Below are 115,343 nucleotides of genomic sequence, written 5' to 3'. Positions count from 1 at the left end.
GAATCTGACGATCGACCTCGGCGCGGGCAAGGAGGTCGTGCAGTCCGTGGACGACCCGGCCGCCCGGCGGCATGCGCTGGCCCTCACGACCAGGCAGGACCACGGTGAGGATTACATCGGGATCAGCTACTTCTTTCCGAACGAGGAACGCCTCTTCGTGGTGCCCTCACAGGCGCCCGGCCTGTCGTTCGCGGTGCACAGCTCGCTGGTCAAGGCGGGCACGACGCCGAGCCCCTACCGGTACGACCTCTACAACTCCGCCGAAGGCGGTCTTCCCAGTGACCCTGTCTACAAGGCCAGGAAGGCCGACCTCGCCAAGGTCACGGTCAACTACCGGGGCGCGGGTGTGCCGGGGGACGGTCTGGCCCTGGTCGGCCCTTATGGCGGGGAGCTGATCGACACCCCCTTGCACGTGCCCGCGACGGTCGTCCACTACCGGTCTCCCGTCAAGGGCCTCAAGTGGCAGTCCGGAATGGTGCTGCTCGATGAGAACGGGCTGGGTCACCACAGCGCGGATTCGGGCAGGGAGATCACCGGCCGGTCGGACACCGAGGTGTGGAACACCGCCGTGTTCGGCGCGGCGCCGTCCCCCTACTCCATGCGCTACGGCGATTACCTCCAGGTCGACGGCGTCCCGTTCAGCGACTCCGGGGCCGGACGCCTGAGCAGGGACGAGAACGCCTCGGTCGCGGTCAGCCTGGCCAAGGACGGCAAGGAACTCGCCAGGAAGACGTGCGAGCCTCCGGACGGCGCGATCTGCCTCCCCGGGACCAGGGTGCCCGCCGGGGAGTCGGTCTTCACGGTGACGATGTCGGCACGGCGGCAGGTGCCGTACGCCGCGCTGTCCAGCGCCGTGGACGCCAAGTGGACCTTCCGATCCGGCACCACGACGGAGATCACGCCACTGCCCATGCTCAACGTGCGGGCGGCCCCGCAGGGCCTGGACGAGCTGAACCGGGCCAGGCGCTCCGCGCTCACCCCGATCCGGCTCCTGGTGGAGCAGGGCGCTGAACCGCCGGCGGCTTTGGACGGGGCCCGGCCGAAGGCCGAGGTCTCCTTCGACGAGGGCAAGACCTGGCGGGCCGCCCCGGTCACCCGGGTGCACGGACAATGGACGGCGCTGGTCCGCAATCCGGCGGCGGGCGACTTCGTGTCCCTGCGTTTGTCGGCGGACTCGGGTGACACCACGTTCGCCCAGACCGTCATCAGGGCCTACGGGCTGACCTCGTAAGTCTCATTCGAGAGGGTTCGCGGGCGCGCGTCACGACGAGCGGGCCCGCGAACGACTTCGTGTCCGCGGTCACCTGCGGCGGAACGGGATCACCCCGGTGACCGTCACCCCGCCGCCTGGCACGAAGTTGACGTCGAGATGGCCGCCGACGCTGGCGAAGGCGGTCCGCATCAGGTCGATCCCGGGCCCTCTCACCGGCTTGTCGGACCCCATGCCGTCATCGCTGATGGTCATCCGTAACCCGCTCTGGCCCACTGTCACGGCGACGCAGACGGTCTCGGCGCCGCTGTGCCGTTCGACGTTGGCCAGCGCCTCGCGGACGGTGGTCAGCACCGACCGGGTGATGTGCGGTTCGACGTCCGTCGTGGGCAGCGCCCATGTCTCGGCCTTGATCCCCGTGCGGTCCGACCAGCGTTCCAGATGTGCCGTGATGGTTTGGGCGAGAGTCTGTGCCGACTCGACTCCCACCTCGTCCGTTACCATAATGTGACCCCTTTGCCGAATCTCATTCCGCGTGGCGGTGCGGCCACGAAGAATCGTGGTCGCGCATGGAGCGCGCACGGTCGCTTTCGGTAGCCCGAAGAAACGCGCCCGAGAAGATACGCCCAGGTCCCCCTCACCTGCCATCGGCGTTCTCACCTATTCGTCGATTCTGCCACTATTTCCATTCAACAGCCCTTGACGTAACGGCAATCGAAAGCTCTCCAGTGGGACGGTGGGCGCGTCGCCGGAAACGGTCAGGGGATGACAATCCGGCGGCCGGTGACGCGGTCGATGGTCACGCGGATGTACAGCTCGCGGTCGCCGCCCGGCCAGGGCTCCACGCCGAGGGCGGACACCTCGGGGAGTTCGGCCTCGGTGATGTGGTGGGCGGGGCCCTGGACGAGCACGCTCCAGCCGGTGCGCTGGGCGTCGTCGATCCGGTCCACCTCAAAGGCGATCTTGAACTCGACCCCGGTGAGGCCGGTGTCCAGATCCTCGTCGAGCCTGCCGCCGTACCGGGTGCGAAAGACCACGGCCTCGCCCTGGACGCGGTAGTTGACCGGCAGGACGACGGGGCCGGTGCCGTCGTCGAAGGCGACCCGGCCCACGCCGCCGGGGGAGATCAGCCGCAGGCACTCGGCGCGGGTCAGCGTCTCAAGGCCGGGCGTGGCCGCGGGGCGTCCGCCTCCGGGCGGGCGGTCCGCCGCGCCGCCGAGCAGCCCTTCGCTGGTGGTGCCGAGCGCGCGGGCCACCCGCAGCAGCGTCTCGCCGGTGGGGCTGGCCGGGTGTTCCTCCAGATAGCACAGGTAGCCGGGGTCGATGCCGGCCAGGTCGGCCAGTTCGGCCTGGGACAGGCCGAGGGCCGCCCGCCGCTCGGCGATGCGGCGGCCCAGGTCGCCGGGCGCGTGCGCGCCCCTGGATGCGGACATCGGCGTTCCCCCCGTCCGCGTCGTGCGGGTACGGCTCTCGCCGCGTCCCGGCCGGCCGGGACGCGCGGGGGGATTGCTGCCCCGCAGGCCCCGGCCACAACCGCGCGGCGGGCGAGTTTTGCCCTCCCATGGCACACCGCCCGCCGCCCGGTGGGGTCAGGCCCCGCCTTCGGCGGTGTCGGTGATCAGGCGGACTTCCACCGCGCCGAACCTGGCGTCGGGGAACCGGCCGGCGATCTCCTCGGCGCGCTCGCGGCTCGCGCACTCCACCACGAAGTAGCCGGCCAGGTGTTCCTTGGCCTCCAGGTACGGGCCGTCCGTGACCGCGGGGACGCCGCCGGGCGCGCGGGCCGTCCTGGTCGCCGCCGGGTCGGCGAGCGCGGCCCCCGCGACCAGCTCGCCGGACTCGGTGATCTCCGCGAACAGCTCCTGCGCGCGCCGTTCGATCTCCTCCCGCTCCCGCGGCGGAAGGTCCAGATACGCCGGATGCCGGGCGAAGATCGGGTGCGCCCAGTTCACCGGATCGCTGTAGATCAGGATCAGGTACTTCACAGTGTCCCCCTCCTTCACCGTACGGTCCGGCCCGCGTCAGGCCGCACCGGCCACCCCGACCAGGTGGCCCTCAGGGTCGGTGAAGTGCCCGACCACGAGGATGCCCGGGTCGCCCGCAGGGCCCATGACCCGCTTGCCGCCCAGCCGTTCGGCCGCGCGCAGCGCCTCCTCCACGTCGGGAACCTCCACATAGAACAGCACCCGCCCGGAGAACCCCGGGCCGCCGCCGATGCCGCCGTTGATCCCGCCGGTCGAGCCGCCGTCCACGAACCCGTACCGGCCCGGGTCCGAGACCTCCCCGGTGGCCGCGTCGCCCACGTTGAACTCCCACCCGAACAACTCGGCGTAGTAGTCCCGCAGCCGCGCCGGATCGCCGCCGATGATCTCGAAGTGCACCACTGGCCGTCCCATGACAGCTCCCTTCCCGGCGCCCCCGGTGGGCGCCTCGTGAGGAGGTCGGAGCCGCCGGGGCGTTCTCTACATGCCGCTCAGACCCGGTCCAGCCGCCGGTAGGCGCGGGCCGCCAGCGGCAGGAAGACCGCCGTGATCAGCAGCGGCCAGCCGACCGCCAGCGCCAGGGCGTGCTGCGCGGCCCACGAACCGCCGCTCCAGCCGGGGTTGCCGAACAGCTCCCGGCAGGCCGCGACCGTGGCCGACAGCGGGTTCCACTCGGCGAGCGCGCCCAGCCAGCCGGGCATCTGCGCGGGCGAGGCGAACGTGTTGGCGATCATCGTGAGCGGCAGCATCAGCATCCACGACGCGCCCGCCGACTCCGGCTTGAGCTTCAGGCCCACGAAGATGCCGACCCAGGTCAGGGAGAAGCGCAGCAGCAGCAACAGCCCGACCGCGGCGAGCGCGGGCAGCGGCCCGTTGTGCCAGCCCCAGCCGACGACCAGTCCGCAGCCGATCAGCACGGCCAGCTCCAGCGCCGAACCGGCCATGTCGGCCAGGGCCCGGCCCAGTACCACCCCGGACTGCGAGACCGGCATCGACCGGAACCGATCGGTGACGCCGTACGTGGCGTGGGTGGACACCACGACCAGCGTGGTCGTGACCCCGACCGCCATGGTCTGTGCGAACATGCCGGGCATCAGGAAGGCCCGGTAGTCGCCGCCGCCCGCGACGGTCATCGCGCTGCCGAAGACGTAGCCGAACATCACCACCATGACGATCGGGAACAGCAGCATGCTCGCCATCCCCGCCGGGTTGCGCGTCAGATGGATGAGGTTGCTCCTGGCGATGACCCATGCGTCCGACAGCACCCAGCCCAGCCGCCGCGCGGCCGTGGGCGGCACGACGGGGGAGATGAGCGCGCTCACGCCGCCGCCCCCTCGCCGGTGAGGCTGAGGAAGACCTCGTCGAGGGTCGGGCGGCGCAGCGCCACGTCCTCCACCTCCACGGCGGCCTCCCGCAACCGGCGCATGGCCTCGGTCAGCGCGCCGATCCGGTCGGTGACGGGGGCGGTGACCCTGCGGGCGGTGGCGTCCACGGCAGGCGCGGCGCCGGTGACGGCGGCCAGTACCTCGGCGGCGGCCGGGAGGTCGCGCTCCTCGCGCAGCACCAGGTCGATCTGGTCGCCGCCGATCATTCTCTTGAGCGCGTCCGGCGAGTCGTCGGCGATGATCCGGCCGCGGTCCAGCACCGCGATCTGGTGGGCCAGCCGGTCGGCCTCGTCCAGGTACTGGGTGGTGAGCAGCACGGTGCTGCCCGCGGCCACCAGGGTGCGCACCGCCTGCCACACCTCGTCGCGGTTGCGCGGGTCCAGGCCGGTGGTGGGCTCGTCCAGGAAGAGCACCCGGGGCGCGAGGATGAAGCTCGCCGCGAGGTCCAGGCGGCGGCGCATGCCGCCGGAGTAGTGCTTGATCCGCTTGTCGGCGGCCTCGCCCAGGCCGAACCGGTCGAGCAGTTCGTCCGCCCTGGCCCGGGCGGTACGCCTGCCCAGGTGGTACAGCCGCCCCCACATCTCCAGGTTCTCCCTGCCGGTGAGGATCTCGTCCACCGCCGGGGCCTGGCTGGTCAGCCCGATGCGGTAGCGCACCTCGGCGGGCCGGGCGGCCACGTCGAACCCGGCCACGGTCGCCCGGCCGCCGTCCGCGCGCAGCAGCGTGCTGAGGATCCGGACCGCGGTGGTCTTTCCCGCCCCGTTGGGGCCGAGCAGCCCGCAGACGGTGCCCTCGCGGACGGCGAGGTCGAACCCGTCGAGGGCGTAGGTGTCGCCGTACCTCTTGCGGAGCCCTTCGGCGACGATCGAATGGGAGTTCATGCTCTCACTATGGGACACTGAAGTCTCAAAATCAAACGCCCTGGTACGGTTCCACGGTGAGCAGCCCCACCTCAGAGTCCGGCACCCGCAACCGCACCCGCCGGGCGATCCTTTCGGCCGCGGCCTCGGCGCTCGCCCGCGACCGCACGGCCACGCTGGCCGACATCGCCGAGCGGGCCGAGGTCGGCCGCAGCACGCTGCACCGCTACTTCGCCGACCGGGAGGAGCTGATCAGGGCTGCGGTGGTCGACTCGCTGGCGGCCATCGAGGCGTCGGTCAAGGACGCGGCGGTCGACTTCGCCGAGCCGCTGGGCAGCATCCGGCGGCTGATCGCGGGCATGGTCGAGGTGGGCGACCGCATCGCGTTCCTGTTCGGCGACCCGTCGATGAACCAGGCCATGCGGGACGCCGCCTGGGCCCCCGACCCCGAGGCGCCGAGCGTGATCGAGCTGATCGGCAGCGGGCAGCGCCAGGGCGTGTTCGACGACCAGGTCCCCGCGGCCTGGATCCAGCAGGTGATCTGGGCGCTGACCTACAGCGGCTGGGAGGCGGCCGAGCGCGGCGACCTGCCCCGCCACGGGGTCACCACCGCCGTGCTGCGCGCCTTCGAGAACGGCGTCGTCGCGCGAGGGTGACGGGGGCGGCGGCCCGGCCCTGGACGCGGTACTAGATCCGTCAGATCCCTGTCGATGGCGGTAATCGCGTGGGATCATCGGGTGAGCGCCGACTGAACCGGTCTGTGGGGGTATGCCGGATGCCCAAGGAGTCCCGTGACTACACCGATGTCGAGCGGGCGCTGCGCAGCCACCCCAGGGTGGCCGAGTGTGCGGTGACCAGGGTCGAGACCGCGGTGTGGGAGACCGAACTGGTCGCGTATGTCGTCGCGGCCGGTAAGGTCCGCCCGGCGGAGTTACGCCAGTTCCTGGCCAAACGGCTGCCCCAGCGGCGGTTGCCCGCGGTCGTCGCCCTGGTGGACGGCCTGCCGCGGATGCCCGGCGGCGAGATCGACTACGAGAGCCTGCCGCAGCCCGCCCAGGAGTACCGCACGGTGCGCGGGGGCAAGGGCGGCGCGTACCAGGTCCAGTCGACCACCTCCGTCGGGGCCATCGCGATCACCACGCCGATCGCGGCCGTCGCCGCGTTCCTGCTCACGAACGTCTTCTGGCCCTACTCCACCGACCTGACCGCGGTGCCCCAGCCGTGGGCGTCGCTGTTCTTCGGGCTCTACCTCGTCGAGTGCGTCTCCTTCGGGATCGGCGTCGGCTTCCTGCTGTTCGGCTACAACATCGTGGCCAGGGCCCGGCGCGGGCCCGTGCTGACCGTCCTCACGCACCTGGCCATCACCTGGCTGCTGGCCTCCTGGTGGCCGCAGGACAACTTCTACCGGCTCACCGCCAAGACCGACTGGCCCGCGCAGGCCGCGCTCGTGTACATCTTCAACGTCACGCTGATGCTGGCCGCGATCGTGGTCGTCGTCTACGTGGCCAATAGACCGGCCCCCCTGCGGGACCGACTTCGGTGAACATCGCGCCGAGCGCGCGGTTCGCCCAGCGCACCGCCTGTTCGGCCGCGTCGAGCGCCGCGTGGTCGCGCGCCGCCAGCGCCATCCCCAGGTACGGCAGCCGCTCGAACGCCGCCGTCGGGCAGGTGACCAGCGGCTCCGCCCCAAGCTCCCGGCACACCTCGGTGAGCCTTTCGACGTGCGCGCGCAGCGCCGCCGGGGGCAGCCGCGCCCCCAGCGGGAGCCGGTCCAGCGTCCGCACCAGGTGCCGCCCGCCGTGCAGCCGGTCCAGGCGGGCCGCGATGGTGAACGCCACGGCCGGGCCGGTGAGCCGCATGTTGATCTCGGTGGGGGCGAGCAGGCCGGTCTCGCCGGTCACGAAGTCCACGTCGTACCAGCCGCGGTAGCCCGCCGCGGCGAGCTCCCGGCCGACCGCGACACCGAACCGCTCGGCGGTCGCGGCGAGCGGGCCGGGCAGCGCCCCCGGGCCGACGGTGACGCCCTGGTAGGCCGTGCCATCGACGGCCATCGCGCCCGTGCCGACCGGATGGACCTCGCCCTCGGCGTCGATGACCGCGTCGAACGTCGGGTCGCGGTACGGGCCCTCGCCCGGCACGTACTCCTCCAGCAGCAGGCCCTCGCCGCGCGCCGGTATGGTCCGCCTGGCGCCGGGCCTGACGATCGTCGTGCCCGAACCGCCCACGCCGTACTCGGTCTTCACCACCAGCGGCGGGCCCGCCCGCCGCGCGCGTCGTAACGCCCGTCGTAACTCCCGGCGTGAGCCGACCGGCCGCTGCGCGGGCACCACGACGCCCGGATGATCGCCGGCCAGGTCGCTGAACAGCGCGTGCGCGCACAGCTTGGACTCGAACGCGGTGATGGCCTCGCGCACCCCGGGCGGCGACGGCACGACCCGCTCGAAGGCGGCCGTGCGGCCCCACGGAAGTACCGGGGCCTCATCCGAGCGCAGCGCGGCCAGCAGGTCCGGCCGCGCCGTGATCGCCGCCGACAGCCGCCCGTCACTCGCCAGCCCGTCGTGTACCGCCACCTCGCCCCAGCCGAGCGCCGCCGACAGCCCGGCGATCCAGGCCGCGTCCACCGGCCGGGGCAGCACCACGGCCGACGGGCACGGCCCGGCGAAGACCGCGAGGCAGGAGTAGTGGTCGGGCCCGGCGGCGACACCGCCGTACTCGGCGTTGAACTCCGCGACGTTGCCGACGTGCACGGCGGGTCGCCCGCCCGTCCACGCCGCCACCCACGACGGCTCCCTCATGCCGGGGAGCCTAGCGGTCAGGCGTTCACAGGCAAGACCGTGCCGGTGTGGACGTTGTAGATGGCCCCGCAGACGGGCAGATCATCGGGCAGGAACGGGCTGGCCTTGAGCCGGGTGAGGTCGCGGCGCAGGGCGGCGATCTGGTCGGGCACGGTGTGGAACTCCAGGCTGCGGGTGTCCACCCCGTGCTCGGCGGTCAGGTCGTGGACGTCGCCGTCGGTGACCTTGGTCATCCCGCAGTCGGTGTGCGGCATCAGCAGCACCCGCTCGACGCCGAGCACGTAGACCGCCAGCACCAGCGTGCGCTGCACGTCGTCGGTCACCCGCGCGCCCGCGTTGCGCAGGATCTTCGCGTCGCCCGGCTTGAGCCCGAGCAGGCCCAGCGGGTCTATCCGGGAGTCCATGCAGGTCACCACCGCGAGGCCGCGTGCCGCCCGGCCGGTGAGGCCCGGATGGGCGAACCGGTGTGAATTCTCCCGGCTCGCGGTGAGCACGTCGTCGAACGCGCCTGCCTTGTGGTCGATGTGGTCAATGAACATGGCCCATCCTCGTGTTGCCGGGTCAAGGGTCATATTCGCGGCGTACTCGCCGCTACGCTTGGATCGATCCAGACTCACTTCGCGTGTTGACAATGTAACGCATAGTGCGCGATTCGGGGAGAGGGCGAGGCCGACGAGCCGCCGGTCTTCTAGCCGGTCGTCGTCTGGAACCGTTGAGGCTCGGTGATCGTTTCAGAAGCGGTCGCCGCATGGCGCGGCGCGGATCAGGAGGGAAGAGTTCGTGGTCTTCAAACGGCTGATGGGCGCTTTCGGCGTCGGGGCGCCCTCGGTGGACACGGTCCTTTCGGTGCCCAGCGTGCTGCCCGGCGGGGTGCTGGCCGGGGAGGTACGTCTGGCGGGCGGCGACTTCGACGCCGAGATCGAGCACGTGACGCTCGGACTGGTGGCCAAGGCCGAGGCCGAGCACTCCGAAGGGGAGCACGAGGGCCTGGCGGAGTTCCACCGGGCGCGGGTGGCGGAGCCGTTCACGCTGCGCAAGGGCGAGCAGCGGGTGATCCCGTTCCAGATTTCGCTGCCGTGGGAGCTGCCGATCAGCCAGGTCCAGGGGCGGCCACTGCCGGGCATGGCGCTGGGCGTGCGCACCGAACTGGCCATCGCCAAGGCCGTGGACAAGGGCGACCTCGACATGTTCGCGGTCGAGCCGCTGCCCTCCCAGGAACGGGTCCTCGCGGCCTTCGCCTCCCTGGGCTTCACGGTGCGCTCGGCCGACCTGGAGATGGGCCATATCTACGGCGCCCACCAGGACCTGCCCTTCTACCAGGAGATCGAGCTGCACCCGCACGGCGGACACGCCTGGCGGGTCAACGAGGTCGAGCTGACCTTCATCACCTCCCCGGACGGCCTCCAGGTCGTCCTTGAGGCCGACCGCCGCGCGGGCGGCTTCGGCGGCGACGCCATCGCCCGCCTCCAGACCACCCACGACGAGGCCCTCCACCGCGACTGGGCCACCGAAATCGACGCCTGGCTCACCACCCTCGCCCAATACCCAGGCCACCACGACCACGGCGGCCACCACGACCACGACCACCACGGCGGTCCCGGCCTCGGCACGATAGCCGCCGCCGGAGCCGTGGGCCTGGCCGGCGGCCTCGTCGCGGCCGAGGTCGCCGAAGAGATCTTCGAGTCCGACGACGAGGAGTCCGACAGCGACTGGTAGCCCACCTGCCGCCCTGTCGCCCCCTGCACGTCGGTGCAGGGGGCGACAGATAATCGCGCCCCCTGTACTCCATCGCCTTCGATCCCGGCCCCCTGACCCCCGGCGTCTCGAACTCCGGACCTATGGCATTCCGGACCTCCGTACTCCTGGGTTTCTGAAGTCCGCCCCCTGGACCCCGGCGTTTCGGATTCCGGGCCTCTGAAGCTCGGCTTCTCGGACTGCGGGCTTCAGGGGTGCGGGTCTTCGGCACTTCGGCGTCTGGGGTCTCGGACTCTGAGCCCTTGGGCCTTGGGTCGCTGGAGTCCGGGGCTCTGGAACTCCGGCGTCTCGAAATCGGGGGCCCGGAATTCCGGCGTCTCGAAGTTCGGCCCTCCAGGCTCCGGGGTCGCTCAAGTCCGAGTCCGGCGTTCTCGAAACTCCGGGCCCTATTGAAGACCGGCCTTCTGCCCCCGAACCTCTGACGTCCTGGTCCCTGGAGTTCAGGTTCCATGGAACTCCGGCATTTTGAAGGCCGGATGCCTGCGCCCGGACTCCGGGTCCCCGGGACACTGGCGTTATCGAACTCTGGGGTCCTGAATGGTGGGTCAGAGTTTGGGGCCGAGCCAGATGCCGCCGCTGGCGTCGATGAGGTTGGCGGTGAGCCAGCGGGCCTCGTCGGAGGTGAGGAAGGAGATGACGTCGGCGATGTCCTCGGGGTGGCCGAGGCGGTTGAGGGCGGTGGCGCCAGCTATGCGGGCGGCGGAGCGGGGGTCGCCGAGCCAGTGGTGGTTGTTGCCGGTGGGGGTGGGGCCGGGGGCGACGGTGTTGATGGTGATGCCGCGCTTGCCCAGCTCGTTGGCCAGGGCGAAGCCCATTCGCTCGACCGCGCCCTTGGTCATCGCGTAGGGCGCCTCGCCCGCCAGGGCGATCCTGGTGCTGGCGGTGGAGATGTTGACGATCCGGCCGCCGTCGCTCATCAGTGGCAGTGCCCGCTGGATGAGGAAGAACGGCGCGGTCACGTTGACCAGGAAGACCCTCGCGAACTCCTCCGGCGTGACCTCCTCGAACGACCCCACCCAGGTGCCCGCGTTGTTCACCAGCACGTCCAGTGTCCTGCCGTCCAGCCCGCGCGACACTTCCGTGAGCAGTTCGCCGATCTCCGCCTCCAGGGGACGGGCGCCGGTGCCGAACTCCGCGCGTACGGCGAAGGCGTTACCGCCCGCCTCCCGTACCGCGGCCACGGTCTCGGCCGCGCCCTCCTCGTTGGTGGCGTAGTGGACCGCCACCAGGGCGCCGCGGGCGCCCAGCCGGCGGGCGACGGCCTGGCCGATGCCGCGGGACGCCCCCGTCACCAGTGCCGTCTTGTCGGACATATCACTCATCGGTGCTCCTTGTGCTGAACGAGACCGCCAAATCATCCGCACCCCCGGTCGAGCCGCGCTGGAGCCGCCGGAGAACGGGCTGGTTGGGCCTTGTGGAGGCGGGCGGCGAAAACTACTATCGCGTTGACTTTTAGGAAACTTTCCTAAAAGAAAGCGCGCCGCCGGTACGGCCGCGCCGTACGAAGGAGTGGTCAGGTGTCGATACGCAGACTAAGGATCACCGCGTCGGTGGCCGCGGCAGCGGTCGTCGCCGGCGTGGTGGCGATCATCGCTCCCATGTCCTCCGCCGCCGCGGCGGTGTGCGCGGCGGCGTGGCAGCCGACCTCGGTCTACCACGGCGGAATGATCGCGTCCTACAGCGGCCACAACTGGTCCGCCCGCTGGTGGACGCAGAACGAGGTACCCGGAAACGCCTATGTCTGGCAGGACCGCGGCGCGTGCGACGGCGGCGGCCCCTCGCCCAGCCCCACGCCGACCCCCACCGCCACCCCCACGCCCACGCCCACCGTGACCACCACGCCCGACCCGACCGGGTTCGTGGTGACCGAGGCGCAGTTCGAGCAGATGTTCCCGAACCGCCGGCCGTTCTACACTTACGCCGGGCTCACCGCCGCGCTGAGCGCGTACCCCGGCTTCGCCAAGACCGGCAGCGACACCGTGCGCAGGCAGGAGGCCGCGGCCTTCCTCGCCAACGTCAACCACGAGACCGGCGGCCTGGTCCACATCGTCGAGCAGAACACCTCGAACTACCCGCACTACTGCGAGGCCAGCCGCCCGTACGGGTGCCCGGCCGGTAGGGCCGCCTACTACGGCCGCGGCCCGATCCAGCTGAGCTGGAACTACAACTACAAGGCCGCGGGCGACGCCCTCGGGATCGACCTGCTGCGCAACCCCTGGCTCGTGGAGAACGACGCGGCGGTGTCCTGGAAGACCGCGCTCTGGTACTGGAACACCCAGAATGGCCCCGGCACCATGACGCCGCACGACGCCATGGTGAACGGCCGCGGCTTCGGCGAGACCATCCGCAGCATCAACGGCGCGCTGGAGTGCAACGGCGGCAACCCGCAGCAGGTGCAGAGCCGGATCCAGGCGTACCAGCGGTTCGTGCAGATCCTCGGCACCACCCCGGGCGGCAACCTGAGCTGCTGAACCACCACCGAGGGCGGCTCGGATAGCGTGCGTGTCGTGCAGACCGACAAAAAACTCGTCCTATGGGATATCGACCACACGCTGATCAGCCTTCGCGGGTTCGGCCGCATGATCTACGGAGAGGCGTTCCTGAGCGTCACCGGACAGCCGATGCGCGAGGCCGCCGACCTGACGATGGGCGGCACCGACCGCGCGATGAGCGCGGAGATGCTGCGCAGCCACGGCATCGCCGACCCCACCGGCGCGCTGCTCGAATCCCTGGGCGGCGCGCTGGCCGAGGCGTTCGTGCGGTACGAGGCGGGGCTCGGCGAGTACGGCGGCATCCTCGCCGGGGCCGTTGACGCGCTGACCGCGCTCGCCGGGCGGGACGACGTGATCCAGTCGGTGCTGACCGGCAACATGGAGCCGATCGCGATCGGCAAGCTGCGCGCCTTCGGCCTGGACCGGTACGTGGACTTCGCCGCCGGGGCCTACGGGATGGACCACGAGGACCGCCCCGAGCTGGTCCGGATGGCCCAGGAGCGGGCCGCCGTCAAGTACGGCGGTCCGTTCACCGGCGTCAACACCGTGCTGATCGGCGACACCCCCAACGACGTGCGCGCCGGACGTCTCGGCGGGGCGCGGGTCGTGGCCGTGGCCACCGGCTCGTGTGACGCCGACATGCTGCGTGCCGCAGGGGCGGACCTGATCCTCCCCGACCTCGCCGACACCGAGCAGGTCATCGCCGCGGTCCTGGGCACGGCCGCCCGCTAGCCCGCCCGGCGGAAAATGGATCGCGCGCGGTGACGGGGCGTTGCTAGCCTGGCGGTGACAAATCGGTGGAGGTTGGGCGTTCGCGCCTGAAAGGAGAACGGTTTATGTGCCTGTCAGCGCCAAGCGCGTCTCTGCGTGCCGTGCGCGAAACCCGTCCCTGACCGCCTTCCCGTGTCAGCGTGGCCGGATACCCGGTTCGCGCACGCCTGCTTTCTGAGACACGCTCGGCGCTTCCTTGCTGCTTTCCGTGCACCATTTCGGCAAGGAGTCTTCCACCGTGTCCACCAAGTCCGTTCGTTCCATCGTCAGCACCGACACTTTCGCCTGCGTGCGTTGCGGTCTGACCGTCACCGCCGTCGGGCCCGCAGGTGCCCGGCGTAACCACTGCCCCAGCTGCCTCTACTCCCAGCACGTCATCGACCGGGTCGAGGGCGGGCCGTCCGAGTGCGGATCGCGGATGGCGCCGATCGCCATCGCGGTACTGCGCGACGGCGGATGGATGGTCATCCACCGCTGCACCCGTTGCGGCGAACTGACCTCCAACCCGATCTGCTCGGATGACAACCAGCTCATCCTGATGCGGATGGCGGTGCGGCCACTGGCCCAGCCGCCATTCCCGCTGGAAGCGTTCGGTGACCTGTGAAGCGCGAGAGGTCCCGGGGCAAACCGCGTCCGCGCAGGCCGCAGCGGCCCAAGGCGGACTTCCGTGAGGAGCGCAGCGACGCGTTCCGCTGCGTGGGCTGCCGCCTGGACGTGCCACTGATCGCTCCGGGCACCGCCCATCGCAACCACTGCCCGAACTGCCTGACCAGCCGGCACCTCGACGGGCGCGTGCCCGGCGACCGGCAGGCGGGCTGCGGCGGCAGGATGACGGCGCTGAGCGTCACGGCCAGGCCCGACGGGGAGTGGCTGATCATCCATCACTGCGTGTCCTGTGGCGCGCTGAGCGTCAACCGCATCGCGGGAGATGACAACGCGCTGGCGCTGATCCGCATCGCCGTCCGGCCGTTGTCCGATCCGGGCATGCCGGTGCGCGCGCTGCTCGCGCTGTAGCGGGGGTCAGGGCAGGCGATTGGGGGAGTAGGCGTGTGCGTCCGCGTGCGTGTCGCACAGCCAGGACAGCAGTCTGGCGAGCACCGGGTCGGGGTCGGACAGTGTCGTGTCCGCGGGCCGGTCCAGGGTGCGCGCCTGGCGCAGGCGTTCGTCGAGATGCCACCGCAGCGGCGTGTACCGCGGGGTGGCGACGGCGTAGCCGAGCCGGCTGAGCGCCGACTCCTCCAACTGCCTGACCCGGCCCGCGCTGACCCCGAGCCGCCTGGCCAGGGCCTGGTAGGTCTGTGGCCGGGCGGCGAAGGTGCGCTGGGTCAAGATCAGCTCGCGCCTGCCGTCCACCTCGGTGAGCAGGGCGCGCAGGAGCAGGGCGAGGTCGGGCGGGTCGGCGGCGGCCCCGACGAAGGCGCGGAGGTTGACCGCGTTGGCCTGCCGCCACTGGCTGGTGATCCCGGCCGGTAGCGGGCCGAGCGCGGGGGAGAGGACGAGGAGGTCGTCGAGCGTGGTCGCGCCGCGCTCGGCGACCGCCCAGGCGACCAGCGGGCGCAGCGGCAGCGCGATCCACTCAGGCGGCGTGGACGGCGCGGCGGCCGGTCCGGCGAACTGGTTGGAGCCGTCAAGGGCGATCACGGCCATCCGCCACACCGCCGCCTCGACCACGGCGGCCAGGCAGGTGGACCCGAACATGTGGATGTCCAGGAGCCGGATCTCGTCGCAGCCCGCGAGGTCGCCCCAGGTGCGGATGCCGTCGCGGGCCAGTGCGTAGCGGTAGCGGGTGGCCATCTCCTGGGGGGCGATCTCGTGCTCGGCGATCAGGTGCAGGCCGGGCAGGGCGTCGCCGTAGGAGTCGGGGTATACCCGGCGAATCATCTGCGCGCTGAGCTTCACCGCATTCTGGACGGACGTATCGTCACGCGGTGCGTTCGTGAACTCTCCGTCTGGAATTGTTTCGAGTGCTTCCGCCAGTATTCGTCCGGCTCTTTTGTCCCGGATCAGGGACGCAAGGACTTCCTCCGCTGATGGCATGGTACCTCGCAGAGTCGGGCAGGTGGACCGGCTTGATCGACCGATTCACTGCAATATGGGCATTTCGTCATTGCATTTTTCCCGGTAGCCGCCTCGCATGTCTTCAGCATGTCACTCTCGCCGGGCCGTGCGCGAGGGTTCGGCGATATATCCGGGAGCGTGGAATTGGCGGCTGGAAAAGGTCCTCTTTTTACCCGTTGATTCAGGACCGTCCGCGCGGGGCCGGTGAGGTGGCGGAGACCGGGGTGCCGGGGCTCGCCGCGGGGGCCAAGCGGGCCTACCTGGGTATTTATCCCTGTGTGAGTGGTTTGCCAGTGTATGCGCCGATGATGGCGGTGCTCGGGAGCCTGCCGGAGGCGGCGGCCGAGGACCGCTTCGGGTTCGAGATGAAGTGGGACGGCGTGCGGGCGCTGGCGTACGTGCAGGGCGGCGCGGTGAAGCTGGTCTCGCGCAACGCCAAGGACGTCACGGCCGCCTATCCCGAACTGGCGATGCTGGCCGGAGCGGTGGGCGGGCGCGATCTGGTGCTGGACGGCGAGATCGTCGCGTTCGACGACGAGGGGCGGCCGTCCTTCGAGGCGTTGCAGCCGCGCATGCACCAGCGCAGGCCCGCCCGCGTCGCGGAGCTGGTCGGCGCGGTGCCGGTGACGTACCTGCTGTTCGACGTACTGCACGTCAACGCCGAGGCGGTCGTCGGCCTGCCGTACACCGGGCGGCGCGAACTCCTGGAGGACATCGTGACCCCCGGCGCGCGCTGGCAGGTGCCCGCGTGGTTCTCCGGCACGGGGGCCGGGACGCGGGCGGTCGAGCTGAGCAGACAGTGGCGGCTGGAGGGGGTCGTGGCCAAGCGGCTGAACTCCCCGTACCGGCCGGGCAAACGCACCGCCGAATGGACGAAGGTGAAGAACCTCCAGACCCAGGCGGTGATCATCGGAGGGTGGAAGCCGGGCGCGGGACGGCGAACCGGGACGATCGGGTCGCTGCTGCTCGGCGTACCCGACGCGCAGGGACGGCTGGTGTTCGCCGGGCACGTCGGCACCGGGTTCACCGAGGCGGCGCTGCGCGATCTCGCCGCCCGGCTGGCCCCGCTGCGCCGCGACGACCCGCCGTTCGACGGGCCGGTGCCGCGCGAGCACGCGCGTGAGGCGCAGTGGGTGGAGCCGGTGCTGGTCGGCGAGGTGAGGTTCGGTGAGTGGACCGGCGACGGCATGATGCGCCACCCGGCCTGGCGCGGGCTCAAGCCCGACAAGAGCCCCGGCGAGGTCCACCGCGAGGACGGCGAGGGCCGGATCGCGGGCTGACCCCCGCCGCGCCCGGCCTCAGCGCTTGCGGCCCACCCCGCCGACGAACGTGTGGTAGATCTCGTGCTTGTCGATCAGGTCGAACGGCTCGGGCCGCCACTCCTGGAGCGGCACCACGCCGGGCTCGACCAGCTCAAGGTCGCCGAAGAAGGAGACGATCTCCTCCTGGGTGCGCCAGCGGCCCACGCCCAGCCGTTCGGTGAAGATCCGCTCGCGCCGGGCGGCCAGCGCGGACTCCTCCGGATGCTCGGGCCCCGGATCGCGGAAGTGGGAGATGACCAGGTGGCTGCCCGGCGGCACGCCCGCCACCAGGCGGCGGGCGATGCCGCGAGGATCCTCGTGGTCGAGGATGTGGTGCAGGATGCCGACCAGCAGCAGCCCCACCGGCCGCTCGAAGTCGATGAAGTCACGGACGACCGGATCGTCCAGGATCTCGGAGGGACGCCGGACGTCGGCGGTGATGACCGTGGTGCCGGGATCGCGGGCCAGCAGCGCCCTGGCATGGACGAGTACGATCGGGTCGTTGTCCACATAGACCACGCGGCAGTCGGGGTGCGCCGCCTGGGCGACCTGGTGGACGTTGCCCTGCGTCGGCAGGCCCGAGCCGATGTCCAGGAACTGCCGGACCCCCTCCCGCACCAGGTACCGGACCGCCCGGCGCAGGAACGCCCGGTTGTCCAGCGCGCTGGTCGAGGGGCGCCAGCCGGGCGGCATCGCCTTGATCACCTCGGCGACGACCTCGCGGTCGGCGGCGTAGTTGTCCTTGCCGCCGAGGAAGTGGTCATAGACCCGCGCGACGCTCGGCACGTTGGTGTTGATCTCCGGCGGAGCGTGCTCGCGCTCGATCATTCGTGCTCCGTCCCCCCACAGTCGTGATCGTCCGATCACGAGGTGTACGGATTTTAACCGGAATCCGCTCTGTTGTGTGATGTTTCATCTCCGGCGCGGCGCGGGTTTTACCGTTTCATCCGCGCCCCGGGAGAGTGCGCCGACCGGCCGTCGGGAATCCGCCGGTGGTGCCCCACTGCATCGTGCGGGCGGCGATCGACGCGCTCGGGCCGGCCGCCGGCGCCGACCTCGTCGCGGCCCGCCTCCAGATGGCCCTGTCGCTCGGCTGGCACATCGTGCTGGCCTGCATGGGCGTCGGAATGCCCGTGCTGCTGCTGATCGCCGAGTGGCGGGCGGTACGCCGGGGCGACCCCGACTGCCGCAGGCTCATCGAACGCTGGGCCCGCACCACCGGCGTGCTCTTCGCGGTCGGCGCGGTCTCCGGCACCATCCTGAGCTTCGAGCTGGGCCTGCTGTGGCCCGGCATGATGGGCCTGTACGGCGAGGTCATCGGCCTGCCCTTCGCCCTGGAGGGGTTCGCCTTCTTCATCGAGGCGATCTTCATCGGGATCTACCTCTACACGGGCGGCCTGCTCTCCCCGGCGGTGCGCGCCTGGACCCTCGTGCCCGTGGCGGTCGCCGGGGTGGCCTCGGCGTTCTTCGTGGTCACCGCGAACGCCTGGATGAACCAGCCGCGCGGCTTCACCCTGGAGGGCGGCAGGATCACCCGGGTCGAGCCGTGGGCGGCGATGTTCAACCCGGCGACGCCGCCGCAGACCGTCCACATGATCCTCGCGGCGTTCATGGTGGCGGGGTTCGCCACGGCGAGCGTGTACGCGGTGGCGATGCTGCGCGGACGGCGGGACCGTTACCACCGGCTTGGATTCGCCATCCCGTTCACCGTCGCGGCGATCGTCACACCGTTCCAGATTCTGGTGGGCGACCTCGCCGCCCGCTTCCTGGCGCACTACCAGCCGGTCAAGCTGGCCGCCATGGAGGGGCTGTACCGCACCGGCCCCGACGCGCCGCTGACGATCGGCGGGTTCGCGACCGGCGAAGAACTGCGGTACGGGCTGGAGATCCCCGGGGCCCTTTCGATCCTGGTCGGCGAGAGCACGGACACGGTGGTGCGCGGACTCTCAGAGGTGCCGCCCGCCGACCGCCCGCCGGTGACGGTCGTGCACCTGGCCTTCGACCTCATGGTCGGGATCGGGTTCTTCCTGCTGGCGCTGTCGGCGTGGTTCGCGCTGACCTGGTGGCGGCGGCGCGACCTGCCGCGTTCCCGCTGGTTCCCGCGCCTGGCCGCGCTGTCGGGGCTCGCCGCGGCGGTCGCGGTCGAGGCGGGCTGGGTGGTGACCGAGGTCGGCAGGCAGCCGTGGATCGTGTACGGCAGGATGCGCACGGCCGACGCCGTCAATCCCGCGCCGGGCCTTTGGGCGGGGTTCCTGATCGTGTCCGCCGTGTACGTGGTGCTGACCGTCGTCACGGTGTACGTGCTGCGCCGGCTGGCCGGCGGCGAACGGCCGCTCGCCCCGCAGGAACCGCAGCCCGAACCGGGACAGGTGCCCTCGTGACCGAGCCCGCCCAGCTCACCCTGGGGGTGCTGTGGGCCGGACTCACGCTGTACGCGCTGTTCGGCGGCGCGGACTTCGGCGCGGGGCTGTGGGACCTGCTGTCCGGCGGGAGTACGGCGGGCGTGCCGAGGCGGCGGCTGATCGAGCACGCGATCGGCTCGGTGTGGGAGGCGAACCACGTCTGGCTGATCTTCGTGATCGTGGTGTTGTGGACGGGTTTTCCCGGGGTGTTCGCCGCGGTGATGTCCACCCTGTACATACCGCTGACCCTGGTGGCGCTCGGCGTCATCGCGCGCGGCGCGGCCTTCGCCTTCCGCAAGGTCGGCGAGCGGCTGTGGGAACGGCGGCTGTTCGGCGCGGTCTTCGCGCTGTCCTCGGTCTTCACCCCCTTCTTCCTCGGCACGGTCGCGGGGGCCATCGCCTCTGGCCGGGTTCCGCCCGGACTGGCCGCGGGCGACCTGGTGGGAAGCTGGCTGAACCCCACGGGGCTGCTGGGCGGGGTGCTCGCGGTGGGCGTCTGCGCGTACCTGGCCGCCGCCTACCTGTGCGACGACGCCAGGCGGGCGGGCGAGGCGGGCCTGGCCGCGGAGTTCCGCAAGCGGGCCCTGGTCACCGGGGTGGCGATGGGCGTCGTGGCGCTCGGCGGCATCGGCGTGCTGCGCGTGGACGCGCCCGCGCTCTTCGCCGGGCTCACCGGCCGCGCGCTGCCGCTGGTGATCGCCTCCGCGCTGGCGGGCGTCGCGGCGCTGGTCCTGCTCTGGCTGCGGCGCTTCGGGCCGGCCCGCGTCGCCTCCGCGCTCGCGGTGACCGCCGTGCTGTGGGGGTGGGCGGTCGCCCAGTACCCGCTGATGCTCCCGCCGTCCCTCGGCTACCGGGAGGCCGCGGCGACCTCCGCCGTGCTCACCGCCACCCTGGCCAGCGTGGCGGCCGGGGCGGTGCTGCTGGTCCCGTCGCTGGTCTGGCTCTACTACCTCCAGCAGCGCCGGTGAAGGCCCGGTAAAACCTTCGCGCGGAATCGCCCGCCGCCGGACTGCTCGGCGGACGGCAGGGGAGGAATCCGACAGTCGGTCTAAAAGTAGACATTTGCCCCAGGCTCACCGGCCGGGGCACGCCGCCGCGCACCCGTGTGCCTGCGGGCCGGGGTGCCGGAGGGTGTCGAAGATCCAGTCATCGATCGGAGTCCGGCCACGTGTCCGCCAATTCCACAGATCACCAGAACGGCGTGCAGCCGCGTGAGCTGCCGCTGGCCACGCTGCGCGGCGTCTGCCAGGTCGAGTTCCAGAACAACGTCTGGACCGCCCTGCTGTTCCTGCTCGCGCTGCTGCTGGGCGGCTGGCAGTTCGCGGTGTTCGCCCTCATCGGCGCGTTCGTCACGACCGTCACCGCGTGGGTCCTCGGCGTCGCCAGGGACCGCATCACCATCGGCCTCGAAGGGTTCAACGGGACGCTGATCGGCGTCGCCGTGGCGCTGTTCTTCGAGGTCGGCTGGGTCGCCCTGATGCTGGTGATCGCCGCGTCGGTGCTCGGCGCGGTGGTGACCGCGGCGCTCACCGTACTGCTCGCGCCCTACAACGTACCGGCCCTCACCGCGCCCTTCTGCGTGGTCACCTCGCTCGTGATGATCGGCGGGCCCGCCTTCGCGCGGGTCTGGGACGCGCGGCTCCCGCCCGCACCCGTCTCCGCGCGGCCCACGGCCGCGCTGACCTTCACGGACGTCTGGCAGGGCCTGCTCAACGGCATCGGCCAGGTGTTCTTCCAGGACAAGTGGTACGCCGGGCTGGTCTTCCTGATCGGTCTCCTGGTCGCCAGCCGGGTCGCGGCCATCGCCGCGGTCGCGGGCAGCGCCATCGGGATCATCGTCGCGGTGATCCTCGGGGCCCCCGCCACCGACATCGGGGCCGGCCTTTACGGCTACAACCCGGTGCTGACGGCCATCGCCCTGGCCGGGGTGTTCGTGGCGCTCACGCCACACGGGGTGCTGTACGCGGTGCTCGGGGCCATCGCCACGGTGGTCGTCACCGCGGGCGTCGCCGCGCTCTTCAGACCGGTCGGCGGCCCGGCGCTGACCTGGCCGTTCGTCCTGGTCACCTGGACCTTCCTGGCGGCCGTCCCGATGTTCGCCAAGATCCGCAGACCATCCTGACAAGGAGCGTCCCATGTACCTCAAGCTCGGCTTCAGCGCGGCCGCGGTCCGTGCGCACGGCCCGATCGGCGGATGAGATGCGCGCACCGTACCGCGCCGACCCGGTGACGCGCCGCGTCGTCCTGGCGGGCGGGCACGAGAGCGGGTACGGCCGGGCCCTGGGCGGGCTGGAGCCGGAGGCCGTCGCCCCGGGCCGGGAACTGTCGGCCGTGCTCGCGACGCCGACGCCGGTGGCGGTCGTCCCGATGACCTTGGGCAGGGACCCCGACCTGGTCAGGGACGCCGCCCAGACGCTCGCCTGGGCCCGGCGCGGACGCCGCGGCGGCGAACTGCTGCTCACCGATCCGCTGTGCGAGGTACCCGAACTGGTGAGCCTGCTGCTCGCCGCCGCCCGCGGGAACGCCGCCAAGGGGCGGGCCGCGCTGCTGGTCGCCCCGGCGGCCTCGGCCGAGGCGGACGCCGAGCTGTTCCGGGTGGCCCGGCTGGTCCGCGACGGGGCCGACATGGTCGAGGTCGCCCTGCTCGGCGGCGATCCCGACCTGGCCGAGGGGGTGGACCGCTGCCTGCGGCTCGGCGCGGAGTCCGTCGCGGTACTGCCCGCCGCCTTCGTACGCCCGCCGATCCCCGACGACCCGAGGATCGTGGACGCGGGCCCACTGCTCGGCCCGGCCGCCATGGTCCGCCTCGTCCGCGAGCGGGTCACCGCCGCCGAGGACCGCTTCACGCGGTACGAAGAGGACGGCATCACCACCGTCCTCACCGCCCGCGACCACGACGACCGCGAAAGAGCGGACCACCACGCCGGATAGCCGGCACGGGCACGCCATGCGACCTGCGGTGTCGGTCTGACGTCGGTGGGCCGTTCGACCGCTGGTGGTTCCGGTCGGCGCACGGGTGGTGGTCAGGCGAGGATTTCTGCGCTTTCGCGGGTGAGGGCGTGCTGGAGGGGCAGGCCGGTGGCGAAGCGTTCCAGCTCGTCGGTGACCAGGGCGCCGAGGCGGGCGCGTTCGCGGCCGAGGCTGCCCGCGAGGTGCGGGGTGACGACCACGTTGGGGAGGGTGAACAGCGGCGAGCCGGGCACGGGAGGTTCGGGGTCGGTGACGTCGAGGACCGCGAACAGGTCGGGCCGCTCGGTGAGGACCTTGACCAGGGCGGGCTCGTCGATGATCCGGCCGCGGGCCGTGTTGATCAGGGTGGCCCCCGGGCGCATCGAGCGCAGCAGGTCCGCGCCGACCAGCCCGGCCGTCTCCGGCAGCAGCGGGGTGTGCACGCTGACGACGTCGCAGGTCGCGAACAGCTCGGCGAGCCCGGTCAGCGGGACGCCCGCCGTCTCCGGGTCGGCGTACGGGTCGTGCGCGACCACCTCCACGTCCAGCGCGGCGAGCCGGTCGGCCACCAGCCGACCGACCGCGCCGAGCGACAGCAGGCCGACCCGCGAGCCGTACGTGCCCGGCGCGGGCAGCGCCGCGACCGGGGCCCGCCGCTCCCTGGCGGCCAGGACGTGCCGCCACCCCTGTTTGAGCGCGTACACGATCTGCGCGGCGGTGAAGTCGGCCACCGGCACGGCGTTGGCCCGGTAGGCCGACACCAGCGGAACGCCCCGCGCCCAGAACTCCGGCGTGACGAACGCCCGCACCGACCCCGCCGCGTGCAGCACCAGGGCGAGCCGCGGGGCCGCCGCCAGCAGCGCCGCGTCCAGCCGTGGCGCGCCCCAGCTCGTGCAGAGGACATCGACCTCGGCCATGGGCCCCGGCTCGGCGGCCGGGCCGTGGATCACCCGCGCGACGCGCCGCAGCCGGTCCAGCGACGGCCCGTACACGTCGTCGAACACCGCGGGGTCCAGCACGAATGCCGCGTTCAGCACCCTCCCAACCTAGCGCCCCCGGCCGTGCCGTCGATCACCCGCCGACCAGGGGGACGAGCCTGACGAAGGAGATCACCGGGTCGGCGGTCAGGTCGATCTCCTCGTCGAGGTCTTCGATCTGACGCTCACCCGCCAGCAGGATGAACCCGTTGCGGGCGAAGGCCGCCTCAGCCGCGTCGGCCCGGCGCTCCCAGTCGATCGGGCGCGGCTCGCCCCTCCCGGGGCCGTTCAGCTCGGTCTCCGCGTCGAGCGGCCGGACCAGGCCGGTGCGGCGCGGCCTGGGAGCCGCGTTGTGCCGGGCGACCTCCTCGCGCACCCGCAGGCGGACGAGCTCCCGCGCGGAGATCCGCGTGGGCAGGCCGGGCAGCGTGAACTCCTCCAGCGGCCTCCCGCTCGCGGTCTCGTCACGAAATGTCACTGATGTCATTGCCCGGCCCCTGCCCTCGCCGATCTCGATGGACGCGCCCATGTAAGCAGCGCGGTCCGACAAAATGGCGGCATGATGGACGACCGCCGATTCGTGCGGATCTCGAAATATCTCGCCAGACATCTGCGGCACGAGCCCGGCCGGATCGGCATCGAGCTGGACCCGAACGGCTGGGGTCGGTGTCGAGACGCTGCTGGACGCCGCCGCCGCGCACGGGTTCCCGATCGCGCGGGAGGAACTGGAACGCGTCGTCGCCGACAACGACAAGCGGCGCTACGTCATCGAGGACGGCCGGATCAGGGCGAGCCAGGGGCATTCGGTGCCGATCGACCTGGGGCTGCCGGTCGTGCCGCCGCCCGCCGTCCTCTACCACGGCACCGTGGGCCGCAACCTGGCCGCGATCCGCGCCGAGGGGCTGCGCCCGATGAACCGCCACCACGTCCACCTGTCGCCCGACCGGGAGACCGCGACCAGGGTGGGCGCGCGGCGCGGCCGGGCGGTGGTGCTGGTGGTGGACGCGGCGGCGATGCGGACGGCGGGCCATGAGTTCCACGTCAGCGACAACGGGGTCTGGCTGGTGGGGCACGTCCCGCCGGAGTACGTCCGCTTCCCGGGGTGAGCCGGGGCGGGGAGATCAGCAGAAGACCAGGGCCGCGCCGGTGGTCACGGAACGGCGGGCGGCACTGATGAGCTGCAGGCAGGTGAACGACTCGACCGCGTAACCCCGCCACCCCGGGGCGGCCGGGCCCTCGCTCTCGATGGCCTCCTCCACCTCCGCGGACCACGGGTCGAGACCGGCGGGCAGCCCCAGCATGGCGGCCAGGCGCTCGCACTCGGCCAGCAGCCGGGGGGAGGAGCCGACGTACGCGCCGGTGATCGAGTCGTCGTACAGGACGTCGGCGAAATCGACCGGGAGGTAGTAGCCCTCGGCGTCGCTGTGGTGGACCAGGTGGTCGAACCCGCCGCCGTCGGGCTCGCCGTCGTAGGCGGCGCGCAGCAGCGGATCGGCGGCCGGGTCGCCGCCCGCGGCCAGCGGCGGCGGCAGCATCCCGGCGTGCGCCACATGGACGGCGAGCCTGCGCAGGTGGTGCAGCCCACGGTAGCCGTACATCTCGTACTCGGCCGGATGCTCCTCCCCGGGCGACGGTGGCTCGTGCCAGGTGGGCAGCCCGGCCAGCGTGAGCAGGCGCCGCAGGGCGGATAAGTCGGCGGTGATTTCGGCCCGGACCTCCGGGCCGTCGACGGCACCGAGGATGCCGACGACGATGGCGAGTCCCATGGGCCCACATCATGGAGGGCGGCACCGACAATCCCGCGGTGTCGGTGGTCCGCTGTCGGTGGCCCTCGATAGGCTCGCGCATCTATGGAGGCTTCCTTGGACACGGCAGAGTTGTTGAGCGAGGTCCGCGAGCTGCGCGGACAGGGCAGATCGCCCAAGGAGATCGCGCGGGCGCTCGGCGTCTCCCCGGCGGTCGTGGCGCCGTTGGTGCGGGCCGTCGCGGCGGAGAAGGCGGCCGGTGACGCCGGGCCGGGCCGGGCCGAGCTGGTGGGGTGCTGGGTGAGCGCCGGGTGGAGCGTGGGGCTCACCATCGACGCCTCGCGGCAGTGGCCCGACCCCGCGCCGGAGGGCGACCGCGCGGCGGGCATGGTCAGCGTGCTGGTGGCCCGGCGGCACGGCTACGACAACACGCTGGTCTGCGGCTATCTGGTGGACACCTACTGCCTGGGGGCGAAGAACGCGTTCGGGCCGCAGGTGATGAGCGAGCTGGAGCTGCGCCGCTGGCGGGAGTTCTTCTTCGGCGACTACTCCGCGGGGTGGACGGAGGCGCCGATCGAGCTGGCCGCCGACCTGGTGTTCGGCGGTGTCGAGTACGCCCGCGGGCTCGGTTTCGAGCCGCACCAGGACTACGCGCGCTGCGCCGATCACCTCGGGCCGTGGGAAGGGCCTTCGGCGATCACTTTCGGGCGGGACGGAAAGCCGTTTTACATGTCCGGTCCCGATGACGATCACCGTAAGGTGATCAGAACACTGGAGAGAACGCTCGGCGACGCCAGTAAATTCGACTATTTCATCGCATAAGCGCAATTTCATTGGTTGGGGGATGGTTTGGTGATCGACGACGCCCCGGTCCTCGCCGGCGGTGACGCCGAGCCGGGGGAGGCCGTCGGGCGGGTGCTCGGCACCCAGGCGGCCTCACCGCTGTCGTTCTGGGTCGGCTTCACGCCCGGCAGGATCGCCCAGCTCGACGACGTCGTGGTGACCAGGCGAGACGTGCCCGGATACGGCCCGGTCCTGGTGGCCGGGGTGGTCTCGGCGGTCGAGGCGCGGCACGAGGGGGCGACCTACGACTCCGACGTCTTCCTGATCGCCGAGGGCGCGCTGCCCGCCGCCGTCGTGGAGGTCGCCGAGGTCCGCGTCACCCGGGTGGAGCCCGAGGTGTTCGTGCCGCCGCTGCCCGGCGCGCTGGTCTACAAGGCCGGGTCGGCCGACCGCGACCAGGCGCTCTACTTCGACGTCATGGACCGCAAGGTCCCGATCGGGCTCGGCCGCGACGGGCACCCGATGTACGTCAACTTCGACTTCCTGGACGGCACGCGCGGCGCGCACGTGTCGATCTCCGGCGTCTCCGGCGTGGCCACCAAGACCTCCTTCGCGACCTTCCTGGTCTACTCGATCTTCAACTCTCCGGCCCTGGGCGCGGAGGCCGCCAACACCAAGGCGCTGATCTTCTCGGTCAAGGGCGAGGACCTGCTGTTCCTCGACCACGCGAACACCCGGCTGGACTCTGAGGCGATCCGCGCCTACGACCGGCTGGGGCTGCCCGCCAAGCCGTTCCAGAGCGTGCACGTCTTCGCCCCGCCCCGGCCCGGCGACCCCAACGGCGTGCCGCACGTCTCCTCGCGCACCCACGGGGTCGGCTCCTACTACTGGACCCTGCACGAGTTCTGCCGCGAGGAGCTGCTGCGGTTCGTGTTCGCCGACGCCGACGACGAGCGCGCCCAGTACTCCATGCTGGTCGGCCAGGTCGCGGCCAGGCTGCGGGCGTGGGCCGAGCCGGTCGGCGACGGCGGGGCGGTGCTGATCCGCACTCCCGACGGCGAGGCCACCCCCGCCATCCGCACCTTCACCGACCTGGTCGAGGTCATCGACCAGCGGCTCGCCGACGAGGCCACCCGCGCGGTGTGGGCGGGCGCGCAGGTGCCGCTGGGCACGGTCAACGCGTTCCTGCGCCGGTTGCGCAGCGCGGTCAGGCCCCTGTCGCCGATCGTCCGCGGCGACCTGCCGGCCGCTGCGGCGCACTCGATCCGCACCTCCGACGCCCAGGTCACCATCGTCGACCTGCACAACCTGCCGGAGCGGGCGCAGCGGTTCGTGGTCGGCGTGGTGCTGCGCGGAGAGTTCGCCCGCAAGGAGAGCACCGGTTCGGCCCGCCCGCTGCTGTTCGTGGTGCTCGACGAGCTGAACAAGTACGCCCCGCGCGAGGGCGACTCGCCGATCAAGGAGATCCTGCTGGACGTCGCCGAGCGCGGACGCTCCCTCGGGGTGATCCTGATCGGGGCCCAGCAGACCGCCTCGGAGGTCGAGCGCCGGATCGTCGCCAACTGCGCGGTCAGGGTCGCCGGGCGGCTGGACGCGGCCGAGGCCGCCCGCTCGGAGTACGGCTGGCTGCCCCCGGCCGCCAGGGAGCGGGCGACCATCGCCAAGCCGGGCACGATGTTCGTCGCCCAGCCGGAGATCCCGGTGCCGCTCACGGTGACCTTCCCGTTCCCGGCCTGGGCGACCCGCCCGGCCGAGGCGGCGCCGCTGCCGGTGACGACGGCGGCGCGACCGGCCGACCCGTTCGCCGGGCTGCCCGGGACCGCGCCGGAAGACGACATCCCCCCGTTCTGAGGAACACGATGAAGATCTTGCACACGGCCGACTGGCATGTCGGCAAGGTCCTAAAGGGACGTTCCCGGCTGGACGAGCACCGCGCGGTGCTCCGCGAGCTGGTCACGCTGGCCAGACGCGAGGACGTGGACGCGGTGGTCGTGGCGGGCGACCTGTTCGACACCTCCGCCCCCACCCCCGACGCGCAGGGGCTGGTGCTGCCCGCGCTGATGGCGCTGCGCGAGGGCGGGCGCGACGTCGTGGTCCTGGCGGGCAACCACGACAACCCGCAGCTCCTTGAGGTCTACCGGCCGGTGCTCGGCAAGCTCGGCATCCACGTGGTGGGCGGCTTCCGGCGTCCGGAGGCGGGCGGCACGCTGTCCTTCACCGCCCGCTCGGGCGAGCCGGTCCGGCTGGCGGTGCTGCCGTTCCTGTCCCACCGGTACGTGATCCGCGCGGCCGAGGTGCTGGCCGGCACCGCCGCCGACCACAACCGCGACTACGCGGGCCGGATCGGCGAGCTGATCGGCGCGCTCACCGCCGGCTTCGCCGCCGACACCGTCAACCTGGTCACCACGCACGGCACGCTGCCCGGCGGGAAGTTCGGCGGCGGCGAGCGAGAGGCTCAGTCGATCTTCTCCTACTACTTCGAGGCCGCCGCGTTCCCCTCCACCACCCAGTACGCCGCGCTCGGCCACCTGCACCGCCGCCAGCAGATCCCCGGCCCCTGCCCGATCTGGTACTCGGGCTCGCCGCTGGCCGTCGACTTCGGCGAGGAGGCCAACGCGCCCGGCGCGCTGCTGGTCACCGTCGAGCCCGGCCGTCCGGCCGTGGTGCGCGAGGTCGCCTTCGACGCGCCCCGCGCGCTGGCCACCGTACGCGGCACCCTCGAACGGCTGGAGGCCGTGGCCGCCGACCTGGTGGACACCGAGACCTGGCTGCGCGTGATCGTGGAGGAGAAACCCCGCCCCGGCCTGGCCGACACCGTCAGGGAGATCCTGCCCGGTGCCATCGATGTCGTGCTCGACGAGCGGTTCCGCCCCACCAGCCCGGTGCGCCCGGCCGGGCAGGGGGCGGCCGGGCGCAGCCCGAGGGAGCTGTTCCGCGACTACCTGACCGCCTCCGGGCGGCACGACGACAACGTCGCCGCGCTGTTCGACCGGCTCTATGACGAGGTGACCACCTGATGCGCCCGCTGCGCCTGCACCTCGCCGACTTCGGCAGCTTCCGCGAACCGCTCACCATCGACTTCACCGACGTCGACTACTTCGCCCTGGTCGGTCCGACCGGCGCGGGCAAGAGCACGGTCATCGACGCGATCTGCTTCGCCCTGTACGGCACGGTCCCCCGCTGGGGCAGGGAGAACGTGATCGCGCACGCGCTCGCGCCGTCCGCGGCCTCCGGCAAGGTGGCCATGGTCTTCGAGAGCGCGGGCCGCCGCCACGGCGTGGTCCGCGCCCTGCAGCGCGACGCCAAGGGCCGGGTGCACACCAAGGAGGCCAGGCTCGACGAACTCGACCCGGCCGTGCCCGCCACCGCCGGGCTGGACGACCTGATGGGCGCGGTGCTGCGGCCGATCGCCGAGGGCGACGCGGTCACCGCCGAGGTCCAGCGGGTCACCGGCCTGGAATACCGGTTCTTCACCCAGTGCGTGGTGCTGCCGCAGGGCCGGTTCGCCGAGTTCCTGCACGCCCAGCCGCGCGAGCGCCAGGACCTCCTGGTCCAGTTGCTCGACGCCGACGTCTATGAGCGGATCCGGCAGCGCGCCGTGCGCGAGGAGGACGCCGCCAAGCAGGCCGCCGCCTTCGCGCGGGGCCGCCTGGCCCGGCTGGCCGACGCCGACGAGGCCGCGGAGCAGGCCGCCGCGGCCCGCCTTGAGTCGCTGCGCGGCCTCGCCGAGCGGGCCAGGAGCGACCTGCGGGCGCTGCGCGAGCGCGACGACGCGGCGGCGGCGCTGCGCCAGGAACGCACGTCGGCCCGCCAGCGCCTCACCGCCCTGACCGCCCTGGCCATGCCGCCCGACGTGCCCACCCTCGCCGACTCCGTGCGGCAGGCCGCCGAGGCGCTGGCCCGGATGTCGGCCGAGGTCGCCAAGCTGGCCGAGGCCGAGCAGGGGGCCGATGACGAGCGTGCCGCGCTCGGTGACAAGGCCGCGCTGACCGCGCTGCTCACCGCCGTGGACGACCACGCACGGGTGGCCCGCGCGCTCGGTTCGGCCAGGAGCGCCGCCGCGACCGCCGCCACCGGGGCGGCCGGGCTGGCGGAGGCCGAACAGCGGGCCGGGGCGGCGCTCGCCGACGCCGAGCGCGACCGCGAACGGCTGCGCGACGCCCACGCCGCCGCCGACCTGGCGAGCCGCCTGGCCGTCGGCGCTCCCTGCCCGACCTGCCTGCGGGCCATCACCGAGCTGCCGCACCACGCCGCGCCCGCCGATCTCGGCGCGGCCGAGCGCACGGTCCGCGCCCGCGGGGCCGACCTCGAACGCGCCCGCGCCGACCGCCGCAAGGCCGAGGTCGAGGCCGCCAGGGTCAAGCAGAAGGCCGACGAGCTGGAGAACCAGCTCGCGGTGCTGGCCGCCCGGGCCGCCGCCGCCGACCGGGCGCGGGTGACCGCGGAGCTGACCGCGATCGAGGCCGCCGAAGACCGCCTGGCGCGGGCCCGCCGGGCCACCCGTACGGCAAGGGGCGAGCTGGCCCGCGCCGAACGCCGGGCCGCCGAGCTGCGGGAGAAGTCCGAGCGGTCCTGGCGCGAGGTGGACGCCGCCCGCGACCGGGTGGTCGCGCTGGGCGCCCCGCCGATCGACCGCGCCGACCTGCACGCGGCCTGGACCTCCCTGCTGTCCTGGCGGGAGGAGGCCGCCGCCGCCGAGCGCAAGGCGCTGGGCGGCGTGGAGGCCGAGCTGGCGGCCGTCGAGCGGGCCCGCGACCAGGAGCGTTCGGCCCTGGTGGCCCGGCTGGCCGGGCACGAGGTCCAGGTGGCGGCCGACGCCACGCCGGAGGCCATCCACGAGACGCTGGCCGGGTCGGTCGTGCACGCCGAACACCGGCTCGCCCGGGTCAGGGAGAACCGCGTACAGGCCAAGGAGCTGGCCGAGCAGGCCGCGGCCAAGGAACGCGAGGAGCAGGTGGCGCACGAGCTGACCCTGCTGCTGCGGGCCAACGCTTTCGAGCGGTGGCTGTGCGCGGAGGCCCTGGCGCTGCTGGTGGCCGAGGCGTCGGTGACGCTGAGCGACCTGTCCGGCGGCCAGTACGAGCTGGTGCTCGGCGAGCGCGGCGAGATCGAGGTCATCGACCACGCCGAGGCCGGGCTGCGGCGCAGCGCCCGCACGCTGTCCGGCGGGGAGACCTTCCAGGCCGCGCTGGCCCTGGCCCTCGCGCTGTCGAGCCAGGTCGCCGGGCTCGCCGCGACCGCCGCCAGGAGCCTGGACTCCATCTTCCTGGACGAGGGCTTCGGCACGCTCGACCCGGCCACCCTCGACACGGTGGCCACCACACTGGAACGCCTGGCCGCGGGCAACGACCGGATGGTCGGAGTCGTCACGCACGTGCCCGCGCTCGCCGACCGGGTGCCGGTGCGCTTCGAGGTCAGCCGCGACGGCCAGGGCTCGCACCTGCGGAGAGTGGTGTCATGACGACGACGATCAGCGAATCGCGGTTCAGCGTCGACCCGTGGGACCCGGGCTATGCGGCGGCGCTCAGCAAGGAGGCCCTGGCCGAGCTGGGCGCGACCAGCGCCGAGCTCGACCTCGACGTGGAGCTGGCCGCGGCCGACTGGCGGCCGGTCGGCCCCGGCCCCGGCGCCGCCCCGCCCGGCGTGCTGCTGGTCGCCGACGGCGTGCGCCGGATCGACGCCCGGGTGTGGATGCACGACTCGCGGGGCGCGGCGCCGGCACCCGGCATCGCCGCCTCCTACGCGGCGGGGATCGTCAGGTGCGGCCCGGAGGGCGCCTCCCTGGCCGCGATCGACGTGCGCCGGTCGGTGTTCAGCGCCGCGCCGCACGCGTCCGAGGTGAAAACCCCGGCCGCCGTCTACCAGGCGCTGCCCGCCGCCGACGCCGGCATGGACGAGCTGTCGCTGGCATTGCAGCGGCAGGTCACCCAACTGGAGGTCGAGCTGGCCGTGCACCACCGGCGGCAGGCGGGGGCCGAGGATCTGCTGCTGGTGGACGGCCCGCTGCGCGGCCGTACCCACCTGCCGCGCACGGTCGGCTACATCAAGACCCACCACACCGCCTACCTGCCGCCCCCGCAGGCGGCGGTGGTGTCGGCGCTCGCCCCCGGGCAGCGCACCCCGATCTTCCTGATGGGCACGAGCTGGCGGCGGCACGCCTGGTACGTCCGGCTGCCGACCCGGTCGGCGACCCCGTGGGCCGGGGTCGCCCGCTGCGAGGCCGGGGCCGACCTGCGGCCGGACGAGGTGATCGAGCTGGCCGACTCGATCACGCTGGCCCTGCCGCAGCTCGCCGGGGTCGACTACAAAGATCCGCGGGCCCCTCAAAACCTCACGCCGATCGGCGGCCTGGAAAAGCTGCTGCGTCACCGGCTGGGCGACCCGCGGTTGCTCTATCGCGCGCTGCGCACCGCCGCGGCGGCGTGATCCACGGGTAGGTCAGCAGCCCTTGGCGGCGAACGCCAGGAACTGCGTGGTCTCCTCCGCGGAGAAGTTGTCGTCGGAGCCGATCACCACCGTGCACTGGCCGTTGGCCAGGCGGGGGCCGAAGGCCAGGGCTTCGAGGTTCTGGACCGGCTCGCGGAACGCCGTGAGGTCCAGCACCAGCCGCTTGGCCACCGGCCGGTACGCCGGGCCGGTGGCCAGGCTGTCCCGGCGCAGCACGTTGGTCGCGCGGCGCAGGTCGATCTCGTACAGCTTCACCGCGTAGCCCCGCCCCTCTCGCCAGGAGCGTTCGAGCGCAAGGTAGCGGTGGTCGTCGATGGCCAGGATCTCCGACACCCCGGCGTCGGACTGGCCGTCGGGCGGCTCGGGGGCGGCGGGCAGCGGGTCGAGCGGGTAGACGTACTGGCCCTTCGGCGTGCCGCCGCGGCTCCACAGGGTGATCCGGGCCGGCGCGCCGTGCTCGGCGGTCACCGGCTCGCCGTCCTGGTGGAGCGGTCCTTCGACGATCGCGGCGATGCCGTGCGGGGTGAAGGTCAGTCCCTCGAACCCGAAGTTGCGGCGCGGGCCGGTGTCGCCGTTGGTCATGGTCAGGTTGCCCGGCACCCGCAGCTCACCGGTCTCGGTGCCCTTCTTGTCCGTCCAGCGCACGCTGAGCGGGGAGACGGGCACGGTGGTGGTCCCGCCGGAGCGGTCGCCCTCGCTGCTCCACAGCAGCCGCCCGCTGAACCGGTCGTAGCGGATCGACTCGGGGTCGGGGGAACCGGCCTTGCCGTACTCGGGATAGCCCGACCCGTCGGGCCGCCGCAGCGAGGCCACACCGGTCAGCTTGACCCCGCTGAACTTCCCGGTCTTGCGGTCGATGTCCAGGGTCCCGGTGTAGAAACGCGGCGGCTGATAGCGCCAGCGGTCATCGGACAGCAGGTACCAGGTGCCGGTGCGCGGGTCGCGGTCCAGCCCCGAAATGCCGCCGAACGTCGTGTTCTGGAACTGCAGCTTGTGGGCGAGCGTCTGCTCGCCCAGGAAACGGGTGATGCGGACCCGTGCGGGCGCGGCCTCGGCGGCCGGTACGACGGTGGCCACGGTGGTCACGAACGCCAGGGGGAGCGCGGCGGCCAGCACCGCGGCCCGCCGCCTGGAACCCTTCCCGTACGGGAGGCGAAGGCGGTCCTTCACTCGCGCGTCCCGGCCGGCGTCGCTGTGGGCCGCCCGGGAAAGGCCCGCTCTTTGCCGAATGCTCATCTCTCTCCTCGCGTCTTGGGGGGTAGCGAGGAAAATGACATCGCACCGGTGGGGAAAAGTCCACGAGGCCATGCCGTAGGTCTTTAACAGGTATCCGGAAATTCTCCCTATCCGATTTTCGGCGTGCCGATAAATACGAATACTTCGGTGTGCCTATTGGTCTGCGGCATTTCCCGGCGCCCCGAGCCGGTCGGCCAGCCCGCGTACGTCGTCCAGCGCCGCGCCGTCGAGCCGGTGCCAGGGGGACCGGCAGCGCCCGGTGTCCGGCCCGCCGAGCAGGGCGGTCAGCTCCTTGACGACCGGGAGCGCGCCGTACCTGGCGGCGACCGCGGCCACCTCGCGGAACGGGCGGTGCAGGCGCATCGCGTCGTCCAGGCGGCCGGAGACCGCCGCCGCGTACACCTCGCGGGCCGCCGGGGCCAGGAAGTTGTACAGGCTGCCGATCACCGCGCGCCCGCCCATCCCGAGCGCGGCGGGCAGCAGTTCGTCCCTGCCGAAGTAGACCCGGACGTGCGGGGAGACCTCCTGGGTGCGGGCGAACTCCAGCAGGTCGCCGTCGGTGAACTTGACCGCGCCGAACGCGGGGATGCGCTTGGCCGCGGCGGCGGTCACGGCGGAGGCGGGGACGCGCAGGCCGCTCATCTCCGGGACGTGGTAGTAGCAGAACGGCACGCCGGGCGCCGCCGCCGCGATCTCCGCCAGGTGGTCCACCACCGCCTCCACGCCGGACGGCGAGCCGTAGTACGGGGCCACCGCCGCGATCATGTCCGCGCCGCGCTCCGCCGCCTGCCGGGCCAGGGCCGTGGCCTCGCCGAGCACGGTGTGCCCCACATGGACGCCGAGCCGCAGCCCCGGCGGCCGGTACGCGGCCCACGCCGCCGCCAGCTCCAGCCGCTCGGCGGTGGACAGCGCGGCGAACTCCCCGGTCGTCCCGCCGACGAAGACGCCGTTCACCCCGGCCTCGGCCAGGTGGCGGGCCTGCTCGCCGACGACGTCGGGGCGCAGCTCGCCGTCCGGCCCGAACGGGGTCGGGGTGGCCGCCCAGATCTCCAGGCCGGCGCTGGGTGGGTGGTGCATGGGGTGTCCTTCGCTCGTAGTGGTTCAGCCCTTGGTCGCCCCGGCGGTCAGCCCGCCCACGACGAACCGTTGCAGGAAGAGGAACGCCAGGAAGATGGGCAGGGCGACGACCGCGGAGACGGCCATCACGTCGTTCCAGCGGGTGCCGAAGGCGTTGGTGAGCCCGGCCAGTACCACGCTGACCGGCTGCATCTCCTCCCGCGTGGTGAGCGACAGCGCGAAGACGAACTCCCCCCACGCCCCCAGGAAGCTCACCACCGCCACGGTCACGATCCCCGGCGTCGAAACCGGCAGCGCGACCCGCCAGAACGCCGACCAGTGGCCGCAGCCGTCCACCCGCGCGGCCTCCACCACCTCCCCGGGCACGGTGAGGAAGTAGGGGCGCAGCACGGTCACCGCCAGCGGCAGCGCCAGCGAGCAGTTGGCCAGCACCAGCCCCGCGTAGGTGTTGACCATGTCCAGGCGGCTGAAGGTCACGAACATCGGCAGCGCCACGTTGATCGCCGGGATCATCTGCGCGACCAGGAAGAGCAGCAGCACCGAGCCCGCGAACCGGACGCGGAAGCGGGCCAGGCCGTACGCGGCGGGCAGCGCGAGGGCCAGCGTGACCAGCGTGGTGGCCAGGCCGATGATCGTACTGTTGGCCAGCCCGCGCAGCACCCCGGGGCTGCCCAGGACGCTGCCGGTGTACGCGCCCAGGGTGGCGGGCGCGGGCACCAGCCGGGGCGGCGTGGCGAAGATGTCGCCCGGCTCCTTCAGCGAGGTCACCACCATCCAGTAGACCGGCACGAGGTACGCGCCCGCCACGGCCACGCCCAGCACCGTGCTCAGCCAGGCCCGCGACCCCTTCACGCGACCTCCTCCCTGCGCAGCGCCCGGAAGTAGAACAGGCTCAGCGCCAGAGGGATCAGCAGCATGATCGTGGTGGCCGCGGCCCCGGTGCCGAACCGGAAGAAGGAGAACGCCTCCAGGTAGGCGTGGATGGGCAGGATCGTGGTGGCGTCGCCGGGGCCGCCCCTGGTCATCAGGTAGATCGTGTCGAAGGTCTTGAACGTGGTGACGAAGAGCAGCAGCAGCACCGTCACGCTGACCGGCCGCAACAGGGGCAGCGTGATCCGCGAGAACCGCTGCCAGGACCCGGCTCCGTCGATGGTGGCCGCCTCGTACAGCGGGCCGGGGATGCTCTGCAGCCCGGCCAGCAGCAGGATCATCGCGAACGGCGCGGTGGACCACACCGTGGCCACGATGACCGACGCCAGCGCGGTGGCCGGTTGCACCAGCCAGAACACGTCGGCGTCGAGCAGCCCGAGGCCGCGCAGCGCGGTGTTGAGCAGGCCGTAGGTGCCGTCCAGCAGCCAGCGCCAGATGTTGGCGCTGACGACCGTGGGCAGCACCCAGGCGACCAGCAGCGCCGAGCGCAGCAGGCCGCGGCCGGGGAACCTGCGGTTCAGGAACACCGCGAGCGCGAGCCCGGCGGCGAACGACAGCGCCACGCTGACCACGGTGTAGACCATGGAGGTCCACAGCGCGGAGCGGAACTCGGCGCCGCCCAGTTCGGCCCGGTAGTTGGCCAGCCCGGCGAACGCGCCGCCCCCGGCCACGATCTCCCTGAGCCCGACGTCGCGGAAGCTCAGATCGACGGTGAAGGCCAGCGGATAGAGCACCGTCGCGACCATGAACAGCACGGCTGGCAGCACGAACACGTACGCCACCGGCGGTACGCGCGGCCGCCCTGGCCGGGCGCGGGAGCGCCTCACCGGGTCAGCGCCTCGTCGATCTTCCGCTGGGCGTCGGCGAGGGCCCGGTCCACCGGTACGGAGCCGCTGACCGCGGCCTGCAGCGCCCCCTGGACGTGGGTGAACACCTCGGTGGAGTTGCGGGCCAGCGCGCCGGTCGGGGCCCAGGCCGACCGGAGCTGTTCGCGGAACACCGCGCGGATCTCGTCGCCGTCGTCGGGCACGTCGGTCCTGGCGGGCAGCTTGTTGCGCACGGGGAGGTACCTGGCGAGCACGTCGGGCCGTTGCATCCAGGTCAGCAGGTCCCAGGCGGCCTCCGGGCGCGCGCTGCCGGAGGTGATCGTCAGGTTCTCCGCGGCCAGGAACGTGGCGTGCCGGACGTCGCCGGGCAGCAGCGCCACGTCCCATTTCAGATCGGGGTTCTCGGTGCGGAGCGTGCTCACGTAGGTGGCCGAGTTGATCATCATCGCCGCCCGGCCGTTGGCGAACTGGTTCTTGACGTCCTCCTCGTTCCAGCCGAGCATCCCCTTGGAGACGGCCCCGCGGTCCACCATGGCCTTGATGTCGCCCAGGGCCGCCCGACCCTGCGGGGTGTCCACCCTGGCCGGGTCGCCGCCCGCCGCGAGCAGCCGGATGACCAGCGCGGTGGCCCCCTCCTCACCCTCGATCCCGCTGATCGCCAGGCCCTGCCGGCCGTCGCGGGCCAGCTTCGCGGCCGTCCGGCTCAGCTCGGCCCAGGTCGTGGGCGGCTTCGCCCCGGCCCGGCGGAAGATCTCGGTGTTGTAGTAGATCGCGTAGCTGTCGGCGACGTGGGGCAGGCCGTACGTCTTGCCGCCGACCTGGGTGGTATTCCAGCTCGCGGGCAGGAACTCGGTCTGCCCGCCCCAGGCGGAGACCCGCGGGGTGAGGTCCTGGATGACGCCGGCCTCGGCCATGGCCTGCGTGGCGGTGGCTCCGATCAGCGCGACGTCGGGCAGTTCGCGCCCGGCCGCCGCCTGCAGCAGCGTGCGGTTGAACTCCGCGAACGGGATGTGCCTGACCTCGACCGCCACGCCCTGGTGGGCCCGTTCGTACTCGCCGATCAGCTTGACCAGGGGGCCGCCGGTGGCGCTGTCCGGCGGGCCGTAGAAGTGCCAGAACTGGAGCGCGCCCGGCGCCCCGGCATCGCCACCGCCGCAGCCGCTCAGGGACGCGGCGAGCAGTGCCAGCAGCGCCGCCCACCGAGCAGGACCGCCCCTCCGCATCGCCCCTCCAGCGTGTGTCGTAGGTCACACGGTTCGGACCATAGGTAAGACATCTGATGTCCGTCAACGCTATGGCGGAGAGCCGGGGTTATGGGTCGTCCGGGATCCCTGTTATGTTGCAAGGCTTGCCCGCGGAAAGGAGATCATCCATGTCATCGGCCCAGAGCGGTACCGAGCCCGCGTACAGCAGCGACGCGGACGTCCAGAAGTACCGGCTCGGCCCGGTCGTGCCGCACAACGCGCCCGTGCGCCTCGACGAGTACGACCCGCGCTGGCCCGAGCTGTTCGCCAGGGAGGCCGGGCGGGTCCGTTCGGTGCTCGGGGCCACCGCGCTGCGCGTGGAGCACGTCGGCTCCACCTCGGTGCCGGGCCTGTGCGCCAAGCCCATCATCGACATGCTGCTGGTCGTCCCGGACTCAGCCGACGAGTCCGCCTACGTCGCGCCCCTGGAGGCGGCCGGATACCGGTTGTGGATCCGCGAGGCCGAATGGCTGGAGCACCGGCTGCTCAAGGGACCGGACACCGACATCAACATGCACGTGTTCAGCGAGGGGGTCGGCGAGATCGACCGGATGCTGAGGTTCCGTGACCGGTTGCGCGCCGACGAGGGCGACCGGAACAAGTACGCGGACGCCAAGCGTGAACTGGCCCGGCGTACCTGGCGGCACGTCCAGCACTACGCCGACGCCAAGACCTCGGTCGTCCAGGACATCATGGAACGCGCGGACCCTGCCCCCTGATCGGGCCCCCTGACCCGGCTCCTGATCCGGCTGTGCGGCACCCGCCCCGCGGGGGAGCCCTCGGCGACCTCGCGGGCTCCCGTGCGGCGGCGGAGAGTCAGTGCTCCAGTCGTCCGGTTTTGATATCGGCGATGAAACGCCGGAAATGTCGCTCGCCGAGCAGTAGTACGGGGCCGTCGGGATCCTTGCTGTCCCGTACCGCCACGATTCCGCCGTTCAGCACGGCGGTCTCCACACAATCCCCGCCCGCGTTGCTGTGGCTGGACTTGCGCCATGCGGCGGCTCTCAGTTCTTCGGTCGTCACTGTGATCATGTCCACGATCGATCCTTCTGGCGGCTGTCAGCCGGCCGCGCTCTTTGCGAAGCCGGTCAGGAAGGCATGCGTCTCTTCGCGGCTGAGGGATGCCTCGTGCAGCTCGCGATAAACGCAGTTGTAGCTCTCGACCTGGGTGGAGTCTTCCAAGAACAGGCTGTTGCGTCGATACTCGATGTAGACGACGTCGGGGTCGGGCGGCGCGAAACCGAGCAGCACGAACCCTCCGTCGATGCCCGGATGGATGCCCGCCGAGAACGGCAGGACCCGCAGGTCCACGTTGGGGAGTTCGGTGAGCTCGGTCAGCCGGGCGAGCTGGCCCCCGCTGGTCTCCGGGTCGGCGCGCAGGCGGTGCAGGCACGCCTCGTTGATGATGAACGAGAGATCCTGGGACTCGTTGCCGACCAGCCGTTCCTGCCGGGCGAGCCGGAAGTCGATCATGCGCTCGATGTCGTTCGTGCCGGACGTCGGATATTGGCTGATGAGCAGTCTGCGGTAGTAGTCGGCGGTCTGCAGCAACCCGGGGATGAGTTCGACGGTGTAGGAGCGCAGCCGGGTCGCCTCGGCCTCCAGGCCGATTCTGACCTGAAACCATTCGGGAATGGCGTCGCCATATGAATGCCACCAACCGCGCTGGCGGGATTGGCGGGCGAGGGTCATCAACTCCTCGCGCTGCTCGACCGGGACGTGGTAGATGTCCAGTAGCACCCGAAGGTCGTTCAGCCGGATACCCTGCCGCCCGGATTCGACGCGGCTCATCCAGGATTGCGCCAGACCGACCTGCTGGGCAACGTATTCCGACGTCAGGCCGGACTCTTTTCTAAGTCTGCGAAGCTCGGCGGCCAACCGCCTGCGCCGCACCGTGGGACTGGTGTCGGCCATGATTCACCTCACACTATGAAGTCGTTGCCCCGAGCATTCCGTAAATCAAACTACGGACAAAATTGGATAATCCCCCGAGCATACCGCGCTCTACTACTTCTGGTATGCATCTTCGGAATGCACGGTATCACAGACAATGAGGGCCCTTCTTCCCTTCCCGACAATGCGTGCGTATCACCCTTTCTATTACAAAGCGCGCATTTCTTGGCGAACAGGAGATTTCTGGTCAGAGGGTGGCGATCACGGATGTCCGGAGCCGGTCACGCTTGGTGCTTCTGTTCACCTTGACGGTCACTGAGGGTGAGAGGAGGATTTCACGCGTGATCGACGGCGCGTGGCACCAGCTCACCATCCACGATCCCCGCGACGTGCGCGAGGGCGACGTCGTGCGCCGCGCCGTCCAGGACTACCTGAGCCCGGAGCGGCTGATCGACCTCGGCGACTGGCTGGTCATGGAGCCCAACTACATCTGCGGCAACTACATCGGGGTCGACGACGAGGGCCGGGCCTACGATGTCGCGGCCATCCACCGGCACTGCCGGTCCCTGGCCACCGAGCGCGACGAGTGGGTCGCCTTCCCGATGGACCGGCCGGTGGCGGTCAGACGCCAGTGCGGCGCCCGGCGGGCTAGGCCAGAGTGAAGGCGAACGTCTTGGCCGCGCCCACGTCCAGCACGGCGGACTTGGCGAACACGTAGCCGTCCCCGCCGTCGTACCAGCCGCTCGCCGCCGCATCGAAGGCGTCCTCGGTGGCGTGCCGGGGGAGCGGCGTGCCGTTCAGGCTCACCGCGGAGGCGCGCCCGGCGAGCTCGACCACGTTGGGCCGGGCCGTCAGGGCGCCCGGGTGGCCGCCCTCGGCCGGGCCGATGGTGACCGTGGCGGTCGGGCCCGTCACCTGCTGGCGCAGCGTGGTGGTGCGGACCTCGCCGCGCTGGTAGCCGGTGGTCGTGCCGTCGTCCTCGTACAGGGTGAACTCCGAGGCCGCCGCGCCGGGATAGACCCTGGCGATCAGCTCGTCCCTGCGGGTGCCGTCGGTGCGCCTGCCGAAGACGTTCATGGTCGCCTCGTCCACCGCCATCTTCGGGATGATCGCCCCCGCCCTGGCGTACGCGGGAAGCCGGAACTCCCCGTCCACCCACAGCGGCCTGCGGCCCGTCCACTGCCCGGCGCTCGACGTCCGCTCGCCCGAGTGGTAGTCGTACCAGACGCCCGCGGGAAGGTAGACGTCGCGCTCCCGCTCGCCGCGCCCGGCCACGATGCCGACCAGCAGGTCACGGCCGATCAGCTTCTCATGGCCCAGCTCCCGCACGTTGGGGTCGTCCTGGTAGTGGTAGACCAGCGGCGGCACCAGGGGCTCCCCGGTGCGGTGCGCCCGGTGGGCCAGCGAGTAGTAGTAGGGCGTCAGCTCATAGCGCCGCCGCAGGTTGGCGAGGTTGCTGGCGGTATGGCCGATCCGGTCGGGGGAGGTCTGGAAGCAGTTGCAGAGGTTCTCCGTGTGCGGGCGGATCGGCACCTCGAACCACGCGGCGTCGGCGAACCACTGGGTGTACAGCTCCGACAGATCGGAGTCGAGCATCTCGCGGCGGAAGCCGCCGATGTCGGAGCCGAAGTAGTCGATCCCGGACATCGACATGTGCATCTGGGCGTTCTGCTGGTCGGCCAGCGCGGTCAGCCGGGATCCGATGTCGGCCGACCACATCGCCACGCCGTACCGCTGGATGCCGGCCGCGCCCGAGCGGGTCAGCAGGAACGGCCGGCGCGGCTCGGCCGCGTATCCCCTGGCCACGCTCGCCGCCCAGGCCAGGTTGTAGAGGTTGTGGTAGCCGGCGTGGGCGTGCTCGCCCGGCAGCACCCCGGCCGTCCAGTCGCCCGCGTCGTAGATCTCCGGCTCGCCGAGGTCCAGCCAGTGGCCGAGGACGCCCTGGTCGATCAGCGGCTTGCGCTTGACGGCGTGCCAGTGGTCGCCCGCCGCGCCGAGCGTCCAGTCGATCATGCCGCCCCTGCCCCACCAGTCCTTGTCGTCCTGGGCCAGGTAGACCGGCGGGCAGGTGGCGCAGCCCGACCTGACCAGGAAGCCGCGCCCGGCCAGGTCGGCGTGCTCGGGCAGCGCCCTGCCGACGTAGGACTCCTCGATCGGGATCAGCCCGACGCCCTGCTCGGCCTCGTACCGGGCGATCCGCCCCGCCGGGTCGGGGAACTTCGTGAGGTCCCAGGTCAGTGAGCCCATCCGGGTGTCGTCCGCGCCCTCGCGCACCCCGCCGAACCACTGCAGGTCGAGCACGAACCCGTCCACCGGGAACCGCGCGGCGCGCAGGCCGCTCAGCCGGTCGTCGATCTCCGCCCAGTCGTCGAAGCCGTACTCCGACACCCACATGCCGAACGCCTTGCGCGGCGGCACCGGCGGCCTGCCGGTCAGCTCCATGTAGTCGCGCCGCAGGTCGGGGAGGTCGGGGCCGGTCATCACGTACCAGCGGAGCCGATCGCCCCACGTCTCGACGGTCCACGGGTCGCCGGTGAGATCCCACTGCTGTTTGTGGACCTGGTCCAGGAACATCCCGTAGTTGAGGCCCGCCGCGCCCACCGCGAACAGCACCGGGATCTGCGCGTTGCCGACCGGCCCGTTGTCGGGGTCGAAGACCATGGCGTTGCCGTACGGCCCGCCCGGCGTGCGGACGCGGCCCACCCAGTCGCCCTCGGAGGTGCCGCCGCGCGGGAACTGCTCGCCCAGGCCGTAGGCGTGCTGGACGCCGCCCCTGGTGATGGTCAGGCCCTTCCAGGGCTGGTCGAGTGCGCGCGGGCACGCCTGGTGCAGCAGCCGCCCGGCCGCGTCGTGGACCGTGACGCACAGCGACGCGGGCGCGACCTCGACCCGCAGGCCCGGCGTGGTGAACGTGTCGCCGTCACGGGTCAGGGCGCTCGGCCCCGGATAGCCGGTCTCGGCGATCTGCGGGGTGACGAACAGCGGCGCGTCGGTGCCCGGGCTCGGCCCGGCCGCCGACAGCTCGAAGTGCACCAGGTCGTCGTCGAGGAACTCGACGATCAGGTAGGCCGCGCCGGAGATGAACTCGGCCCTCCGCACGGCGGTGGCCGAGGACCCGGGGGCGAGCGCGAACAGCCCGCCCGCCAGCAGCACCAGCGCCGCCACCGCGCGCCTCATGTCCGCCCCCCCGGCAGCACACCCCCACTGTACGCGCGCGCGACGCCGTGCGCCCTCATCCGGCCCTCGCCATCCGGCGGGCCGCCAGCAGCAGCGCCAGCAGGCCGACGACCGCCGTCACGGCCAGCTCGCGCACCGCCGCCGGATGCCCCGCGGCCAGGGAAGCCTGGCCGTTCAGATAGGGCGCGATGGTCTGCCGCAGCGGGTCGATCACGTACGTGAGCGGGTCGGCCAGCGCCAGCCCGGCGAGCCAGGACGGCAGCCCGGACACCGGGAACAGCGCCCCGGACAGCAAGATCATCGGGGTGAGCGTGAACCCGAGCACGGCGTGCAGGGTCTGCCGCCGGACGACCGACACCGCGAGCAGCGTGACCAGCGTGGTCATGGTGAACGCGATCAGCGTGAGCTGCGCCGCCAGCGCGACCAGCAGCGCCGGGTCATACGGCAGCCGGGCCACCCCCGCCAGCGCCAGCACCAGCGCCCCCTGGCAGGCGGCGACCGTCGTGCCGCCCGCGCACCGCCCGGCCAGCAGGCTGGCCCGGTGCACCGGCGCGACCAGCATCTCGCGCAGGAAGCCGCTCTCCCTGTCGATCGCGATGGACGCCCCGGTGGCGACGGCGGGCAGGTAGACCGTCATCACCAGCACGCCGGGGAACAGGTAGGTGCGGTAGTCGCCGACCGGAGGGACGTCCGGGATGAGCGAGCCGAGGCCGGTGCCCAGCACCACCAGGTAGATCAGCGGCTGGGAGAGGACCAGCGCCACCTGCGCGGGATTGCGCAGGCAGCGCAGGACCTCCCGCCGCCAGACCACCCCGGCGGCCCGCGTCTCCCACAGCATCCGCCGCCGCGATCCCGCGCGGCCGATCCAGGTCATGCCGGGGACCCTCCCATGGTGTGGCCCATTCGCCGCCGGCCGGTGTAGTACAGGAAGACCTCGTCCATCCCCGGCCGCCTGACCTCGACCGACAGCACGGGGACGCGCAACTCGGCGCACAGCCGCGGGATCGCCGCCGCCGCGTCGGGCAGCCGCAGGTGCAGGCCGTCCGGGCCGCGGGTGGCCGACACGCCCATCCGCTGCGCCAGCAGCATCGCGGCGGTGCGGTCATCGGCCGTGCGCAGATGCACCCGGTCGGTGCCGAGCACCGCGCGCAGCGCGGCTGGCGTGTCGTGGGCGAGCAGCCGGCCGCCGTCGATGATGCCGACGTGGTCGCAGTGGTCGGCCTCCTCCAGGTAGTGGGTGGTCAGGAACATCGTGACCGCCCTGTGCCGGCGGAGCTGGAGCAGGTGCTCCCAGACCTGGGCGCGGGCGGCCGGGTCGAGCCCGCGGGTGGGCTCGTCCAGGAACAGCACCTGCGGGGAGGTGAGCAGCCCGCGGGCGATGGACAGGCGGCGCCTGCCGCCGCCCGACAGGGCCCGCGCCCGGGTGTCGCGCTCGTCGTACAGGCCGAGCAGGTCGAGCGCCTCGGTCATCCGGCGGCGGGTCTCGTGCCTGCCCATGCCGTGCAGCCCCGCGTGGAAGCGCAGATGCTCGGCCACGGTGAGGTCACCGTCGCACGCCGACTCCTGAAGGACCAGGCCGATGCGCCGCCTGACCTCCATCGGGTCGGCGAGGACGTCGATCCCGGCCACCCGGGCCTGGCCCGCGGTCGGGCGCAGCAGCGTGCACAGCATGGCCAAGGTGGTGGACTTGCCCGCCCCGTTGGGGCCGACGAACGCGAACAGCTCCCCGGCCTCCACGCTCAGATCGATCCCGGCCACGGCGGGCACGCCGCGGTAGGACTTGGCCAGCGCCCGGGTGTAGACGGCGGGCGAGGCCCCCCAGGGCGCGTTGCGCCGGTGCAGGCCGGTCCGCCGGTGGTGGGTGGTGTCGGGTGCCATCACGCCCCCGGCCGGGCGTGGTCGGCCGGGCCGCTCATGGCGCCGGCGGCGGCGCGGGCGGCGCGGCCGGGCAGGTCACGGGCGGCATCAGTGTCCTCCGATCGCCATCGCGGGCAGCCGCTCCCGCCCGGACAGCGAGCGCAGCCAGATCTCGCAGGCGAGGGTCCGCGACAGCGGTTCGACGGCGTGCAGCGGCGGCCGTGGGCCGGTGAGGGCGGCCCGCAGGGCCGCCGGGTCGATGAGCCCGATCCGGGCGAGCAGTGAGGAGGAGAACAGGTCCATCAACTCCGTGCGGTGCCGGCGCAGCCCCGCGTAGAACTCGGCGGCGGGCCCGCTGCGCGGCGGGCGGGCCAGGAAGGGGCGCGGCACCAGGCCGTCCATCGCGGTGGTGAGCAGCGGCTTGCGCAGGCCGGGCGCGCCGCGCTCGTGCGGGCGTACCGAGAGCGCGGCCTCGATCACGGCGTCGTCCAGGTAGGGGGCGGCGTAGGGCAGCCCGAGGCGGACGGTGGCCTGCTCGACCTGCCGGAGCCCGGCCCCCGCGGTACGGGCCTGGAGCAGGGTCGCGTGCTGGGCCCGCCGCCGGCACAGCGGCGGCGGCTCGTCGGCGGCGATGCCGGACAGCACGTCGCGGGCCGCCTGGACCGCCTGCCCGGTGGCCCACACCGGCATCCGGGGCGGTGCGCCCCAGGTCAGCGCGAGCGCGTCACCGTACGCATTACTGGGCGCGGGCTCGCCGCTCAGGCCGCCCGCACACCCCGCCAGCCACGCCGCGTGCGAGTCGCGCTCGGCCAGCGCCCGCAGTGACCGCCACCACGGCATGCGGCGGGCGCGCAGGTGGGCGAGCGCTGTCAGCGGCCGGCGGCGGACGAGATCGTGCAGATAGGACGGCTGTACCGAGAACAACTCGTCGCCGCCCACCCCCGTCAGGTGCAGGTAGGAACCGGCCGCGATCAGCCGGTCGGTCACGTACGCGATCCGCGCGGTGTCGCGGACCCAGCCGGAGGGCTCCTCCAGGGCCTGCCGGGGATCGGTCAGCCCGCCGAACCACGGCGGGACGTCATCGCGCCCGGCCGTCAGGTGCCTGGCGTTGGGCAGCGCCGCGGCGGCCCGCCGCGCCCACACCGTGTCGCCCGACCCGCTGGGCCCGGTGTCGGCGCCCTGCCGGTGCATGGTCACCAGGCGGGCCGAGCCGCGCCCGGCCAGGAAGCACAGCGCGGTGGAGTCGAGTCCGCCGGACAGGTCGGCGCTGATCGTGTCGCCGTAGTGGGAGCCGCCCTTGGCGCAGGAGCCGACCGCCGCGACCAGCGCGTCGCGCACCGCCTCCGCGCCCTCGTCCAGCGGCAGCGCAGGCTCCGGCGGACTCCACCAGCGGCGCAGCGTCGCCGTGCCGTCGGGCTCCAGGATCAGGCAGTGGTCGGGCGGCACGCCGGTGACGCCGCGCCACACCCCCGCCTCCTGCAGCGGCCAGGCCGCGCAGTGCGGCAGCAGCCGGGCGGCGAGCACCTCCTCGTCGACCGGCGCCCCGGTCACGGTGCCAAGTACGTCGGAGCGGCTGGCCGCCACCGTCACCCCGGCCACCTGGGCCTGGAACACGCGGCGCACGGCCGAGGCGCTGCCCCGGACGCGCACCCTGCCGCCCACGGCGGCGATCAGGTGGAAGCTGCCGGGCAGCCCCGCGACCACGCGTTCCACATCGTCCAGATCACGTATCCGATCCAGCCGCCGCGTCAGGTCGACGGTGGTGACCGGGCATCGCCCGAGCACCGTCACCTGCGCCGAGCCCGCGCGGGCGTGGCGGATCTGGTCGCACGGCCACTCGCCGACCAGCCACGGACGGCCGGACGCGTGATCGATCACACCGCTCGCCCACGGGCGCAGCGCACCCGCCGCGGCGGCCCCGGCCGCCCCGTCGGGAAGGACGGCGAACCACGGCTCCCCTCGCACCGGTGTTCCCCCGCCCGTCAGGCTTGGAGATCGAGGAACCGGGGGGGCCGGGCAGGCCCGATGTCTGTCGCGCTCATGGGACCGCGCTCCTTTCCGCGATAGACCTTCGGTCACCCGCCATGTCTATCGATCAGGAAGTGGTCACCATAAGTATCCGGATGGTTACGCTCCGCGAACAATCTTGGTACGCATCCCTGGGCGCGCCGGATATCGACAGTGGCTCCCGGCGGGGGGTCGGCTCAGAGCGAGACCCACTCCGCGGTCGGCCAGGTCTCCAGCCGCCACGCGCTGTCCCAGAACATCCACTCGTACTCGGTGGCCCGGCAGAACGCCTGGACCATCTGCTCGCGCGTCGCCGGGTCGGCCGCGGCGGCCAGCCGGTCGGTGATCTCCTTGGCCTGGGTGACCGACTCGGCGAAGGCCGGGTCGGCGTAGGTGGAGATCCAGGCGCGGTAGGGGTGGTCGGCGATGCCGGCCGTACGCGCAAGCAGCGCCTCGCCCACGTCCTGGTAGACCCAGAAGCAGGGGAGGACGGCCGCGGACAGCACCGGGTAGGGCGCCGACAGTGCGGTGGCCTGGAGGAACGACGAGTAGCCGAGGCAGGTGGGGGAGGTCGCGATCCCGGACAGGTCGTCCGGGCTCAGGCCGTACTCCTCGATGTAACCGGCGTGCAGCGACGCCTCCGCGGTCAGCGCGGTGTTGGCGCTCTGCGCGTAGAAGGCGGCCTCGCGGACATCGCCCGCGCGGGTGGAGGCGGCGGCCAGCGCCTTGGAGAACGCCTCCAGATAGCGGGCGTCCTGGACGATGTAGAACGCGAACTTGTCGCGGTCGAGCGTGCCCGCGCCGAGCGCGGTGTTGAACGGATGCTCGTGGACGGCCCGCACCAGCTTCGCGGTGCGCTGCCAGACCTCAGTGCAGAACGAACCCTCACCCACGGTGACGTCCCTTCGCTAGTCCGAACTAGAGCAGGTTCTACGGGTGTGATCTCAGCCCGGACACGCCGGGCACCCCGCGTCATGCGTCACCGTAGCAGGTCACGTCGCAGCGCCCCGCCACGGGGCGGGCGGGCAGGGCGTCCGCGGATCGGCGTGGTCAGCCCCCGGCCACCTTCGCGCAGCGCTGTACGGCGGCGAGCCGGACGTCCCACGGGGTGCGGGACTTGGCCGAGATCATCATCCCGACCGCGGACGGGGTCAGCCGGTCGGCGAAGTCGAGGGCGGCGGCGAGGTCGAGCGGGGTGTCGTCCCAGCGGTTGTGGCACACCGAGTCGGTGTACGGCGGGCGTCCCGCCGAGGCGCCCACGACCTCGTCCACGAAGACCCCGTAAAGGATGAACTCGGAAATGTGCAGGTGCGAGTTGAAGGCGTCCATCCAGTGCCGCCGGGTGACCTTCGTGATGCGTTCCTGCATCTCCCGGACCAGGGCCGGGTCCCAGAAGTTGAGGGAACTCACGTAATCGGGCAGTGGAAGCGTCTTGGTGGCGGGCAGGCCCAAAAGGCCGCGCGCCGCGTGGTGCCACTTGATATGCCGGTCCATTCCCGCGTGCACGCCGTCTTCGACGCGGTAAAGGCACAGCCGGTCGTCGGTGGTGAAGCTCTCCGCGCGGGTCGGCCGCACCAGGACGACATCGGAGTCGAGCAGCAGCGCCACATCGGCGTCGACGTTCGCGGCGGCGGCTATCTTGAGCGCCTGCTGGAGGACCCAGCCGCGCACAGGGGGCCATGGTCTGCGCAGGTTGGCCCACAGACCGCTGTGCGGGATGCGGACATAGCGGCGGGGGAGAAGCTCCGGCTCCGTCCAGATCCGGCACCGCGGGCCTGCGAACTTCGCGAACACCGGCTCGTCCGCGGTGGGCACGATCACATGGTGGACGGTGTCCTCTGACGTGTGGTGGAGCACGGACCGGTGGAGCTCGCCGAAAAGCTCGGAGTCCGGTCCGTAGCTCGGGGTGATGACCGCTAATTTCCTGCTCACGGGTATCCCGCTCCCATCCCTGACGGAGGATACGAATAAGCGCCCCCGATTCACTGCCGTCACTTCTTCTACCGCCTGCGCGAGGCTACGGCAACGGGCGTCTTGGAACGTGACAGGAAACGTTACTCTACCAGCGGTTTTCGGCCCGTCGGATCGTCGCGCCGAAACGACTCGGCGGGCGCTGGAGCCCATAGTGCTCGCGAAGTGTGGAGCCCTCGTATTCGGTCCGGAACAGGCCCCGCTCGCGCAGAATGGGCACCACGTGATCGGTGAACGCGTCGAAGCCGCCCGGCAGGTACGGAGGCATCACGTTGAACCCGTCGGCCGCGCCGCCGGTGAACCACTCCTCGATCCGGTCGGCGATCTGCTCGGGGGCGCCCGCCGTCACCCAGTGCCCCCGCGCCCCGGCCAGCCTGCGCAGCAACTGGCGGATCGTCGGGGCCTCGCGCCGCACGATGTCGGCCACGAGGTTGAAGCGGCTGCTCTCCTGCCGGTCGCCGGTGGTGGGCAGCACGCCCACGGGGAACGGCCCGTCCAGGTCGAATCCGCGCAAATCCACCCCGAGGAGCTGGTGGAGTTGCTGCAGGGAGTACTCCGGCTGGATCAGCGCGTCGAACTCCTCCTGCAGCTCCAGCGCCTCGGTCTCGGTGGAGCCGATGAACGGGCTGATCCCCGGCAGCACCCTGACCTGGTCGGGGTCGCGGCCCTCGCCCTTGACCCTGGCCTTGATGTCGGCGTAGAAGTCGCGGGCGTCGCCGAGCGTCTGGTGCGCGGTGAAGATTGCCTCGGCGTGGGCGGCGGCGAAGGCGCGGCCGTCCTTGGAGGAGCCCGCCTGCACGTAGACGGGTCTGCCCTGCGGGGAGCGCGGGACGTTCAGCGGGCCGGCGACGCGCAGCAGCTCTCCCGCGTGGTCGATGCGGTGGATCTTGGAGGTGTCCGCGAAGATCCCGCTCGCCTGGTCGATGACCAGGGCGTCGTCCTCCCAGCTGTCCCACAGGGCGGTGACGGCCTCCAGGAACTCCCTGGCCCTGGCGTACCGGTCGGCGTGCACCGGGTGCTCGTCCAGCCCGAAGTTGGCGGCGGCCTGCGGGGCGCCGGTGGTCACGATGTTCCAGCCGGCCCTGCCCCGGCTGATGTGGTCCAGGGAGGCGAACAGGCGGGCCAGGTTGTAGGGGTCCAGGTACGTCGTGGACGCCGTCGCGATCAGGCCGATCCGCTCGGTGGCCGTCGCCACCCCGGTCAGCAGGGTGATCGGCTCCAGCCGGAACCGGCTCGCGTACCGGACGTTCTCCGGCAGCGAGGGCCCGTCGGCCAGGAAGACCGCGTCCAGCTTCGCCGCCTCCGCCTGCCGGGCCAGCTCCTGGTAATAGGTGATGTCAAGAAGCCGGTGGGCGTCGGAACTGGGATGTCGCCATGCCGCCTCATGATGACCGCCCGGGTAAATGAAGAGATTGAGGGTTAATTGATGGTTTGATGGTCGGCTCACGATTTGTCCGTTTCTCTTGTCACGCCGAGTGCGGCCAGCAGCCTGGTACGGATCTCGGCGAACCTCGGGTCGGCCGAATCCCGCGGCTGTTCCATGTCGATCCGGGCCTCGGCCGCGATCCGCCCGGCGGACAGCACCAGCACCCGGTCGGCGAGCACGATCGATTCGTCCACGTCGTGCGTGACCAGCAGTACGGCCGGGCGGTGCCGGTCGCACAACCGGCGCAGCAGCGCGTGCATCCTGATCCGGGTGAGCGCGTCGAGCGCGCCGAACGGCTCGTCGGCCAGCAGCAGCTCCGGTTCGCGCACCAGCGACCTGGCCAGCGCCACCCGCTGCTGCTCGCCGCCGGAGAGCTGGTTCGGCCAGGCCCGCTCACGCCCGGCCAGGCCGACCTCGCCGAGGCTCGCGCCGCCGCGTCCGGCCTGGTCGCCGGGCAGCCCGAGCACCACGTTGTCCAGCACCCGCTGCCAGGGCAGCAGCCGGGCGTCCTGGAAGACCACCGACACCCGCGCGGGCACGCTCACCTGCCCCTCGCCCTCGCCGTCGGCGTCCAGCCCGGCCAGGGCGCGCAGCAGCGTGCTCTTGCCCGACCCGCTCTGGCCGAGCAGCGCCACGAACTCGCCGGGCGCGATCGCAAGGTCCAGCCCGTCGAGCACGGTACGCTCGCCGAACCTCCTGGTCAGCCCCGATACCCGGACCGCCGCCACCGCCGCTTCCGCGGTCAGCCCGCCAGTGTGCGCCGCCACGAGAGGGCCCTCCTTTCCACGAGCCGGACCGCGGCGTCGGAGAAGAGCCCGAGCAGGCCGTACAGGACGATGCCGACGAGGATCACGTCGGTCTGCCCGTACGTCCGTGCCAGGTCCATCATGTAGCCGATGCCGCTGGTGGAGTTGATCAGCTCCGCCACCACCAGGTGCAGCCAGGCGACGGTGACCGCGAACCGCATGCCGAGCAGGAACCCGGGCAGGGCCCCCGGCAGCACGACCCGCCGGATGAACGTGGCCCGCCCCAGCCCGACGGTGGCGGCCAGCTCCACGTAGCGGTTGTCGATCGCGCGCAGCCCGTTGTGGGTGTGGACGTAGATCGGGACCAGTACGCCGAGCGCGATCACGGTGACCTTCATGACCTCGCCGATGCCCAGCCAGAGGATCAGCAGCGGCATGATGGCCAGGGCCGGGATCGCCCGTTTGATCTGCACCGGGCCGTCGATCAGCGCCTCGCCGTACCTGCTCAGGCCGGACAGCAGGGCCAGCGCCACCCCGCCGGGCACGCCGATGGCCAGGCCGAGGCCTACCCTGCGCACCGAGGCGAGCAGGTTCTCCTGGAGGCGGCCGTTGCCGATCAGCTCGATGGTCGTGGTGACCACGGTCCAGGGGGCCGGGAGCACCCGGGGGTCCAGCCCGCCGGTGGCCGACCCCAGGCTCCACAGCGCGAGCAGGATGCCCGGCCCGATGAGCAGGCCGAACCTGATCGGGCGGCCGGGGCCGAGCCTGCGGCGGGCCCGGCCCGGGGACGTCCGCGGCGCGGCGGCCGGGGCGGTGGGGGTGAGCAGTGAGGTGGCCATCAGGCGCCCTCCTTCAACGCGTCGGCGCCGACGGACTGGTAACGCAGGTCGTAGAGGTCCTTGGCGTTGATCACCTCGTTGCCCGTGTCGGCGGCGAGCAGTTCGATGGTCTCCTGGTGGCGGGCGATGGCATCGCTCCAGTCGCCGGGGACGTCCGGCTCTCCGGCGGCGTCGACCAGGTAGCGTCCGTCGGCGGCGCTCAGGCCCTGGTCCTTCACGTAGTAGCCGGCGATCCACTCGTCGGGGTGTTCGTAGACCCAGCGCCAGGCTTTGGCCCACGCCGCGACGTACTCCTTGACGGCCGCGGCCTTGGCCGGGTCCTGGAGGGTGACCGCGCGCACGTACAGGTGGGCGGGGTCGTCGCGGATGCCGTGCTTGAGCGTGGTCGCGCCCTCGTGGCCGAACTTGGCGAGGTACCGCTTGATCAGCACCCCGCCCAGGGGCGCGGCGTCCACCTGCTTGCTCGCCAGCGCGTTGGGGTAGACGTCGCCGGTGCTCGGCAGTTCCACCAGTTTCACGTCGTTCCTGGTCAGCCCGGCCTTCTTGAGCACACGCAGCACCAGCGCGCCCTGCGCCTGGCCGGGGCTGTAGGCGATCCGCTTGCCGCGCAGCCCGGCGAGGGTCGTGATGCCCGTTCCGGGGGCGATGCCGATCTCGTAGGTGGGGTGGCCGATGGGGTCCTTCCGGTACCGGGAGGCGACGATCTTGACCGGCAGGCCGGTCCAGGTCGCGTGGATGGGCGGGATCTCCGCGACGGCCCCGACGTCCAGCGCCCCGGCGCGGAACGCCTCGGTGGTCTGCGGGCCGCCGCTGATGTTGGCCCACTCCACGGCGAACGAGAACTCGTCGATCTGGCCGGACAGTTGCAGGGCGACCTTGGTCTGCGGATCGCCGACGATCAGTTGGGTACCGGACGGGACCTTGGCGGGCAGCGCCGCGTCCGGCGCCAGCCCCTGCGCGGCCTGCCCGGCACCGCCGCCGCACGCGGCGAGGAGCGCCAGGATCGGTACGGCGAGCGTGGCCCGCAGGGCCGGCCGTTTCACGCGTAGGGGTACCCGGGGTAGTGCAGGCATGCGTCATCGCCCTTCGACACGCGGGGGAACAGGTACGGCTGGACGGTCAGACCGGGACGACCCGGAGCGGAGTGATCTCCGCTACCACGGGCGGTGACATCGCGCGCTGATGGCGTGGCCGAGATCGATGTGGGTGCGACGGGTCAAGCGAACACCTTGACTCATGGCGTTCACGCTAGGACGGACCTACCCATAAGTCAACATTTCCTACAGGGTTTGCATGAAATAGGCCATCAGTCGAACAGCCGCGACCGGTGCGCCAGCGCGGCGGCCTCGCCGCGCGAGGCGACGCCGAGCTTGCCCAGGATGTTGGAGACGTGCACGCCCGCCGTCTTGACCGAGATGAACAGCTCGCCGGCGATCTCGCGGTTGCTCCGGCCGGCCGCCACCAGGCGCAGCACCTCCAGCTCGCGCGGGGTGAGGCCGTGCGCGTCGCCGCCCGGGCGGGCGGCGGAGACGCCGATCCGCCGGGCCAGCCGGTCGATCTCGGCGGCCAGCGGGCGGGCGCGCAGCGTCTCGGCGATCTCGGCGGCGCGGGCCAGCCGTACCGCCGCGCCCTCCCGGTCCGAGGCGGCGGCCGACGCCTGCGCGGCCCGGGTCAGCGCCTCGGCCAGCGGGTACGGCTCGCCCGCCGCCTCCCACGCGTCCACCGCCGCCTCCCAGGCGGGCAGATCGCCCGCCCCGGCCGCCTCCGCGACGAACGCCGCCTTGCGTACCGCCCAGAACGGCGCGACCGCCGGGACGTCCCGCGCGACCTCCAGCAACGCCTCCCGCAGCGCCGCCTGTTCCGGGACGCGGTCCGCGGCGGCGCAGGCCCGCATGGCCGAGTGGAGGATCGGCCACAGGTACCACGGGTTGCCCGTGGGGCCGAAGCGGGCGAGGGCGTCCTGTGCCGCGGCGAGCGCGCCCGGCAGATCGCCCTCGGCCGTCCGGCGGTCGATGAGGAGGCACGCGTACGCGCCCGAACCGAACCGGCTGAGCCGGGTGGCGAGCCGTCCGAGCCGGTCGGCCAGCGTGTCCAGCAGAGGCGTCTCGCCCCTGGCCAGGGCCACCTGGGCGCGGAAGACGACCAGCAGCCCGCGCAGCGGCGGATTGGGGTCCAGCCGCATCGCCTCCTCGTAGGAGGCGGCCAGGTCGTCCCAGCGCCCGAGGGCGAACTGCGCCTCGACCAGGTTGCTCGCGATGTAGCCGCCCCCGGCGCGGGCCTGCCCGAGGCGGTGCGCCAGGGCGATGCCCTCCCGCGCGGTCGCGATCGCCTCGGCGTGCCGGCACTCCACGATGAGCCCGGCGGAGAGGTTGACGTAGGCGCGCAGCAGCCTGCGGGCCGAGCCGCCGCGCTCGGCCATGCTCCGCGAGCCCTCCAGCGCGTCGTTCGCGGAGACCAGATCGCCCTTGACCGCCGCGACGAACGCGCTGGTGGTGAGGGCGTCTGAGGAGGCCACGGCGTCGCCGAGCCGGGCGGCGAGCGCGACCGCCTCCTCGATCATCGCGTGCCCGGTCTCGGTCTGGCCGATCTCGGTCAGCTCCCCGCCGAGCAGGGCCAGTACCGAGGCCCGCACCGGCCCCGGCCCGGGCACGAGGCGTTCGGCGGCGCGCAGGTCCGCGAGCGCGCCCGGCCCGCCGCCGAGGGACCGCAACCGCGCGCGTTCCAGATGGACCAGGGCCTTGCGCTCCGGCTCGGCGGCACCGTCCAGGGCGTCGAGCGCGGCCGAGGCCAGGCGCAGCCCCCGGTCGGTCTCGCCGCACGCGTACGCGGTCTCGGCGGCGCGTTCGAGCACGGCGGTGTGGTCCGCGCCGATGCGCGCCGACGCGCCGGGCACGCGTTCCCACAGTTCGAGGACCAGTTCCAGCATCTGCAGGCCCTCGGCATAGGACAGGGCGGCGGCGCACTCGGCGGCGGCGTCCCAGGCGGCGAGCAGCGCGCGTTCGTTGTCGTGCGCCGCCGCCCAGTGCGCGGCCAGTTCGGCGCTCGGCCGGCCGCCCGTGCCCAGCGCGGGGTCCGCGGCCAGCGCCTCGGCGTAGCGGCGGTGCAGCGCGGTGCGCTCGCCGGGCAGCAGTTCGCCGCGTACGGCCTCACGGATCAGGGCGTGCCGGAAGGCGTAACCGTGCTCGTCGGTGACCAGGACGTTGCCGGTCACCGCCGGGCGCACGAGGTCCGACAGCGCCGCGTCGTCCAGCCCGGTGACGGCGGCCAGCAGCGCGTGCCCCGCGTGGTCGCCTGCGACGGTGGCCACCCGCAGCACCCGCTGGGTCTCCTCGGGCAGCCGCTGGACGCCGGAGAGCAGCAGGTCGCGCAGCGACTCCGGCAGGTCGTCCGCGGGCGTGCCGTCCGGGCCCAGCGCCGCCTCCACGAACAGCGGGATGCCCTCGCTGCGGGCGTGCACCAGCTCGGCCAGCGCGGGATCGGCCGCGTGCCCGAGCAGGCCGCCGAGCTGGGCGGCGACCTCGGCGCGGGTCAGCCGGGGGAGTTCCAGCCGGGTGACGATGCCGACCCGGGAGAGCTCGGCCAGCAGCGGGCGCAGCGGGTGGCGGCGGTGCAGGTCGTCGGCGCGGTAGGTGACCGCGAGCAGGACGCCCACGCCGTTCAGGTTGCGGGTCAGGAAGCTCAGCAGGTCGCGGGTGGAATGGTCCGCCCAGTGCGCGTCCTCGACGATCAGTACGGCGGGCCGGTCGGCGGCCAGCCTGCCCAGCAGCGCCAGGACGTGCTCGAACAGCCGCATCCGCGCGATGTCCCTGTCGGTCTCGGCGGGCGGGGTGCCCAGTTCGGGCAGCAGCCGGGACAGGTCGCCCGCCGAGTCGTGCGGCAGCAGCGCGGTGGTCCGCTCGGGCCCGAGGTCGCGTACCAGGCCGCGCAGCGCGGCGGTGAACGGCGCGTACGGCAGGCCCGACGAACTCAGCTCGACGCAGCCTCCCGCCAGCACCCGCGCCCCCGCCCGCTCGGCGCGGGCGGCGAACTCGCGGGTCAGCCGGGTCTTGCCGACCCCGGCCTCGCCGCCGATCAGGATGACGCGCGGGTCGCCCTCGCGGGCCTTGCCGAGCGCGCCGAGAAGTACGGCCAGCTCGGGTTCGCGCCCGGCGAAGACGGGGCTGACCTGGTGAAGGGGCACAGGCCCACAAAATACCGGTTCGACCGGCCTGTCCCTAGAGCCAGTCGCGGCGCTTGAAGATCTGGTAGAGCAGGACGCAGGTGCCCATCACCGCGATCGTCGAGACCCAGAACCCCCACGGCTGCCCCTCCCCGGGATAGGGGACGTTCTGGCCGTAGAAACCCGTGATCATGGTGGGCACCGCGATGATCGCGGCCCAGCTCGTGACCCGCTTCATGATGTCGTTGAGCCGGTAACCCTGCAGCGTCAGATGGGTCTCCCTGATGTTGCCCACCAGCTCGCGCAGCGACTCCGTCCACTCGCTCACCCGCAGCACGTGGTCGTAGACGTCCTGGTAGTAGGGGGCCATCTCGGGGCGGACGATGCGCAGGTCGCAGCGGATCACGCCGCTGACCAGCTCGCGCATCGGCAGGACCACCCGGCGCAGGGTGACCAGGTTCTTGCGCAGCTCGAACAGGCGGCGCTGCAACTCGTGGCGGTTCGCGGTGGGCTGGTCGGTGAAGAGCTGGTCCTCCAGCGCCTCCACCTCGTCGTCGAGGCATTCCACAAGGGCGAAGTGATCGTCCACGATGTAGTCGAGCAGGCCGTGTAACAGGAACGCGACCCCGCTGGCGGCGTGCTCCTTGGCCTGGTCCCACCGCCTGACCACCTCGCCGATGTCGAAGTGGTCGTTCTCGCGTACGGTGACCAACGCGTTCTTGGTGACGAAGATGGACACCTCGGTCAGTTCCAGCGGGCCTTCTCTCAGCCGCGCGTGGTAGGCGGTGAGGAAGAGGTGACTCTGGTAAGTGTCGATCTTGGGACGCTGGTGCTCGGACAGCACGTCCTCCACCGCCAGCTCGTGCAGGCCCAGCTCCTCGCTGATCACCGTCAGCTGTTCGTGAGTGGGCGCGCAGAGGTCGAACCATACGGTGGCGGCGGGGTCGGCGATGTGGTCGGACACGTCGGCGATGGGGAATCCCTCCGCCTTGAGCACGCCGTCGCGGTAGAGCCGTGTATGCGACATGTCCGCCAACAATAGTCTCGTCCCGTGCGCCGGATCTGCGGGCGCCACCGGCCTTCGCGTGCGCGGCGCCCGGACATGCTCCTTGCCGCGATCCGGTCCGCGAAACCTGGGTGCCGCTGTCCGGCCTGCCGGGCCGGATCGCGGCGAGCACGGTCGTCGTCACCCCGCCCGGCATCCCCATGCTGATGCCGGGCGAGTCGGCCGGGCCCGCGGACGGCCCGCTGCTGCGCTACCTGCGCGCCCTGGAGGAGTTCGACCTGGCCTTCCCCGCCCTCGCCGGCGACATCCACGGCGCGCACCGCGACGGCGCGGGCCGCTACCGGATCGAGGTGATGGCCACCGGCCACGCTGACCTCTAGGTAAGTACCCCACCTGAAAGTGGGTACTTGCGTCCCCGGTCGTGCCTCCACCAGGCTGAACGTCGGACTGGACGACCAGGGGGACGCAGGGGGACATGGACATGACGAAGACGGCGGTGACCGTGCTCGGGCTGGGCGCGATGGGGCGGGCGCTGGCGGAGGCGGCGCTCGCCGCGGGCCACCCGACCATCGTGTGGAACCGCTCGGCGGGCAAGGCCGACGACCTGGTGGCCAGGGGCGCGGTGCGCGCCGCCACGGTCACCGAGGCGGTGCGGGCCGCCCCCGTCGTGATCGCCTGCGTGCTCGACTACCCGGTGCTGCGCGACCTGCTCACCCCGGCCGCGGGCGAGCTGGCCGGGCGGGCGCTGGTCAACCTGACCAACGGCACTCCGGACGACGCCCGCCGTACGGGGGAGTGGGTGGCCGGGCACGGGGGCGACTACCTGGACGGCGGGATCATGGCGGTGCCGCAGATGATCGGCCGGCCGGGGGCGCTGATCCTCTACAGCGGGTCGCGCGAGGTCTTCGACCGGCACCGGGCCGTGCTCGACGTGCTCGCAGAAAGCGACCACCTAGGGGCCGACGCGGGGCTCGCCGCCCTGTACGACCTGGCCATGCTCGGCGGGATGTACGGCATGTTCGCCGGGGCCCGGCACGCCGCCGCCCTGGTCGCCACCGTCGGCGGCGACCCGGTGCGGTTCGTGGAACAGCGGCTCGTCCCGTGGCTGACCGCCCTGTTGCCGGTACTCCCCAGCACCGCCGAGGCCGACGACCCGGCCGACTCGTCCGTGGCCATGCAGCGGGTCGCCATCGCCAACATCATCCGCGCCTCCCGCGAGCAGGGCCTGTCCGGCGACCTGCTCGCCCACCTGCTGGCCCCGATCGCGCCGCCCGCCGATCCCCGGATCACCGAGGACGTCCTGCGGCTGGCCGACCGCACGGCCGGGTAGCGCGGTCAGTCGCCGGAGCCCATCGGGGCTCTGGCCGCCAGGGCGGCGGTGACGGTGAGCATGGCCGCGCTGAGCCCGAACACGCCGAGCACGCTGGTGATCCCGGCGACGGCCCCGGCGGCCGCCGGGACGACCACCTGGCCCAGACGGTTGCCGGTGAGGCGCAGGGCCAGGGCGGTGCCGCGTTCGCCGGGGCGGGCGCGACCGGCCACCCAGGACAGCGTGAGCGGCTGGCCGATGCCGAGGGCGAAGCCCATCACCGCGACCACGGGCACCGCGGCGGCCAGCCCGCAGAACGGGAAGGCGGCCAGGCTGACGGCGGCGGTGACGGTGCTCGCCACGAGGACCGGCCGCCGGCCGTACCGGATGATCAATCGTTCCATGGCGAGCCTGCTGGTGATGGTGGTGCAGGCGCGCAGCGCCAGCAGCCAGCCCACCGCCACCACGCCGATGCCCTGCTCCTGGCCCCAGGCGGGCAGGTAGGCGACCACCAGATCGACGGTGGACACGGTGGCCATGCTGGTCACCATGGCCTGCCACATGCCGGGGCGGCGCAGCGTGCCCAGCAGCGGTGGCCGTCCGTCCGCGTCGGGGCGGCGTGGAGCGTTCCTGGAGCCGACGCGTAGCGTGCCCACTCCCGCCGCCAGGCCGAAGGCCGCGCCGACCGCGAGCGCGCGGGTGGTGCCGTCGTCCGCGCCGCCGCTGGCCACCAGCGCCGCCGTGGGCGGGCCGATGAGCTGGCCGAGCGAGGTGAAGACCGTGAACAGCCCGTACGCGCGGTCGTGCCCGTGCACCGAGACCCGGTTGGCGATGATCGCCTGCTGGGCCACCACCGAGCACAGGTGGCCGAGCCCGAACAGCGCGTTCAACAGGACCAGCGCCCACAGCGAGCGGGTCACGGTGAGCGTCGCCGCGCTGCCCGTGATCAGCACCGCGCCGAGCACCGCCGCGGCGCGCTCGCCCGCGGCGTCCACCCAGCGCCCGACCGGCACCGCCAGGAACAGCGGCAGCACCGCGAAGCCCGCGGTGATCAGCCCGATCCCGAGGTTGCCCGCGCCGATCTCGATGGCCCGGTAGCTGACCATCGGCCGGGTCGCGAACGTCGCCGCCTGGACGCACACGGACACCACCATCAGCGGCGCGAACCACCCGCGCGCCCATTCCCGGCTCACCGGGCCCGCCTCGCGGTGACACCGCGGAAATGGTCTACCGGTCGGCTCTGGCTCTCCGGCGTCATGCGCCCGCCGGCGCGAGCCGCGTGCGGGCGAGGCGACGGTGTCCGGCTCCGGGAGGACGGGCCGTGCCAGCGGAGACCTGATATGTCGCCATACGCGCCCCCTCTTTCCGACATTGGCCCCGTATGCCCTCATGCATACACGTATCCCGGCTGATGATCGTCGCCGGGGGTGACGGAGGGCCCGCAGGGGCCCGGCACCGCAATATCTGATCTTGGATGCGATGGCGTATCGGTTTCTCGATGTCCGGCGCCGTCGTCCTGCGATGAGCGGCCCTACAACGGGCAGAAGACGTTAGGCGCAGGAAGCGAGTTCACCGTCGCGGTACTCGCCGCGCCCATCTCGGACAAACCGCGGAGGCGAAGTCGGGCGGCGCGCGGCCACCGGTACGGCCCGCCCATAATGCCGGAGCCCTTGCCCGCGACTTGTTCTCCGGGCACGCATGACCTCCCATCCGCATTGTGCCCAACGCACAACAGATTTGAAGCGACAAACAGCGCAGGACGGGATTGAAGAGCCGTTATACCTCCTCATATGACGGGTATAGCCTTTGTTCGGCCACCGGCCCGGACACGCAGAAACCCTCTCCCGGAGTAGGGAGAGGGTTTCGGGGGTCCCTGCAAGAGACAGATCACGAGGGGCGGGCGGACACCGAACCCCGTTCCGGGTGGGGCGTGCCGGCTACCGCCTCGTCCATTCGCCGGAGTCTTCGCCACATCTGCGTCGCAGGGTCACTACAACGCCGAATGCGGACGCGCCGACCCCGGTTTCCTGCGGAGTCGCGTGGCACTGCTGAACCTTTTCGGCCTCAAGCCCGCCGGCCGGGCCTGGCACCTCTGGTGCCATACCCGCTGACCAGGCGCTTCGCCACCATATCGGACCGGGTCCGATTGCGCCTGCGCGGCCTTCCCCCCAGGCCGGGCGACGGGTCGAAAAGGGTCAGTGCGCGGCCTCGTACTGCTCGACGATGGTGGAGGCGATCCGGCCGCGCTCGCTTACCGAGAGCCCGTGCTGCTTGGCCCATTCCCGGATCTCCTTGGACCTTTGCCGCGTCATTGCGGGGGTCAGACCCGAGCCGCTCCTGACCCTGCGTCCCGGCCGTTCCCGGCGCACCGGGCGAGCGGCGTTGATATAAGGGGCCAGCGCCTTGCGAAGGTGCTCCTCGTTCTTCTCGGACAGGTCGATCTCGTACTCATCGCCATCCAACCCGAACTTTGTGGTACTAGTAGCCTCGCCACCGTCGAGGTCGTCGATGAAGATCTCTCTAATCTGCTTTGCCATGACTACTAACTCCACGGATGTCTGTCTGATGTTGCGGGTACTATAGCACCCATACGATCTGCTGCCTGTTTTTTGCTCACAGTTGTCCCGCCAACAGTTCCGGTAGGGCCGGGATCCCCTATGAAACAGGCGTATCGGCAGGCCGGAACTGTCGCCAGAACTGCTTGTCACCAAGCGCGACTTTCTTCCGGGCTATAGTCCGCGATCTCTATGGGCGGCCCGCCATTGGGGCGTCACTTGAACACCGTGGTCACGATCGGCGGGGCGGGTCGCGAGCGGAAGGCCCTGGGGTGCCCGCCCGTGGTCTCCGGGTGTGGCAGATGCACGCACTGTGACCATCGCCGGGCGTACCGTGCCGCCGGGGAGTGGGAAGCGGCGGGGGCGGCGGGCGGTGCGCGTCATCGGCTCGGCGGGAGTCCGTGCGCACCCGGCCGCGCCGGGAAAAGCAGGAGCCGCCGCGTGCGGGGGATCACGCGACGGCTCCCAAGGGTGATCGCACATGAATGGCTATGCCAGCCGGGCGCCTCGGTGTGCGCCTTTCGTGGTCGCCATTAACAGGACCAGAGTAATTCCTCCGATCGGATTTATCGACCCCTCTCCGAATCTTTTTGTCAGTGAGCCTGCGGCGCGCGCTCCGGCGGGCGGTACGCCGAGATCACGGCGAGAATCGTTTTCACAAGTGTCGGCGGCCGGTGAATCCGGTGGGCCGCCGGTCGTTCGCGGTATGGTCCGGCCACCGGAGATCGGGCGGCGTGGCCGGGCTGGCCCCCCGGGGTGGGAATCGCACCCGCCGAACCCGGTGGCTCCCATTCCGCCCGATCGCGCCGCGCCGCCGGGCGTACGGCGCTGAGCACGCGCTATGCGAGTCCGCCGGCGATTCCCGAAGAGGCAGGCATCCGCCCCGCTACCGCCCGCCGGCGGGCGGCGAAGCGGGCGCCACGGTGGACGCGGCGGGCCGGGACCGCGCGGTCCACGTGGGGTCGCGCGGCGGGTCACGGCCGGTGCTGAATGCTATACCTTCCCTCCGGTGGAGGGTTTTCCGCCCGGCCGTTCCTGAATACCCCTCGGCATCGCATGATTTCGAACAAAGCGCCGCCCCGCGGCCTCTCGACCGGCGGGGCGGGCGCTCCGGTAAACCATCCGGGCGGCGGCCATATGCAGAGAGCATCCGGCGCGATACCGCAATGGAATCCGGGAAATTTCTTTCTGATCAGCGGAAGCCGCGCAGCCGCAGGCTGTTGCCCACCACGAAGACCGAGGAGAAGGCCATCGCGGCCCCGGCGATCATCGGGTTGAGCAGACCGGCCGCGGCCAGCGGCAGGGCGGCCACGTTGTAGGCGAACGCCCAGAACAGGTTGCCCTTGATCGTCCGCAGCGTGCGCCGGGACAGCCGGATCGCGTCCGGGGCGACCCGGAGGTCACCGCGGACCAGCGTCAGGTCCGACGCCTCGATCGCGGCGTCGGTGCCGGTGCCCATGGACATCCCCAGGTCGGCCTGGGCCAGCGCGGCGGCGTCGTTGACACCGTCGCCCGCCATGGCAACCACCTTGCCCTCGGCCTGCAGCCGCTTGACGACGTCCACCTTGTCGGCGGGCAGCACCTCGGCGATCACCTCGTCGATGCCGACCTCGGCGGCGACGGTCTTGGCGACCGCCTCGTTGTCACCGGTCAGCAGGACCGGCGTGAGCCCGAGGCGGCGCAGCCCGGCGATCGCCTCCGCGCTGGTCGGCTTGACCGCGTCGGCCACCACCAGGATGGCCCGGGCCTTGCCGTCCCAGCCGACGGCCACCGCCGTACGGCCGCTCTCCTGGGCCTCCGCGAAGGCCCGCTCCAGCTCCGCGGGCAGGTGCTGGGACCACTCGGCCAGCAGCCGGGGCCGCCCGACGAGCACCGCGTGCCCGTCGACCATGCCCTGCACGCCGAGTCCTTCGATGTTGACGAAGTCGGTCACGGCCGCGCCGGAGCCCGCCGCGCGGGCGACGGCCTGGGCGATCGGGTGCTCCGACGCGCCTTCCAGCGCGCCGGCCAGGCGCAGTACCTCCGCGCGGTCCTCGCCCTCGGCGGTGTGGACCTCGGCCAGCGTCATCCTGCCCTCGGTGACCGTGCCGGTCTTGTCCAGCACGATCGTGTCGACCGCGCGGGTGGACTCCAGCGCCTCGGGACCCTTGATCAGGATGCCGAGCTGCGCGCCCCGGCCGGTGCCGACCAGCAGCGCGGTCGGGGTGGCCAGGCCCAGGGCGCACGGGCAGGCGATGATCAGTACCGCGACGGCCGCGGTGAACGCCGCCCCCGCGCCGCCCCCGGTGCCCAGCCAGAACCCGAGCGTGCCCACGGCCAGCGCGATCACGATCGGCACGAAGACGCCGGAGATCCGGTCGGCCAGGCGCTGGACCTTGGCCTTGCCGGTCTGGGCCTCCTCCACCAGGCGCGCCATCTGGGCGAGCTTGGTGTCGGCGCCGACGCGCGTGGCCCGCACCACGAGCCGGCCGCCCGCGTTGACGGTCGCGCCGGTCACCGCGTCGCCCGGACTCACCTCGACGGGGACCGACTCGCCGGTCAGCATCGAGGCGTCCACGGCGGAGGAGCCCTCCTCGATGACGCCGTCCGTGGCGATCTTCTCGCCCGGCCGTACGACGAAGCGGTCGCCCACCGCGAGCTGGTCGGCGGGGATGCGGGTCTCCACGCCGTCGCGGAGCACCGCGACGTCCTTGGCTCCCAGCTCCAGCAGCGCCCGCAGCGCCGCCCCCGCGCGGCGCTTGGCGCGGGCCTCGAAGTAGCGCCCGGCCAGGATGAACGCGGTCACCCCCGCCGCGGCCTCCAGGTAGATGTTGCCCGACCCGTCGGTGCGCTCGATGGCGAACGAGAACGGGTGGGTCATGCCCGGGATGCCCGCCGTGCCGAAGAACAGCGCCCAGAGCGACCAGCCGAGCGCGGCGATCGTGCCCATGGACACCAGCGTGTCCATGGTCGCGGCGCCGTGCCGCAGGTTGGTCCAGGCGGCGCGGTGGAACGGCCAGCCCGAGTAGACCACGACCGGCGCGGCCAGCGTCAGCGACAGCCACTGCCAGTGGGTGAACTGCAACGGCGGGATCATCGCCATCGCGATCACCGGCACGGCCAGCACCACAGCGGTGATCAGCCGCTGACGCAGCGGGCGCAGCTCATCGGGCTCGTCCTGCTCGCCCGATCCGGCGGCGGGCTCGGGTGCGGGCAGCGCCGCGCCGTACCCGGCCTTCTCCACCTCGGCGACCAGGGCCGCCGGGTCGATGTCCGGGCCGAAGGTGACCTTGGCCTTCTCGGTGGCGTAGTTGACCGTGGCGGTCACGCCGTCCAGCTTGTTGAGCTTGCGCTCGATCCGGTTGGCGCAGGAGGCGCAGGTCATGCCGGAGATCGAGAGTTCGACGGCGTTCTGCGCGCCGTCGGTGACAGAGGACATCATCAACTCCTGTCCGGCTCAGTGCCCGTGTCCGGGCGATTCGGCCGATTCAGTCGATTCGGCCGATGCGGCGGGCTCCGGCGTCCCCTTGGCGGGAGCCGTCCGCGCGGTGAAGTCGGCCGTGCGCACCTTGCCCTTGTGCTGGAAGTCCAGGAAGAGGCGGTAGTCGCCACCGCTCGGCACTTCAGCGTAGAAGGCGATCTCCGGCCCGGCCGCGCCGGACTCCTCCGGGTGGACGTGCAGGTAGGCGAGGTCGCCCGCGCGCAGGGCCACCAGGTGACCGTAGGCGCCGAGGTAGCGTTCCAGGTCGGTGACGGGCTTGCCGTCCTTCTCGACGCGCAGCGTGAGCTTGGAGGCCAGGCCCGGCGTCAGCTCGCCGTCGAGGGTGACGGTGTAGCCGTCCACCTGCGCGGTACGGCTGACGGCGGGCAGCGGGGCGGGGGCGTAGTCGCCCGCCGCGCCGAGGTCGATGCCGAGGGTCAGCCCCAGGTGGCCGCTGGGCACGAAGTCGGCGAACGCCCGGTAGGGGCCGCCCTTCGGCAGGGTCAGCGGTATCGACCACTCGCCGCCCTTCTGTACCGGGTGCAGGTGCTGGAACTCCGTCAGGTCCCTGGAGACGACGATGAAGTGCATCTTCTTGTCATGGTTCACATCGAAGTCGGTCACGGGCCGGCCGTCGGCCCGGGTCACGGTGAACCGGAAATCGATTGGTTCGCCCGCCTTAAAGGCGGTCGCCACGGGTGTCAGGGTGAATCCGTTCTGGGACACCTGGAGCCCCCCAGGGGTATCGCTGGAACTCTCGTCCGTTTCGCCATGCGTGTGTTCGCCGGCCGGCTCGCTCGCGCCCTCGCCCGCGTGCGTGCTGCTGTGGCCCTTGGCGGGAGGCGGCGCGCCGGGCCCGGCCAGGCCGCCCAGCCCGAGCGCGCCGCCGAACACGACGACCAGCCCGGCCGCGTAGACGCCCAGCTTGGCGGCGGCGTTCACGACGCCTCCGCCGCGCTCGCCAGGGTGTAACCGGCCTCGGTGACGGCCGCGCCGATCGCGGACGCGTCCGCCGGGCCGTCACTGTGCACGGTCAGCAGCCCGGTGGACAGGTCGACCTCCACCCCGGTCACCCCAGGGACCTCGGAGACCTCCTCCTTCACCGAGTTGACGCAGTGTCCGCAGGTCATTCCGATCACGGTGTAGGTGGCGGTGCTCATATCGATGACTCCTCTTTCGGCGCGGGGTTTTCAGGTGGATCAGGAGCGAACGAGGCGGGCGATCGCGTCGGACGCCTCTTTGACCTTGGCGTCGGCCTCGGCGCCGCCCTGGGCGACGGCGTCGGCGACACAGTGCGCCAGGTGTTCCTCGAGCAGGGAGAGCGCGAAGGACTGGAGTGCGGAGTTGGCCGCGGAGACCTGCGTGAGGACGTCGATGCAGTACTTCTCGTCCTCCACCATGCGGGCCAGGCCGCGCACCTGCCCCTCGATGCGCCGCAGCCGCCGCAGATGGTCTTCCTTGCGCGGAGTGTAACCGGCCATAACTCCCCCTTCCGTCCGTTCGTTACGCTCAACACGTTACCCCCCTAGGGTATTCCGAGCGCAAGTGGGTCGCCTGATCCGGACATGGCGTGCCTCAGCGGGCGCGGCCGAGCGTGCTCTCCCGGAGCACCAGCTCGTGGCCGACCCGTACCTCGCGCGCCGGACCGGCCGTGGCCCCGCTCAGGCGGGCGGTCAGCAGCCCGACCGCTTCGTCGGCGATGCGCCGCTTGTCCGGGGCGACGGTGGTGAGGGACGGCGTGCCGTACCGGCCGTCGTCGATGTCGTCGAACCCGGCCACCGCGACCTGGCCGGGCACGTCCACCCCGCGTTCGTACAGCGTGCGCAGCGCGCCCAGGGCGAGCAGGTCGTTGCCGCAGAAGACGGCGTCGGGCGGCTCGGGGGAGTCGAGCAGGCGGGCCATCGCCCGCGCCCCGTCCGCGCGCAGGTAGTCGTCCACCGCGGCCACCAGGCCGGCGTGGACCGGCAGTCCGGCCTCGGTGAGCGCCTGGCGGTGGCCGAGCAGCCGCAGCCGGGCGGTCTCGCCCCCCGCGTCGTGCCGCGCGCCGATCGCGGCCACCCGGCGGCGGCCGAGCCCGATCAGGTGCGCGGTCGCCTCCCTGGCCGCCGCCACGTTGTCCACCGCCACATGGTCGGCCGACCCGGGCTGGACGCGTTCGCCGAGCAGCACCAGCGGCGTGTCGTCGGAGCGGGCCGCCAGATCCTCGGGGCCGAACGCGAGCGGGCTGAAGATCAGCCCGTCGATCAGGTGCGCCCGCAGGCCGGAGGCGACCCGGAGTTCGCGTTCGCGTTCGCCGCCGGTCTGGTCGATCAGCACGGTCAGCGAGCGCTCCTCGGCGGCGGCCACCACCAGCCCGGCCAGCTCGGCGAAGTACGGGATGCGCAGGTCCGGTACGGCCAGCGCGATGATCCCCGAGCGCCCGCCGCGCAGGCTGCGGGCCGAGGGGTTGGGCCGGTAGTTCAGCTCCGCGACGGCCTCTTCGACCCGGGCGCGGGTGGCCGGTGCGACGTGGACATAGCCGTTGACCACGTTGGACACGGTCTTCACCGACACACCCGCGAGCCTGGCGACGTCCTTCAGCCCGGTGCGCCGCCCGGTCTCGCCCGCTTCCCGACCCATGCCCCGCCTCCGGTGACCTCGTCGCTGGGACGGGCGCAGCCTACAACGACGCGTCGCGGAACGTCAGGCCGAAGGTCACCGGCCGGGCGCGGAGGCGGTGGCGAGGTGACACGCCGGGTCCGCAGGCGGCCGTGCCCAGGCCGTGCTGGGCGAGGTCCAGGTTGACGTGCACGGCGTCGCCCGGCGTCAGGTCGGTGAGGTGCCGGGCGGCGTCCAGGTCCTCGCTCGTCCAGCGGCGCACGGTCAGCCCGAAGACCGGGTCGCCCTCGATGCGGAGCCTCCCGCCGAGCACGGCCCACCGCACGTCGGCCCGGTGGCCGTTCTCCTGCGGGAACACGTAAGGGGTCTGCATCTGATCGACGGTCATCGCGTACCTGCCGATCCGGGCGGCCCGGTGACTGTCGGGGTACGCCTCGCCGGGGCCCCTGCCGTACCACTCGACCGTGCCGAACGCCGCGGGCAGCGCGAGGCGCAGGCCGATCCGCGGCAGCGGGAAGTCCCACTCGCCGCGCGGCTCGGCGGTGACGGTGAGCCGCAGCCGATCGCCGGTCAGCGCCTGCCAGCGATAGGTCGCGAACATGGCCCGGTCGTGCCCGGCCGCGGCGGCCACCGTGCGGACGGTCAGCGCGCCGGGCGCGCGTTCCACGTCGATCACGCGGTGCCGCAGCCGGTGCAGGCCCGCGCGCCGCCAGACCTCGGCGTGGGGGGCGGGGCCGCCCGCGTCGTTGCCGGTCGGGGCCCGCCACAGGTCCAGGCGCGGACCGCTGACCAGGTGTACGCCGCCGACGCGCAGCAGCCGCCCGTCGTCGCCGAACACCCCAGGGCTTTGAGCGGCGTGTGCGCGGGCGGGCGCCTGGGCGGGGACGATCCGGCCCTGCCCCCAGGCGACCTCGTGCCCGGCCTTCGCCCAGGGCTCGTCGGCCGCCAGCACCGCGCGGACGGTCAGCCAGGTCTCTGCCCCGGTGCCGGGCAGCGCCGGGACGGGCGGCTCCGCCCGGCCGCCCGCCGCGACCGGGGGCACGTCGAGCGCGCCCCGCGCGACCTCGGTCCCTTCCTCTTCCAGGGTCCAGACGAACGCCAGGTGCGCGAGGTCGCGGAAGTCGTGCAGGTTCTCGATCACGATCGATTCGGCGACGGTGATCCGTACCGGTTCGACCGCCTTCTTGAACTCCAGCAGCCCCGGCGAGGGTGTCCGGTCGGGGAAGACCAGCCCGTCGATGACGAAGGGGCCGTCGTGCGGGTCCTCGCCGAAGTCGCCGCCGTACCCGAAGCCGTACTCCGGATGCGCGAGCCCGTGGTCGATCCACTCCCACACGAAGCCGCCCTGACACCGCGGATAGGTGTGGAAGAGCTCCTGGTACTCCGCGAGCAGCCCCGGCCCGTTGCCCATCGCGTGCGCGTACTCGCACAACACGAACGGCAGGCCGGGATGGCGGTCGCCGCGCCCGATCCGCTCGACCTCCTCCACCGGCGCGTACATCCGCGAGTGGACATCGACGTAGGCGGCGTCCTGGCCGGGCTCGTAGTGGATCGGCCGGGAGGGGTCGCGCCCGCGCGTCCACTCGGCCATCGCGCGCAGGTTCTCCCCGGTCCCCGCCTCGTTGCCGAGCGACCACATGATCACGCTGGGGTGGTTCTTGTCGCGCTCGACGGTGCGGCGCATCCGGTCCAGGAGGGCATCGCGCCAGCGCGGGTCGGCGCTGGGATTGCCCCGCCAGCCCACCCGGCTGAACCCGTGGGTCTCCAGGTCGCACTCGTCGATCACCCACAGGCCGTACTCGTCGCACAGGTCCAGGAAACGGGGGTGCGGCGGGTAGTGGCTGGTGCGGACGGCGTTGACGTTGTGCCGCTTCATGGCCAGGACGTCGGCGAGCATGGTGGCCTCGTCCAGCGCGCGGCCGGTGCCCGGGTGGAACTCGTGCCGGTTGACCCCGCGGAACAGCACGCGCTCGCCGTTCACCTTGAGCAGGCCGTCCTCGATCGCGACGGTCCGGAAGCCGATGCGCAGCGGCACGTCCTCGCCGCCGCACCGCAGTACACCGTCATAGAGCCGGGGGACCTCGGCCGACCACGGCTCCACCCCGTCGATGCGCAGGTCGCCGGGGACGACATCGGCCAGGCCGAGCCCGGGGGCCGTGAGGGTCGCCGGGGCGGAGGTCTCGATCCGCAGCCTGCCCTGGCCGGTGCGGTGGCCGTAGTCGGCGTGGACGAAGAAGTCACGGAGGACCGGCGTGGCAAGCAGCACCACATCACGAAAAATCCCGGACAACCACCACATGTCCTGGTCTTCCAGGTAGCTCCCCGGAGACCACTGGTGCACCCGTACGGCCAGCACGTTCCGCCCCGCCACCAGCGCGCCCGACACGTCGAACTCCACCGGCAACCGGCTCCCCATCGAAAAGCCCAGCTCCCGCCCGTTGAGCCAGGCCCGGAAACAGGAGTCCACCCCCTCGAACCGCAGCACGCCACCCCGCCCGCCCCACCCCTCCGGGACCTCGAACTCCCTGCGGTAGTCGCCCGTCGGGTTCTCGTCGGGCACGAACGGGGGATCGAGCGGGAAGGGGTAGGTCACGTTCGTGTAGGCGGGACCACCGTGGCCGTGGAGCTGCCACATGCCGGGCACGGGAAGCTCGTCCCAGCCGGAGAAGTCCGCGTCGACCGGCGCGCCCGCGGCCGTGGGGGAGAGGCGGAACCGCCATCGTCCATTGAGGTCGATACGGGGAGACCTGGCGGCGAACGCGGCGCGCGGCCCGAGCCGGCCCGCCCCCGGGGCGAACCCGGCGAGGTAGTCCGTCACAGCCGCAGCCTACCCGCGCCGCCCCCGGACCTCCGGGCGATGCGGCAGGTCAGCGAGTGGACTCGCGCACCACGAGAGTGGCCGGGACGGTGAGCACGCCGCCCGCCGGGGGCGTGCCGCCGATGGCCTCCAGCAGGTACCGGGCCGCCGTCCGGCCGATCTCCGCCAGGTTCAGATCGACGCTGGTGAGCGGCGGACGCGCGCCGAGCGCCATCGGCTCCCAGTTCTCGAACCCGATCAGCGCCACGTCGTCGGGCACCTTCCTGCCGTGCTCGCCCATCGCCTCGGCGACCCCGCGGGCGATCTGGTCGCTGCCGCAGAACACCGCGTCCACGTCGGGGCGGGCGCGCAGCAGGATACCCGCGGCCTGCCGTCCCCACTCCTCGCTCCACTCGCCGAACAGCGGCTCCGCCGCGGGCCGCAGCTCGGCCTCGGCCAGCGCGGCGGCCAGGCCCGCCGCCCGCTGCCCGGCCGCGAGGTACCGCCGGGGCCCGGTGATGTGCCCGATCCGGCTGCGGCCCGCCGCCAGCAGGTGGCGCGCGGCCAGTACGCCGCCGCCGCGGTCGTCGGGCACCACCGAGAAGTCGCCCGGCGCGGCCGACCGGCTGACCGTGTGGATCACCGGGACCGGCAGGTCGCCCAGCCCGTTCCGGGTCTCGGCCCGGCGCCCGGTCGCCACGATCCCCTCCACCCGGCGGGCCAGCAGGCGTTCCACGTGGTGCCGCTCCCTGATCGGGTCATTGCGGGTGTCGCAGGTGAACACCGAGATCTCCCCGGGCGCGAGGGAGTCCTCGATACCGAGCATCACCGGGACGCTGAACCGGCTGAAACCGTCGCAGGCGATCAGGCCGATGGTGTGCGTACGGCCCGCCAGCAGGCCCTGCGCCAGCGGGTTGGGCCGGAACCCGAGCCGGTCGGCCACCGCCGCCACCCGCGCCCTGGTCTCGGCGCGCAGCTTGCCGCGGCCGTTGAGCACCTTGGAGACCGTGCCGATCGACACCCCGGAGGCCGCCGCCACGTCCCGGATCGTCACCGCCCGCGGCCGGTCCGGCCGCTCTTCCCGATCAGACACCCGGTCCCCCTCCGTGGCGGGGTTTCATGACCGGTCGATGTTATTCGATGGCATGCCGCCGCCCTGGGGATTACCGTTGTGACGTGGTGAGGGTGCGAAAGGAGAGGGTCGTGGGCCGCACGTCCCGTTGGCCGCACGGCCACGCCCTCCGGCGGAGTCGCGGGTAGCGATTCGCGGTGCCGCCGGGGAGCGCTGTGCGCCAGGCGGCTTTTCCTGGCTTGTTCCGGTCGGCATCCGGCCTGCCCGAAGGGAGTGGCGTCCCCCGGGCGGACCTGAGTGCGACCACGCCCTGGGTCCGGCGCCACGCCACGCCGGTACCCGGGGCAGGCCGCCGCCATCTGGACATGTCCGTACTTTCGGCCGGTACACCCGCCGGGTGTCATCTCCTACGCTGATCGCCGTGAACGTGCGGGACCGGGCCGTCCAGGTCGACATCGGGCTCGGGGCGGTGTTCGCGGCGGCCCTGGCGTTCCAGGCGTACCGGATCGCGCAGAGCTGGGGCGGCGGCCACTGGGTGTTCGGCTGCGCGGCCGGGGCGGTGGTGTCCGTGATCGCCCTCGTCCGGCGGCGCGAGCGGTGCTGGACGGCGGTGGCCGGGCTGGCGGTGGCCGTGGTCGCGATCCTGGCCGCCCGGTTCGGCGGGCTGCCCCGCGAGCCGAGCCCGGCCATGGCGCTGGCGCTGGCCGTCCTCGTCTCCTCGGCGGTGCGGGCGCTGCCCGCGCGCCAGGCGGTGGCCGTCGCGGGCGGCGGCCTCGCGGTCGCCACCGGGGCGCTGGCCGTCTTCGCGGGGGCCGCCGTGGCGGTGCTGAACGCCCTGGCCTGGGCCGCCGCCGTCGCGGCCGGGCTGTGGCCCCGGTACCTCGCGGGCCGCAGGCGCGCCGCCGCCGACCGGGTGCGGCGCGACGAACGCCTCCGCCTGGCCAGAGAGCTTCACGACATCGTCGCCCACCACATCACCGGCATCATCTTGCAGGCGCAGGCGGCGCAGGTGCTCGCCCGCAGGCGTCCGGAGGAGGTCGAAGGCTCCCTGGCCGGCATCGAGGCCGTTGGCGCGGGCGCGCTGGCCGCCACCCGCAGGGTGGTCGGGCTGCTGCGCGAGGCGGCACCCGGGACCGCCGTGCACGGCCCCCTCAGTGAGCTGGTCGAACGCTTCGACGGCGCCGAGATCACCGCGCGCCTGCCGACCGGCGACCCGGGCTGGCCGCCGGAGGTGGCCGGCACGGTGTACCGGGTCGTGCAGGAATCGCTCACCAACATCGCGCGGCACGCCACCGCCGCCCGATCGGTCTCCGTCAGCGTGGCGGAGGACGACAGCTTGATCACCATCGAGGTCACCGACGACGCGCCGAAACCGGCCCGGTCCCGCGCGGCCCGGCGCGCCGGTTATGGCCTGATCGGCATGCGGGAACGCCTGGAAGCCCTCGGCGGCACCCTTCACGCGGGCCCCGGCGATGTGTCCGGCTGGTCGGTCGTGGCCACCTTGCCGCTGCGCGGGCCACGATGAACGTCAGGATCCTGCTGGCCGATGACCAGGCGATGGTCCGCGCCAGCCTGCGGGTCATCCTGGAGGACCAGCCCGGCCTCAGCGTGGTCGCCGAGGCGGCCGACGGCGCGGAGGCGGTCGAACTGGCCCGCAGGCTGCGCCCGGACGTCTGCCTGGTGGACATCCGGATGCCCCGCCTGGACGGCATCGCGGTCACCCGCGCCCTGGCCGGGCCGGGGATCGCCGATCCGCTCAAGGTGATCGTGGTGACCACCTTCGACCTGGACGAGTACGTCCACGGGGCGCTGACCGAGGGCGCGGTGGGGTTCGTGCTGAAGGACGCGGGACCGGGCGTGCTGGTGGAGGCGGTACGCGCGGCGCACGCGGGCGATGCGCTGATCTCGCCGTCGGTCACCGTGCGGCTGCTGCGCCACCTCGCCGCCGCCACGGCCCCCGCCGCCCGCCCTCCGGCGCCGCCCCTGACGGACCGCGAGCTGGAGGTCGTGCGGGCCGCGGCCAGGGGGCGCACCAACCAGGAGATCGCCGCCGAGCTGTGCATCTCGCTGAGCACGGTCAAGGGCCATGTGGCGAGCGTCATGGCCAAGCTCGGCATGCGCAACCGCGTCGAGGTCGTCGTCTGGGCCTGGGAGAACCGCCTGCTGCCGCCCCGCTGATGCGGGTCAGGGGTGCAGCTCGTGCGCGGCGGCGTCCGGGGCGAGGGCGGTGATGCCGAGACCGGGGGCGGGAGAGAGGCGGACGAGGTCGCCGTCGTACTCGATGCCGCCGGACACCGGGGAACGGGTGAGCCAGAGGCCCGCGTCCAGGTCTTGGGCGGCGGTGCCGGTGAGGGTGGCGGCGAGGGCGGCGGAGGCGGCGATGCCCACGTGGCTCTCCATCATGCAGCCCGCCATCACGCCGAGCCCCGCCTCGGCGGCCAGTGCGAGCATCCGGCGGGCCTCGGTGATGCCGCCCGACTTGGCGAGCTTCACGTTGATCGCGTCGGCCGCGCCGTACCGGATGACCTGCCGCAGGTCGCGGAGGTTCCAGACGGACTCATCGGCCAGCACGGGCGTGGTGACGGCCGCGCGTACGGCGGCGAGCCCTTCGACATCGGCGGCGGGCACCGGCTGTTCCACGAAGTCGAGCCCGACGCCGGACTCCTCCCAGCGCCGGATCGCCGCGACGGCCTCGTCGGCGGTCCACGCCTGGTTGGCGTCCACCCGCAGGACGAGCGCCGGGCCCAGCTCGCGGCGCAGCGCCTCGACGCCCTCGACGTCGTGCTCCCCGCCGCCGACCTTGACCTTGAGCGTGCCGAAGCCGGTGTGCTCGCGGGCGCGTTCGAGCAGGTCCTGCGGTGTGCCGACGGACAGCGTCATGTCGGTCCGCACCGGCCCGGCCCGCCCGCCGATGAACCCGGCCAGCGGCAGGCCCGCCGCGCGGGCCGCGAGGTCCCACAGCGCGCAGTCCACCGCCGAGCGCGCCGCCGCGTTGCCGACGACGCTCGTCTCGACCGCCCGGCCCCAGGCAGCGGGGTCATCGACGGGGAGGCCGGTCACCGCGTCGGCGATGGGCCCGAGCGCGGCCGCCGCGACGCTCTGCGGGCTCTCCCCGGTGACCCGCCAGCTCGTCGCGGCCTCCCCCCACCCGCTGCGCCCGTCGCCGTCGGTGACCTCCACCAGCACCGCCCGCAGCCGGTCGGCCCGCCGTACGGCGGTGACGAACGGCCGCACCAACGGCACCTCCACAGCCACCACCCGCACCCGCTCGACCCGCCCGCTCACCACCGGCCCCTCTCACGCACAGCTTCAGGTGACAACTCATCGTGACCTGGTGTACGCTGAAAGCGATTACTCCCCGCCTTCCTCCGGGACCGGCGGGGACTTTTTTTGCCCTCCACACACTGTAGTCATGTGATATCTAAGAGTGATGACCCCCGCTCGTGTCGTGGTGTTCATCGACTACCAGAACCTCCACGCCTCCGCCCTCGACTGCTTCTGGCCGAGGAACACCCACCCCTCGCAGGGCCACATCGACCCGATCCGCCTCGGCCGCCTGATCGTGGCCAAGCGCTCGGCCAACGCCCACCCCAGCAGGCTCGTCCAGGTCCGGGTCTACCGGGGTCGCCCCAGCCCGCACCGCCAACCGGCAGCGGCGGCGGCCGGTGACCGGCAGGCCGACGCCTGGAGCCGGTCGCCGCTGGCGGTGGTCAAGCGGCGACCGCTGCGCTACCCGCGGGGCTGGCCCGCCGTGCCCCCGCAGGAGAAGGGCATCGACGTGGCCCTCGCGGTGGACATCGTCCGGATGGGCATCGAGGGCGCGTTCGACGTCTGCGCGCTGGTCAGCGGTGACGCGGACCTCCTCCCGGCGATCGAGACGATCATGGAGTTGCGCTGCGGGCACGTCGAGGTCGCGGCGTGGCGGGGCGGGGGGCGGCTGATGCTGCCCGGCACCTCGCTGCCCTGGTGTCACTGGATGGACGAGGCCGACTATCGGTCCGTCGAAGACCTGACCGACTACAGCAAGCGGCCATGACCCCTGTGAGGGCGCCCGGGTGATGGGGACCTGATGTAAAAGCGATGGTCCGGGTGGCATGCACCGGCATAGTGTGGTCTGCGCGCAGCCGGGGGCCGGAGGGCTGCGGCCGGGGGGCACGTCAGGGCGGCCGTAGTCCGGTGTAGGCGGGTCGTGGCGTGGACAAGCTGCTGCTGAGCTGGTTACAGCTCCTGGGGTTCGTGCTGGAGCTGGCCGGGCTCATTTGCTCGACCGACTGGCTGCGGCGGCGGGCCGGGTCGCTGGCGGGGCTGGTGGGGAAGATCGTCTATGTGCCCGCGTTCGCGTTCATCGGCGGGTTCGGCAACGCCTGGATCTACCGCACCTTCGGGGCCGGGCGGCTCGGATACCTGGTGCCGGACTATCTGCCGTGGGTGGGCGGCGCGATGCTGGGCGTCATCATCGCGGGGATGATCCTGGTCGCGCCGGGCGACGGCACCGCGGGCGCTCTGCTGGCCTACCTGGCGGCGCGGATCGTGATCGCCGTTCCCGGCGCCACGCTGATGCTGTGGATCCTGCAGAGCCTGTTCGACTGCTCGTCCTGGCCCGCCTGGATCAGGATCGGCACCTACGACTGCTCCCCGCTCGACTGGCTGCGCTTCCGGGTGCTCTACCTCGGCGGGCTGATGGCGATCTGCGGCCTGGCCTGGCTGCTCGCCGCCCTGCTCGGCGGCGCGCCCGCCGGGGCGAGCCAAGGCGGGGAGGCCACGGCCGACGGAGTGTCGCGGTCCGCGGTGGTGGCGGTCGGGCTCATCGCGGTGGGGATGCTGCTGTCGTCCGCGCTGGGCCCCATGCTCGACATCATCGGGGCGGGTCCGTAGCGAGGACGGCGGCGGCGCCGCGGAGCAGTTCGGCGCGCAGCGCGGCCGCCGGGATGTCGGGGAACTGCGTGATCGGGTCGGCGACGGCGGCGAGCGCCTGGGCGGCGCGGACACGCGCCCGCCAGTCGGGGTCGGGGCCCGCGAGCAGGGCGACGGCCTGCTCGATGACGCGCACCACGCTGGACATGATCTCGGTGGTCTCGTCGCCGTAGACCGAGGCGTCGCGCAGCAGCAGGGCCATGGTGTCGCGGTGGGCGAGCATGACGTCCGCGCAGCCGGTGAGCACGCCCTGCCGAACCTGGTCGGCGGGCAGGGCCGCGGCGGCCTCCACGGTGGCGGCCAGCTGCTCGATCGGCGCGGCGACCAGCGCGGCCAGGATCTCGCTCTTGCCCCGGAAGTGGTGGTAGAGCGAGGGCTTGCTGATGCCCACCCGCTCGGCGATGTCGCGCATCGAGGCCGCGCGGTACGTCTGCGCGGCGAACAGCTCCCGCGCCGTCTCGATGATCCGTGAGCGGGTGTCGCCTGGCTCGGTCTTGGGCGGCAACGGCGGTCCTTCGGTCCGGTGGTGACGAACTGCCTCCAGCCTAACATTGCCTACCTTCCGGTAGGTAGGCTACCGTCAACTGCCTACCGACCGATAGGTCGGGCCGATTGCCGACGGAAGGATCGACGATGACAGAGATCCACGGCTCCACGGCCGCCGGGTTCGAGGCGGTGCGGGAGGCGTTCGAGCGCAACTTCGCCGAGGGGGGAGAGGTCGGCGCGGGCGTCGCCCTCTATCGGCACGGCGAGCCGGTGGTGGACCTGTGGGGCGGGTACGCCGACCCCGAGACCCGCCGCCCCTGGCGTGGAGACACGATCGCCGCCATCGCCTCCACCTGCAAGACCTTCGCCACCGGGGCACTGCTGACCCTGGTCGATCGCGGCCGCGTGGACCTCGCGGCCCCGGTCGCCCGCTACTGGCCGGAGTTCGCCCAGCACGGCAAGGGCGAGATCACGGTACGCACGCTGCTCTCCCACCGGGCCGGGCTGCCCAGCCTGCACGACTGCCCGGTCAGCCTGGAGACCCTGCGCGCCTGGACCCCGATCACCGACGCCCTCGCCGCCGCGACCCCCGAGTGGCCTCCCGGCACCGCGCACGGCTACCACGGGGTCAGCATCGGCCACCTGGCGGGCGAGATCGTCCGCAGGATCTCCGGCGGGACGCTGAGCGAGTACCTGGCCGCCGAGATCACCGGGCCGCTCGGCCTGGACTGCTACATCCGGGTCCCGGACGCGGCCATGCCGCGGCTGGCCACGATGGTGCTGCCGGACGCCGAGTCGGTGAGTCTGGGAATGCGGATACCGGAGATGGCCGACTTCGTCGCGGCCCTGAACGACCCGGAGACCCTGACCTACCGGGCCCTGTACGGGAGCGTCGCGATGGGCTGGGAGTCGGGCAACGACCCGCGGACCTTCCAGGTGGAAAGCCCGTCGATGGACGGCGTCGCCTCGGCGCGCTCGCTGGCCCGCTACTTCGCCGCGATGATCGGCGAGGTGGACGGCGTCCGGCTGTTCGGCCCCGATCTGGTCGAGCAGATCAGACGGCCGCAGGCCGACGGGCCGGACCTGATCCTGCGGACGCGCACGGCGTGGGGCGTGGGCTTCGCCGTGCCGGGCGGGCCGTTCTGGCCCGCGCCCGAGGGGATCACCGGGCTGTTCGGGCAGAGCGGGGCCACCGGGTCGTTCGCGTTCGCCGACCCCGACCGGGGGCTGGCCTTCGGCTATGTGCCCAACCGGGGCTCCGAACTCCTCGAGGGCGGCGACTTCCGGGTCAGGTCCCTGGTCGAGGCGGTTTACGCCGTGATGGCCTGACCGGAGGGTCAGGTGGCCGATGAGGCCAGGCGGGCGTCCACCGCCTCGGCCGACAGGACGTGCTCGATCACCCGGACCGCGTTCCCCACGATCCCGGCGCGCCGCCCCAGCGTGCTGTTGGCGATCTCCAGGTTGCGCGTGGTGTAGGGGAGGGAGCGCCGGTAGACCATCTCCCTGATGCCGGTCAGGTAGTGCTCCTCGGTCTCGGCCATGTCGCCCGCCAGCACCAGCACCGTGGGGTTGAGCAGGCTGACCGCCGTGGCCAGCACGATGCCCAGCGTACGGCCGGCCTCCTGGGTGACGTCGATCGCGCCCGGGTCGCCCGCCTGGACCAGGCGCACCACGTCGCGGCTGGAGGGGGCGTCGCGTCCCATCCGGGTCAGCTCGCGCGCCACCGCGCGCCCGCTGGCCAGGGAGGCGACGCAGCCGCGCGACCCGCACGAGCACACCCGGTCGTCGTCCTCGCTGATCCGTACGTGGCCGATGCTGCCGGCCGCGTCCTCCGCGCCTCGGTAGATGCGGCCGTCGAGCACGATTCCCGCGCCGATCCCGGTCGAGACCTTGACCAGCAGCAGCGACCGGGACGCGCGCCAGGATGCCCACCATTCGCCCATCGCCATGGCGGTCGCGTCGTTCTCCACCAGGATCGGCACGTCGAACGAGCCGCCCAGGACGTCCGAGATGGGGTAGTCGTCCCAGCCGGGCATGAGGAAGGACCGCACGACCCGGCCCGACTCGTGGTCCACCGAGCCGGGTACCGCGATCCCGACGCCGCACACCGCCGACATCGGGTTGCCGGTCTTGTCCAGCAGCCGGAAGAACGCCTCACGGACCCAGTCCAGGACGTGCTGCGGGCCGCGGTCGATATGGATCTCGGCGAACTCCTCGGCCACCGCCGTGGCCGACATGTCGGTCAGCGCGACGCCCGCGTGCCCGGCTCCCAGGTCGGCGACGAGCACCAGCCGCGCGGCCGGGTCGACTTCGAGGACCGACGGCGGACGCCCGCCGCCGGAGACGCCCACCCCGCACTCGCGGATGTAACCGGCCTCGATGAGCCGGTCCACCCGGTCGCTGATCGTCGAGCGGGACAGCCCGGTGTACGCGATCAGCTCCTTGCGGGTACCGCAGTGCCCTTCCCGGATGAGCCGCAGGATCTGGCCAGGTGACAGACTCTCTCACCCCTTCTCCGCGCCGGCCGTCAGCCCCTCGGTGAGCAGGCGTTCGCCGGCGAAGAACAGAATCACGATCGGGAGCGTCAGCACGACCGATCCCGCCATCAGTACCGTAGTGGGAACCTCGATACTTCCGGCAAGTTGTGACAGACCTAGCGAAACCGTCCATGTCTCCCTGCGTTCCAGCAGGAACAGCAGGGCGAACAGGAACTCGTTCCAGGCGATCATGAAGACGTAGAGCCCGGTCGCCATCAGCGCCGGCTTGGACAGCGGCAGCGTGACCCGCCACACCGTGGCCAGCCGCCCGCAGCCGTCGATCGCCGCCGCCTCCTCCACGCTGGCGGGCACCGTCTCGAAGTAGTTGCGCAGCATGTACACCGTCACCGGGATCGTCTGCGAGATGTAGACCAGCACCAGCCCCACCAGCGAGCCGCGCAGCCCCATCATGGTGAACAGCACGAACAGCGGAATCGCCAGCACGATCGCCGGGAACAGGTAGACCGCCAGGAACAGAAAGTGCACCTGGCGGCGGCCGAAGAAGCGCAGCCGGGCCACCGCGTACGCGCCGGGCACCGCGATGGCCAGGGTCAGCGCCACGGCGGCGACCGCGATGAGCGCGCTGTTCCTGATGAACGTCAAGAAGCCCTGCCCGCCCGACTCCTCCGAGGCCAGCACCTCACGGTAGGTGTCAAGGGTGACCTGGGACGGCAGCGGCGCGCCCGGACGGAGGATCAGGTCCTGGATGTCGCGGACGGACAGCATGACCATGTAGTAGAAGGGGAACGCGGTGACCACCACCAGCGCCGCGATCACCACCCACCGCAGCACCCCGAAGACCGCCCGCTCCACCCGGTCGCGGGTCCACGGACGGGCGGGCGCGCCGCTCATCGCTCCTCCTTCGCGAAGAACCGCAGGTAGATCGCCAGGAAGACGACCAGTACGACGGCCAGCACCAGCGCCTGCGCCGCCGCCGCGCCGATGTCGTCGCGCGCGGTCAGCAGGTTGTACACGCGCACGCTGACCACCTCGGTCCCGGCCGCGCCGCCGGTCAGCAGGTAGACGTCGTCGAACTTGTTGAAGGTGAACACGAACCGCAGCACCGCCAGCAGCGCGATGACCCGCCCGAGCTGGGGCAGCGTGATGTGCGCGAACCGCTGGAGGGGCGTGGCCCCGTCCACCAGCGCGGCCTCGTCCAGGTCGCGGGGCAGCGCCTGGAGCCTGGCCAGGATGAACAGGAACGCGAAGGGGAAGTACCGCCACGCCTCGAAGGCGATCACGGTGAGCAGCGCGAGCGGCACGTCCACGCCGAGGAAGGTGCCTTCGGCCTGGGTGAGGAAGGCGATCGGGTCGTCCCAGCCGAGCAGCCGGGTGCCGAGCACGTTGGCGATGCCGTACCGGGGGTCGAGCATGACCTCCCACACGAACGTGGCGGCGACCACCGGGGCGACGTACGGCAGCAGGATGGACGCCCGCACCAGCGTGCGGCCCCGGAACCCGCCGCGCAGCGCGAGCGCGGCCACCAGCCCGCCGCCGATGGAAAGGGCCGTGCCCGCCACGGTGTAGACGAGGGTGGTCACCAGCGAGCCCCAAAAGCCCGGCTCGGACAGCACGTAGGCGAAGTTGCCGAGCGTGTGGTTGCCGAGCAGGCCGGTGTAGCGGATGTTGATGAGCCGGGCGTCCTGGAAGGCCAGCATGATCGCCCAGGCCATCGGCACGACCACCACGACCAGCGTGATGACCAGCGTCGGGGAGATCAGGACCAGCCCGGCGCGCGACTCCTGCCCGCGCAGGGTGCGCGGGCGGCGGGGGAAGGTGCGGGGGCGGGTCATTGCCGCAGGCCGCGCTTGATCGCCTCGACGTCCCGGGTGGCCTGCGCGGCGGCCTGCGCCGGGGTGAGCGACCCGGTGACGACGCCGTTGAGCGCCTTGGGCACCGGCAGTTCGCCCATGGCCGCGCCGACCAGCCTGCCCTGACCCTGCGGGATGCCCCAGCGGGAGAAGGTCTCGGGGCTAGTGCGCAGCGCGTCCAGCACGGACTTCGGGTAGATCGCGGCGAGCGGCCTCTTGTCGTCCACTCCGGCGGGCGCGCGGCTCCAGGCGTCCGCGTAGCCCTTGCGCACCGGGACCTTGCCCTCGGGGGCCATGCCGAACCACCGCTCGTAGCCCTCGCTCATCATGTAGGTGACGAAGGCGCGGGCGGCGTCCTTGCGGGCCTCCCTGGTGACCGCCCAGGAGACGATCTCGCCGTACTGCGCCGGCCTGGGGGAGTCCGGGCCGGACAGCGCGGTCACCACGCCGGTGTTCTTCGCCAGGAACTCCGGATCGGCCCGGCACTCGGCGCAGCTCGGCAGCGCGTCGCGGCGCAGCCCGGCCAGCTCGTCCAGGATGAACGACGACCAGATCGTCATCGCGGCCCGGCCGGAGAAGTACGTCGCCCGGGTGGTGTCCACGTCCTGTTTGCCGGGCACGGAGTAGTCCCTGGCCAGCTCGCCGTAGATCTGGAACGCCCGTACGCACGCGGGGGAGTCCAGCGCCACCTCGCCGCGCGCGTCGATCATCTGACAGCCGTTGGCCAGGGCGATGTGCTCGAAGCTCTGCGCGGTGAAGGAGTCGCGGGCCGACACGGCGAGCGTGATCCCGGCCATGTCGCCGCGGTTCAGCGCGCGGGCCGCCGCGAGCAGTCCGGAGAGCGTCCGGGGCGGCTCCAGGCCCGCCTCGGCGAACAGGTCCTTGCGGTAGAGGACGAGCTGCGCCCACGCGTCGCTCGGCACGGCCAGCAGCCGTTCTTCGTCCGTGTTGAGATCCAAAGCCCGCTTGATGAAGGTGTCTTCGCCCAGGCTCTCGACGATCGCGCCGGGGGTCTCGACGTCCAGCAGGTCGTTGGCCTCCATCTCGCGCACCGACGCCAGCGGGAGCGCCCCGATCACGTCCGGCAGCTCACCGGCCGCCGACGCGGCGGTGAGGACCTGGCTGAACTGGTCTTCCGCCACGCCGACGAGATCGACCTTGATCCCGGTCCGCTCGGTGAAGCCGGCCACGATCGCCCGCTGCGCCGCCATCCGGTCGGGAAGGTTCTCCTCGGTCCAGACGGTGATGGCGGAGCCGTCACGCTCTCCGCCGCCGCAGCCGGCCAGGACCGCGGCGAGGATCAGGGAGCAGGCCGCGGCGATCGCCCTTCCCGGCATGTGCTCGCCCCCTCGTATGAGCCGATGTGCGCGTCCACTACCCCTGGCGGCGGCGGTAATCCAGCCGCAATCCAGCCGCGCCGGGCCGCGAGCCGGGGGACGTGCCGTGCCTCATTCCACTTATGCGTGATTCAAAAGCAGGTAGAGTGTTGGTGGAAGCAGTAACCCACACGCTTTTGAGTGATCAGAAAGCATAAGTCTCGGTGTGCAACGTTACAATCCCCCGAAACCGGCTGTGAACCCCCTGTGAAGACTGTTGTGAACCGCGTCGTCAGCATCAAAGGACCGGGCTCCGTCGAGGTGATCGACGAGCGCCCCGCGGAGCTGTCCCCCGGCAGCGTCCGCGTCCGCACCCTCTACTCGGGCATCTCCGCGGGCACCGAGCTGACCGCCTACCGCGGCACCAACCCCTACCTCACCCGGCGCTGGGACGCGGCCAACGGCCTGTTCGTCGACGGGCGCACCCACCTCTACCCGCTGACCGGCTGGGGTTACCAGGAGGTCGGCGAGGTGGTCGAGGCCGCCCCCGACGTGACCGACCCGCCGCTCGGCTCGATCGTGTGGGGCATCTGGGGCCACCGCGGCGAGGCGGTGGTGCCCGCGGCCAAGCTCGCGGGGCACGTCCTGCCGCCCGGGGCCGACCCGCTGACCGGCGTGTTCGCCCGGGTGGGCGCCATCGCGCTCAACGCCGTGCACGCCGCGGGGGTCCACCTGGGCGACGAGCTGGCGGTCTTCGGGCAGGGCGTGATCGGCCTGCTGGCCACCCGCCTGGCGGTGCTCAACGGCGCGCGGGTGGTCGCCGCCGACGCGATCCCGCAGCGGCTCGCGCTGGCCAAGGCGTACGGCGCGGCCGAGGCGTTCGACGTGACCGCCGGGTCGGCCGCCGAGTTCGTCCGCAAGCTGACCGGCGGCGTGGGCGCCGACACCGCGATCGAGCTGAGCGGCAACCACGCCGGGCTGCACGAGGCGATCAGGACGGTCCGCCGCGGCGGCCGGGTGGTGGCCGCGGGCTTCTACCAGGACGGCGCGCTCGACCTGCGGCTCGGCGAGGAGTTCCACCACAACCAGGTGCAGCTCGTGGCCTCCCAGATCTCCAGCGTGGCCTCCTGGCTGGTCCACCGGTGGGACGTCCCGCGCTTGCAGCGCACGTTCATGGACCTCGCCGTCGCCGGCCGGGTCGACACCGCAGCGCTGGTCAGCCATGTGGTCGACGTCGCTGAGGCCGCCGAGGTCTACGCGATGATCGACCGGCGTCCGGCGGAGGTCCTTCAGGTGGTCCTCAGGTTCGGTTCCGCCCCCGAGCCGAGCACGGCGTCCGAGGAGGCCGCACAGCGATGACAGCGACCACGGCGAAAGCCATGCGGATCACCTGCCAGGAGCAGCTCGTTCCGGGCCGCACCCTGCAGGAGAAGTTCGACTTCGCGACCGCCGCCGGATTCGACGGCATCGAGCTGCGCGGCAAGGGCGATCGGCACTTCGAGTCCCGGCTGCCCGAGCTGGCCCGCGCCAAGGCCGACGGCGTGGTGATGCCGACGGTGTGCGTGGAGATGCCCCACTTCATCGGCGACTTCTCGGCCGAGCTGCGCCGCGACGCGATCGACCAGCTGCGGTCGCAGCTCTCGGTGATCGCCGAGCTGGGCGGCCTCGGGGTGATGACGCCCGCCTCCTGGGGGCAGTTCTCGCTGCGCCTGCCGCCGTTCGAGCCGCCGCGCCCGCCCGCCGAAGACCGGGCGGTGCTGCTCGACGCGCTGACCGAGCTGGGCGAGCACGCCGCCGCGCTGGACGTGCTGATCATGCTGGAGCCGCTCAACCGCTACGAGAACCACATGGTCAACACCCTCGCCCAGGCGGTCGAGCTGTGCCGGGCCACCGGGCTCGGTTCGGTCCGGGCGGTCGGCGACACCTACCACATGAACATCGAGGAGGACGACCCCTGCTCGGCGCTCGCCGAGGCCGCGCCCTACCTCGCGCACATGCAGGTCAGCGAGTCCAACCGGCATCAGCCCGGCACCGGCCACCTCGACTGGGCGGCCCACCTGGCCACCCTCGACGCGATCGGCTACCACGGCGACCTCGCCCTGGAGTGCCGGCTGCGCGGCGAGCCGGAGACGGCGCTCCCGCAGACGGCCGCGTTCCTCAGAAAGTTCCTGTGATCCCCGTCCCTGTGATTTCCGTCCTCCCCCGGTGAGCCCCTAGGAAGCCATGATTCCCCCGGCGCACGCACCTGCCCGCCCCACGACCATCGCCGAGCCCTCGGCCGAAGAGGCCGGGATACGCCGCCGCGCGATCCGCGTCCTGCTGGCCAACTGGACCGGCGCCTACACCGTGCCCTCCCGCACGCTCTACCCCCACCAGTGGAGCTGGGACTCGGCGTTCATCGCGATCGGCACCGCCCGCTGGTCGCCGCGCCGGGCCCGTACCGAGCTGCTGACGCTGTTCGGCGGGCAGTGGCGCGACGGCCGGGTGCCGCACATCGTGTTCAACCCGGCGGTGCCCGAAGACGCCTACTTCCCCGGCCCGGCCTTCTGGCGGGCCACCGCGCCCTCGGGGGCGCGGACCTCGGGCATCGTGCAGCCGCCCGTGCACGCCCTGGCCGCCTGGCGGGTGCACCTGGCCGAGCCGGACCGGGCGTTCCTGTACCGGATCTACCCCCGGCTGGAGGCCCAGCACCGGTTCCTGCGCACGTCCCGGCGGATGTCGGGGTCGGAGCTGGCGTCGATCGTCCATCCGTGGGAGTCCGGGATGGACAACAGCCCCGTATGGGACGCCCCGCTGGCGAAGGTCCCCGCGCCGCCCATGCGGGAGCGCCGCCGCGACCTCGCGCACGTCGCGGCGGGCGAGCGGCCCACTGACCGCGACTACGCCCGCTACACCGCCATCGCCGCCGCCTACCGCGACGCCGGCTACACCGGCCGCACCGACTTCGTGGTGGAGGACCCGCTGTTCAACGCCCTGTACGGCGCCGCGGAGGCGGCGCTGGCGCGGATCGCGGCCGTGGTGGACGCCGACCCCGCCCCGCACCTGCGCAGGGCCGAGGAGATCACTCAGGCCATGCTGGAGCGGCTGTGGGACCCATCGGGCGGCATCTTCCGCGCCCGGGACGTCCGCACCGGCGAGATGCTGCCCGAGGACAGCGTGGCCGGGCTGGTCCCGCTGATCCTGCCGGGCCTGCCCGCCGACGTCGCCGACCGGCTGGTGGCCACCGCCGTGGCGCGGTTCGGCCTGAAGGACGGCACACTGCTGCCGAGCTACCCGCCGGGCGGGGCCGCCTTCGAGCCCGCCCGCTACTGGCGCGGCCCGAGCTGGCTGAACACCAGTTGGCTGGTGCTCGAAGGGCTGCGCGCCGCCGACCCGGGGCTCGCGCCCAGGCTGGGCGCGCAGCTGCTGCGGGCCGTGCACGAGGCCGGGTTTCGCGAATACTTCAACCCGTTCACCGGCGAGGGGCACGGCTGCGACGACTTCGGCTGGTCCGCCGCACTGGCCCTCGACGTGCTCGCCGACCCCGCGCTACGCGCCCAGTACCGCCTGGACCGCGTGCCTGCGCCGCTCGGCCAGCTCGACCAGCAGCGCGGGGGCGTCGTCGAAGGCGGCGACCTCGGTGATCAGGTGCTCGCGTAGCGCCGATCCGCGCGCGCGGAGCAGGCCGATGGTCTCGGCCGACAGCCGCTCGCGGTCCCACAGATGGGCCATGCCGCGCGGCACCCGGCCGATCTGCGCGCAGCGGATGCCCAGCCCGTTGTGATGAAACTCCTCGCCGAGCCGTACCTGCTCCGCGCCGTCGGTGTAGAAGGCGAGGTCGATGACGGTCCCCTGGGGGCGCAGCAGGCGCAGCGCCAGGGCCAGCGCGCCCGGACGGCCGCGGCACTGGAAGACCACGTCGGCCCCGCGGTCGCCGGGGCCGTGCCGCCAGCGCTGCTTGACCGTCAGCGGCGCGTCCACCTCCTCGGGGTCGAGCGTCCGCGCGCCGAGCGCTTCGGCGGCCCGCCGCCGGGACGGCGTGCCGTCGACGACGATCACCTCGGCCGCGCCGTGCTCCAGCGCGAACGCGGTGACCAGCAGCCCCACCACGCCCGCCCCGGTGACGGCCACCCGCCGCCCGCGCACCCCGTCGCCGAGCTGCCCGGCGGCCGGGCCGTAGACGTCGTGGGCCGCGTGCAACAGCCCGTTGGCGCAGATCGGGCCCATGTGGGCGACCCAGATGCCGAGCATCGGGTCGATGTCGCCGGGCAGTTCGACGAACCGCTCGGTCATCGGGTCGGCCACGTGCACCGTGCGGTGCCCGTACGTCATGGCGACCACCGCGCCCTCCGACACGGCGGCGGTACGACTCTCGGTGACCCGGCCCACCTGCATGTAGCCGATCCCGGTGATCGGGTACTCGATCGCGGGCTCGCCGTCGGTGAACAGGCCCAGCCCGCCGTCCCAGGAGGTGCGCAGGTAGGGGTTGGTGCCCTTGAGGTAGGTCAGTTCGGTGCCCGCGGAGATCCCGCTGAACAGCGTCTCCACCCGGAACCGGCCGTCGGCCACGTCCGGCACCGCCTCGGTGACGATCTCCGCGCGGCCCGCCGCCGGGATGCTCAGCACCCGCCCCTCACCCATCGCCGTCCTCCAATGCGACCGGCCGGCCGAGTCCGGCCGAGGTGGTGAGCGCGCAGGCCAGCCGGTGGGTGCGCAGCGCCTCGTCGTAGGGGGCGCGTATGTCGTCGCCGGTGCCGCGTACCGCGTCCACGAAGGCCCGGTCCACCCGGGTGCGGGCGTTGCCGGGGTCGCGTTCCACCCGCCTGCCCTCCGAGGTGTGCATCACCAGTTCCTCCTCGCCGAGGTCCAGCGCGAGGCCGTCGGCCTGCACCTCCAGCCCCGCCCGGTGCTTCCAGCCGAGCAGGCAGCTGGTGGCCAGCAGCCCGGCCGCGCCGTTGCGGAAGCGCAGCACGGCGGCCGTGGCCCGGTCGATGTCGCCCTCCTGGCCGTCGGTGGCGGCCGAGGGCACCGCGTGCACCTCGCCGACCTCGCCGACCAGTGTCCGAGCCAAGTCCAGGACATGGATCGCCTGTTCGAGGACCTGGCCGCCGGACATCGCGCGGTGCGGCCACCAGCCCACCGGAGGGATCTTGTCCAGCCAGTGGGCGAGGGCCAGCCGTACCGGACGGCCGTCCAATAGCGCACGGGCCCGGTCCAGGACGTCCAGGTAGCGCCAGTGGTGGCCGACCGCGGTGGGCACGCCCCGCCGGGCCGCCTCGGCGGCGATCTTCTCGGCGGTGGCGGCGTCCAGCGCGAGCGGCTTCTCCACGAACAGCGGCAGGCCGAGGGAGAGCGCGTCCAGTTCGGGAGCGCCATGCGCGAACGGCGGTACGCAGACGTACACCGCGTCCAGCGAACCCTCCGCGAGCAATGCTTCATGCCCGGAATATGCGGGCACCCCATATTCGCCAGCGAGTACTCGTGCTTTATCAAGCACTGTGTCGGCGATTCCGGCGATTTCCGCGTCCGGGAACGACGAGAGCACCGCGGCGTGGCGCGCGGCCACGTTTCCCGCGCCCACGATGCCGATCCGTATGCGATTCACGACGAAGGACTGCCACCAGCACAACCGCTCAAACCGGCGATGTGATGTTCATTCACCTCAGATCAGGGCAGTCAGTGTCGCACCCAACCTAGTCCCACCGATCGGGGAAGGCGATGGACCATGAGGTACCGGTGTACCCGCGGGTAGACCTGCAGGGCGGCGCGATGGACGCGTACGCCAAGGTGCGGCGCTGGGCTCGGCGGCGCACCAGCAGGGCGACCGACTGGCCCCTCGACCGGCTCGTGGAGGCCAAGGGAACGCGCGGGGTGAGCGTCATCCTGCCCGCCAAGGACGAGGCGGCCACGGTCGGCGGGATCGTCTCGGCGATCCGCACCGGCCTGCCCGCGCTGGTCGACGAGATCCTGGTCGTCGACTCACGCTCGGCCGACGCCACCGCCAGGGTCGCGGCGGAGGCGGGTGCCAAGGTCGTCCACCAGGACGCCGTGCTCCCGCACCTTCCCGCACTGCCCGGCAAGGGCGACGCCCTGTGGAAGGGCCTCGCCGCCTCAGGCGGTGACATCGTGGTGTTCGTAGATGCGGACCTGCGCAACTTCGGCCCGCACTTCGTCAGCGGACTGCTCGGTCCGCTGCTCACCACCGAGGAGATCGGGTTCGTCAAGGCGCTGTACGAGCGCCCGCATATCACCGAAAACGGTGTGACCCACCCCGGCGAGGGCGGCCGGGTCACCGAACTGGTGGCCCGGCCCTTGCTGAACCTTTACTGGCCGGAGCTGTCCGGCTTCGTCCAGCCGCTCGGCGGCGAGTACGCCGGACGGCGGGACGTGCTGGAACGGGTCCCCTTCGTCAGCGGCTACGGGGTCGAACTGGGCCTGCTCATCGACCTGCTCGGGATCATCGGGCTGGACGGCATGGCCCAGGTCGACCTCGGCGACCGCGTACACGCCCACCAGTCCACGGCCGCGCTCGGCCGGATGGCCGGGCAGATCCTGCTCACCGCGTGGTCCCGGCTGGACCGGCAGGGACGGATCCTCTCCTCCGAACCGCTGAACCCCTACCTGCTCCAGTACGAGCGGGGACGACCGCGGGTCAGCGACATCAGTGTGGCGGAACGACCACCGCTCGCCTCGGTGGCCAGGCAGAAAGCGGGGCGGCAAGGATGAACCTCACCGTGTTGATGAACAGCGGCCCGTGGCTGGCCGTGCCGCCCGCCGGGTACGGCGGGATCGAGAACGTGGTCGCCACGCTCGTCCCCGAACTCCGCAGCAGGGGCGTCCGCGTGGTGCTCGCCGCGGTCGGCGACAGCACCCTTGAGGTGGACGAACGGGTGGAGATCTACCCGGAGGGGCGGTTCCCCCTGCTGCAACGGCCCTACAACCAGGTCATGGGCGTGCCGCACGCCCATCTGGCCAAGGTGGTGGCCGAACTTCGCCGCCGCCGCGACATCGACCTCGTCCACGACCACGTGGAGGTCGTCGGCCCCGCCGTACTGTCCGCGCTCGGCGACGAGGGGCCGCCCGTGCTGCACACGCTGCACTGGGACCTCGGCAAGCACCCGCACTTCTACGGGGCCTTCCCCGGCGACCGCATCCGCACCAACGGGGTGTCCCGCTCGCAGCTGGAGCGGGCCCCCGCCGCGCTGCGCGACTCCGCGCTCGGCTTCGTCCACCTCGCCACGCCGCTCGCCGGGTGCGCCCCGGTGATGGACAAGGGCGAGTACTTGGTGGTGATGGGCCGGATCTGCCACCTGAAGGGCCAGCACGTGGCCGCCAGGCTCTGTCAGAAGCTCGGCATCCCGCTGGTGCTCGCCGGTCCGGTGGGGCCGGTGGACGACCCCGACGAACTGGCCGCCGTACTGGACGACCCGGACGACCCCCACCACGCCAATCCGGACGTGCGCTACTACGCGGGCAGCGTGGCCCGTTACGTGGACGGCGACATGGTCCGCTGGGTCGGTTCGGTGACCGGCGAGGAGCGCGACCGGCTGTACGGGGCGGCGCGCGCCGCGCTGTTCCCGCTGCAGTGGGACGAACCCGGCGGCACGGCGGTCGTGGAGGCGCTGGCACTCGGCGTGCCGGTGGCCGGGCTGCGCAGGGGCGTACTGCCCGAGATCGTCGAACACGGGCGCACCGGGCTGCTGGCCGACACCGAGGAGGAACTCGCCGAACTTCTCGGCAGAATCGACCAGATCGACCCGGAAGAGTGCAGGTCGGTGGCCCGCGAGCGGTTCACGCCGGGCGCGATGGCCGAGCGGTATCTGGAGCTTTATCAGGAGGTCACCTCAACACGGAGGCGTGACAGGAGTTAGGGTTTCCGGCTGGTGGGAAGTCGGTCGATCCAGCGGGAGATCATTGTTGTCCGAGCAGGTCGGGCGTCGCTCAGAGGACCGGAAGGGCGACCCTGAAGACACGCGCCGGGCCGCTCGGGTGGTCCGGCGCGAACTCGGCATGGGCGGCACGCTCGTGGCCGTGGCCTTCCTGTGCGCCTCGCTGTCCCCGTCGCTGCTGCCCCGCCCCTGGACCTGGCAGGGCGTGGTCGCCGGGCTCGCGGCCGTCCTCGGCTACGGCCTCGGCAGCGCGATCTCCGCGGTGCTGCGCCGGATCTTCGGGCTGATCCCGAGCCCGCGCGCCCGGCGTGTCGCCTGGCGGCTGCTGCTGGCGGGCGGCGCGATGGTGGCGCTGTCGGTGCTGTGGTTCAGCGCCGACTGGCAGCGCGAGATCCGGCTCAGCGTCGGCATGGACCCGAACATCGTGTGGTTCATCCCGCTGATCGCGCTGGTCGCGCTGGCCACCTTCACCGTGCTGCTCGCCCTGGCCCGCGCGGTGCGGCTGGGCACCCGCAAGCTGATCGCGCTGCTCGGCCGCTTCGTGCCCGTGCTGGTCGCCAAGGTCGCGGGCCTGGCGGTCGCCGGGTTCCTGGTCGCGGTGTTCGCCAGCGACGTGCTGTTCGCCGGGTTCGTGGAGGTGATGAACAACACCTCCTCGCTGGCCAACGGCTCCACCAGCCCGGGCGTACACGCGCCCGCCTCAAGCAGGCTGTCCGGCGGTCCGGGCTCGCTGGTGTCGTGGCCCTCGCTCGGGCGCACCGGACGCGACCTCATCGGCACCACGCCCACCCGGCGGCAGCTCAGCACGTTCGCCGGACGCCCCGCCAAGGAGCCGATCCGGGTCTACGTCGGGCTGGACTCCGCGCCCACCATGGCCGAGCAGGTCCGCCTGGCCGTACGCGAGCTGGAGCGGACCGGCGCCTTCGACCGCCCGGTGCTGGCCGTGATGGGCACCACCGGCAGCGGGTGGGTCGACTCCGACGGGGCCGACGCGCTGGAGTACATGTACGCGGGCGACACCGCCATGGTCGCCATGCAGTACTCCTACCTGCCGAGCTGGCTGTCGTTCGTGGTGGACCGGACCAAGGCCGCCGAGGCCGGGCGGGCGCTGGTCACGGCGGTGGAGGCCCGGCTGGCCACGCTGCCCGCCGACGCAAGGCCCAGGCTGCTGGCGTTCGGCGAGAGCCTGGGGTCCTACTTCGTCGAGCAGGGGTTCGGCGGCGACCTCGATGACCTGCTCTCCGCCACCGACGGCGTGCTGCTGGCCGGGCCGCCCAACGCCAATCCGATCTGGCGCTCGGTGGTGGCCCGCCGCGACCCCGGCAGCCCCGAGTGGCGGCCGGCCTACCAGGGCGGCAAGCAGGTGGTGTTCGGGCAGACCCCGAACGACCTGGCCGACGTCGGCCGGCCCGGCCTGGTCTACCTCCAGAACGCGTCAGATCCCGTGGTGTGGTGGAACCCGTCGCTGATCTGGCGCAAGCCGGCCTGGCTGACCGAGCCGAGCGGCCCCGACGTCGCCCCGGCCATGCGGTGGTATCCGGTGGTCACGTTCTGGCAGGTCGTGGTGGACCTCACCATCGCGCTCAGCGTGCCCGACGGGCACGGCCACCGCTACGGCCCCAACCTGGTGAACGGCTGGGCCGCGGTCGCCGCCCCGCCGGACTGGACCCCCGCCGACACCGACCGGCTTCGCACGCTCATCCAATATCGGTAGGTGGTCCGCCGGTCTTCAGCCGGTCGATCCAGGCGCGCCACTCCGCCCGGGTGAACTCCAGCACCGGCCCCGCCTCGTGCTTGCCGTCGCGGACCGCGACGCCGCCGCCCGGTAGGGCCGCGACCTGCACGCAGTTGCCGCCGTTGCAATGGGAGGAGACCTTCCACCACAGACCGGAATGCCGGTCATCACCCGGATTTTCCATCGACTCTCCTTGTGACGTGCGGCGTCAGGTGCCGCGTGATGTGCCGTACGGGCCGGCCGGTGGCCGTCACTCCGCGTACGATCTGCTGATCTCCGCGATCCGGGCAGCCGACCTCGCCGGGTCGAGCCCCGCCGCGCGGAGGCTTTCCAGGGCTTCCCGATAGATCTCGATCTCCGTGGGCTTTTCGAGATAGATCAGCCCCATGAGACCTTCGACGAAGACGGTGTCGGGCACCGCCGGATCGGAAAGCTGGAGAAAGGTGAACGCGTTGTCCAGCCCCATGTGCGCGCCCACGCTGAACGGCACGACCTGGACGACCACATGCGGCAGCTCCGCCAGCTCCACGATGCGCGCGAGCTGGGCCCGCATCACGCCGGGGCCGCCGATGTGCCGGTGCAGGACGGACTCGTCCAGCACCGTCCAATAACGCGGCGGCGACTCGCGGAACAGCAGCTCCTGCCGCTTGAGCCGGGTCTCGACCCGCTCCTGCAGGACGTCGGGGCGGATGCGGGGGAGCACGCCCTTGATCACGGCCCGCGCGTAGTCCTCGGTCTGGAACAGGCCGGGCACCAGGCAGGTCTCGTACACGGTGATCGAGGTGGCCGCCTCTTCCAGGCCGATGAAGCCGCGTACGTCGGGGTCGTCGTACTGCTGCCACCAGCCCGGCTGCTTGGCCTCCTGGGCCATCGTCATCAGGGCCTGGGTCTCGGTGGCGTCGCCGCCCGCGTAGATGGCGGCGAGGTCGCGTACGTCGCGCAGGCTCGCCGCGCGCTGGGCGGTCTCGATGCGGCTGATCTTGGCGGGTGAGCAGAGCAGCTTCTGGGCCACCTCGTCGATGCTCAGGCCCGATTCCTTGCGCAGCTCGCGCAGGCGGGCGGCGAGCTGGCGGCGCCGGAGGGTGGGATTGGCTGCGGCCATCGGCGCTCACCTCATCACGATGCCGCGGGGACCTGGCGGAATCGATCGATCGCGGGCGGTCTCGCGCCACCTGCGAAGCGGTCGTAACAGCCAACGATAGCCCGGTATGACACTCACGATAGGTGACCGCCACCGGTACATTCCTGTGGCACTTGCCAGAGGCACGTCGTCTTTGGCAACGAACAGGCGTAAAAGGGGAGTAGGTCTCCTGCTGTGTTTCGGCAAGATCGAAGGGAGGGCCGGGAGCGAGGGGGCCGGGGGCGGCCTCGGTCCTGCGGCCGATCCACGAGAGCCGGGCCGGTGCGGTGGTCATTGGTCCGGCTTCCCGGGTGAATCGGAAATTACTAGCTAAAAGGTAGATGACGGGGATTCATGCTTGTTGAGGATTACCGCTGGAGAAGTGGTCCCTGGGCGCTCGCCTGCCGGCGCGTGCTCATGTGGGCCTACGCCCTGGGCGCGGAGGTGTTCGGCGAGATCGACTCCTTCGCGTTCGTCGTCGGGTGGGAGACCGCCCGCCCGGCACCGCTCGCGCGCGTGTACCGCGACCCCCGCTTCCGGGCGTTCACCGTCTGCCCCGGGTGCGCGGGCAGCGGCGAGGCGCGCACCGGTCCCGCCGTACGGCCGGCGACGCCGGTGCCGAAGTGCCGTGGCTGCGCCGGCCACGGCCGGGTGAAGCGGCGGGGCATCCGTTCTGTGTGAGGTTGGCAAATAAAGCATGAAATGGTGGGATTATGAGGAGTTTGATGTATTAGGGGGATTCTTGTCCCCACTCCTCGGGCCCGGATCCCGCTCTCTTCTCCCAAGCCGCCCGGCCACGCATGGCCGTACCCGTAAATGGGCATAACCCCTCACCGCTGAAGGGCGGTGCGATGACGGAGATATGGCCGGGTGACCCCTACCCGCTCGGCGCGACCTATGACGGCGCGGGCACCAACTTCGCGCTCTACTCCGAGATGGCGGAGAAGGTGGAGCTGTGCCTGTTCGACGACGCGGGAAAGGAGACCCGCGTCCGGCTGACCGAGGTCGAGGGCTTCGTCTACCACGGCTACCTCCCCGGCATCGGCCCCGGGCAGCGCTACGGCTACCGCGTCCACGGCCCCTACGAGCCGCGTCACGGCCGCCGCTGCAACCCCCGGAAGCTGCTGCTCGACCCCTACGCCAAGGCCATCGAGGGCGAGGTGGACTGGAACGAGGCCGTGTACGGCTACCGCTTCGGCGCCCACGACAGCCGCAACGACGCCGACTCCGCGCCCTACGTCCCCCGCTCGGTGGTGATCAACCCGTTCTTCGGCTGGGGCCACGACCGGCCGCCCGCCACGCCGTACCACGACACCGTGATCTACGAGGCGCACGTACGCGGCCTCACCATCAGGCACCCCAAGATCCCGCCACGCATCCGCGGCACCTACGCCGCGCTCGGCCACCCCGAGATCATCGACCACCTGAGCGGTCTCGGCGTCACCGCCCTCGAACTCATGCCGGTCCACCAGTTCGTGACCGACCAGGCGCTGGCCGACCGGGGGCTGACCAACTACTGGGGCTACAACACGATCGGCTTCTTCGCCCCGCACAACGCCTACTCCTCCACCGGCCGCAGGGGCGAGCAGGTGCTGGAGTTCAAGGCGATGGTCAAGGCCCTGCACGAGGCGGGCATCGAGGTCATCCTCGACGTGGTCTACAACCACACGGCGGAGGGCAACCACCTCGGGCCGACGCTGAGCATGCGCGGCATCGACAACGTCGGCTACTACCGGCTGGTGGAGGACGACTCGCGCTACTACCTGGACACCACCGGCACCGGCAACAGCATGCTGATGCGCTCCCCGCACGTCCTCCAGCTCATCATGGACTCCCTGCGCTACTGGGTCATCGAGATGCACGTGGACGGCTTCCGCTTCGACCTCGCCGCCACTCTGGCCCGCGAGCTGCACGAGGTGGACCGCCTGTCGGCGTTCTTCGACCTGGTCCAGCAGGACCCGGTGCTGTCCCAGGTCAAGCTGATCGCCGAGCCGTGGGACGTCGGCCCCGGCGGCTACCAGGTGGGCAACTTCCCGCCCAGATGGACCGAGTGGAACGGCCGCTACCGCGACACCATCCGCGACCTGTGGCGGGGCCAGCCGGCGGCGCTGCCGGAGTTCGCCTCCCGGCTGACCGGGTCGAGCGACCTCTACCAGCTCGACACCCGCCGCCCGGCCGCCTCGATCAACTTCGTCACCTGCCACGACGGCTTCACCCTGCGCGACCTGGTCTCCTACGACCACAAGCACAACGAGGCCAACGGCGAGGGCAACCGCGACGGCACCGACGACAACCGCTCCTGGAACTGCGGCGCCGAGGGCCCCGCCTCGCTGACCGTGGAGGCGCTGCGCGAGCAGCAGAAACGCAACTTCCTCACCACGCTGTTCCTGTCCCAGGGGGTGCCGATGCTCTCCCACGGCGATGAGCTGGGCCGCACCCAGCGCGGCAACAACAACGCCTACTGCCAGGACAACGAGCTGTCCTGGGTGGACTGGTCGGACGTGCGGGAGAACTGGCTGCTGCTGGAGTTCACCAAGAGCCTGGCCAGGCTGCGCCGCGAGCACCCGGTCTTCCGCCGCAGGCGGTTCTTCTACGGCCGCCCGGTGCGCGGTTCGGACGACGGGCCGGTTGATGGGCCGGGTGACGGCCTGAGCGACATCGTCTGGCTCACCCCGGCGGGGGACAAGATGACCGACGCCGACTGGAACGCGGGCGAGGCCCGCTCGCTCGCCGTCTTCCTGAACGGCGACGCCATCACCGAGCCCGACCGCAGGGGCCGCCGGATCGCAGACGACTCCTTCCTGCTCCTGTTCAATGCCCACCATGAGGTCATCAAGTTCACGATTCCGAAGGACTACGGCGAGATGTGGCTGACCGAGATCGACACTGCGATGCCGATCACCTTGGACACCCGGGCCTGCCGGGCCGGTGAGGGCGTGGCCGTGACCGGCCGTTCGGTGCGGGTGCTGCGGCGTGTCTGAGATCCCCTCCGCACCGGTGTCCACCTACCGCGTCCAGCTCACGCCCGGGCACGGGTTCGCCGAGGTCGCCGCGCTGGCCCCGTACCTGGCCGGGCTGGGGGTGAGCCACGTCTACCTGTCGCCGGTCCTGCAGTCGGTGCCCGCGTCCCTGCACGGCTACGACGTGACCGACCACTCGCGGGTCCGCGCCGAGTTCGGCGGCCTGGCCGGGTTCCGGGCCATGGCGGAGACGCTGGCCGCGCACGGCCTCGGCATCGTGCTGGACATCGTGCCCAACCACATGACCGTGCCGGTGCCCGAGTCCGGCAACGCCCAGCTGTGGTCGGTGCTGCGGGAGGGCCCGGCATCGCCGTACGCGGCCTGGTTCGACATCGACTGGGGCGAGGACGGGCGGATGACCATGCCGGTGCTCGGCCCCGGCGTGGAGGACGACCCGCCGCGCCCGGAGGGCGGGGTGCTGCGCTACCACGACCACGAGTTCCCGCTGCCCGCCGACCACTACCGGCTCGGCCACTACTGGGAAGGGCCGGGCTACCGGCGGTTCTTCGACGTCTCCTCGCTGATCGCGCTGCGCGTGGAGGACGACGAGGTGTTCGAGGCGACCCACCGGGTGATCCTCTCCCTGGTCGGTGAGGGCCTGGTGGACGGCCTGCGGGTCGATCACCCCGACGGCCTGACCGACCCGCGCGGCTACCTGGCCAGGCTGCGCGAGCGGTCCGGCGGGGTCTGGACGGTGGCGGAGAAGATCCTCGTGGGCGGGGAGCGGCTGCCCGCCGACTGGGCCTGCGACGGCACGACCGGCTACGACGCGCTCAACCGGATCACCGGCCTGTTCGTCGATCCGGAGGGCCGCGAGCCGCTGGTCGCGGAGTTCGCCCGGCGTACCGGGGTCTCCCGCGACTACGCCGACGTGGTCCACGAGGCCAAGCGCGAGGTGCTGGACCTGTTCTTCACCACCGAGGTGGACCGGCTGGTCGCCGCCCTGGGCGGCCCGCACCTGCGGGCCGCGACGGTCGAGCTGCTGGCCGCGATGCCCGTCTACCGCGCCTACGTCGTGCCCGGCGAGCCGCCGCCCGCGCGGGCCGTCCGCCTGGTCGAGGACGCGGGCCGGGTGGCCGCCGCCCGCCTCGGCGACGAGGCCGCGGTCGCCGAGGTCGTCAAGCGGGTCCTGTACGGCACGCCGGAGGCCGTGGTGCGCTTCCAGCAGACCACCGGCCCGGTCATGGCCAAGGGCGTGGAGGACACCGCGCTGTACCGCTGGTACCCGCTCGCCTGCCTCAACGAGGTCGGCGGCGAGCCCGGTGAGTTCGGCGGCTCGGCCGAGGGGTTCCACGACTACTGCGCGGCGCTCCCGCCGGGCACGATGACCACGCTGTCCACCCACGACACCAAACGCAGCGAGGACGTGCGCGCCCGGCTGGCGGTCCTGTCGGAGATCCCCGCCGAGTGGGCGCGGGCGGTGGACGACTGGTCCTCGCGGGTCGCCTTCGACCCGGCGCTCGACTACCTGGCCTGGCAGAATCTCATGGCCGCCTGGCCGATCGAACCCGCGCGGTTCGCCGCGTACCTGCACAAGGCGGCCAGGGAGGCCAAGACCGCCATCTCCTGGGTGCGCCCCGACCCTGTCTACGAACACGGCCTGGGCGACTTCGCCGCCCGCGCGGTGGCGGAGTGCGGCGACTCGGTGGCCGCGTTCGCCCGGCGGATCGAACCGCACGCCATGGCCAACTCGCTCGGCCAGAAGATCGTCCAGTTGATGATGCCGGGGGTCCCCGACGTCTACCAGGGCAACGAGATCACCGACTTCTCCCTGGTGGACCCGGACAACCGGCGGCCGGTGCGCTATCCGTGCGTGCCGCGCGGCGAATGGGACGCGGCCAAGCTGCTGCTCACCAGGGCCGCCCTCGGGCTGCGGCGGCGGATGGGCGGCGGCCTGCCGTACACGCCGCTGCGCGCGGAAGGGCCCGCGGCCGGCCACGCCGTCGCCTTCGCCCGCGGCGCGCGGGCCGGGGCGGCGGCCGGTGCGGTGGCGGTCGCCACGCGCCTGCCGGTGGGCCTGTCCCGGCGTGGCGGCTGGGGCGGCACCTGGCTCCCCCTCCCCGCCGGGCGCTGGCGCGACCTGCTCACCGGCCACCTCCACACCGGCCGCGTCCCGCTGGCCCACCTGCTGTCCAGGTACCCCGTCGCACTGCTGGAAAGGGAAGTCATCGATGCGCAATGACGGCTGGACCTTCGAGGTATGGGCCCCCCGGGCCGACAGCGTGGAAGCGGAGATCGGCGGCACCCGCCATCGAATGTGCCGGACCGGCGAGCGGGGCTGGTGGTCGGCCGACGTCCCCGGCGCCGGCCACGGCACCGACTACGCGTTCATCGTCGATGGCGAAGGGCCCTACCCCGACCCCATGTCCCGGCGGCAGCCCGAGGGCGTCTTCGGGCCCAGCAGGGTCTACGACCACGACAGGTTCACCTGGAGCGACCACGACTGGCGCGGCCGTGACCTGCGCGGGGCGGTCATCTACGAGATGCACGTCGGCACCTTCACGGTGGCCGGGACATTCGCCGAGGCCGTCCGGCGGCTCGACCACCTGGTCGAGCTGGGCGTCGACTTCGTCGAGCTGCTCCCGGTCCCGCCGGTCCCCGGCCGCCACAACTGGGGTTACGACGGGGTGGACCTGTGGGCCGTCACTGAGAACTACGGCGGTCCCGACGGGCTGAAGATCTTCGTGGACGCCTGCCACCGGGCCGGGATCGGCGTGATCCTCGACGTCGTCTACAACCACCTGGGCCCGTCGGGAAACTTCCTGGAGCCGTTCGGCCCGTACTTCCACGACTCGCTGGGGAGCTTCTGGGGCAAGGCGGTCAACCTGGACGGGCCGGGGTCCGACGAGGTCCGCCGCTACATCATCGGCAACGCGCTGTCCTGGCTGCGCGACTTCCACATTGACGGCCTGCGGCTGGACGCCGTGCACGCGCTGCACGACAAGCGGGCCGTCCACCTGCTGGAGGAACTGGCCGCCGAGGCCGACCTGCTGGCCGTCTCGCTCGGCAGGCCGCTGCTGCTGATCGCCGAGTCCGACGCCAACGACCCCCGCCTGGTCACCCCACGCGACGCGGGTGGATACGGCCTGGACGCGGCCTGGGACGACGACGTCCACCACGCCCTGCACGCGGCGCTGACCGGCGAACGGCACGGCTACTACGGCGACTTCGGGTCGATGGCCGTGCTCGCCAAGACGCTCACCTCGGCGTACCTGCACGACGGCACGTACTCCAGCTTCAGGGGACGCCGCCACGGCCGCCCGGCCCGGCACATCCCCGGCTACCGGTTCGTGGCCGCGTTACAGAACCACGACCAGATCGGCAACCGCGCGGAGGGCGACCGGCTGCCGGGCGATCTGCTGCGGGTGGGCGCAGGGCTGCTGTTGACCTCGCCGTTCACGCCCATGCTGTTCATGGGGGAGGAGTGGGGGGCGCGTACGCCGTTCCTGTTCTTCACCGACCACGTCGAACCCGAACTCGCCGAGGGCGAGGCGGACCGGCGGCGGCGGGAGTTCACCGACCACGGCTACGACGACTGGGCGGCCAAGGCCCCCGACCCGCAGGACGAGACCACGTTCCTGCGCTCCAAGCTCGACTGGAGCGAGCTGGAGCACGACTCCCACCGCTCCCAGCTCAACTGGTACCGCGACCTGATCGCGCTGCGCAGGGCGCTGCCCGAGCTGACCGACCCGCGGCTGCGCGAGGTCACCGTCGACTTCGACGAGGACGCCCGCTGGCTGGTCGTCCACCGCGGCTCACTACGCGTGGCCGCCAACCTGGGCGCCGACCCGGTGGACCTCCCGCTGCCGCACTCCCGTGTGCTGCTGGCCTCCGACGAGGACATCACCCACGACTCCGGGCACATCAGACTTCCCGCCACGAGCCTCGCCATCCTGAAAGTCCCCTGACGAGGTCTGCCCGGACCCGGAAAAGTCCCCCCGACATGGAAGGTTCCATGCTTCTTGGCGGGGGGACGGCGGGTGCGACGACGGGCGCGCGAGGCGTGGCACCGGGGTACGGGCCATGACGCGCGGCGGCGGCTGATCATCTGGGTGGCTGATCAGCTGGGCGCGCTGGGCTGGATTTCGCCCAGCGCGATCGGGTCCCTTTCGGGGCGGTTCCTCTCCCGGTCAGCCGGGTCCTGGGTGGATCAGCTCCGGCGAGATGCGGATGTGGTCGGGGTGCCTCAGCGACTTCGCCAGGCGGGCGACGAAACGCCGCTCGGCGTCGAGCAGCGCGAGACGGTATTCCTCCTCCGCGAGGAGCACCCGGGCGACACCGTGATCGACGGCGTCCTTGACGTCGGCCCGCACCTTGTCCGCCTCCGCCTCCAGCGCCTCCACCCGGCGGCCGAGCAGGTCGGCCGCCTCGGCCGGCTCCAGCGCGCCCAGCAGGGACAGGGCCACGCCGAACTGCGGATACTCCGCGCGGGGGAGGGCGACCAACTCCCGCATCCAGTCGTGCAACTCGGCACGTCCCTCGTCCGTGATCGCGTAGACGGTACGTTCGGGGCGCTGGGTGTCACGTACGCTCTCCCGCTCGGTGACGAACCCGGCCTTACGTAGCTGCTCGACCACCATGTAAAGCGAGCCGCGGTTGTACTTGATGTGGCGGTCCTTGCCGCTCTCCATTAGCTGTCTGCCCAGCTCATAGGGGTGCATCGGCTCCCTGAGCAGCCCGGCGAGCACGGCCAGTGCCAGCGGATTGGCGACTTTGCGGCGCTTGGCCACGGGCTCTCCTCGGGGCCGATTGGTCAGGATCGACTATATCGAGCGGAGCGGCGGCCGGTCGTCCACAGAACGCGGTTCGGCGGCACGGGGACGGGCCGTTTCCGTGAATGCTTACGCCATCGGTGCCGAGAGGCACCTCACCGCAAGGGCGTTCCAAGGAGGACACCGATGAAGATCACATTCCCGTTGCCGGTCGAGACGAGGTCGGTCTTCGTGGTCGCGGCGGCCCGGGTCCCGCGCACCCTCGAACCGATGCTGCCGTGGCGGATGCGCCGGCCCTATCGGAGGGGCGTGCTGGAGTCCCTGGGCACCCGCCGCCTCTCGATCTCCACCTGGCGGGTGGCGGCGTCCCCCTGGCGCGAGCTGAAAGACCAGTTCGTCGGCGGCGAAGAGCACGCACGGCTGCGCCGAGCCCGCCGCCACATCGTGATCTCCAGCCTCGCCCCGCCCACCGCCCAACCGGCCGCGGCCCAAACCGCCCGAGCCGCGGCCCGCGCGGTCGCGAGCATGTGCGACGGCCTCATCATCGACCCGCTCACCGCCTCATCCGTCTTCCACTGCGACGACTGCCCAGGCGAACGCCCATCCTTCACCCTCACCGACGACTGGCTCACCTGGGGCCCCGCCGCCCCCTCATGCCCCTGCCACCTGCCGGACGACCACCATCCCCCCGAACCTGGAGACCGCTCGCCGAACGATCGGCCACCCCCTCATCAAGGACTCGCCCTATCGGTCCTTCGCCGGCCCCACCCACCCGATGACCAACCGCCGGGCGACTGTCGCCCCCCTCTGCGGGCCGATGAGGGCACCCCCACAGCCGCCGTACGACGGCCTTGGCCCCCCGCACCAGATCCTCGGCCTCCCCAACCGCCGGACGACTTGCGCCCCGGTACGGCGCGGTCTCCTAACGATCAGAGCTTCGGGCCATCGGGCGGTGTGGAGCTTCGCATGCCCGGCGCCCGGGGCGGCCATTCGCCGGATGGTCGGCAGCGTCGAGTCTCGGGTCTGGGATTCGTGGATGGGCAGTATCGGCCACCTGCCGCTGAGCGAAGCGGCGTGTCCAGCGATCAGGGGGCCGCTCTGGCATTTGAGGAGGCTGCGCGCTCACCGGGCGATTCGTACACGAGTCCGTCGGGCGGTCGGCGATCGCGGTGGCCTGGTGATCATGGATCCTCCCCGCTGGGCGATGGACGGCCCTTTCCATCGGGCGCCCAAGACTCCTTTCCGCCAGATGACTCGCACGCGAGTACGGGGCGGCCTCCTAACGACCGGAGGTCTTCTCCGCCTGGCGATCTGGAAATTCGCCCGTCGAGTGATCGGAGCTCTCGTCTGCCCAATGGGGGGCAGCTTCATGCAATGGGCATGGGGGCCGGCGTTGAGCAGCCTCAGTCATCTGGTGATGAGGGGACCGGCCTGTTCGGGTACTCCCTGGGTGATCCATACATCGGTATGTCAGGCGATCAGCGATCGTGGTCACCTGGTGATCAAAGGTCTTCTTCGCCTCGCGATCTGGAGGTTCGCCCGTCGGGTGATTGGAGCTCTCGCTTGCTGAGTGGGGGGCAGCCTCATGCAATGGGCGCGAGGTTCGGCGATGGGCTGCCTCAGTCATCTGGCGATGGGGGGATCGGCCTGTTCGGTGATCGGGAGTTCGGTGCGGCGCGTGGAGAGGCTGCGTACTCCCTGGGTAATCCGTACACCGGTCTGTCGGGCGATTCGGGGCGGCGTAGGCCTGGTGATCAGAGTTTTACGAAATCGAGCCGGCATTCCGGCCCGCTAGATGATCCGCACGCCCATACGGCGCGGCCTGCGGATGATCGGGGCTCTCATTTTCGGGATGGCGGACTGCCTCATGCATTCGGCACTGGGTTCGGCGTTGGGCTGCCTCAGTCATCTGGTGGCCAAGAGGCCGGCCTCTCCGGTGGTCGAGGGTCCGCTCTGGCGTCTGACCGGGCTGCATACGCACCCGGCGATCCATACGACACTCCGTCAGCCGATCAGGGCTCCGGCTCTTCAAATGACAAGGAGTCTCAATCATCTAATCAGGGGTCGGGCTCACCTGGTGATCGCAAAATGGGCCTGTTGAGCGATCGAGGGCTTCAGCTCACGCGTTCCGCCGCGCCCCGTGCCCCGTACGGTCGACCATCGGGTGACCACCATCCTCATTCATCTCTCGATCAGGGGCTCCGTATGTCGGGCGGTCATGAATCCCATTCGGCCGGGGTAGAGCGTTCTTTCTCGCGGAGCGATCGGCATTCTTTGGGTGATCGCAAGCCCGGGCCACCGGGCGAACAGCGTCCTCGCACGTCCGATGTTCCGGGTCCACGGACATCTGGTGACGGACGTTCTCATCCACGACCTGATCGGCTTCTCTGGCCACCGGACGATCAGGAAGCCGCCCGCCCCGACGATCGGCACTCTCGGCCGCTGGAAAGCCACAAAGCGGACCTCTCGATCGATCAGACAGCTGGCCCGCCGGATGATCAAGGGCCTGGCCGATCGATCGATCGGAGATCAAGTACAGGTGGTGTTCGGCGTTCCCATCCATATGGTGAGCAGCAGTCCCGCCCGTCGGACAATGGCAGGCATCGGCCATCTGGCGATCGAAGATCTCGGCCGGTCGGCGATCAACAGATCCGTCCCACTGACCATGCGCGTTCCAAGCCCACCGTCCATGAGCGGTCTCGCCCGCCGAGTGATCGACCGCCCTGCCCACATGTGGTCAGCAGAGGGCTGCGGAGGTTCGGGCTGCCGGAGATCGTCGTCCGGGTCTCGCCCTGCGGCCATGGCCTGTGTACGGCCGGCTTCGTCCGGACCGTGGCCGATTCCCTGCTTACCTCCCATTTCGACTGGCTCGCCGCCCATCCGACCGCCATGAGTCGCACCATCGATGACCGCCTGCTCATCGAAGACCTCGACATCCGGCTTGGCTGGCTGGAACCCGTCGTCACCCCTGGTCCGGGGAAGGACCCGGCCGGATGTCTGGAGGTCAGTGTGGCTCCCTCGGCCGGACTGTGCGTGATGACCGAGCCCACGGCTCTCTTCACCTCCAGGGCGCGTTATGGCACCTGACCGGCCTATGCGGCGCGTACCGCCCTCAGCGCGACCGCCCCCGGAGGCGAGACCGGGTGCCGCCGTGCCTGACGGGGTCAGGAAGATCGCGCAACGTAAGGGCTTCGGCCGGGGTGAGACCGCTGCGGGCCGCTGCTCGCAGACGGGCACGGACCTGGGCACTCGTGTGAGGGCGGTACGCCGGTACCTGACCGCAACCGCAGGGCTCGAACCCCTCGTACCGCAGGCCGGCCTCCAGTACGGCGGCTACCGCCGCCCATCGGCGCCGATCGCCCTTACGTGGGGCGGCGAAGTCGTGACCCGCATAGATCATCGGTTCGCGGCACAGGGCACAGGGATGCGCCTTGCCATCCCACGGAAGCTTGCGGGACTGACGGCACCCGACGCACACATAGTGGACCTTGTAGTTGGCCATCGCGTACTCGCACACGGTCCAAGCATAGGCGGCCCCACCATGATATCGATCATGGTCGCGACCGCTCAGTACGCACGTGCCATGTCACTCGCGTCGGCCTGCTGCCGCAGGCACGGGATCGGCCTCACTCAGGGGAGGTGAGGCCCGATCGAGGACCGTTCTTCACGGCCGCAGCGCGGTCGATCTCTCTGGTACAGAAAACAGAACACCACGGCTAGGAAGGTGGGAGATGACGCTCCAGGGATTCGAGTTTGGAGGTCATGGCATCGTTCACGCCAGGGCGGACGTCGGCCTTGAGCACGAGGCTCACCCGGGGTGCCACCTCGGCGACCGCTTCGACGGCACGCCTGACGACGTCCATGACCTCGTCCCACTCGCCTTCAAGGGTGGTGAACATGGCGTCGGTCCGGTTGGGGAGGCCGCTGTCACGGACGACCTTGACGGCCCTGGCCACCGGCTCGGCGACACCCTCGCCGACGCCGAGCGGGGTGACGGAGAAAGCGACGATCACTGGTCTTCTTCCTCCTCTTCGTCCTCGTCGAGGTCTTCGGCGAGCTCCACGCTGAGCACCGCGTCGCGCGGCTCCACCTCATCGATGTGCTCGATGAGGCCGCGCACGTGGTCGGGCTGGATGAGCCACTGCAGCGCACTGGCCCCGCTCTCGTCGCCGGTGACCGCGGCCGACTGCTCCCGGCGCTGCGACTCGTCGAACCCGTGGCCCGGGTCGCGCAACTCGGCCAGAGCGGCAGCCTGGAGTGCGTCGATGTCGAGCACCTCCACCGTCAGCTCCAGAGTGATCCGCAGGTGGCGCTCGCCGTCCGGTTCCGCTTCAACGCGGGAAAGGTCCCCGTTCATAACGGAAACCCTAATGCGCCTACGGCAGTTTCCACTCGACCGGTGCGGCGCCCTGCTGCTCAAGCAGCTCGTTGGCCCGGCTGAACGGGCGGGAGCCGAAGAACCCACTGCGGGCCGACAGCGGGCTGGGGTGCGCGGACTCGATGGCGGGCACCTGGCCGAGCATCGGCCGCAGGTTGCGCGCGTCACGGCCCCACAGGATGGCGACCATCGGCTTGGCCCGGGCGACCAGCGCGTGGATGGCCTGCTCGGTGACCTGCTCCCAACCCTTGCCACGGTGGGAGGCGGGCTTGCCGGGCATCACGGTGAGCACCCTGTTGAGCAGCAGCACGCCCTGTTCGGTCCAGGGGGTCAGGTCGCCGTTGGACGGCGCGGGGTGGCCGAGGTCGGCCATGTACTCCTTGTAGATGTTGACCAGGCTGCCCGGCAGCGGGCGCACATCGGCGGCCACGGAGAAGCTGAGGCCGATCGGGTGGCCGGGGGTCGGGTACGGGTCCTGGCCAACGATCAGGACCTTGACCTCGTCGAACGGCTGCTGGAAGGCACGCAGCACATGGGCTCCGGCAGGCAGGTAGGACCGCCCGGCGGCGATCTCCTCGCGCAGAAACTCTCCCATCGTGGAGATCGCATCCGCGACCGGCTCAAGGGCTTGCGCCCACCCTGCTTCGACGACTTCATGCAACGGACGTGCGGCCATGTCCGCAAACTCTAGTGCCACGGAAGCCCGCTCGCGGCGGCTATCCGAAAAACGATCAATCCCACCAGAGGACTCCCCAGCAGTGCTCTTTTCAGTCGCCCGGACGGCGGTGATCGAGCGATGCCACCCTGCCATTCCGAGGCCACCGCCAATGCCATCCCCGCCCTCACCGCGCCCTCCTTGTAGCGGCATCCCGCAAGAGGGTGTGCCCCTTGCCCACTGCGTTGGACAGGGCTGCCGCGAGGGCGGGTGTGTCCTCCTACGAAGGGGATGACGGTGGAGGGTGCCACCTTTGCGCAGGTCCCAGCGCTCGTCCTGAGCACTGTCCAGTGTGATCGGTTGTGTCGGCCATGGGATGGGGATGGGTGGCGCTGTCTTCGCGTGGGTTCCGGCGCTCGCCCTGAGCTTCGTCGGGTGTGCCTGGGGGTGTGGGCCTTGGTGGCGGTGGGTGGCGCCGTCCTCGCGCGGGCTCCGGTACTCGTCGTGGGCTTCGTCGGGTGCGCCTAGGCGTGGGCCTTCGGAGTGGGTTGTACCAGTTCCGGTTCTCGTCCTGGGCTTTGCCTGGTGCGGTTGGGTCTGTCGGCATTCGGAGGGGGGGAGGCCGTCTTCGCTTGGGTTCCGGCGCTTGTCCTGGGCTTCGTCGGGTGTGATCGGGCCTGCCGGGCTTTGGGGGATGGCGTGGGTGGGGCCTTCAATGAACCTTTTTCAACCGGTCGCTTGGACCAGGTCAGGGGCGCCTCCACCGAGCTCGGCCCTGGCATGGTAGCCCGGCAGGACGCCTGGTCATGCGGCCACGGAATCTCACTTACCACCTCTGACCAGGGAACTTGAGGTTGAAAAAGGTTCAATGTGCGGGTTCCGGTACCCGTCCCATTTCCGTTGGGTGCGGTTGGGTGTTCGGTCTTTGGTGGGGGCGGTGGGGGCATCACCTTCGCGCAGGTCCCAGCGCTCGTTCCGGACTTGCTCCGGTGCGGTTGGCTTGTCGGCTTGGAGGGGGGTGGGGCCGCCTATGGGCGGGGTCCGATGCTCAGCCTGGCCTCCATCTGGTGAGATCCACCGTTGTTGGAGGGAGCGTATGGTCCTCCCTGCTCAAGGTGGGTTTGGGAGGCATCGGCCTGGATGTTCAGTGTCATGGCCATCTGCCAGGCCTGGCTCTTGGAGAAGTGCTTGGTCCCGAACTGCTTGGCCAGTTCGTCGAACCGACGGGTCGAGTTTCCCGGCAGGTATCGAGTGGACACGGCGATCAGCGCTGCTCGATGCGGGGGCGGTGGCTGGGGCGGCGTGATGGGCCTGGGCCGCTGTGCAGGTTGCTGGGGTTGGCTGAGATCGACACCGTGGCAAGCTGTCTGGCCGGACATCGCGGGGGCGTCGCGCGGCGAACGCGGTGCTGTGCTTGTGGCCTGGACAAGCTGGTACAGCGCTGCTCGCAGCCCTTGGGCCCGGTATCGCGGCTGGGGCGATACCGGGCGGGAGGGGGTTATTTGACGGAGCCGGCCATCATGCCCTGGACGAAGTAGCGCTGGAAGGCGAAGAACAGGACCAGGGGGATGATCAAGGAGAGGAAGGCGCCGGGGGCGAGGATGTCGACGTTGGTGCCGAACTGGCGCATCTGGGATTGGAGGGCCTTGGTCATCGGCTGGTTTTCGGTGTCGGCGAAGACCAGGGCGACCAGCAGGTCGTTCCAGACCCAGAGGAACTGGAAGATGCCCAGGGAGGCGACCGCCGGGGCGGCGAGGGGGAACACCACCGTGGCGAAGATCTTCCATTCGCCCGCGCCGTCCATCCGGGCCGCCTCCAGGAGTTCCCTGGGGATGCCGACGAAGAAGTTGCGGAGCAGGAAGACGGCGAACGGCAGGCCGAAGGCGACGTGGAACAGCACCACGCCGAGGATCGACCCGGCGATGTTCAGCGTGCCGTACAGGCGGGCGATCGGGATCAGTGCGATCTGGATCGGCACGATGAGCAGCGCGATCACCACCAGGAACAGCAGGTCGCGACCCGGGAACTCGATCCAGGCGAAGGCGTAGGCCGCCATCGCCGCGATGCCGATCACCAGGACGGTGGCCGGGACCGTGATCAGGACGGTGTTCCAGAAGGAGGAGGTGAACCCGGTGGCGAGCAGGTTTTGGTAGTTGTCCAGGGTCAGCTCGGCCGGGTGGGTGAAGACCGTCCACCACCCCGAGGAGTTGTTGGCCGTCTCGTCGCGGATCGACACCACCAGCAGTCCCAGGGTGGGGACCAGCCAGAACAGCCCGATCACGATGAGGAAGGCCTGCAGGAGCCCGCCGCCGGCGCGGTCCACGATGCGGCCGAGCAGGCCGCGGCGCGGCGCGCCCGCGAGGCTGGAATCGAGCGGCGCGGTGGTCATCGGCCCTCCCTCCTGAACCGCCGGATGTTGATGATCATGAATGGGAGCACGAGGATCAGCAGGAAGATCGCCAGCGCCGAGCCCAGGCCCTGGTTGTCACCGCCGCCGAAGGAGACGCGCCACATCTCCAGGGCGATCACGTTGGCCTGCGGCTGCACCGACCCGGGTGCGATCACGAAGACCAGGTCGAACACCTTGAGGGTGTTGATGATCATCGTGACGAAGACCACCACGAGCACCGGCGACAGCAGCGGCACGGTGATCCGGCGGAACACCTGCCACTCCGTGGCGCCGTCGATCCGGGCGGCCTCCAGCGCGTCGCGTGGGATGGCCGCCAGCCCGGCGGCGATCAGCACCATCGCGAAGCCCGCCCACACCCAGATGAAGGCCCCGATGATGGCCGGTGTGATCAGGGCCGGACCGAGCCAGCTCACCCCGTTGAACGCCGCCGTGAAGTTCTCCTGCGGCAGTCGCAGGGTGTAGTCGCCCGCGGGCAGGCCCGTGAAGGCGAAGCTGCCGTCGGGCCCGGTGGTGGTGGTGCCGCGCACCGCGCCGTTCTGCAGCGCCTCGACGGTGATGCCCGGCATGCCCTTCTCGGCGGCGTCGATCTGCCCGGTCTTCCCGCCGCCGCCCGGCGTGAAGTCCAGCCAGACCGTGCCGCTCACCCCGCCGCCCGCGGCCGGGGCCTTGGCGGGCGCGGCGTCGGCCGGGATGGCGTTCGGACGCAGCCCGACCAGCGGCACCAGCGCGGGCCCGGCCGCCGCGACCGGCCGCCGGGTGACCACGGCCCCGTTCTGCACGGCGTGCGCCTCGTCGTTCGGCCGCGGCCGGGCCCCGGGGTATCCGGCGCTGGAGGAGAACGCGTCCCGCACGGTGGTGATCACCGCGTTGGCCACGCCCTTGTCCGGGTCCTGCTCATAGACCAGCCGGAAGATGACGCCCGAGGCCAGCAGCGACACCGCCATCGGCATGAACACGATCAACTTGAACGCCGTCGCCCAGCGGATCCGCTCGGTCAGCACCGCGAAGATCAGTCCGAGCGTGGTGACCAGGATGGGGGCGACCACGACCCAGATCAGGTTGTTCCTGATCGTGGTCAGCATGGACTGGTCGGTGAAGATGTCGGCGTAGTTGCCCAGGCCGACGAAGGTGTCCCCGGCGCGGTCGAACAGGCTGCGCCAGATCGAGTAGACGATCGGGTAGACGACCATCGCGCCGAGCAGGATCAGGGTGGGGAGCAGGAAGAAGATCGCCACGCGGGGTGATGGCCCGAGGCTTCCGCTCCGTCCGCCCCAGGTGGGCTTGGCGGCGGCGGGTCCGCCGCCTCCGCCGGTCGCGGCGGGGTGCTGCGCAGGCTCGGCGGGAGCCTCGCGGGCGGCCGTGGTGCCGCTCCGCGAGTCCCGCGGGCCGTCCGACCGTTCGGTCACGGCCTTCTCCTCCTACTTCCAGGCCTTGGCGGCCTCGTCTTCGAGCTTCTGCTGGATGCCCTTGATGTCGGAGGGGTCGCGCAGGAAGTCCTGGAGCAGCTTCCACTCGCCCTTGCCGTCGGTGCCGCCGAAGGCGCTCGGCGCGAGGTCGGACATGTCATACCGGACCGACTCTCCGGCGTCGATGATGGTCTGGGCGAGGGTCTTGGTCAGCTCGCTGGGGTAGTTGGCCGGCGAGACGTTCCGGTTGGGGGAGAGGTACCCGGGCAGCTTGGCCCACACCGCACCGCCTTCGGCCGAGGCCAGGTACGTGAGGAGTTCCATCGCCCCCTTGGACTCCTTCAGCGCCACCGCGATGTCACCGCCGAGCACCACCGGCTCGGTCTCGCCCGCCTTGGGGAAGGGGAAGAACTTCGCAGTCTCCCCGACCTTTGCACCGGACTCCGCCGCCGACGCGGCCACGAAGTCGGCCTCGATCACCATCGCGGCCTTCTTCTGGCCGTAGACCTGGGTCACGCAGGTCGGGAAGTCGGTCTGCAGCGCGCCGGAGGTGCCCCCGAGCACGAACTCCTTCTTGCCGGTGATCTCGGCGATCTTCTGCAGCGCGGTGGTGACGGTGGCGTCGGTCCACTTGAGCTCGTGCTTGGAGAGCTTGTCGTAGTTCTCAGGTCCGGCCGTGGAGAGGTACACGTTCTCGAACAGGTCGGTGAGGGTCCATCCGGAGGCGCCGCACAGGGAGAACGGCGCCACGCCGGAGTCGGCCACGGTCTGCGCGGCGGTGACCAGCCCGGCCCAGTCGGCCGGAGGCTGCACGCCCGCGTCCTCGAAGGCGGCCGAGCTATACCAGATCAGCGACTTGTGCGCGGCCTTGACCAGCACGCCGTACACCTTGCCGCCGGCCGAGCCCAGCTCCTTCCAGTACGGCGTGTAGTTCTTGTCGATCTCGCCCAGCACCTCGGGGGAGAGCGGCTTGAGCGCGTCCTGGTCCGCGTACTGCTGGACGAGACCGGGCTGCGGGAGGATCGCGATGTCCGGCGGGTTGCCGCCCTGGATGCGGGGGCCGAGGTAGGCGCCGGTGTCCTCGCCGGTCGAGGCGTAGGTGACCTTCGCGCCGGTCTTGTCCTGGAACGCCTTGAGCACCTGCTCGAAGTTGCGCTGCTCCTCGCCGGTCCACTTGGCCGCGACCTCGATGCTCACGCCGTCCAGCGGCTTGGGGCCCGCTGGGGCGCTGCTCGTCGCGGCGCTCCCGGTCTGCCCGCTCTGGGGTGTGCCGCCACCGCCGCCGCACGCGGCCGCCGCGAGCGCCAGCCCTGCCAACGCTGCCAGGGCCTTGGCAGTACGCATGTTACCTCCTGTGTTCGATGTGCTTCTCAAAGTGACCATGGGTATGACGGCCCGGCGTGGGCGGGGGTTCGCCCCCAATGGTCATCCGGTCTGGATGATCTCGGCGAGCTCGGTTCTCATGGAGGCGGCGATGTCGCCGCCGTCCCCCTCGGAGGGTGTCGCGAGGGCCCGGGACACCGCGTTCGCGATGGTCAGGCTCACCTGGTCGTAGTCGGGCGTGGCGGGCCGTAGTCGCGCGGTGCGGATCGCCTTCTTCAGTACCGGCAGGTAGGGGAAATCGCGGATCAGGCCGGGGTCGTCGTACAGCTCTTCCCAGACGGGGGGAAAGGAACCCTCGGTCAGCACCAGGCGCTGGGTGTCCAGCCTGGTCAGGTACTTGATCAGCTCCAGCGCGGGCCCCTGCCGGGCGGAGTAGGCGCTGATCGCCAGGTTGTGGCCGCCCAGTGAGCTGACGCCGGGGCCGTCGCGGCCGGGCAGGCCGGTCACCGCGAACCTCCCCTTGATCTCGGAGTGGTCGGCGGACCCGTACGCGTGCGGCCAGTTGCGGGCGAACAGCAGCCTGCCCTCCTGGAAGGCCACCCGCGACTCCTCCTCCTTGTAGCTCAGCGCCTCCCGCGGGATCCAGCCCTCGCGAAGCCCCTGGCGCAGGAAGTCGATGCCCTGGCCGGCCCGCTCGACGTCCATCGTGACGCGCGTGCCGTCCGGGCTGAGGATCTCCTTGCCCCCGGCGGACTGCAGCGCCTCGGCGAAGTTGACGGTCAGGCCCTCGTACGCCAGGAACTGCCCGGCGTATCCGCCGATGTCGTGACGGGCGGTCAGGCTCTTGGCCTGGTCGCGCAGCTCCGCCCAGGTCTTGGGCGGGGACAGGCCCTCCTTCTTGAGGATGTCCTTGCGGTAGTAGAGCAGGCCGGCGTTGCTGGAGTAGGGCACCGCCCAGAGCTTCTGCTCGTAGCGGGCGGTCTGCACCACAGGCGGCAGGAAGCGGTCGAGCGGGAACTGCGTCTCGTCCAGCGGGATGATCCACCCCGCTTCGGCGAACTCCGCCGTCAGGATCACGTCGAGCGCCAGCACGTCGTAGGCGTCGCTCTTGGCCTGGAGGTTGGCCACCAACTGGGCGCGCTGTTCGTCCGCGGCCTCGGGGAGGGTGAGCAGCCTGGCCTGTTTGGCCGGATTGCGCTCGTTCCACCGGTCGAGCAGCGTCTTGAGGTAGTCGCTGCCCTCACGGCCGATGACCAGGGTGATCTTCTCGTCTCGCGGGGCGGCCGCCGTGGGCCCGCCGTCCTCGCCGAGCGTCGCGCAGCCCGCGGGCAGCACGGCTGCCAGGGCGAGCAGGGCGACGATCCGGCGCTGCACGTTGTCCTCCCGGTCTCCAGGTGGCTACATGCGTGTTAGGTAGATGCATGCATGTTATGCACAGCTGTAATGTGGACGTCAACCGGTATACCCGTAACGCTCATGTCACTCGTTCCCTAGGAGGTGGGGCGTGCGGTCGCCGCTGCTGGCGCTTCTGGCGAAAGAGCCTGCCCACGGATACGAGCTGAAACAGGCGCTCGAACAGATCTTCGGCACGGCGTATCCCTCTCCCAACATCGGCCAGATATACGTGACCCTTGGTCGACTGGAGAAGGACGGCCTGGTGCGCTCGGTGGGCGTGGAGCAGTCCAACCGGCCCAACAAGAAGGTGTACTACATCACCGCGGCGGGCCGGGAGGCGCTTTCCGCATGGGTGGACGGGCCGGCCGAGGGGCCGCGGGTGCGCGACGAGTTCTTCATGAAGCTGGTGCTCGCCCCGCTCACCGGGATCGCCGACCGGATGGCGCTGATCAACCGGCAGCGCCGGCACTGCCTGCGGCAGATGCGCGAGTACAACGAGCTGGCCGCGCGCACCGATCCGGCCAACCGGGTGGCCCATCTGCTCATCGAAGGGTTCATGCTGCACCTGCAGGCCGACCTCGACTGGCTGGAACGCTGCCAGGAGGAGCTTCCGTGAGACGCGCCGAGAGCAAGCCGCTGGAGGTGGTACGCCCGGAGCCGGTGATCAGGACGGTCGACCTCACCAAGATCTACAACAACGGCGGCGTGCCCGTGGCCGCCCTGCGCGGGGTGGACCTGGAGGTCCAGCCGGGCGAGTTCGTGGTGATCATGGGCCCGTCGGGGTCGGGCAAGTCCACGCTCGCGCACCTGCTGGGCGGCCTGGACTCGGCCACCAGCGGAGAGGTCTGGCTGGACGGGCGGCGGCTGGACACCATGTCGGAGAGCGCCAGGGCGGTGCTGCGGCGCACGAAGATCGGTTTCGTGTTCCAGTTCTTCAACCTGATCGCCAACATGACGGTCGCCGACAACGTGGAGCTGCCCTCGCTGCTGGCCGGGGTCAGTCCGCGGGAGGCCCGCGAGCGGCGGGAGGAGCTGCTTGAGACGCTCGGGCTGACCGAGCGAGCCGACGCCGCGCCGAGCCGGTTGTCCGGCGGCGAGCAGCAGCGGGTCGCGCTGGCCAGGGCGCTGGCCAACCGGCCGAGCGTACTGCTGGCCGACGAGCCGACCGGCAACCTGGACAGCCGCAACGCCCAGCAGGTGCTCAGGCTGCTGGACAAGGTCCACAAGTCCGGGCAGACCATCGTCATGGTCACCCACGAGGCCCGCCTGGCCAGCCTGGCCGACCGGATGATCTACCTGTTCGACGGGCAGGTCGCCGACGATGCGCCGATCGAGCCGCCCGGCCGCAGGACGGCGGGCGGCCTCGGCGGCCTGGCCGACTTCGGAGGTTAGAGGTCGTGCGAAGGCCCCGGCCCGCGTCCCGGCCCGAATTCCGCAGCGAGTGGCAGCGCGGATGCCAAGCCGTGTTCCGCGACGGGGCGCGGGGTGGTCTCTGGTGTGCACGGTGGTGGTGAGGGTGCGCCGGGAGCGGGTGTCGTGGTGTGGATGCCGCGGGGGATCGTGCGGTGGTGTGTGGGGTGGCCGCAGGCGGGTGGGGTGGTGGTGAGCGTGCATCGGGCGCCGATGCGGTGGATCGCCGCCGACCTGCGGGCGCGGTGGGGCCACGCGCTGGTCACCGTGCTGACGGTGGGCGGCATCGTGACGGCGCTCGTCGCCGCGGCCACCCTCCTGGAGGGCGGTACCAACCCCTGGCGCGGCCTGTTCGACGAGACCAACGGCGCGCATGTGTGGATCCATGTGCAGAACGGGCAGGGCGGGCCGGTCACCGCCCCCACGGGCATCCCCGCGGGGACGGGGGTCGCCGGGCCGTACCGCAGCGCGCCGGTCACGCTCACCCACGACGGGCGCAACGCCCCGCTCGCGCTGCGGGCGCTCGGGCCGCGGCCGCCGCAGATCGCGCGCCCGGTGGTGCGCGAAGGGCGCTGGCTGAGCCCCGGCGACACCGGCGGGGTCGTCCTGGAGCGGTCCTTCGCCACGGCGGAGAACCTCCGGCCGGGCGGTTCGTTCATGGTCACCGCGCTGTCCGGCCAGCGGCACGAACTCGTCGTGGTCGGCATCGCCGAGACCGCCGAGCAGGGGTTCTACCCCACCTCGACCCCCGGCCTGGCCTGGACCCTGCCGCGCACCCTTGACCAGGTCGAGCCGGTCATCGGCCGCAGCCAGTCGGTCATCGGGCTGCGCCTGGCCGATCCGGGGCGCGACAACACCGTCCAGGTGGCGGGCGACTCGGCCGCGCAGTTCGACGGGCGGGTCCTGCGGGTCTCCACCTGGCTGGACGTACAGGGCGCGATGATGCTCGACAACCGCCTGTTCGGGCTGCTGCTCGGGCTGTTCGGCGGATGCGGGCTGCTGGCGGGCGGCCTGGCGATCGCGCACGCGGTGGGCAGCCGGGTGCTGACGCAGTCCCGCGACTTCGCCACACTGAAGTCGCTCGGCATGACCCGCGCCCAGGTCACCGCGATGCTGATCGTCGAGCACGCCGCGCTCGGCCTGATCGGTGTCGCCGCCGGCCTTCCCGCCGGGCTCGCGGCCGGGCGGTTCGTCACCGCGCTGTCGCTGCACAGCGGCGCGGGGATCCGGCTGTCGCCGATGCTCACGCTGCTGATCGCGGCGGGCACCGCCGCCGTGGTGATCCTCGCCGCGGCCCTGCCCGCCTGGCGCGCGGGGCGCACGCCGCCGACGCCCGCCGTACTGGTCGCCCCGCCGCGCGGCCGGCTGTCCAAGCTCGCCAGGCTCGCCCTCCTGGTACGTCTGCCGCCCGCCCTGGTGCTCGGCGCCCGCGACGCGTTCACCCGCAGGCTGCCCGCCGTCCTGACGGTCTTCGGGGTGATGATCCCGATGATGGTGATCACGATCGGTCTGGGCTGCCTGTCCACGCTCGACAACATCCTGCGCCACCCCGAGCAGGTCGGCCAGGCCGCCGCCCTGGAGGTCAGGCCGGGACGGCTGCCCGCCACCCGCGCCACGGCCCTGATCACGGCCGACGCCGCGGTCAAGGCGATCTACCCCGGCGCCGACATGGACGCCGTGGTCCAGGGCCAGCCGAGGACCGTGCTGGCCCGGGCGATGGGGGAGTCCGCCCGGCCGTACCCGTTCACGGTCGTGGAGGGCCGGCCGTACGCGGCCAGGGGCGAGGCCGTGGCCGGGCAGGGGCTCCTGGACCGGCTGGACAAGAAGATCGGCCAGCGGGTCCGCGTGCTGATCGGCGGGACCCCGCTGATCGTGCGGATCGTGGGCCGCGTGGTGGAACTGGAGCACGACGGCGAGGTGCTGTCCTTCGGGATCGACAGCCTGCCCGCCAAGGACGCCACGCCGCCGGAGTTCTACAGCGTGGTGCTGAAGCCCGGCGAGCCGCCCGAGGAGACCGCCCAGCGGCTGCGCGAGGCGTCCGGCGACGCGCTGGAGGCGCGCCTGGTGGTCAACCCGGCGCAGCGGTTCGCCGAGGTCCGCTGGATGATCCTGATCCCGGTCATGCTGCTGGTGCTGATCGGGCTGAGCAACCTCTACACCGCGAGCGTGGTGGCCGAGCGCGACCACGGCCCCGACCTCGCGGTGCTCAAGGCGATGGGGCTGACGCCCCGCCAGGTGGTCGCCACGATGATCACCGGTACCGGGCTGCTGGTGCTGATCGGCGTGGTCGCCGGGACGGCGGCGGGGGCCGCGCTGGTGGCCCGGCTGATCGACGTGCAGGGCCACACCAGCGGGGTGGGCGCGGGCCTCGGACACCCGCCGTCGGCGCTCACCCTGGTGACCGCCGCGGCGGTCGCGCTGGGCCTGGCCCTGCTGTTCCGGCTGTTCCTGGCGCGACGGGCGGCCCTGGCCCAGGTGCCCGTCGCCACCAGGTGAGCCGCGCTAGCCCCGTTTTCCGCACGTGAGGCTTTTTGAAGATCGCCGGGTTGCCGTGGTGATCGTCGTCGCGATATCACCTGGCTGGTGAGACAGCGTGCGCAGTGGGGCCAGGCCAGTGTCGAGAAGATGCTCGGAGCGTTACCGGTCATCGCCGGGTTCTGCTCGCGGTTACGGATCCGGGAGCTGGTGGATGCGGCCTGCCCGGTGCGGGACACGGCGGAGTTGACGCATGGACAGGTGATCGAGGCGC

103 protein-coding genes, 1 pseudogene and 1 riboswitch (1 of these 105 running past the window's edge) are annotated in these 115,343 nt (G+C 71.9%); of the genes and pseudogenes, 44 read left to right on the top strand and 60 right to left on the bottom strand.

Features of this window, described 5'->3' with window-relative positions; genetic code table 11:
• Positions 1–1,231, top strand: the end of a protein-coding gene (locus tag DP939_RS20295; protein WP_113982309.1) for a S8 family peptidase. It extends 2,021 nt beyond the left edge of the window; only the last 1,231 of its 3,252 coding nucleotides appear in the window; the start codon falls outside the window, past its left edge; the stop codon is at positions 1,229–1,231.
• A gap of 69 nt (positions 1,232–1,300) precedes the next feature.
• Here the strand turns inward: DP939_RS20295 and DP939_RS20290 are convergent, their stop codons facing one another.
• From DP939_RS20290 to DP939_RS20265, 6 genes are all read right to left on the bottom strand, one after another.
• A complete protein-coding gene (locus DP939_RS20290) occupies positions 1,301–1,714 on the bottom strand; it encodes a sensor histidine kinase (RefSeq protein WP_113982308.1) in 414 nt (137 codons plus the stop codon).
• A gap of 254 nt (positions 1,715–1,968) precedes the next feature.
• Positions 1,969–2,643, bottom strand: coding sequence for a pyridoxamine 5'-phosphate oxidase family protein (locus tag DP939_RS20285; RefSeq protein WP_113982307.1), 675 nt, complete (start codon positions 2,641–2,643; stop codon positions 1,969–1,971).
• 156 nt (positions 2,644–2,799) lie between these two features.
• Positions 2,800–3,195 carry a YciI family protein gene (locus tag DP939_RS20280; RefSeq protein WP_113982306.1) on the bottom strand — a complete coding sequence of 132 codons (396 nt, stop codon included), beginning with the start codon at positions 3,193–3,195 and terminating at the stop codon, positions 2,800–2,802.
• A 36-nt stretch (positions 3,196–3,231) separates the two neighbouring features.
• Positions 3,232–3,606: a VOC family protein gene (locus DP939_RS20275; protein WP_113982305.1), complete on the bottom strand. Its 375-nt coding sequence runs from the start codon at positions 3,604–3,606 to the stop codon at positions 3,232–3,234.
• 77 nt (positions 3,607–3,683) lie between these two features.
• A complete protein-coding gene (locus tag DP939_RS20270) occupies positions 3,684–4,514 on the bottom strand; it encodes an ABC transporter permease (RefSeq protein WP_113982304.1) in 831 nt (276 codons plus the stop codon).
• Positions 4,511–5,458, bottom strand: a complete 948-nt coding sequence (locus DP939_RS20265; protein WP_113982303.1) for an ATP-binding cassette domain-containing protein — start codon at positions 5,456–5,458, stop codon at positions 4,511–4,513. The genes DP939_RS20270 and DP939_RS20265 overlap by 4 nt, the downstream gene beginning before the upstream one ends.
• Before the next feature lie 56 nt (positions 5,459–5,514).
• Between DP939_RS20265 and DP939_RS20260 the strand changes: the two genes are divergently transcribed.
• Both DP939_RS20260 and DP939_RS20255 read left to right on the top strand, forming a co-directional pair.
• Entirely contained in the window at positions 5,515–6,093 is a 579-nt protein-coding gene (locus DP939_RS20260) for a TetR/AcrR family transcriptional regulator (RefSeq protein ID WP_113982302.1), read from the top strand.
• Positions 6,094–6,212: 119 nt separating this feature from the next.
• Complete coding sequence (locus DP939_RS20255; protein WP_113982301.1) at positions 6,213–6,980, top strand: AMP-binding enzyme; 768 nt, start codon at positions 6,213–6,215, stop codon at positions 6,978–6,980.
• On the opposite strand, the gene DP939_RS20250 is transcribed toward DP939_RS20255, so the two are convergent.
• Together DP939_RS20250 and DP939_RS20245 are read right to left on the bottom strand one after the other, a co-directional pair.
• Entirely contained in the window at positions 6,901–8,232 is a 1,332-nt protein-coding gene (locus DP939_RS20250; protein WP_147268054.1) for an ATP-grasp domain-containing protein, read from the bottom strand. The genes DP939_RS20255 and DP939_RS20250 overlap by 80 nt on opposite strands.
• Before the next feature lie 17 nt (positions 8,233–8,249).
• Entirely contained in the window at positions 8,250–8,771 is a 522-nt protein-coding gene (locus DP939_RS20245) for a beta-class carbonic anhydrase (RefSeq protein ID WP_113982299.1), read from the bottom strand.
• Between the two features lie 241 nt (positions 8,772–9,012).
• Between DP939_RS20245 and DP939_RS20240 the strand changes: the two genes are divergently transcribed.
• Complete coding sequence (locus tag DP939_RS20240; RefSeq protein ID WP_113982298.1) at positions 9,013–9,948, top strand: sporulation protein; 936 nt, start codon at positions 9,013–9,015, stop codon at positions 9,946–9,948.
• A 584-nt stretch (positions 9,949–10,532) separates the two neighbouring features.
• Here DP939_RS20240 and DP939_RS20235 read toward each other — a convergent pair.
• Positions 10,533–11,309 carry an SDR family NAD(P)-dependent oxidoreductase gene (locus tag DP939_RS20235; RefSeq protein ID WP_113982297.1) on the bottom strand — a complete coding sequence of 259 codons (777 nt, stop codon included), beginning with the start codon at positions 11,307–11,309 and terminating at the stop codon, positions 10,533–10,535.
• A 195-nt stretch (positions 11,310–11,504) separates the two neighbouring features.
• Here DP939_RS20235 and DP939_RS20230 point away from each other — a divergent pair, with 195 nt between their 5' ends.
• The 4 genes from DP939_RS20230 (at position 11,505) to DP939_RS20215 (ending at position 14,264) form a co-directional block, all read left to right on the top strand.
• The gene (locus tag DP939_RS20230) at positions 11,505–12,458 is read left to right on the top strand and encodes a glycoside hydrolase family 19 protein (RefSeq protein WP_225878389.1); all 954 of its coding nucleotides are present in this window, start codon (positions 11,505–11,507) and stop codon (positions 12,456–12,458) included.
• Between the two features lie 36 nt (positions 12,459–12,494).
• On the top strand, positions 12,495–13,211 hold the full coding sequence (locus DP939_RS20225; protein ID WP_113982481.1) for an HAD family hydrolase: 717 nt from the start codon (positions 12,495–12,497) through the stop codon (positions 13,209–13,211).
• A gap of 277 nt (positions 13,212–13,488) precedes the next feature.
• A complete protein-coding gene (locus tag DP939_RS20220; RefSeq protein WP_113982480.1) occupies positions 13,489–13,854 on the top strand; it encodes an RNHCP domain-containing protein in 366 nt (121 codons plus the stop codon).
• Positions 13,851–14,264 carry an RNHCP domain-containing protein gene (locus tag DP939_RS20215; RefSeq protein WP_113982296.1) on the top strand — a complete coding sequence of 138 codons (414 nt, stop codon included), beginning with the start codon at positions 13,851–13,853 and terminating at the stop codon, positions 14,262–14,264. The genes DP939_RS20220 and DP939_RS20215 overlap by 4 nt, the downstream gene beginning before the upstream one ends.
• A gap of 6 nt (positions 14,265–14,270) precedes the next feature.
• Here DP939_RS20215 and DP939_RS20210 read toward each other — a convergent pair whose 3' ends face one another.
• Positions 14,271–15,131, bottom strand: coding sequence for a sigma factor-like helix-turn-helix DNA-binding protein (locus DP939_RS20210; RefSeq protein WP_147268053.1), 861 nt, complete (start codon positions 15,129–15,131; stop codon positions 14,271–14,273).
• Positions 15,132–15,613: 482 nt separating this feature from the next.
• On the opposite strand from DP939_RS20210, the gene ligD reads away from it, so the two are divergent.
• Positions 15,614–16,588 carry a non-homologous end-joining DNA ligase gene (ligD, locus tag DP939_RS20205; RefSeq protein ID WP_113982294.1) on the top strand — a complete coding sequence of 325 codons (975 nt, stop codon included), beginning with the start codon at positions 15,614–15,616 and terminating at the stop codon, positions 16,586–16,588.
• 18 nt (positions 16,589–16,606) lie between these two features.
• Here the strand turns inward: ligD and DP939_RS20200 are convergent, their stop codons facing one another.
• A complete protein-coding gene (locus DP939_RS20200; RefSeq protein WP_113982293.1) occupies positions 16,607–17,437 on the bottom strand; it encodes an SAM-dependent methyltransferase in 831 nt (276 codons plus the stop codon).
• A gap of 164 nt (positions 17,438–17,601) precedes the next feature.
• Between DP939_RS20200 and DP939_RS20195 the strand changes: the two genes are divergently transcribed.
• The 4 genes from DP939_RS20195 to DP939_RS20180 all read left to right on the top strand — a co-directional run bounded on the left by DP939_RS20195 (position 17,602) and on the right by DP939_RS20180 (position 21,942).
• Positions 17,602–18,990: a cytochrome ubiquinol oxidase subunit I gene (locus DP939_RS20195; RefSeq protein ID WP_225878388.1), complete on the top strand. Its 1,389-nt coding sequence runs from the start codon at positions 17,602–17,604 to the stop codon at positions 18,988–18,990.
• Complete coding sequence (locus DP939_RS20190; protein ID WP_113982292.1) at positions 18,987–19,979, top strand: cytochrome d ubiquinol oxidase subunit II; 993 nt, start codon at positions 18,987–18,989, stop codon at positions 19,977–19,979. The genes DP939_RS20195 and DP939_RS20190 overlap by 4 nt, the downstream gene beginning before the upstream one ends.
• A 200-nt stretch (positions 19,980–20,179) precedes the next feature.
• Positions 20,180–21,133, top strand: a complete 954-nt coding sequence (locus tag DP939_RS20185; RefSeq protein WP_225878387.1) for an urea transporter — start codon at positions 20,180–20,182, stop codon at positions 21,131–21,133.
• Between the two features lie 77 nt (positions 21,134–21,210).
• Complete coding sequence (locus tag DP939_RS20180; protein WP_113982291.1) at positions 21,211–21,942, top strand: sirohydrochlorin chelatase; 732 nt, start codon at positions 21,211–21,213, stop codon at positions 21,940–21,942.
• A gap of 92 nt (positions 21,943–22,034) precedes the next feature.
• On the opposite strand, the gene DP939_RS20175 is transcribed toward DP939_RS20180, so the two are convergent.
• Both DP939_RS20175 and DP939_RS20170 read right to left on the bottom strand, forming a co-directional pair.
• A complete protein-coding gene (locus DP939_RS20175; RefSeq protein ID WP_199565284.1) occupies positions 22,035–22,997 on the bottom strand; it encodes a hydroxyacid dehydrogenase in 963 nt (320 codons plus the stop codon).
• A 34-nt stretch (positions 22,998–23,031) separates the two neighbouring features.
• Positions 23,032–23,466 (bottom strand): hypothetical protein, encoded by a 435-nt coding sequence (locus DP939_RS20170; protein ID WP_225878386.1) that lies wholly within the window; start codon positions 23,464–23,466, stop codon positions 23,032–23,034.
• 67 nt (positions 23,467–23,533) lie between these two features.
• Here DP939_RS20170 and DP939_RS20165 point away from each other — a divergent pair, with 67 nt between their 5' ends.
• On the top strand, positions 23,534–24,043 hold the full coding sequence (locus DP939_RS20165; protein WP_318656300.1) for an RNA 2'-phosphotransferase: 510 nt from the start codon (positions 23,534–23,536) through the stop codon (positions 24,041–24,043).
• Positions 24,044–24,058: 15 nt separating this feature from the next.
• Here the strand turns inward: DP939_RS20165 and DP939_RS20160 are convergent, their stop codons facing one another.
• Positions 24,059–24,703: a hypothetical protein gene (locus DP939_RS20160; RefSeq protein WP_113982290.1), complete on the bottom strand. Its 645-nt coding sequence runs from the start codon at positions 24,701–24,703 to the stop codon at positions 24,059–24,061.
• 96 nt (positions 24,704–24,799) lie between these two features.
• Here DP939_RS20160 and DP939_RS20155 point away from each other — a divergent pair, with 96 nt between their 5' ends.
• From DP939_RS20155 to DP939_RS20135, 5 genes are read left to right on the top strand one after another with little or no spacing between them, the layout of a single operon-like run.
• Positions 24,800–25,504 carry a helix-turn-helix domain-containing protein gene (locus DP939_RS20155; protein ID WP_225878385.1) on the top strand — a complete coding sequence of 235 codons (705 nt, stop codon included), beginning with the start codon at positions 24,800–24,802 and terminating at the stop codon, positions 25,502–25,504.
• A 30-nt stretch (positions 25,505–25,534) separates the two neighbouring features.
• Positions 25,535–27,316 carry an ATP-binding protein gene (locus tag DP939_RS20150; RefSeq protein ID WP_225878384.1) on the top strand — a complete coding sequence of 594 codons (1,782 nt, stop codon included), beginning with the start codon at positions 25,535–25,537 and terminating at the stop codon, positions 27,314–27,316.
• Between the two features lie 8 nt (positions 27,317–27,324).
• Positions 27,325–28,482: an exonuclease SbcCD subunit D gene (locus tag DP939_RS20145; RefSeq protein WP_113982289.1), complete on the top strand. Its 1,158-nt coding sequence runs from the start codon at positions 27,325–27,327 to the stop codon at positions 28,480–28,482.
• Positions 28,482–30,926 carry an AAA family ATPase gene (locus DP939_RS20140; protein ID WP_113982288.1) on the top strand — a complete coding sequence of 815 codons (2,445 nt, stop codon included), beginning with the start codon at positions 28,482–28,484 and terminating at the stop codon, positions 30,924–30,926. Before DP939_RS20145 ends, DP939_RS20140 begins: the two co-directional genes overlap by 1 nt.
• Positions 30,923–31,891 carry a hypothetical protein gene (locus DP939_RS20135; RefSeq protein ID WP_113982287.1) on the top strand — a complete coding sequence of 323 codons (969 nt, stop codon included), beginning with the start codon at positions 30,923–30,925 and terminating at the stop codon, positions 31,889–31,891. Before DP939_RS20140 ends, DP939_RS20135 begins: the two co-directional genes overlap by 4 nt.
• A 12-nt stretch (positions 31,892–31,903) precedes the next feature.
• Here DP939_RS20135 and DP939_RS20130 read toward each other — a convergent pair whose 3' ends face one another.
• The 5 genes from DP939_RS20130 to DP939_RS20110 all read right to left on the bottom strand — a co-directional run bounded on the left by DP939_RS20130 (position 31,904) and on the right by DP939_RS20110 (position 37,205).
• Positions 31,904–33,148, bottom strand: coding sequence for an esterase-like activity of phytase family protein (locus DP939_RS20130; RefSeq protein WP_113982286.1), 1,245 nt, complete (start codon positions 33,146–33,148; stop codon positions 31,904–31,906).
• 153 nt (positions 33,149–33,301) lie between these two features.
• The gene (locus DP939_RS20125) at positions 33,302–34,225 is read right to left on the bottom strand and encodes a dihydrodipicolinate synthase family protein (RefSeq protein WP_113982285.1); all 924 of its coding nucleotides are present in this window, start codon (positions 34,223–34,225) and stop codon (positions 33,302–33,304) included.
• A 24-nt stretch (positions 34,226–34,249) separates the two neighbouring features.
• Positions 34,250–35,077 (bottom strand): carbohydrate ABC transporter permease, encoded by an 828-nt coding sequence (locus DP939_RS20120; RefSeq protein ID WP_199565283.1) that lies wholly within the window; start codon positions 35,075–35,077, stop codon positions 34,250–34,252.
• Complete coding sequence (locus DP939_RS20115; RefSeq protein WP_199565282.1) at positions 35,074–35,982, bottom strand: carbohydrate ABC transporter permease; 909 nt, start codon at positions 35,980–35,982, stop codon at positions 35,074–35,076. Before DP939_RS20115 ends, DP939_RS20120 begins: the two co-directional genes overlap by 4 nt.
• Positions 35,979–37,205, bottom strand: coding sequence for an ABC transporter substrate-binding protein (locus DP939_RS20110; protein WP_113982284.1), 1,227 nt, complete (start codon positions 37,203–37,205; stop codon positions 35,979–35,981). Before DP939_RS20110 ends, DP939_RS20115 begins: the two co-directional genes overlap by 4 nt.
• 149 nt (positions 37,206–37,354) lie before the next feature.
• On the opposite strand from DP939_RS20110, the gene DP939_RS20105 reads away from it, so the two are divergent.
• Positions 37,355–37,945, top strand: coding sequence for a GrpB family protein (locus tag DP939_RS20105; protein WP_113982283.1), 591 nt, complete (start codon positions 37,355–37,357; stop codon positions 37,943–37,945).
• A 97-nt stretch (positions 37,946–38,042) separates the two neighbouring features.
• On the opposite strand, the gene DP939_RS20100 is transcribed toward DP939_RS20105, so the two are convergent.
• Both DP939_RS20100 and DP939_RS20095 read right to left on the bottom strand, forming a co-directional pair.
• A complete protein-coding gene (locus DP939_RS20100; RefSeq protein ID WP_113982471.1) occupies positions 38,043–38,258 on the bottom strand; it encodes a DUF397 domain-containing protein in 216 nt (71 codons plus the stop codon).
• A 27-nt stretch (positions 38,259–38,285) separates the two neighbouring features.
• Positions 38,286–39,140, bottom strand: a complete 855-nt coding sequence (locus tag DP939_RS20095; RefSeq protein WP_113982282.1) for a helix-turn-helix domain-containing protein — start codon at positions 39,138–39,140, stop codon at positions 38,286–38,288.
• A 320-nt stretch (positions 39,141–39,460) separates the two neighbouring features.
• Here DP939_RS20095 and DP939_RS20090 point away from each other — a divergent pair, with 320 nt between their 5' ends.
• Positions 39,461–39,781 carry a hypothetical protein gene (locus tag DP939_RS20090; protein ID WP_113982281.1) on the top strand — a complete coding sequence of 107 codons (321 nt, stop codon included), beginning with the start codon at positions 39,461–39,463 and terminating at the stop codon, positions 39,779–39,781.
• Here DP939_RS20090 and DP939_RS20085 read toward each other — a convergent pair.
• From DP939_RS20085 to DP939_RS20030, 12 genes are all read right to left on the bottom strand, one after another.
• Complete coding sequence (locus tag DP939_RS20085; protein ID WP_113982280.1) at positions 39,768–42,296, bottom strand: glycoside hydrolase family 31 protein; 2,529 nt, start codon at positions 42,294–42,296, stop codon at positions 39,768–39,770. The genes DP939_RS20090 and DP939_RS20085 overlap by 14 nt on opposite strands.
• A gap of 55 nt (positions 42,297–42,351) precedes the next feature.
• Positions 42,352–43,170, bottom strand: coding sequence for an ABC transporter permease (locus DP939_RS20080; RefSeq protein ID WP_113982279.1), 819 nt, complete (start codon positions 43,168–43,170; stop codon positions 42,352–42,354).
• A complete protein-coding gene (locus DP939_RS20075; RefSeq protein ID WP_113982278.1) occupies positions 43,167–44,174 on the bottom strand; it encodes an ABC transporter ATP-binding protein in 1,008 nt (335 codons plus the stop codon). Before DP939_RS20075 ends, DP939_RS20080 begins: the two co-directional genes overlap by 4 nt.
• Before the next feature lie 87 nt (positions 44,175–44,261).
• Entirely contained in the window at positions 44,262–46,118 is a 1,857-nt protein-coding gene (locus DP939_RS20070) for an asparagine synthase-related protein (RefSeq protein ID WP_158578626.1), read from the bottom strand.
• A 239-nt stretch (positions 46,119–46,357) separates the two neighbouring features.
• A complete protein-coding gene (locus DP939_RS20065) occupies positions 46,358–47,053 on the bottom strand; it encodes a TenA family protein (RefSeq protein WP_113982276.1) in 696 nt (231 codons plus the stop codon).
• Positions 47,044–47,140, bottom strand: a riboswitch (TPP riboswitch). Its footprint overlaps the gene before it by 10 nt.
• 70 nt (positions 47,141–47,210) lie before the next feature.
• Positions 47,211–48,092: a DUF6492 family protein gene (locus tag DP939_RS20060; protein WP_113982275.1), complete on the bottom strand. Its 882-nt coding sequence runs from the start codon at positions 48,090–48,092 to the stop codon at positions 47,211–47,213.
• Positions 48,093–48,219: 127 nt separating this feature from the next.
• A complete protein-coding gene (locus DP939_RS20055; protein WP_113982274.1) occupies positions 48,220–49,578 on the bottom strand; it encodes an LLM class flavin-dependent oxidoreductase in 1,359 nt (452 codons plus the stop codon).
• Positions 49,575–50,324: an ABC transporter ATP-binding protein gene (locus tag DP939_RS20050; protein ID WP_113982273.1), complete on the bottom strand. Its 750-nt coding sequence runs from the start codon at positions 50,322–50,324 to the stop codon at positions 49,575–49,577. Before DP939_RS20050 ends, DP939_RS20055 begins: the two co-directional genes overlap by 4 nt.
• Positions 50,300–51,142, bottom strand: coding sequence for an ABC transporter permease (locus tag DP939_RS20045; RefSeq protein WP_113982272.1), 843 nt, complete (start codon positions 51,140–51,142; stop codon positions 50,300–50,302). Before DP939_RS20045 ends, DP939_RS20050 begins: the two co-directional genes overlap by 25 nt.
• A complete protein-coding gene (locus DP939_RS20040) occupies positions 51,142–52,185 on the bottom strand; it encodes an ABC transporter substrate-binding protein (protein ID WP_225878383.1) in 1,044 nt (347 codons plus the stop codon). Before DP939_RS20040 ends, DP939_RS20045 begins: the two co-directional genes overlap by 1 nt.
• A 263-nt stretch (positions 52,186–52,448) precedes the next feature.
• Complete coding sequence (locus DP939_RS49125; RefSeq protein ID WP_113982270.1) at positions 52,449–55,322, bottom strand: ATP-binding protein; 2,874 nt, start codon at positions 55,320–55,322, stop codon at positions 52,449–52,451.
• A 34-nt stretch (positions 55,323–55,356) separates the two neighbouring features.
• On the bottom strand, positions 55,357–56,328 hold the full coding sequence (locus tag DP939_RS20030) for a magnesium transporter CorA family protein (RefSeq protein WP_113982269.1): 972 nt from the start codon (positions 56,326–56,328) through the stop codon (positions 55,357–55,359).
• Between the two features lie 110 nt (positions 56,329–56,438).
• Here DP939_RS20030 and DP939_RS20025 point away from each other — a divergent pair, with 110 nt between their 5' ends.
• The 3 genes and pseudogenes from DP939_RS20025 to DP939_RS49310 all read left to right on the top strand — a co-directional run bounded on the left by DP939_RS20025 (position 56,439) and on the right by DP939_RS49310 (position 57,637).
• A complete protein-coding gene (locus DP939_RS20025; protein WP_199565281.1) occupies positions 56,439–56,687 on the top strand; it encodes an Orn/Lys/Arg family decarboxylase in 249 nt (82 codons plus the stop codon).
• A gap of 77 nt (positions 56,688–56,764) precedes the next feature.
• Positions 56,765–57,238 (top strand): annotated as a pseudogene (locus DP939_RS49315) (NAD(P)-dependent oxidoreductase); the annotation flags it as partial.
• Positions 57,230–57,637 (top strand): imine reductase family protein, encoded by a 408-nt coding sequence (locus DP939_RS49310; protein ID WP_404828602.1) that lies wholly within the window; start codon positions 57,230–57,232, stop codon positions 57,635–57,637. The pseudogene DP939_RS49315 and the gene DP939_RS49310, both read left to right, overlap by 9 nt.
• Positions 57,638–57,642: 5 nt before the next feature.
• On the opposite strand, the gene DP939_RS20015 is transcribed toward DP939_RS49310, so the two are convergent.
• The 9 genes from DP939_RS20015 to DP939_RS19970 form a co-directional block, all read right to left on the bottom strand.
• Positions 57,643–58,809: an MFS transporter gene (locus tag DP939_RS20015; RefSeq protein WP_158578625.1), complete on the bottom strand. Its 1,167-nt coding sequence runs from the start codon at positions 58,807–58,809 to the stop codon at positions 57,643–57,645.
• A gap of 1,002 nt (positions 58,810–59,811) precedes the next feature.
• The gene (locus DP939_RS20010; RefSeq protein WP_113982267.1) at positions 59,812–60,153 is read right to left on the bottom strand and encodes a histone-like nucleoid-structuring protein Lsr2; all 342 of its coding nucleotides are present in this window, start codon (positions 60,151–60,153) and stop codon (positions 59,812–59,814) included.
• A gap of 1,210 nt (positions 60,154–61,363) precedes the next feature.
• Positions 61,364–63,589, bottom strand: a complete 2,226-nt coding sequence (locus DP939_RS20000; RefSeq protein ID WP_113982469.1) for a heavy metal translocating P-type ATPase — start codon at positions 63,587–63,589, stop codon at positions 61,364–61,366.
• An 18-nt stretch (positions 63,590–63,607) separates the two neighbouring features.
• Positions 63,608–64,573, bottom strand: a complete 966-nt coding sequence (locus DP939_RS19995) for a hypothetical protein (protein ID WP_113982265.1) — start codon at positions 64,571–64,573, stop codon at positions 63,608–63,610.
• Positions 64,570–64,791, bottom strand: a complete 222-nt coding sequence (locus DP939_RS19990) for a heavy-metal-associated domain-containing protein (RefSeq protein WP_113982264.1) — start codon at positions 64,789–64,791, stop codon at positions 64,570–64,572. The genes DP939_RS19995 and DP939_RS19990 overlap by 4 nt, the downstream gene beginning before the upstream one ends.
• Positions 64,792–64,830: 39 nt before the next feature.
• Positions 64,831–65,112, bottom strand: coding sequence for a metal-sensitive transcriptional regulator (locus tag DP939_RS19985; RefSeq protein WP_113982263.1), 282 nt, complete (start codon positions 65,110–65,112; stop codon positions 64,831–64,833).
• A 94-nt stretch (positions 65,113–65,206) separates the two neighbouring features.
• Positions 65,207–66,250, bottom strand: coding sequence for a LacI family DNA-binding transcriptional regulator (locus DP939_RS19980; protein WP_113982262.1), 1,044 nt, complete (start codon positions 66,248–66,250; stop codon positions 65,207–65,209).
• A 40-nt stretch (positions 66,251–66,290) separates the two neighbouring features.
• Positions 66,291–69,047 (bottom strand): glycoside hydrolase family 2 TIM barrel-domain containing protein, encoded by a 2,757-nt coding sequence (locus DP939_RS19975; RefSeq protein ID WP_113982261.1) that lies wholly within the window; start codon positions 69,045–69,047, stop codon positions 66,291–66,293.
• 49 nt (positions 69,048–69,096) lie between these two features.
• A complete protein-coding gene (locus tag DP939_RS19970; RefSeq protein ID WP_113982260.1) occupies positions 69,097–70,119 on the bottom strand; it encodes a LacI family DNA-binding transcriptional regulator in 1,023 nt (340 codons plus the stop codon).
• Positions 70,120–70,519: 400 nt separating this feature from the next.
• On the opposite strand from DP939_RS19970, the gene DP939_RS19965 reads away from it, so the two are divergent.
• Both DP939_RS19965 and DP939_RS19960 read left to right on the top strand, forming a co-directional pair.
• Positions 70,520–71,623, top strand: a complete 1,104-nt coding sequence (locus tag DP939_RS19965) for a sensor histidine kinase (protein ID WP_113982259.1) — start codon at positions 70,520–70,522, stop codon at positions 71,621–71,623.
• Complete coding sequence (locus tag DP939_RS19960) at positions 71,620–72,276, top strand: response regulator (protein ID WP_113982258.1); 657 nt, start codon at positions 71,620–71,622, stop codon at positions 72,274–72,276. The genes DP939_RS19965 and DP939_RS19960 overlap by 4 nt, the downstream gene beginning before the upstream one ends.
• Positions 72,277–72,282: 6 nt before the next feature.
• Here the strand turns inward: DP939_RS19960 and DP939_RS19955 are convergent, their stop codons facing one another.
• Entirely contained in the window at positions 72,283–73,383 is a 1,101-nt protein-coding gene (locus tag DP939_RS19955) for a mandelate racemase/muconate lactonizing enzyme family protein (protein ID WP_199565280.1), read from the bottom strand.
• 145 nt (positions 73,384–73,528) lie between these two features.
• Here DP939_RS19955 and DP939_RS19950 point away from each other — a divergent pair, with 145 nt between their 5' ends.
• Together DP939_RS19950 and DP939_RS19945 are read left to right on the top strand one after the other, a co-directional pair.
• Positions 73,529–74,134 (top strand): NYN domain-containing protein, encoded by a 606-nt coding sequence (locus tag DP939_RS19950; protein WP_113982257.1) that lies wholly within the window; start codon positions 73,529–73,531, stop codon positions 74,132–74,134.
• A 158-nt stretch (positions 74,135–74,292) separates the two neighbouring features.
• Positions 74,293–74,973 carry a hypothetical protein gene (locus DP939_RS19945; RefSeq protein WP_113982256.1) on the top strand — a complete coding sequence of 227 codons (681 nt, stop codon included), beginning with the start codon at positions 74,293–74,295 and terminating at the stop codon, positions 74,971–74,973.
• On the opposite strand, the gene DP939_RS19940 is transcribed toward DP939_RS19945, so the two are convergent.
• Positions 74,954–75,517 carry a TetR/AcrR family transcriptional regulator gene (locus tag DP939_RS19940; protein WP_158578624.1) on the bottom strand — a complete coding sequence of 188 codons (564 nt, stop codon included), beginning with the start codon at positions 75,515–75,517 and terminating at the stop codon, positions 74,954–74,956. The genes DP939_RS19945 and DP939_RS19940 overlap by 20 nt on opposite strands.
• 128 nt (positions 75,518–75,645) lie before the next feature.
• Between DP939_RS19940 and DP939_RS19935 the strand changes: the two genes are divergently transcribed.
• A complete protein-coding gene (locus DP939_RS19935; RefSeq protein WP_113982254.1) occupies positions 75,646–76,827 on the top strand; it encodes a serine hydrolase domain-containing protein in 1,182 nt (393 codons plus the stop codon).
• Between the two features lie 8 nt (positions 76,828–76,835).
• Here the strand turns inward: DP939_RS19935 and DP939_RS19930 are convergent, their stop codons facing one another.
• From DP939_RS19930 to DP939_RS19915, 4 genes are all read right to left on the bottom strand, one after another.
• Positions 76,836–77,936, bottom strand: coding sequence for an ROK family transcriptional regulator (locus tag DP939_RS19930; RefSeq protein WP_404828601.1), 1,101 nt, complete (start codon positions 77,934–77,936; stop codon positions 76,836–76,838).
• A gap of 66 nt (positions 77,937–78,002) precedes the next feature.
• Positions 78,003–78,887 carry a carbohydrate ABC transporter permease gene (locus tag DP939_RS19925; protein ID WP_113982252.1) on the bottom strand — a complete coding sequence of 295 codons (885 nt, stop codon included), beginning with the start codon at positions 78,885–78,887 and terminating at the stop codon, positions 78,003–78,005.
• On the bottom strand, positions 78,884–79,828 hold the full coding sequence (locus DP939_RS19920; RefSeq protein ID WP_113982251.1) for a carbohydrate ABC transporter permease: 945 nt from the start codon (positions 79,826–79,828) through the stop codon (positions 78,884–78,886). Before DP939_RS19920 ends, DP939_RS19925 begins: the two co-directional genes overlap by 4 nt.
• Complete coding sequence (locus DP939_RS19915; RefSeq protein ID WP_113982250.1) at positions 79,825–81,183, bottom strand: ABC transporter substrate-binding protein; 1,359 nt, start codon at positions 81,181–81,183, stop codon at positions 79,825–79,827. Before DP939_RS19915 ends, DP939_RS19920 begins: the two co-directional genes overlap by 4 nt.
• A 258-nt stretch (positions 81,184–81,441) precedes the next feature.
• On the opposite strand from DP939_RS19915, the gene DP939_RS19910 reads away from it, so the two are divergent.
• From DP939_RS19910 to DP939_RS19900, 3 genes are read left to right on the top strand one after another with little or no spacing between them, the layout of a single operon-like run.
• Positions 81,442–82,521, top strand: a complete 1,080-nt coding sequence (locus DP939_RS19910; protein WP_113982249.1) for a zinc-dependent alcohol dehydrogenase — start codon at positions 81,442–81,444, stop codon at positions 82,519–82,521.
• A complete protein-coding gene (locus DP939_RS19905; RefSeq protein WP_225878380.1) occupies positions 82,518–83,336 on the top strand; it encodes a sugar phosphate isomerase/epimerase family protein in 819 nt (272 codons plus the stop codon). Before DP939_RS19910 ends, DP939_RS19905 begins: the two co-directional genes overlap by 4 nt.
• A 49-nt stretch (positions 83,337–83,385) precedes the next feature.
• A complete protein-coding gene (locus DP939_RS19900; protein ID WP_113982247.1) occupies positions 83,386–84,801 on the top strand; it encodes an MGH1-like glycoside hydrolase domain-containing protein in 1,416 nt (471 codons plus the stop codon).
• On the opposite strand, the gene DP939_RS19895 is transcribed toward DP939_RS19900, so the two are convergent.
• Both DP939_RS19895 and DP939_RS19890 read right to left on the bottom strand, forming a co-directional pair.
• On the bottom strand, positions 84,691–85,782 hold the full coding sequence (locus DP939_RS19895; RefSeq protein WP_113982246.1) for a zinc-binding dehydrogenase: 1,092 nt from the start codon (positions 85,780–85,782) through the stop codon (positions 84,691–84,693). The genes DP939_RS19900 and DP939_RS19895 overlap by 111 nt on opposite strands.
• Entirely contained in the window at positions 85,775–86,746 is a 972-nt protein-coding gene (locus tag DP939_RS19890; protein ID WP_113982467.1) for a Gfo/Idh/MocA family protein, read from the bottom strand. Before DP939_RS19890 ends, DP939_RS19895 begins: the two co-directional genes overlap by 8 nt.
• Positions 86,747–86,910: 164 nt before the next feature.
• Here DP939_RS19890 and DP939_RS19885 point away from each other — a divergent pair, with 164 nt between their 5' ends.
• The 3 genes from DP939_RS19885 to DP939_RS19875 are packed head-to-tail and all read left to right on the top strand — an operon-like array spanning position 86,911 to position 90,744.
• Positions 86,911–87,867: a glucosyl-3-phosphoglycerate synthase gene (locus DP939_RS19885; RefSeq protein ID WP_113982466.1), complete on the top strand. Its 957-nt coding sequence runs from the start codon at positions 86,911–86,913 to the stop codon at positions 87,865–87,867.
• A complete protein-coding gene (locus DP939_RS19880) occupies positions 87,864–89,012 on the top strand; it encodes a glycosyltransferase (RefSeq protein ID WP_113982245.1) in 1,149 nt (382 codons plus the stop codon). Before DP939_RS19885 ends, DP939_RS19880 begins: the two co-directional genes overlap by 4 nt.
• Before the next feature lie 46 nt (positions 89,013–89,058).
• Positions 89,059–90,744, top strand: a complete 1,686-nt coding sequence (locus DP939_RS19875; RefSeq protein ID WP_225878379.1) for an alpha/beta hydrolase — start codon at positions 89,059–89,061, stop codon at positions 90,742–90,744.
• Here the strand turns inward: DP939_RS19875 and DP939_RS19870 are convergent.
• Both DP939_RS19870 and DP939_RS19865 read right to left on the bottom strand, forming a co-directional pair.
• The gene (locus DP939_RS19870; RefSeq protein ID WP_113982244.1) at positions 90,728–90,949 is read right to left on the bottom strand and encodes a DUF397 domain-containing protein; all 222 of its coding nucleotides are present in this window, start codon (positions 90,947–90,949) and stop codon (positions 90,728–90,730) included. The two genes, DP939_RS19875 and DP939_RS19870, sit on opposite strands and share 17 nt — an antisense overlap.
• Before the next feature lie 66 nt (positions 90,950–91,015).
• Complete coding sequence (locus DP939_RS19865; RefSeq protein WP_113982243.1) at positions 91,016–91,867, bottom strand: helix-turn-helix domain-containing protein; 852 nt, start codon at positions 91,865–91,867, stop codon at positions 91,016–91,018.
• Between the two features lie 372 nt (positions 91,868–92,239).
• Between DP939_RS19865 and DP939_RS19860 the strand changes: the two genes are divergently transcribed.
• The 4 genes from DP939_RS19860 (at position 92,240) to treZ (ending at position 98,813) form a co-directional block, all read left to right on the top strand.
• Entirely contained in the window at positions 92,240–92,566 is a 327-nt protein-coding gene (locus DP939_RS19860) for a hypothetical protein (RefSeq protein WP_147268052.1), read from the top strand.
• Positions 92,567–92,736: 170 nt separating this feature from the next.
• Positions 92,737–94,866 (top strand): glycogen debranching protein GlgX, encoded by a 2,130-nt coding sequence (gene glgX / locus DP939_RS19855; RefSeq protein ID WP_113982241.1) that lies wholly within the window; start codon positions 92,737–92,739, stop codon positions 94,864–94,866.
• Positions 94,859–97,087, top strand: a complete 2,229-nt coding sequence (treY, locus tag DP939_RS19850) for a malto-oligosyltrehalose synthase (protein ID WP_263972333.1) — start codon at positions 94,859–94,861, stop codon at positions 97,085–97,087. Before glgX ends, treY begins: the two co-directional genes overlap by 8 nt.
• A complete protein-coding gene (gene treZ, locus DP939_RS19845; protein ID WP_113982240.1) occupies positions 97,077–98,813 on the top strand; it encodes a malto-oligosyltrehalose trehalohydrolase in 1,737 nt (578 codons plus the stop codon). The genes treY and treZ overlap by 11 nt, the downstream gene beginning before the upstream one ends.
• A gap of 222 nt (positions 98,814–99,035) precedes the next feature.
• Here treZ and DP939_RS19840 read toward each other — a convergent pair whose 3' ends face one another.
• Positions 99,036–99,635, bottom strand: a complete 600-nt coding sequence (locus DP939_RS19840; protein WP_113982239.1) for a PadR family transcriptional regulator — start codon at positions 99,633–99,635, stop codon at positions 99,036–99,038.
• A 2,715-nt stretch (positions 99,636–102,350) separates the two neighbouring features.
• Between DP939_RS19840 and DP939_RS19830 the strand changes: the two genes are divergently transcribed.
• Entirely contained in the window at positions 102,351–102,704 is a 354-nt protein-coding gene (locus DP939_RS19830; protein WP_113982237.1) for a hypothetical protein, read from the top strand.
• Between the two features lie 629 nt (positions 102,705–103,333).
• Here the strand turns inward: DP939_RS19830 and DP939_RS19820 are convergent.
• The 7 genes from DP939_RS19820 to DP939_RS19790 form a co-directional block, all read right to left on the bottom strand.
• Complete coding sequence (locus DP939_RS19820; protein WP_113982236.1) at positions 103,334–103,630, bottom strand: MTH1187 family thiamine-binding protein; 297 nt, start codon at positions 103,628–103,630, stop codon at positions 103,334–103,336.
• Entirely contained in the window at positions 103,627–103,974 is a 348-nt protein-coding gene (locus tag DP939_RS19815) for a hypothetical protein (protein WP_113982235.1), read from the bottom strand. The genes DP939_RS19820 and DP939_RS19815 overlap by 4 nt, the downstream gene beginning before the upstream one ends.
• A gap of 19 nt (positions 103,975–103,993) precedes the next feature.
• Positions 103,994–104,671 (bottom strand): uracil-DNA glycosylase, encoded by a 678-nt coding sequence (locus tag DP939_RS19810; RefSeq protein ID WP_113982234.1) that lies wholly within the window; start codon positions 104,669–104,671, stop codon positions 103,994–103,996.
• A gap of 1,477 nt (positions 104,672–106,148) precedes the next feature.
• Complete coding sequence (locus tag DP939_RS19805; RefSeq protein WP_113982233.1) at positions 106,149–107,039, bottom strand: carbohydrate ABC transporter permease; 891 nt, start codon at positions 107,037–107,039, stop codon at positions 106,149–106,151.
• Positions 107,036–108,466 (bottom strand): ABC transporter permease, encoded by a 1,431-nt coding sequence (locus DP939_RS19800; RefSeq protein ID WP_113982232.1) that lies wholly within the window; start codon positions 108,464–108,466, stop codon positions 107,036–107,038. Before DP939_RS19800 ends, DP939_RS19805 begins: the two co-directional genes overlap by 4 nt.
• 12 nt (positions 108,467–108,478) lie before the next feature.
• Positions 108,479–109,810 carry an ABC transporter substrate-binding protein gene (locus DP939_RS19795; RefSeq protein WP_113982231.1) on the bottom strand — a complete coding sequence of 444 codons (1,332 nt, stop codon included), beginning with the start codon at positions 109,808–109,810 and terminating at the stop codon, positions 108,479–108,481.
• An 81-nt stretch (positions 109,811–109,891) separates the two neighbouring features.
• Positions 109,892–111,163: an ABC transporter substrate-binding protein gene (locus DP939_RS19790; protein WP_113982230.1), complete on the bottom strand. Its 1,272-nt coding sequence runs from the start codon at positions 111,161–111,163 to the stop codon at positions 109,892–109,894.
• A gap of 130 nt (positions 111,164–111,293) precedes the next feature.
• Here DP939_RS19790 and DP939_RS19785 point away from each other — a divergent pair, with 130 nt between their 5' ends.
• From DP939_RS19785 to DP939_RS19770, 4 genes are all read left to right on the top strand, one after another.
• Positions 111,294–111,800 (top strand): PadR family transcriptional regulator, encoded by a 507-nt coding sequence (locus DP939_RS19785; protein ID WP_113982229.1) that lies wholly within the window; start codon positions 111,294–111,296, stop codon positions 111,798–111,800.
• Positions 111,797–112,576 (top strand): ABC transporter ATP-binding protein, encoded by a 780-nt coding sequence (locus DP939_RS19780; RefSeq protein ID WP_225878378.1) that lies wholly within the window; start codon positions 111,797–111,799, stop codon positions 112,574–112,576. Before DP939_RS19785 ends, DP939_RS19780 begins: the two co-directional genes overlap by 4 nt.
• Before the next feature lie 210 nt (positions 112,577–112,786).
• Positions 112,787–115,090 carry an ABC transporter permease gene (locus DP939_RS19775; RefSeq protein WP_199565279.1) on the top strand — a complete coding sequence of 768 codons (2,304 nt, stop codon included), beginning with the start codon at positions 112,787–112,789 and terminating at the stop codon, positions 115,088–115,090.
• A gap of 129 nt (positions 115,091–115,219) precedes the next feature.
• A partial coding sequence (locus DP939_RS19770; protein ID WP_225878402.1) for a DUF4277 domain-containing protein occupies positions 115,220–115,343 on the top strand: 124 nt, incomplete at its 3' end.

This window comes from Spongiactinospora rosea, assembly GCF_003315795.1.
GTDB classification, from domain to species: Bacteria; Actinomycetota; Actinomycetes; order Streptosporangiales; family Streptosporangiaceae; genus Spongiactinospora; species Spongiactinospora rosea.
The sequence above is the reverse complement of the archived record's forward strand: the minus strand, read 5'-3'. Positions and strand labels throughout refer to the sequence as shown.

Coding starts and splice junctions, on each gene's coding strand:
- DP939_RS20290 (WP_113982308.1), bottom strand. CDS start 1,714: ATGGTAACGGACGAGGTGGGAGTCGAGTCGGCACAGACTCTCGCCCAA.
- DP939_RS20285 (WP_113982307.1), bottom strand. CDS start 2,643: ATGTCCGCATCCAGGGGCGCGCACGCGCCCGGCGACCTGGGCCGCCGC.
- DP939_RS20275 (WP_113982305.1), bottom strand. CDS start 3,606: ATGGGACGGCCAGTGGTGCACTTCGAGATCATCGGCGGCGATCCGGCG.
- DP939_RS20265 (WP_113982303.1), bottom strand. CDS start 5,458: ATGAACTCCCATTCGATCGTCGCCGAAGGGCTCCGCAAGAGGTACGGC.
- DP939_RS20255 (WP_113982301.1), top strand. CDS start 6,213: ATGCCCAAGGAGTCCCGTGACTACACCGATGTCGAGCGGGCGCTGCGC.
- DP939_RS20250 (WP_147268054.1), bottom strand. CDS start 8,232: ATGAGGGAGCCGTCGTGGGTGGCGGCGTGGACGGGCGGGCGACCCGCC.
- DP939_RS20245 (WP_113982299.1), bottom strand. CDS start 8,771: ATGTTCATTGACCACATCGACCACAAGGCAGGCGCGTTCGACGACGTG.
- DP939_RS20235 (WP_113982297.1), bottom strand. CDS start 11,309: ATGAGTGATATGTCCGACAAGACGGCACTGGTGACGGGGGCGTCCCGC.
- DP939_RS20210 (WP_147268053.1), bottom strand. CDS start 15,131: ATGATTCGCCGGGTATACCCCGACTCCTACGGCGACGCCCTGCCCGGC.
- ligD (WP_113982294.1), top strand. CDS start 15,614: ATGATGGCGGTGCTCGGGAGCCTGCCGGAGGCGGCGGCCGAGGACCGC.
- DP939_RS20200 (WP_113982293.1), bottom strand. CDS start 17,437: ATGATCGAGCGCGAGCACGCTCCGCCGGAGATCAACACCAACGTGCCG.
- DP939_RS20180 (WP_113982291.1), top strand. CDS start 21,211: ATGCGCGCACCGTACCGCGCCGACCCGGTGACGCGCCGCGTCGTCCTG.
- DP939_RS20170 (WP_225878386.1), bottom strand. CDS start 23,466: ATGGGCGCGTCCATCGAGATCGGCGAGGGCAGGGGCCGGGCAATGACA.
- DP939_RS20160 (WP_113982290.1), bottom strand. CDS start 24,703: ATGGGACTCGCCATCGTCGTCGGCATCCTCGGTGCCGTCGACGGCCCG.
- DP939_RS20145 (WP_113982289.1), top strand. CDS start 27,325: ATGAAGATCTTGCACACGGCCGACTGGCATGTCGGCAAGGTCCTAAAG.
- DP939_RS20140 (WP_113982288.1), top strand. CDS start 28,482: ATGCGCCCGCTGCGCCTGCACCTCGCCGACTTCGGCAGCTTCCGCGAA.
- DP939_RS20135 (WP_113982287.1), top strand. CDS start 30,923: ATGACGACGACGATCAGCGAATCGCGGTTCAGCGTCGACCCGTGGGAC.
- DP939_RS20130 (WP_113982286.1), bottom strand. CDS start 33,148: ATGAGCATTCGGCAAAGAGCGGGCCTTTCCCGGGCGGCCCACAGCGAC.
- DP939_RS20125 (WP_113982285.1), bottom strand. CDS start 34,225: ATGCACCACCCACCCAGCGCCGGCCTGGAGATCTGGGCGGCCACCCCG.
- DP939_RS20110 (WP_113982284.1), bottom strand. CDS start 37,205: ATGCGGAGGGGCGGTCCTGCTCGGTGGGCGGCGCTGCTGGCACTGCTC.
- DP939_RS20105 (WP_113982283.1), top strand. CDS start 37,355: ATGTCATCGGCCCAGAGCGGTACCGAGCCCGCGTACAGCAGCGACGCG.
- DP939_RS20100 (WP_113982471.1), bottom strand. CDS start 38,258: ATGATCACAGTGACGACCGAAGAACTGAGAGCCGCCGCATGGCGCAAG.
- DP939_RS20095 (WP_113982282.1), bottom strand. CDS start 39,140: ATGGCCGACACCAGTCCCACGGTGCGGCGCAGGCGGTTGGCCGCCGAG.
- DP939_RS20085 (WP_113982280.1), bottom strand. CDS start 42,296: ATGAGGCGCGCGGTGGCGGCGCTGGTGCTGCTGGCGGGCGGGCTGTTC.
- DP939_RS20080 (WP_113982279.1), bottom strand. CDS start 43,170: ATGACCTGGATCGGCCGCGCGGGATCGCGGCGGCGGATGCTGTGGGAG.
- DP939_RS20075 (WP_113982278.1), bottom strand. CDS start 44,174: ATGGCACCCGACACCACCCACCACCGGCGGACCGGCCTGCACCGGCGC.
- DP939_RS20045 (WP_113982272.1), bottom strand. CDS start 51,142: ATGGCCACCTCACTGCTCACCCCCACCGCCCCGGCCGCCGCGCCGCGG.
- DP939_RS20030 (WP_113982269.1), bottom strand. CDS start 56,328: ATGTCGCATACACGGCTCTACCGCGACGGCGTGCTCAAGGCGGAGGGA.
- DP939_RS20010 (WP_113982267.1), bottom strand. CDS start 60,153: ATGGCAAAGCAGATTAGAGAGATCTTCATCGACGACCTCGACGGTGGC.
- DP939_RS20000 (WP_113982469.1), bottom strand. CDS start 63,589: ATGTCCTCTGTCACCGACGGCGCGCAGAACGCCGTCGAACTCTCGATC.
- DP939_RS19990 (WP_113982264.1), bottom strand. CDS start 64,791: ATGAGCACCGCCACCTACACCGTGATCGGAATGACCTGCGGACACTGC.
- DP939_RS19985 (WP_113982263.1), bottom strand. CDS start 65,112: ATGGCCGGTTACACTCCGCGCAAGGAAGACCATCTGCGGCGGCTGCGG.
- DP939_RS19980 (WP_113982262.1), bottom strand. CDS start 66,250: ATGGGTCGGGAAGCGGGCGAGACCGGGCGGCGCACCGGGCTGAAGGAC.
- DP939_RS19960 (WP_113982258.1), top strand. CDS start 71,620: ATGAACGTCAGGATCCTGCTGGCCGATGACCAGGCGATGGTCCGCGCC.
- DP939_RS19950 (WP_113982257.1), top strand. CDS start 73,529: ATGACCCCCGCTCGTGTCGTGGTGTTCATCGACTACCAGAACCTCCAC.
- DP939_RS19935 (WP_113982254.1), top strand. CDS start 75,646: ATGACAGAGATCCACGGCTCCACGGCCGCCGGGTTCGAGGCGGTGCGG.
- DP939_RS19925 (WP_113982252.1), bottom strand. CDS start 78,887: ATGAGCGGCGCGCCCGCCCGTCCGTGGACCCGCGACCGGGTGGAGCGG.
- DP939_RS19920 (WP_113982251.1), bottom strand. CDS start 79,828: ATGACCCGCCCCCGCACCTTCCCCCGCCGCCCGCGCACCCTGCGCGGG.
- DP939_RS19915 (WP_113982250.1), bottom strand. CDS start 81,183: ATGCCGGGAAGGGCGATCGCCGCGGCCTGCTCCCTGATCCTCGCCGCG.
- DP939_RS19905 (WP_225878380.1), top strand. CDS start 82,518: ATGACAGCGACCACGGCGAAAGCCATGCGGATCACCTGCCAGGAGCAG.
- DP939_RS19900 (WP_113982247.1), top strand. CDS start 83,386: ATGATTCCCCCGGCGCACGCACCTGCCCGCCCCACGACCATCGCCGAG.
- DP939_RS19895 (WP_113982246.1), bottom strand. CDS start 85,782: ATGGGTGAGGGGCGGGTGCTGAGCATCCCGGCGGCGGGCCGCGCGGAG.
- DP939_RS19885 (WP_113982466.1), top strand. CDS start 86,911: ATGGACGCGTACGCCAAGGTGCGGCGCTGGGCTCGGCGGCGCACCAGC.
- DP939_RS19880 (WP_113982245.1), top strand. CDS start 87,864: ATGAACCTCACCGTGTTGATGAACAGCGGCCCGTGGCTGGCCGTGCCG.
- DP939_RS19870 (WP_113982244.1), bottom strand. CDS start 90,949: ATGGAAAATCCGGGTGATGACCGGCATTCCGGTCTGTGGTGGAAGGTC.
- DP939_RS19865 (WP_113982243.1), bottom strand. CDS start 91,867: ATGGCCGCAGCCAATCCCACCCTCCGGCGCCGCCAGCTCGCCGCCCGC.
- DP939_RS19860 (WP_147268052.1), top strand. CDS start 92,240: ATGCTTGTTGAGGATTACCGCTGGAGAAGTGGTCCCTGGGCGCTCGCC.
- glgX (WP_113982241.1), top strand. CDS start 92,737: ATGACGGAGATATGGCCGGGTGACCCCTACCCGCTCGGCGCGACCTAT.
- treZ (WP_113982240.1), top strand. CDS start 97,077: ATGCGCAATGACGGCTGGACCTTCGAGGTATGGGCCCCCCGGGCCGAC.
- DP939_RS19815 (WP_113982235.1), bottom strand. CDS start 103,974: ATGAACGGGGACCTTTCCCGCGTTGAAGCGGAACCGGACGGCGAGCGC.
- DP939_RS19810 (WP_113982234.1), bottom strand. CDS start 104,671: ATGGCCGCACGTCCGTTGCATGAAGTCGTCGAAGCAGGGTGGGCGCAA.
- DP939_RS19805 (WP_113982233.1), bottom strand. CDS start 107,039: ATGACCACCGCGCCGCTCGATTCCAGCCTCGCGGGCGCGCCGCGCCGC.
- DP939_RS19795 (WP_113982231.1), bottom strand. CDS start 109,810: ATGCGTACTGCCAAGGCCCTGGCAGCGTTGGCAGGGCTGGCGCTCGCG.